At 65.1% G+C, this 112,820-nt stretch carries 99 protein-coding genes; 52 read left to right on the plus strand and 47 right to left on the minus strand.

What is annotated here, in order from left to right:
• Positions 1-358 precede the first annotated feature (358 nt).
• Together CAG44_RS18755 and CAG44_RS18760 are read right to left on the minus strand one after the other, a co-directional pair.
• The gene (locus CAG44_RS18755; protein ID WP_085692751.1) at positions 359-1,141 is read right to left on the minus strand and encodes an NAD(P)-binding domain-containing protein; all 783 of its coding nucleotides are present in this window, start codon (positions 1,139-1,141) and stop codon (positions 359-361) included.
• Between the two features lie 12 nt (positions 1,142-1,153).
• Positions 1,154-2,473 (minus strand): FAD-binding oxidoreductase, encoded by a 1,320-nt coding sequence (locus CAG44_RS18760; RefSeq protein ID WP_085591061.1) that lies wholly within the window; start codon positions 2,471-2,473, stop codon positions 1,154-1,156.
• Between the two features lie 173 nt (positions 2,474-2,646).
• On the opposite strand from CAG44_RS18760, the gene CAG44_RS18765 reads away from it, so the two are divergent.
• On the plus strand, positions 2,647-3,273 hold the full coding sequence (locus tag CAG44_RS18765) for a glutathione S-transferase family protein (protein ID WP_025338720.1): 627 nt from the start codon (positions 2,647-2,649) through the stop codon (positions 3,271-3,273).
• Between the two features lie 93 nt (positions 3,274-3,366).
• On the opposite strand, the gene CAG44_RS29355 is transcribed toward CAG44_RS18765, so the two are convergent.
• The 5 genes from CAG44_RS29355 to mrdA form a co-directional block, all read right to left on the minus strand.
• Positions 3,367-4,128 carry a hypothetical protein gene (locus CAG44_RS29355; RefSeq protein ID WP_218191922.1) on the minus strand — a complete coding sequence of 254 codons (762 nt, stop codon included), beginning with the start codon at positions 4,126-4,128 and terminating at the stop codon, positions 3,367-3,369.
• 96 nt (positions 4,129-4,224) lie between these two features.
• Complete coding sequence (gene sfnR, locus CAG44_RS18775) at positions 4,225-5,325, minus strand: sigma54-dependent transcriptional activator SfnR (RefSeq protein ID WP_025338722.1); 1,101 nt, start codon at positions 5,323-5,325, stop codon at positions 4,225-4,227.
• Between the two features lie 9 nt (positions 5,326-5,334).
• Positions 5,335-6,522, minus strand: a complete 1,188-nt coding sequence (locus tag CAG44_RS18780) for an acyl-CoA dehydrogenase family protein (protein WP_085692752.1) — start codon at positions 6,520-6,522, stop codon at positions 5,335-5,337.
• 9 nt (positions 6,523-6,531) lie between these two features.
• On the minus strand, positions 6,532-7,092 hold the full coding sequence (gene msuE / locus CAG44_RS18785; RefSeq protein WP_025338724.1) for an FMN reductase: 561 nt from the start codon (positions 7,090-7,092) through the stop codon (positions 6,532-6,534).
• Positions 7,093-7,490: 398 nt separating this feature from the next.
• Positions 7,491-9,386: a penicillin-binding protein 2 gene (gene mrdA / locus CAG44_RS18790; RefSeq protein ID WP_085692753.1), complete on the minus strand. Its 1,896-nt coding sequence runs from the start codon at positions 9,384-9,386 to the stop codon at positions 7,491-7,493.
• A 345-nt stretch (positions 9,387-9,731) separates the two neighbouring features.
• Between mrdA and CAG44_RS18795 the strand changes: the two genes are divergently transcribed.
• Genes CAG44_RS18795 through CAG44_RS18805 form a run of 3 tightly spaced genes read left to right on the plus strand, consistent with a single transcriptional unit; the run spans position 9,732 to position 13,904 of the window.
• Positions 9,732-10,400, plus strand: coding sequence for an ABC transporter ATP-binding protein (locus CAG44_RS18795; RefSeq protein WP_085692754.1), 669 nt, complete (start codon positions 9,732-9,734; stop codon positions 10,398-10,400).
• Complete coding sequence (locus CAG44_RS18800; protein WP_085692755.1) at positions 10,397-12,859, plus strand: ABC transporter permease; 2,463 nt, start codon at positions 10,397-10,399, stop codon at positions 12,857-12,859. Before CAG44_RS18795 ends, CAG44_RS18800 begins: the two co-directional genes overlap by 4 nt.
• The gene (locus tag CAG44_RS18805) at positions 12,849-13,904 is read left to right on the plus strand and encodes a lipocalin-like domain-containing protein (protein WP_085692756.1); all 1,056 of its coding nucleotides are present in this window, start codon (positions 12,849-12,851) and stop codon (positions 13,902-13,904) included. The genes CAG44_RS18800 and CAG44_RS18805 overlap by 11 nt, the downstream gene beginning before the upstream one ends.
• A gap of 390 nt (positions 13,905-14,294) precedes the next feature.
• On the opposite strand, the gene CAG44_RS18810 is transcribed toward CAG44_RS18805, so the two are convergent.
• Positions 14,295-15,041, minus strand: a complete 747-nt coding sequence (locus CAG44_RS18810) for an enoyl-CoA hydratase (protein ID WP_085692757.1) — start codon at positions 15,039-15,041, stop codon at positions 14,295-14,297.
• 102 nt (positions 15,042-15,143) lie between these two features.
• On the opposite strand from CAG44_RS18810, the gene CAG44_RS18815 reads away from it, so the two are divergent.
• The 16 genes from CAG44_RS18815 (at position 15,144) to CAG44_RS18890 (ending at position 35,643) form a co-directional block, all read left to right on the plus strand.
• Positions 15,144-15,788 carry a TetR family transcriptional regulator C-terminal domain-containing protein gene (locus tag CAG44_RS18815; protein WP_015270774.1) on the plus strand — a complete coding sequence of 215 codons (645 nt, stop codon included), beginning with the start codon at positions 15,144-15,146 and terminating at the stop codon, positions 15,786-15,788.
• Positions 15,789-15,862: 74 nt separating this feature from the next.
• The gene (locus CAG44_RS18820) at positions 15,863-16,579 is read left to right on the plus strand and encodes a response regulator (RefSeq protein ID WP_012271826.1); all 717 of its coding nucleotides are present in this window, start codon (positions 15,863-15,865) and stop codon (positions 16,577-16,579) included.
• Complete coding sequence (locus tag CAG44_RS18825) at positions 16,576-17,352, plus strand: ABC transporter substrate-binding protein (RefSeq protein WP_085692758.1); 777 nt, start codon at positions 16,576-16,578, stop codon at positions 17,350-17,352. The genes CAG44_RS18820 and CAG44_RS18825 overlap by 4 nt, the downstream gene beginning before the upstream one ends.
• Complete coding sequence (locus CAG44_RS18830; protein WP_085692759.1) at positions 17,349-19,601, plus strand: ATP-binding protein; 2,253 nt, start codon at positions 17,349-17,351, stop codon at positions 19,599-19,601. Before CAG44_RS18825 ends, CAG44_RS18830 begins: the two co-directional genes overlap by 4 nt.
• 217 nt (positions 19,602-19,818) lie before the next feature.
• Positions 19,819-21,225: an amino acid permease gene (locus CAG44_RS18835; RefSeq protein WP_085593068.1), complete on the plus strand. Its 1,407-nt coding sequence runs from the start codon at positions 19,819-19,821 to the stop codon at positions 21,223-21,225.
• Between the two features lie 355 nt (positions 21,226-21,580).
• Positions 21,581-22,375 carry an enoyl-CoA hydratase/isomerase family protein gene (locus tag CAG44_RS18840; protein WP_013973080.1) on the plus strand — a complete coding sequence of 265 codons (795 nt, stop codon included), beginning with the start codon at positions 21,581-21,583 and terminating at the stop codon, positions 22,373-22,375.
• 33 nt (positions 22,376-22,408) lie between these two features.
• Positions 22,409-23,569 (plus strand): acyl-CoA dehydrogenase family protein, encoded by a 1,161-nt coding sequence (locus tag CAG44_RS18845; RefSeq protein ID WP_085692760.1) that lies wholly within the window; start codon positions 22,409-22,411, stop codon positions 23,567-23,569.
• Positions 23,570-23,586: 17 nt separating this feature from the next.
• Positions 23,587-25,704: an acetate--CoA ligase family protein gene (locus tag CAG44_RS18850; protein ID WP_085692761.1), complete on the plus strand. Its 2,118-nt coding sequence runs from the start codon at positions 23,587-23,589 to the stop codon at positions 25,702-25,704.
• Positions 25,697-27,304 (plus strand): 5-guanidino-2-oxopentanoate decarboxylase, encoded by a 1,608-nt coding sequence (locus CAG44_RS18855; RefSeq protein ID WP_085692762.1) that lies wholly within the window; start codon positions 25,697-25,699, stop codon positions 27,302-27,304. The genes CAG44_RS18850 and CAG44_RS18855 overlap by 8 nt, the downstream gene beginning before the upstream one ends.
• Positions 27,305-27,338: 34 nt before the next feature.
• Positions 27,339-28,568 carry an alanine racemase gene (alr, locus tag CAG44_RS18860; RefSeq protein ID WP_085593074.1) on the plus strand — a complete coding sequence of 410 codons (1,230 nt, stop codon included), beginning with the start codon at positions 27,339-27,341 and terminating at the stop codon, positions 28,566-28,568.
• Between the two features lie 24 nt (positions 28,569-28,592).
• Positions 28,593-29,783, plus strand: a complete 1,191-nt coding sequence (locus CAG44_RS18865) for a pyridoxal phosphate-dependent aminotransferase (protein WP_025338746.1) — start codon at positions 28,593-28,595, stop codon at positions 29,781-29,783.
• Positions 29,776-31,191 (plus strand): aldehyde dehydrogenase family protein, encoded by a 1,416-nt coding sequence (locus CAG44_RS18870; RefSeq protein WP_085692763.1) that lies wholly within the window; start codon positions 29,776-29,778, stop codon positions 31,189-31,191. The genes CAG44_RS18865 and CAG44_RS18870 overlap by 8 nt, the downstream gene beginning before the upstream one ends.
• Positions 31,192-31,234: 43 nt before the next feature.
• The gene (locus CAG44_RS18875) at positions 31,235-31,936 is read left to right on the plus strand and encodes an NAD(P)H-dependent oxidoreductase (protein WP_085692816.1); all 702 of its coding nucleotides are present in this window, start codon (positions 31,235-31,237) and stop codon (positions 31,934-31,936) included.
• Between the two features lie 236 nt (positions 31,937-32,172).
• On the plus strand, positions 32,173-33,276 hold the full coding sequence (locus tag CAG44_RS18880; RefSeq protein WP_013973072.1) for a polyamine ABC transporter substrate-binding protein: 1,104 nt from the start codon (positions 32,173-32,175) through the stop codon (positions 33,274-33,276).
• Between the two features lie 34 nt (positions 33,277-33,310).
• Entirely contained in the window at positions 33,311-34,723 is a 1,413-nt protein-coding gene (locus CAG44_RS18885; protein ID WP_085692764.1) for an aminotransferase, read from the plus strand.
• A 53-nt stretch (positions 34,724-34,776) separates the two neighbouring features.
• Entirely contained in the window at positions 34,777-35,643 is an 867-nt protein-coding gene (locus tag CAG44_RS18890; protein ID WP_256575279.1) for a helix-turn-helix transcriptional regulator, read from the plus strand.
• Between the two features lie 138 nt (positions 35,644-35,781).
• On the opposite strand, the gene CAG44_RS18900 is transcribed toward CAG44_RS18890, so the two are convergent.
• The 5 genes from CAG44_RS18900 to CAG44_RS18920 form a co-directional block, all read right to left on the minus strand.
• The gene (locus tag CAG44_RS18900; protein WP_085593084.1) at positions 35,782-36,861 is read right to left on the minus strand and encodes a helix-turn-helix transcriptional regulator; all 1,080 of its coding nucleotides are present in this window, start codon (positions 36,859-36,861) and stop codon (positions 35,782-35,784) included.
• A 229-nt stretch (positions 36,862-37,090) separates the two neighbouring features.
• Positions 37,091-38,062, minus strand: a complete 972-nt coding sequence (locus CAG44_RS18905) for a PDR/VanB family oxidoreductase (RefSeq protein WP_085593086.1) — start codon at positions 38,060-38,062, stop codon at positions 37,091-37,093.
• A gap of 77 nt (positions 38,063-38,139) precedes the next feature.
• The gene (locus CAG44_RS18910) at positions 38,140-39,261 is read right to left on the minus strand and encodes an aromatic ring-hydroxylating dioxygenase subunit alpha (protein WP_085593088.1); all 1,122 of its coding nucleotides are present in this window, start codon (positions 39,259-39,261) and stop codon (positions 38,140-38,142) included.
• 139 nt (positions 39,262-39,400) lie between these two features.
• Entirely contained in the window at positions 39,401-40,999 is a 1,599-nt protein-coding gene (locus CAG44_RS18915; protein WP_025338755.1) for a BCCT family transporter, read from the minus strand.
• A 194-nt stretch (positions 41,000-41,193) separates the two neighbouring features.
• Complete coding sequence (locus CAG44_RS18920; protein ID WP_025338756.1) at positions 41,194-42,285, minus strand: tartrate dehydrogenase; 1,092 nt, start codon at positions 42,283-42,285, stop codon at positions 41,194-41,196.
• Positions 42,286-42,382: 97 nt separating this feature from the next.
• On the opposite strand from CAG44_RS18920, the gene CAG44_RS18925 reads away from it, so the two are divergent.
• Positions 42,383-43,294, plus strand: a complete 912-nt coding sequence (locus CAG44_RS18925) for a LysR substrate-binding domain-containing protein (protein ID WP_085593090.1) — start codon at positions 42,383-42,385, stop codon at positions 43,292-43,294.
• 178 nt (positions 43,295-43,472) lie between these two features.
• Here CAG44_RS18925 and CAG44_RS18930 read toward each other — a convergent pair whose 3' ends face one another.
• Positions 43,473-44,807 (minus strand): D-serine ammonia-lyase, encoded by a 1,335-nt coding sequence (locus CAG44_RS18930; protein ID WP_085593092.1) that lies wholly within the window; start codon positions 44,805-44,807, stop codon positions 43,473-43,475.
• Between the two features lie 214 nt (positions 44,808-45,021).
• A complete protein-coding gene (catR, locus tag CAG44_RS18935) occupies positions 45,022-45,894 on the minus strand; it encodes an HTH-type transcriptional regulator CatR (RefSeq protein WP_085692766.1) in 873 nt (290 codons plus the stop codon).
• Positions 45,895-46,029: 135 nt separating this feature from the next.
• Between catR and CAG44_RS18940 the strand changes: the two genes are divergently transcribed.
• From CAG44_RS18940 to CAG44_RS18965, 5 genes are all read left to right on the plus strand, one after another.
• On the plus strand, positions 46,030-47,151 hold the full coding sequence (locus CAG44_RS18940; RefSeq protein ID WP_085692767.1) for a muconate cycloisomerase family protein: 1,122 nt from the start codon (positions 46,030-46,032) through the stop codon (positions 47,149-47,151).
• Between the two features lie 234 nt (positions 47,152-47,385).
• The gene (catC, locus tag CAG44_RS18950) at positions 47,386-47,676 is read left to right on the plus strand and encodes a muconolactone Delta-isomerase (RefSeq protein ID WP_013973066.1); all 291 of its coding nucleotides are present in this window, start codon (positions 47,386-47,388) and stop codon (positions 47,674-47,676) included.
• Between the two features lie 43 nt (positions 47,677-47,719).
• Entirely contained in the window at positions 47,720-48,655 is a 936-nt protein-coding gene (gene catA / locus CAG44_RS18955; RefSeq protein WP_085692769.1) for a catechol 1,2-dioxygenase, read from the plus strand.
• Positions 48,656-48,876: 221 nt separating this feature from the next.
• Entirely contained in the window at positions 48,877-49,371 is a 495-nt protein-coding gene (locus CAG44_RS18960) for a GNAT family N-acetyltransferase (RefSeq protein ID WP_025338763.1), read from the plus strand.
• A 127-nt stretch (positions 49,372-49,498) separates the two neighbouring features.
• Positions 49,499-51,595, plus strand: coding sequence for a bifunctional diguanylate cyclase/phosphodiesterase (locus CAG44_RS18965; RefSeq protein WP_085692770.1), 2,097 nt, complete (start codon positions 49,499-49,501; stop codon positions 51,593-51,595).
• 173 nt (positions 51,596-51,768) lie between these two features.
• On the opposite strand, the gene CAG44_RS18970 is transcribed toward CAG44_RS18965, so the two are convergent.
• Positions 51,769-52,593 carry an aldo/keto reductase gene (locus tag CAG44_RS18970; protein WP_085692771.1) on the minus strand — a complete coding sequence of 275 codons (825 nt, stop codon included), beginning with the start codon at positions 52,591-52,593 and terminating at the stop codon, positions 51,769-51,771.
• A gap of 247 nt (positions 52,594-52,840) precedes the next feature.
• On the opposite strand from CAG44_RS18970, the gene CAG44_RS18975 reads away from it, so the two are divergent.
• Positions 52,841-53,719 (plus strand): DMT family transporter, encoded by an 879-nt coding sequence (locus CAG44_RS18975; RefSeq protein WP_015270753.1) that lies wholly within the window; start codon positions 52,841-52,843, stop codon positions 53,717-53,719.
• A gap of 106 nt (positions 53,720-53,825) precedes the next feature.
• Here CAG44_RS18975 and CAG44_RS18980 read toward each other — a convergent pair whose 3' ends face one another.
• A complete protein-coding gene (locus CAG44_RS18980) occupies positions 53,826-54,422 on the minus strand; it encodes a hypothetical protein (RefSeq protein WP_085692772.1) in 597 nt (198 codons plus the stop codon).
• Positions 54,423-54,521: 99 nt separating this feature from the next.
• The gene (locus CAG44_RS18985) at positions 54,522-55,427 is read right to left on the minus strand and encodes a LysR family transcriptional regulator (protein ID WP_025338767.1); all 906 of its coding nucleotides are present in this window, start codon (positions 55,425-55,427) and stop codon (positions 54,522-54,524) included.
• Between the two features lie 450 nt (positions 55,428-55,877).
• On the opposite strand from CAG44_RS18985, the gene katG reads away from it, so the two are divergent.
• Both katG and pssA read left to right on the plus strand, forming a co-directional pair.
• The gene (gene katG / locus CAG44_RS18990; RefSeq protein WP_085692773.1) at positions 55,878-58,136 is read left to right on the plus strand and encodes a catalase/peroxidase HPI; all 2,259 of its coding nucleotides are present in this window, start codon (positions 55,878-55,880) and stop codon (positions 58,134-58,136) included.
• 210 nt (positions 58,137-58,346) lie between these two features.
• On the plus strand, positions 58,347-59,675 hold the full coding sequence (pssA, locus tag CAG44_RS18995) for a CDP-diacylglycerol--serine O-phosphatidyltransferase (RefSeq protein ID WP_085692774.1): 1,329 nt from the start codon (positions 58,347-58,349) through the stop codon (positions 59,673-59,675).
• Positions 59,676-59,758: 83 nt separating this feature from the next.
• Here the strand turns inward: pssA and CAG44_RS19000 are convergent, their stop codons facing one another.
• Together CAG44_RS19000 and CAG44_RS19010 are read right to left on the minus strand one after the other, a co-directional pair.
• Positions 59,759-60,763, minus strand: coding sequence for a DMT family transporter (locus tag CAG44_RS19000; protein WP_085692775.1), 1,005 nt, complete (start codon positions 60,761-60,763; stop codon positions 59,759-59,761).
• 259 nt (positions 60,764-61,022) lie between these two features.
• On the minus strand, positions 61,023-61,370 hold the full coding sequence (locus tag CAG44_RS19010; protein WP_178076942.1) for a hypothetical protein: 348 nt from the start codon (positions 61,368-61,370) through the stop codon (positions 61,023-61,025).
• Here CAG44_RS19010 and CAG44_RS28855 point away from each other — a divergent pair.
• Together CAG44_RS28855 and CAG44_RS19020 are read left to right on the plus strand one after the other, a co-directional pair.
• Positions 61,369-61,512, plus strand: coding sequence for a hypothetical protein (locus CAG44_RS28855; protein ID WP_155951618.1), 144 nt, complete (start codon positions 61,369-61,371; stop codon positions 61,510-61,512). The genes CAG44_RS19010 and CAG44_RS28855 overlap by 2 nt on opposite strands.
• Positions 61,513-61,677: 165 nt before the next feature.
• The gene (locus tag CAG44_RS19020; RefSeq protein WP_085692776.1) at positions 61,678-62,820 is read left to right on the plus strand and encodes a GGDEF domain-containing protein; all 1,143 of its coding nucleotides are present in this window, start codon (positions 61,678-61,680) and stop codon (positions 62,818-62,820) included.
• A 417-nt stretch (positions 62,821-63,237) separates the two neighbouring features.
• Here CAG44_RS19020 and ppnN read toward each other — a convergent pair whose 3' ends face one another.
• Both ppnN and CAG44_RS19030 read right to left on the minus strand, forming a co-directional pair.
• Positions 63,238-64,611, minus strand: coding sequence for a nucleotide 5'-monophosphate nucleosidase PpnN (gene ppnN, locus CAG44_RS19025; protein WP_025338773.1), 1,374 nt, complete (start codon positions 64,609-64,611; stop codon positions 63,238-63,240).
• A 209-nt stretch (positions 64,612-64,820) separates the two neighbouring features.
• A complete protein-coding gene (locus tag CAG44_RS19030) occupies positions 64,821-65,882 on the minus strand; it encodes a YeiH family protein (RefSeq protein WP_085692777.1) in 1,062 nt (353 codons plus the stop codon).
• A 111-nt stretch (positions 65,883-65,993) separates the two neighbouring features.
• Here CAG44_RS19030 and CAG44_RS19035 point away from each other — a divergent pair, with 111 nt between their 5' ends.
• Positions 65,994-66,881: a LysR family transcriptional regulator gene (locus CAG44_RS19035; RefSeq protein ID WP_015270743.1), complete on the plus strand. Its 888-nt coding sequence runs from the start codon at positions 65,994-65,996 to the stop codon at positions 66,879-66,881.
• A 114-nt stretch (positions 66,882-66,995) separates the two neighbouring features.
• On the opposite strand, the gene pncB is transcribed toward CAG44_RS19035, so the two are convergent.
• Together pncB and CAG44_RS19045 are read right to left on the minus strand one after the other, a co-directional pair.
• Positions 66,996-68,195: a nicotinate phosphoribosyltransferase gene (gene pncB / locus CAG44_RS19040; protein WP_085692778.1), complete on the minus strand. Its 1,200-nt coding sequence runs from the start codon at positions 68,193-68,195 to the stop codon at positions 66,996-66,998.
• Positions 68,192-68,842 (minus strand): isochorismatase family protein, encoded by a 651-nt coding sequence (locus CAG44_RS19045; protein WP_085692779.1) that lies wholly within the window; start codon positions 68,840-68,842, stop codon positions 68,192-68,194. The genes pncB and CAG44_RS19045 overlap by 4 nt, the downstream gene beginning before the upstream one ends.
• Before the next feature lie 138 nt (positions 68,843-68,980).
• Here CAG44_RS19045 and CAG44_RS19050 point away from each other — a divergent pair, with 138 nt between their 5' ends.
• Positions 68,981-69,685: an NUDIX domain-containing protein gene (locus CAG44_RS19050; protein WP_025338779.1), complete on the plus strand. Its 705-nt coding sequence runs from the start codon at positions 68,981-68,983 to the stop codon at positions 69,683-69,685.
• A gap of 220 nt (positions 69,686-69,905) precedes the next feature.
• On the opposite strand, the gene CAG44_RS19055 is transcribed toward CAG44_RS19050, so the two are convergent.
• The gene (locus CAG44_RS19055; protein ID WP_085692780.1) at positions 69,906-70,835 is read right to left on the minus strand and encodes a DMT family transporter; all 930 of its coding nucleotides are present in this window, start codon (positions 70,833-70,835) and stop codon (positions 69,906-69,908) included.
• Between the two features lie 295 nt (positions 70,836-71,130).
• Complete coding sequence (locus tag CAG44_RS19060) at positions 71,131-71,724, minus strand: cupin domain-containing protein (protein ID WP_025338781.1); 594 nt, start codon at positions 71,722-71,724, stop codon at positions 71,131-71,133.
• 314 nt (positions 71,725-72,038) lie between these two features.
• On the opposite strand from CAG44_RS19060, the gene glnT reads away from it, so the two are divergent.
• From glnT to CAG44_RS19085, 5 genes are all read left to right on the plus strand, one after another.
• Positions 72,039-73,373: a type III glutamate--ammonia ligase gene (glnT, locus tag CAG44_RS19065; protein WP_015270738.1), complete on the plus strand. Its 1,335-nt coding sequence runs from the start codon at positions 72,039-72,041 to the stop codon at positions 73,371-73,373.
• A 67-nt stretch (positions 73,374-73,440) separates the two neighbouring features.
• Positions 73,441-74,346 (plus strand): glutamine amidotransferase family protein, encoded by a 906-nt coding sequence (locus tag CAG44_RS19070; protein ID WP_085692781.1) that lies wholly within the window; start codon positions 73,441-73,443, stop codon positions 74,344-74,346.
• Positions 74,347-74,373: 27 nt separating this feature from the next.
• Positions 74,374-75,048: a protein glxC gene (locus tag CAG44_RS19075; protein ID WP_025338783.1), complete on the plus strand. Its 675-nt coding sequence runs from the start codon at positions 74,374-74,376 to the stop codon at positions 75,046-75,048.
• Between the two features lie 15 nt (positions 75,049-75,063).
• Positions 75,064-76,389 carry an FMN-binding glutamate synthase family protein gene (locus tag CAG44_RS19080; protein ID WP_013973039.1) on the plus strand — a complete coding sequence of 442 codons (1,326 nt, stop codon included), beginning with the start codon at positions 75,064-75,066 and terminating at the stop codon, positions 76,387-76,389.
• A 158-nt stretch (positions 76,390-76,547) separates the two neighbouring features.
• Complete coding sequence (locus CAG44_RS19085; RefSeq protein ID WP_085692782.1) at positions 76,548-77,852, plus strand: ammonium transporter; 1,305 nt, start codon at positions 76,548-76,550, stop codon at positions 77,850-77,852.
• A gap of 125 nt (positions 77,853-77,977) precedes the next feature.
• Here CAG44_RS19085 and CAG44_RS19090 read toward each other — a convergent pair whose 3' ends face one another.
• The gene (locus CAG44_RS19090) at positions 77,978-79,390 is read right to left on the minus strand and encodes a cytosine permease (RefSeq protein WP_085692783.1); all 1,413 of its coding nucleotides are present in this window, start codon (positions 79,388-79,390) and stop codon (positions 77,978-77,980) included.
• A gap of 413 nt (positions 79,391-79,803) precedes the next feature.
• Positions 79,804-80,256: an Lrp/AsnC family transcriptional regulator gene (locus CAG44_RS19095; RefSeq protein WP_015270735.1), complete on the minus strand. Its 453-nt coding sequence runs from the start codon at positions 80,254-80,256 to the stop codon at positions 79,804-79,806.
• Between the two features lie 112 nt (positions 80,257-80,368).
• On the opposite strand from CAG44_RS19095, the gene CAG44_RS19100 reads away from it, so the two are divergent.
• A complete protein-coding gene (locus CAG44_RS19100) occupies positions 80,369-80,983 on the plus strand; it encodes a LysE family translocator (RefSeq protein ID WP_085692784.1) in 615 nt (204 codons plus the stop codon).
• A 168-nt stretch (positions 80,984-81,151) separates the two neighbouring features.
• Positions 81,152-81,784, plus strand: a complete 633-nt coding sequence (locus CAG44_RS19105; RefSeq protein ID WP_023660833.1) for a LysE family translocator — start codon at positions 81,152-81,154, stop codon at positions 81,782-81,784.
• A gap of 3 nt (positions 81,785-81,787) precedes the next feature.
• On the opposite strand, the gene CAG44_RS19110 is transcribed toward CAG44_RS19105, so the two are convergent.
• The 10 genes from CAG44_RS19110 to CAG44_RS19160 form a co-directional block, all read right to left on the minus strand.
• Positions 81,788-83,569 (minus strand): ATP-binding protein, encoded by a 1,782-nt coding sequence (locus CAG44_RS19110; protein ID WP_085692785.1) that lies wholly within the window; start codon positions 83,567-83,569, stop codon positions 81,788-81,790.
• 182 nt (positions 83,570-83,751) lie between these two features.
• Complete coding sequence (locus CAG44_RS19115) at positions 83,752-84,315, minus strand: NUDIX hydrolase (RefSeq protein ID WP_085617095.1); 564 nt, start codon at positions 84,313-84,315, stop codon at positions 83,752-83,754.
• Positions 84,316-84,336: 21 nt separating this feature from the next.
• Complete coding sequence (locus CAG44_RS19120; RefSeq protein WP_013973031.1) at positions 84,337-85,083, minus strand: GntR family transcriptional regulator; 747 nt, start codon at positions 85,081-85,083, stop codon at positions 84,337-84,339.
• A gap of 90 nt (positions 85,084-85,173) precedes the next feature.
• Positions 85,174-85,563 carry a carboxymuconolactone decarboxylase family protein gene (locus CAG44_RS19125; RefSeq protein WP_008100863.1) on the minus strand — a complete coding sequence of 130 codons (390 nt, stop codon included), beginning with the start codon at positions 85,561-85,563 and terminating at the stop codon, positions 85,174-85,176.
• Positions 85,564-85,771: 208 nt separating this feature from the next.
• On the minus strand, positions 85,772-86,257 hold the full coding sequence (locus tag CAG44_RS19130; RefSeq protein WP_003258675.1) for a flavin reductase family protein: 486 nt from the start codon (positions 86,255-86,257) through the stop codon (positions 85,772-85,774).
• 13 nt (positions 86,258-86,270) lie between these two features.
• Positions 86,271-87,752 (minus strand): aldehyde dehydrogenase, encoded by a 1,482-nt coding sequence (locus CAG44_RS19135; RefSeq protein ID WP_015270730.1) that lies wholly within the window; start codon positions 87,750-87,752, stop codon positions 86,271-86,273.
• Positions 87,749-88,582 (minus strand): alpha/beta fold hydrolase, encoded by an 834-nt coding sequence (locus CAG44_RS19140; protein WP_025338790.1) that lies wholly within the window; start codon positions 88,580-88,582, stop codon positions 87,749-87,751. The genes CAG44_RS19135 and CAG44_RS19140 overlap by 4 nt, the downstream gene beginning before the upstream one ends.
• A 68-nt stretch (positions 88,583-88,650) precedes the next feature.
• Complete coding sequence (locus CAG44_RS19145; RefSeq protein WP_003258678.1) at positions 88,651-89,247, minus strand: amino acid synthesis family protein; 597 nt, start codon at positions 89,245-89,247, stop codon at positions 88,651-88,653.
• 322 nt (positions 89,248-89,569) lie between these two features.
• Positions 89,570-90,610, minus strand: coding sequence for an LLM class flavin-dependent oxidoreductase (locus CAG44_RS19155; protein WP_025338791.1), 1,041 nt, complete (start codon positions 90,608-90,610; stop codon positions 89,570-89,572).
• A gap of 75 nt (positions 90,611-90,685) precedes the next feature.
• On the minus strand, positions 90,686-91,171 hold the full coding sequence (locus tag CAG44_RS19160; protein WP_003259250.1) for a flavin reductase family protein: 486 nt from the start codon (positions 91,169-91,171) through the stop codon (positions 90,686-90,688).
• A 317-nt stretch (positions 91,172-91,488) separates the two neighbouring features.
• Here CAG44_RS19160 and CAG44_RS19165 point away from each other — a divergent pair, with 317 nt between their 5' ends.
• Positions 91,489-92,895 carry a cytosine permease gene (locus tag CAG44_RS19165; RefSeq protein WP_025338792.1) on the plus strand — a complete coding sequence of 469 codons (1,407 nt, stop codon included), beginning with the start codon at positions 91,489-91,491 and terminating at the stop codon, positions 92,893-92,895.
• A gap of 151 nt (positions 92,896-93,046) precedes the next feature.
• Here CAG44_RS19165 and CAG44_RS19170 read toward each other — a convergent pair whose 3' ends face one another.
• Entirely contained in the window at positions 93,047-94,672 is a 1,626-nt protein-coding gene (locus CAG44_RS19170) for a methyl-accepting chemotaxis protein (RefSeq protein ID WP_085692786.1), read from the minus strand.
• A 234-nt stretch (positions 94,673-94,906) separates the two neighbouring features.
• Positions 94,907-96,109: an NAD(P)/FAD-dependent oxidoreductase gene (locus tag CAG44_RS19175; RefSeq protein WP_085692787.1), complete on the minus strand. Its 1,203-nt coding sequence runs from the start codon at positions 96,107-96,109 to the stop codon at positions 94,907-94,909.
• Positions 96,110-96,367: 258 nt separating this feature from the next.
• On the opposite strand from CAG44_RS19175, the gene CAG44_RS19180 reads away from it, so the two are divergent.
• On the plus strand, positions 96,368-96,907 hold the full coding sequence (locus tag CAG44_RS19180) for an Rrf2 family transcriptional regulator (RefSeq protein ID WP_003259245.1): 540 nt from the start codon (positions 96,368-96,370) through the stop codon (positions 96,905-96,907).
• 128 nt (positions 96,908-97,035) lie between these two features.
• Here the strand turns inward: CAG44_RS19180 and CAG44_RS19185 are convergent, their stop codons facing one another.
• Positions 97,036-97,947, minus strand: a complete 912-nt coding sequence (locus CAG44_RS19185) for an AraC family transcriptional regulator (protein WP_085692788.1) — start codon at positions 97,945-97,947, stop codon at positions 97,036-97,038.
• Between the two features lie 102 nt (positions 97,948-98,049).
• Here CAG44_RS19185 and CAG44_RS19190 point away from each other — a divergent pair, with 102 nt between their 5' ends.
• From CAG44_RS19190 to CAG44_RS19210, 5 genes are all read left to right on the plus strand, one after another.
• Positions 98,050-98,610 carry a carboxymuconolactone decarboxylase family protein gene (locus tag CAG44_RS19190; protein WP_003259243.1) on the plus strand — a complete coding sequence of 187 codons (561 nt, stop codon included), beginning with the start codon at positions 98,050-98,052 and terminating at the stop codon, positions 98,608-98,610.
• Between the two features lie 99 nt (positions 98,611-98,709).
• Positions 98,710-99,774 (plus strand): acyl-CoA dehydrogenase family protein, encoded by a 1,065-nt coding sequence (locus CAG44_RS19195; protein ID WP_085692789.1) that lies wholly within the window; start codon positions 98,710-98,712, stop codon positions 99,772-99,774.
• Positions 99,771-100,592 (plus strand): ABC transporter ATP-binding protein, encoded by an 822-nt coding sequence (locus tag CAG44_RS19200; RefSeq protein ID WP_085692790.1) that lies wholly within the window; start codon positions 99,771-99,773, stop codon positions 100,590-100,592. The genes CAG44_RS19195 and CAG44_RS19200 overlap by 4 nt, the downstream gene beginning before the upstream one ends.
• The gene (locus tag CAG44_RS19205; protein ID WP_085692791.1) at positions 100,579-101,784 is read left to right on the plus strand and encodes an ABC transporter substrate-binding protein; all 1,206 of its coding nucleotides are present in this window, start codon (positions 100,579-100,581) and stop codon (positions 101,782-101,784) included. The genes CAG44_RS19200 and CAG44_RS19205 overlap by 14 nt, the downstream gene beginning before the upstream one ends.
• Positions 101,784-102,539 carry an ABC transporter permease gene (locus tag CAG44_RS19210; protein ID WP_015270722.1) on the plus strand — a complete coding sequence of 252 codons (756 nt, stop codon included), beginning with the start codon at positions 101,784-101,786 and terminating at the stop codon, positions 102,537-102,539. Before CAG44_RS19205 ends, CAG44_RS19210 begins: the two co-directional genes overlap by 1 nt.
• 111 nt (positions 102,540-102,650) lie before the next feature.
• Here the strand turns inward: CAG44_RS19210 and CAG44_RS19215 are convergent, their stop codons facing one another.
• Both CAG44_RS19215 and argC read right to left on the minus strand, forming a co-directional pair.
• The gene (locus tag CAG44_RS19215) at positions 102,651-103,337 is read right to left on the minus strand and encodes a GNAT family N-acetyltransferase (protein ID WP_025338801.1); all 687 of its coding nucleotides are present in this window, start codon (positions 103,335-103,337) and stop codon (positions 102,651-102,653) included.
• A gap of 79 nt (positions 103,338-103,416) precedes the next feature.
• The gene (argC, locus tag CAG44_RS19220; protein WP_013973018.1) at positions 103,417-104,358 is read right to left on the minus strand and encodes an N-acetyl-gamma-glutamyl-phosphate reductase; all 942 of its coding nucleotides are present in this window, start codon (positions 104,356-104,358) and stop codon (positions 103,417-103,419) included.
• A gap of 108 nt (positions 104,359-104,466) precedes the next feature.
• Between argC and CAG44_RS19225 the strand changes: the two genes are divergently transcribed.
• Positions 104,467-105,348: a LysR family transcriptional regulator gene (locus CAG44_RS19225; protein WP_025338802.1), complete on the plus strand. Its 882-nt coding sequence runs from the start codon at positions 104,467-104,469 to the stop codon at positions 105,346-105,348.
• Between the two features lie 123 nt (positions 105,349-105,471).
• On the opposite strand, the gene CAG44_RS19230 is transcribed toward CAG44_RS19225, so the two are convergent.
• Complete coding sequence (locus CAG44_RS19230; protein ID WP_061551649.1) at positions 105,472-105,678, minus strand: 4-oxalocrotonate tautomerase family protein; 207 nt, start codon at positions 105,676-105,678, stop codon at positions 105,472-105,474.
• Positions 105,679-105,694: 16 nt separating this feature from the next.
• The gene (locus CAG44_RS19235) at positions 105,695-106,429 is read right to left on the minus strand and encodes an SDR family NAD(P)-dependent oxidoreductase (protein WP_085692792.1); all 735 of its coding nucleotides are present in this window, start codon (positions 106,427-106,429) and stop codon (positions 105,695-105,697) included.
• Positions 106,430-106,553: 124 nt separating this feature from the next.
• On the opposite strand from CAG44_RS19235, the gene CAG44_RS19240 reads away from it, so the two are divergent.
• Positions 106,554-107,462 carry a LysR family transcriptional regulator gene (locus tag CAG44_RS19240; RefSeq protein ID WP_003259239.1) on the plus strand — a complete coding sequence of 303 codons (909 nt, stop codon included), beginning with the start codon at positions 106,554-106,556 and terminating at the stop codon, positions 107,460-107,462.
• Between the two features lie 106 nt (positions 107,463-107,568).
• Positions 107,569-107,841 (plus strand): hypothetical protein, encoded by a 273-nt coding sequence (locus CAG44_RS19245; RefSeq protein ID WP_085617081.1) that lies wholly within the window; start codon positions 107,569-107,571, stop codon positions 107,839-107,841.
• Between the two features lie 126 nt (positions 107,842-107,967).
• Here the strand turns inward: CAG44_RS19245 and CAG44_RS19250 are convergent, their stop codons facing one another.
• Entirely contained in the window at positions 107,968-108,618 is a 651-nt protein-coding gene (locus CAG44_RS19250) for a TIGR04211 family SH3 domain-containing protein (protein WP_085692793.1), read from the minus strand.
• 271 nt (positions 108,619-108,889) lie between these two features.
• Between CAG44_RS19250 and CAG44_RS19255 the strand changes: the two genes are divergently transcribed.
• A complete protein-coding gene (locus tag CAG44_RS19255; protein ID WP_085692794.1) occupies positions 108,890-109,369 on the plus strand; it encodes a VOC family protein in 480 nt (159 codons plus the stop codon).
• A gap of 262 nt (positions 109,370-109,631) precedes the next feature.
• Entirely contained in the window at positions 109,632-110,978 is a 1,347-nt protein-coding gene (gene dddP / locus CAG44_RS19260; protein ID WP_085692795.1) for a dimethylsulfonioproprionate lyase DddP, read from the plus strand.
• Between the two features lie 92 nt (positions 110,979-111,070).
• Here dddP and CAG44_RS19265 read toward each other — a convergent pair whose 3' ends face one another.
• Entirely contained in the window at positions 111,071-112,819 is a 1,749-nt protein-coding gene (locus tag CAG44_RS19265) for a BCCT family transporter (RefSeq protein ID WP_025338809.1), read from the minus strand.
• Between the last annotated feature and the right edge of the window lies 1 nt (position 112,820).

Raw genomic sequence — 112,820 nt, forward strand, 5'->3', positions numbered from 1 at the left:
GTGCCCAGGGGGGAGGCGGGGGCGTTGCGGACTACGGTCAGGACTTGGCTCACGTATGGGTTCCTTTGGTTCATGCAGGGACTGCGCAGCACTATCGCACTGGCCTGATGGCGGGCCATATAACGGCTGGGACGGGTCGTGGGATGCTGCTGTCGGACAGCTGCAGATTTGCGGTGAGGCTGATGGCCCTATCGCCGGCAAGCCAGCTCCCACAGGTACAGCATTGCTCTCGAGGTTGTCGCTGACCTGTTGGAATTTGAGCAAGACAGTTGCTGCCACAGGTACAGCGCATGGCTTGAGCCCTGTGGAGCCCTTGTGGGAGCTGGCTTGCCGGCGATAGGGTCGGTGCAGGAAAAACCTATCGGTCAGCCAACCGCGACCGGGTCAACAACCCATCCAGCACCACCTCGCACGCCGCGCCCCAGGTGGCGCTCACCGGCTGATGCATCAGCACCTCCAACCCGTCGGCGGTAAAGGTCCCGGGGGTGGCAATGGCCTGCCCAAGGGCCTTGAGCGTGTATCCTGGCTGCTGCCCGGCACTGGCCACGCAGTCCTGCAGGTTGCCCAGCACCAGTGCGCGTGCCTCGGCCGCCGGCAGGCCTTTGTCCATCAGCCACTGTTGCAGGTCGTGCAGCAGGAAGTAGAACCAGCCATTCATGCAGGCTGCCACGGTGGCCAGTTCGAACTCGGGCTCACCCCGCAGGACTACCAGCTTGCCCAGTGGCCCGAGGTATTGCGTGGTCAGCGCATCCGGCGGGCAGACCACCACCGTGGACTGGTTGTACTGCGCGGCATACGACAACATCGCACGCACACAGAGGGCGCCGGGGAAGGCGCTTGCCAGTTGCCCAAGGCTCACCCCGGCAGCCAGTGACACCAGGCGCTTGCCGGGGCGCAGGCGTACTTCGCCTGCCAGTTCGCCCAGCGAATGCGGGCGCACGCCAAGGATCACCAGCTCGGCCTGGTCGACCACCGCCTGGTTGCTCGTCAGTACCTCGCAAGCGTGCTCCCGGGCCAGCAGGGTTGCCCGTTGCGCATTGCGCGGTGACAGCAGGATGGGCCCGTCGAAGCCGCTGCGGCGCAGGCCGATGACCACTTTTTCGGTCAGCTCGCCGACCCCGAGAATGCCCAGCCTATGCATAGTGCCTCCTTGTCAGCTTTCCAGGCCGGCGCGGCGCTGGCCCCAGTGCAGGTTGAGGTTGACGCCCACGCTCAGCAGCGGCTCCGGCGGGTTGCGGTTGGGGCCTGCCGAGCCGAGCAGAAAGTCGATCAGTTCGTCGTGCTCGCCGCTCAGCCAGTCGGCCAGCAGGGTGCCGGTGGCGGTGCCACGGGTAATGCCCAGGCCGTTGCAGCACAGCGCCGCATGCACGTTGGGGGCAAGGGTGCCAAAGTGCGAAAGGTGGTTGCGCGACAGGCACATCGAGCCGCCCCAGGTGTATTCGAATGGCATGCCCGACAACATCGGGAAGCGCCGCTCGAACGACTCGCGATGCTGGCGCCCGGCGCGGGCAATGTGGCGCGGGTTGGCACGGCCGTCGGCGTTGAAGCTGAAGCTGTTGCGTACCAGCAGGCGCTGGTCCGGGGTACGACGCAGGGTGCTGCCGAACGGGTCGGCGGGGATGATGCCCCAGCTGGCCTTGCCGCCCAGGCGCGCCTGTTCTTCCTCGGTCAGCGGGCGGGTCATGCTGGCGTAGGTGAAGATCGGCAGCAGGCGGCCGGGCAGGAAGCCAAAGTGCGAGGCGAAGGCGTTGTTGGTCAGCAGCAGCTGGTCGGCGACGATCTCGCCGTTGGCATGCTTGAGGGTGATGCGCCGGCCCTGCTCGATGTGGGTGATGGTGGTGCGCTCGTGCAGGGTCACGTTACCCGGCAGGCTGTCGGCCAGGCCTTTGGCCAGGGCGGCCGGTTGCAGCAGCTGGGTGCCCGGGGTGTACAGTGCCTTGCGGTAGAACGCGGTGCCGAAGTGCTCGGGCAGGTCGCGGGCGTCGATCATCTGGTAGGGCTGGCCGAGTTTTTCCAGGCCGCTGCGGTACGCCTCGAGCACGGCCAGGCCTTTGTCCTCGACCGCCGCCTGGTACTTGCCGTCCGGGCGGATCTGGCAGTCGATGCCGTGCTGGTTGATCAGCCCGCGCAGGATCGCCTGCGCGCGCAGGTTGAGCTTGAGGTTCATCCGCGCGGTGGGCAGGTCGCCGATGTAGTCGGCGGCACCGATGTCGTGGGGCAGGTCGATGGCGAAGCCGGAGTTGCGCCCCGAGGCGCCGAAGCCAACCTCCTGGGCTTCGACCAGGATCACCTCGTCGTCAGGGTGATGCAGCGCCAGTTGCCGCGCGGCGGCAAGGCCGGTGAAGCCTGCCCCGAGCACCACCCAACGCGCCTCGCTCCGCCCCCGGTGCGCGGCGCGTGGCTGGCGCCCGGGGCTGAGGTGGAACCAGCCGCAACCGTTGTCGTCCGCGGGGGTAGAGGTGTTTCTGTACATGGGATTTTATCCGTGTTGTTTTCTCCACTATGGCATTGGCGTCCGGGTGGGGACTATGACGGGAGGGACGGGGAATAAGATGTTCTGGCTGCCGGCATTGACCCTGTCGGGCCAGGCGTGATCTGCTCGGCCCGATGGCCCAATCATTCAATGGATACTGAAGGATCTCACCCATGCCCGACTACAAGCTGCATTGTTTCGCCGAATCCGGTAACGCCTACAAGGCCGCCCTGATGCTTGAGCTCACAGGCCAGGACTGGCAGCCGGTGTTCGTCGATTTCTTCAATGGCCAGACTCGTGAACAAGCCTGGCGCGACGAAGTGAACGAGCAGGGCGAGGTGCCGGTGCTGGAGCACGCCGGCAAATCCTTCACCCAGTCTGCGCTGATCCTTGACTACCTTGCGGAGAAAACCGGGCAGTTCGGCCCCCGCGACGAAGACGAAAAGCGCGAGATCTGGCGCTGGATGCTGTTCGACAACCACAAGTTCACCAGTTACTACGCGGCGCTGCGCTTTCTTTTCTGCCTGAAGAAAACCGGCGAAACGGACGTGACCCGGTTCCTGCGTGAACGTGCCGTGGCAGCCTACCGTATTGTCGACGCGCACTTGGCGAAGACGCCATTCATGGTCGGTGGCCGGCTGACGATCGCTGACCTGTCGTTGGCCGGGTATGTGTTCATGCCGGAGGACACTGGCATTGCGTTGGCACAGTTCACCCACATCGAGGCATGGAAGGCGCGAATCCAGGCGTTGCCAGGGTGGAAGCACCCGTATGATCTGATGCCCCGCGCGGCCTCCTGAGCAACCCGGCTCGCCAGGCCACGGTGCAGCGGCCTTTGGCGAACCAGCCATTCTGATGACCGGTCGGTGACAAGCGCAGCGGCGTGGCTACGCTCAAAAATCAAGAAACATCCTGAAATATTTGGCCGGCAGGCCCTGAAGGATCTCGTTCAACCGCTGCAGATGGAAGGCCGCGCTGGTTTGCAGGTTGCCCCAAGGGGGGCCGGAAATCACAGGGTGCGTCGTGCAACCCGGTGCTACTCCAAGCGGAGGCTCATCATGCTCAGGAAATGCTTGTTGGCTTTGGCTATCGGTGCAGTGTTGTCGGCTTCGGCCGTGTTGGTGCCTGACTCCATTGGCGGTACCTCCAGCGCGTATGCGAAGGATGGTGGCGGTGGTGGCGGTGGCGGTCACGGTGGTGGTGGCGGAGGCAGCGGCGGTGGTGGTGGCCATGGCGGCGGAGGTGGTGGTAGTGGTGGCGGCGGTGGCCATGGTGGCGGCGGTGGTGGTAGTGGCGGCGGCGGTGGTCATGGCGGTGGAGGTGGTGGTAGCGGCGGCGGTGGCTCGGGTGGTGGCCACGGCGGCAGTGGCAGCGGGCATAGTGGCGATGGTGGTGGGCATGGCGGCCCAGGCCATGATGGCCGCGGGCGCAATGGTGCTGATGATGGCGCCGACCACGAGGCCAACCACGAAGCAAATCATGAAGCCAACCACGAAGCCAACCATGAGGCGAATCACGAAGCGAATCACGACGTGGGCGAGCCCCACGGTGTAGGGCATGGCGCTGATGATGGGGCTGACCATGATGTTGGGGATGATCGCGGAGGCGACCAGAACTAGCAGTTTGGGTGCCTGTGCCGGCCTCTTCGCGGGCACGCCCGCTCCCACAGGTATCGCGCCGCTTTCAAGGTTGGCGCAGCACCTGTGGGAGCGGGCGTGCCCGCGAAGAGGCCCGAACAGGCCATACACCATTCAGATCGACAACCGCACCACCCGGTTATCCAGCACCTGCTGCTCCTGCCCCCGCCGCTTGTTCACCACCAACTCGCCGATCGCAATCAGCCGGGTGCGGGTGATGTTGCGCGACAATCCCAGCAACTGCGCGGTATGCACCTGGTTGTAATGGCAGAACCGATACGCCGACCGCAGCAGAGCATTTTCCACCTTCTCGTACAGGTCACCCGACTGCTCTTCGAACAAGCGGCTGAACGCGCGCTGCAGCAGATCCTCAACACCATTGCCCGCAGGCTCTTCCTCCTGCCGTTCGATACGCAGGTTGGACAAGCGCAGGTCTTGCGCCTGCACCGTACCGTCGCCGCAGGTCAGCAAGCTGTGGTGAATCACGTTCTCCAGCTCGCGGATGTTGCCCGGCCAACTGTATTCCACCAGCTTGGCCTGGGCCTTGGCGCTCAACTCCACCGGCCCGTAGCCCAGCCGGTCGCTGTAGCTGCGGATGAAGTGCCGGGCCAGTGGCAGGATGTCACCCGGGCGGTCGCGCAACGGGTGCAACTGCAAGGTCACCACGTTCAGCCGGTAGTACAGGTCTTCGCGAAAATGCCCGGCGTTAATGGCCTTTTCCAGCTGCACGTTGGTCGCCGCCAGTACCCGCACATTGATCGGGATGCTCTTGCGCGACCCCAGCCGCACCACTTCGCGCTCCTGCAGCACGCGCAGCAGCTTGACCTGGATCGGCAGCGGCAGGTCGCCGATTTCGTCGAGGAACAGCGTGCCGCCGTTGGCTTCCTCGAACCAGCCGGCCTTGGCCGCCAGGGCTCCGGTGAAGGCGCCTTTTTCATGGCCGAACAGCTCCGCCTCGACCAGCGATTCGGAAAAGGCACCGCAGTTGACCGCGACGAACGGGCCGTTGCGCCGGCCGCTGAGGTTGTGGATGTGGCGTGCGACCAGCTCCTTGCCCGTGCCGGTTTCGCCGATGATCAGCACGCTGGCCTCACTGGGGGCGACCTGTTGCAGGTGGGCGAGCAGCGCCTGCGACCTGGGGTCTTCGAAAACCTGTGCGGTGGCCCGGATCGAGGTGGCCAGTGTCGGGGACGGGGGGAGGGTCAGCAGTTGCATGGGCAATCCTCAGGAATAGAAGGATGGGGCAGGGCGCTTGTCGTTGAGGGCCCACTCGCCGAGTTCGTGGATGCGGTAGTCCACCGGGTCGTGCAGGGTTTGCGTGCGCAGGTTGCGCCAGTGCCGGTCGAAGCGCAGCGAAGCATGGGTGGCGCGGGCGCCGGTGACCTCGAACAGGCGGTTGCAGATGTCCAGGCCATGGCGGCTGGCGGCAACCTTGGCGGTGCCGATGGCCAGGGCCAGGTCGCCGCGCTCTTGCGCCGTGAGGGCGTGCTCCCTGGCCCAGGCGGCATCGAGCTGGCGTGCGGCCCGTTCGATCAGCAGGCGCACGCTCTCCAGGCCGACCCAGAACTCGCCGTAATGGCGCAACACGTATGGGTCTTCGGCGCTGCTGGCGGCGCTGGAGCGGAACCACGGCCGGCTTTCCTTGAGCGTGTACTGGCGGGCCTCCTCGAACGCCCCCTCGGCGATGCCGAGGAACAGGTTGGCGAAGTGCAGCTGGGCAATCAGCGGGCGCAGGGCGGCGAACGGCGTGCTCAGGGGGCCTGGGTCGAGCAGCAGTTCGTTGTGCTCCACCCGTACCCGCTCGAAGGTGGCGCTGCCGCTGTCGGTCTGGCGCTGGCCGATGTTGTTCCAGTCACTGTGCAGGCTGATGCCGGTGCGGCCACTGGGGATGGCGGCGATCAGCAGCTTGCCGCCGGCACGTTCGTCCACCGCCGAGGCGATGAGCATTTCCGAATCGCTGGCGCCAGAGCAGAAGCTTTTCTTGCCGGAAAACTCGCACCAGCCATCAAAGTGCTTGACCACGGTGCGGGTGTCCAGCGGGTTCAGGGTATTGCCCCAGAACCACTGCTTGCGGGCGGTCTGCTCGAACCACGGTTGCCATTGGTCCGGGCGCGAGAACAGGCGCACGGTGGCCAGCATCAGGTGATGGAAGCCGAACACGTGGGCGATGGAGCTGTCGACCCGGGCGAACTCGCGCACCACCGCGAAGGTGTCGTGCCAGTTGGCGCCCTGGCCGCCGAAGGCCTGCGGGATCACCAGCGACAGCAGGCCGCTGTCACGCAGGGCGTCGCGCTCGGCTTTTGGCGTGCCGCCGCGCTCGTCGCGCTCGACGGCGGTCTGGGCAAACTGCCCGGCCAGTTCGCGGGCGATGGCCAGGGCAGGGCGCCGGGGGGTGTTCACAGGTGCATTCATGGCCGCTCCTCAGGCGCTCTTGCGCAGCGCATGATGGGCGCCGAACAGCGGCACGGCGCGCTCGGCGGCCAGGCGGATACGGGCGGCAAGGGCTGCGCTGGACACCCGGTAGTCGGCCATTTCCGCCTGGCTGGCGAACACGCCGATGGGCAGGGTCAGGGCTTGCAGGAAGCTGAACAGTGGGCGCAACTGGTGGTCGAGCACCAGCGCGTGGCGTTCGCTGCCGCCGGTGGCTGCGAGCAGCACCGGGGTGTCGACCAGGGCGTCCTGGCCGATCAGGTCGAACAGGTGCTTGAAGTGGCCGGTGAAGCTGCCGCGGTACACCGGCGTGGTCACCACCAGCAGGTCGGCTTTTTCCACCAGGCGCAGTTGCTGTTCAACGGCCTCGGGCAGTTCGCTGCGCCACAGGGCGCTGCCCAGCGGGCGGGCGATCTCGCCCAGTTCGATCAGGTGCGGCTTGATGTGCAGGTGCTGGGCCAGTTCGGCGAGGATCGCCTCGGTCAGGGCCAGGGTGCGCGAAGGGCGGGCAGTGCCGCCGGACAGGGCTACGACGTTCAGTGGGGTGCTCATGGGCAGGTCTCCGGTTCTGGTTGAGCGGGGGACTTTGCTTGAGCAATCGTCGTGCCGAGTTTGAATATTCTTTTATTTCAACTGGTTAGCGCATTTCTGATGGTTGCGGCGTTGTTGCCGTGTGGGCGTTGCCTGTTGATCGTGTGTTGCGCTGCAGACAGTTGGCCGGGTGTTGGCGGCTGTGCAGTTGGGGGATTTATAGAGGATTACGGAATGATAAAAAAGGAATAAGATTTTATATTCTTATTCCCTATTTTGATTTCGATGTGCTGGGGCCGCTTCGCGCCCCATCGCGACACAAGGCCGCTCCCACAGGATTTGCGCTGCCTGTGACACAACACTGAACTTGTGGGAGCGGCCTTGCGTCGCGAAAGGGCTGCGAAGCGGCCCCAGAAGCCTCAAGTGTGCGGCACGCTGCGAGGCACTACCCCACCCGCATACTCCGGCTTCAGATGCCCCTGCTCATCCAGCAGATAGGCATCCATCACCTCCCGCACCACCGGCCCTGCTACCCGCCCACCGGCTTCACCGTTCTCGATCATCACCGCCACCACCACACTCGGGTGATCAGCCGGGGCAAAGCCGACGAACAGGGCATTGTCGCGGTGCCGCTCCAGGGTCTTGTCGCGGTTGTAGCGTTCGCCCTGCCTGATCGCCACCACCTGCGCGGTGCCGCTCTTGCCGGCAATCCGGTATTGCGCACCGGCCGCGGCTGCGCGGGCGATGCCGCGCGGGTCGTGCATGACCATCTGCATGCCCTGGCTGACCTGGTCCCAGGCGTGCCTGTCGTGCAGCACGATATTGGGCATCGGGTTGGGGTCCACCGGCGCATCGCCACCCACGGTCATGGCCAGGTGCGGGCGGTGCCACACGCCCTTGCTCGCCAGCAGGCTGGTGGCCTGGGCCAGCTGCAGCGGGGTGACCTGCATGTAGCCCTGGCCGATGCCCAGGATCAGCGTCTCGCCCGGGAACCAGGCCTGGCGCCGGGTGGCGCGCTTCCACTCGGCCGACGGCATCAGCCCGGACGCCTCCTCGAACATGTCCAGCGAGACCTTCTGGCCCAGGCCGAACTCGGCCATGTAGTCGTGCAGGCGGTCGATGCCCAGCTTGTGCGCCAGGTCATAGAAGTAGGTGTCGTTGGAACGCATGATGGCGGTGTACATATCCACCCAGCCATCGCCGCTGCGGTTCCAGTTGCGGTACTTGTGGTCGTAGTTGGGCAGCTCGTAGTAGCCCGGGTCGAACACCCGGCTGCCCGGGGTGATCACGCCGCTGTCGAGGCCGGCGATGGCCACCTCCGGCTTCACCGTCGAACCGGGCGCATACAGGCCGCGCAGTACGCGGTTGAACAGCGGGCGGTCGATGGAATCGCGCAGGGCGGCGTACTGTTTGAAGCTGATGCCCTTGACGAACAGGTTGGGGTCGAAGCTGGGGTTGCTGACCATCGCCAGCACGTCGCCATTGGCCGGGTCGAGCACCACCACCGAGCCACGGCGGTCGCCCAGGGCCTTTTCCGCGGCCAGTTGCAGGTGGGCGTCCAGGGTCAGGACGATGTCCTGGCCCGGGGTCGGGGCCTTGTGGTTGAGCACACGCATCACCCGGCCCTGGGCGTTGGTCTCGACCTCCTCGTAGCCCACATGACCGTGCAGCTGGCTTTCGTAGAAGTGCTCGATGCCGGTCTTGCCGATCGACTGGGTGCCCCGGTATTCGGTGCTGTCGAGGGTCTTGGCCTCTTTCTCGTTGATGCGCCCCACATAGCCCACCGAGTGGGCGAAATGCTCTGCCAGCGGGTACTCGCGGATGAACTGTGGTTCCACCTCCAGGCCTGGCAGGCGGAACTGGTTCACCGCCACCAGGGCGATCTGCTCCTCGCTCAGGCCGACCATCAGGGTCACCGGCTCGAACGGCTTGCGGCCACGGCGCAGGTCCTTGTCGAACTGCTTGCGGTCGTCCTCGGTCAGGCTCAGCACCTGGGCCAGGGTATCGAGCACCTTGGCCGTGTCGCCGCCGGCCCGCTCGCGGGTCATGGTCAGGTCGAAACTGGGCTTGTTGTCGGCCAGCACCACGCCGTTGCGGTCATAGATCAGCCCGCGCTCGGGGGCGATGGGCAGCACGTGCACGCGGTTGTTTTCCGATACGGCGGTCTGCTGGTCGTGCTGCAGCACCTGCAGCACATAGAGCCGGCCCACCAGGACGGCGACCAGGCTGAAGACCAGGGCGGCGCAGGCCAGAAGCCGGCGGTTGACCAGGTGCTTTTCCTTTTCGTGGTCCTTGAGGGGTATGGGTTGCGGCATCGGGGTTCTGTCTGCTGATGGTGTGGCTGGGTGAGGTGTGAGCGCTGTGGACACGCGCCTGTGGGAGCGGGCGTGCCCGCGAATGGGCCGCGCAGCGGCCCCGGGGGGCGGTGATGCTACGCAAGGTAGTGAGCCCCCTCAAGGTGAAGGCCTGCGGCTGCAGGCGCGAAGATGGCTGTCATGTCCGCAATCAGGGGCTTGCCGACAAAATGAAGATTTGTTCATGGCGACGGTACGGTGATGGAATTTGCCGATGGCACGATGCACGTCTAGTCCAGGAGCACACCCACGACGCGATGAACCTGCTATTCCTAAGAAGACCCCTGAACCCACCAAGGCCCGTCGATGCTGGTCATCGAGCAACTGCACAAATCATTCCCCACCCCCCAGGGCCCGCTCCCTGTGCTGCAGGGTGTCGACCTGCGCCTGGCGCGCGGCAGCAGCCTGGCGCTGATGGGCGAGTCGGGCAGCGGCAAGAGTACCTTGCTGCACCTGGTGGCCGGCCTGGACCGTGCCGACAGTGGCCGCATCCTGATCGACGACACTCCGCTCGACAGCCGTTCCGAGGCGTCGCTGGCGTTGTGGCGGCGAGAGGGCATCGGCCTGGTGTTCCAGCAGTACAACCTGATCAGCAGCCTGGACGTGGGGGCCAATCTTGCGTTCCAGGCCCGACTGGCCGGTCGGCATGATCCCGATTGGCTGGCCTATCTGGCGCAGCGCCTGGGGCTGGCGGATTTGCTGGAGCGTTACCCGGAGCAGTTGTCTGGCGGCCAGCAACAGCGGGTTGCCATCGGCCGCGCCCTGGCCGGGCGCCCGGCCTGGTTGCTGGCCGACGAACCCACCGGCAGCCTCGATGAAACCAGCAGCGATGAGGTGTTGAGCCTGCTGTTGCAGCTGGTCGCCGAGGCTGGCAGTGGGGTGCTGATGGTGACCCACAGCCCGCGGCTGGCGGCGCGCTTGCAGCAGCGTTGTTACCTGCAGGCCGGCCGCGTGCGGCCCGAGCAGGGCGGATGAGGCTTTTATCGCTGGCCCTGCTGGCGCTGCTCAGCCACTGGCGGCGCCATCGCGTGCAGTTTTTCAGCATCTTCACCGGCCTGTGGCTGGCAACGGCGCTGTGGACCGGCGTGCAGGCGCTGAACAGCCAGGCACGCAGCGACTATGCCCGGGCCAGCGCGGTACTGGCCGGGCCGTTGCAGGCGCAACTGGTGCCGCGCCGTGGTGAGCGCTTCGACCAGGCACTGTACGTGCAGTTGCGCAGGCTGGGCTGGGCGGTGACGCCGGTACTGGAAGGGCGCTTGCGCTTTGCTGGTGAGCCAGCGCGCAGCGTGCGGTTGATCGGCATTGAGCCGTTGAGCCTGCCGCCGGCCAGCAGCATCGCCGGTGTGCAGCCCGGAACGTTCGATCTGCAGGCCTTTGTCGGCAAGCCCGGGCAAGCCTGGGTCGGGCCGGACACCTTGCGCCAGCTGCATGCCGGCCCCGGGGCCACAGCACGCGACAGCGAAGGGCAGCTGCTGCCGCCGTTGGTTCTACAGCCAGCGCTGGCCCCAGGGGTGATCGTGGTCGATATCGGCCACGCCCAGGCGTTGCTGCATGCACCCGGGCAGTTGTCGCGCTTGCTGGTGGCTGCCACGCCGGGGCCATTGCCGGCGGATATCGCGCCTTACCTTGAGCTGCAACCCCGACAGGACGATGGCGGCTTGCAGCGGCTGACCGACAGTTTCCACCTCAACCTGACAGCCCTTGGCCTGCTGGCGTTTGTCGTCGGCCTGTTCATTGCCCATGCCGCAATCGGTTTGGCACTGGAACAGCGGCGCGGCCTGATTCGCAACCTGCGCGCCTGTGGCATCAGCCTGCAAACCTTGCTGTGCGCCTTGGTGCTGGAGCTGGGGCTGTTCGCGGTGCTGGGCGGCCTGGCCGGCGTGGCCAGTGGTTACGGGCTGGCCGCGTGGTTGCTGCCCGATGTGGCCGCCAGCTTGCGCGGCCTGTATGGCGCCCAGGTCGCCGGGGCGCTGAGCCTGCCCGCAGGGTGGTGGCTGATGGGCGTGCTGGTGAGCGTGCTGGGGGCGCTGCTGGCGGGTTTGGGCAGTGTACTGCGTGCGGCGCAGTTACCGTTGCTGGCGCTGGCGCAACCTCAGGCATGGCGGTTGGCCCAGGGGCCTTGGTTGCGGCGTCAGGCCCTGGTGGCCGGCCTGTTGCTTTTGCTGGCCCTGGGCTGTGGCGTGCTGGGCGACAGCCTGCCCAGCGCGTTCGGCCTGCTGGCAGGCTTGCTGCTGGCGGCGGCGCTGCTGCTGCCGGCCTTGCTCGACCGGGTGCTGGCCTGGCTGGCGCGCCATTGCCGGCGGCCCTTGTCGCAATGGTTCGTCGCCGACAGCCGCCAGCAATTGCCGGCCCTGAGCCTGGCGTTGATGGCACTGTTGCTGGCGCTGGCGGCCAGTGTCGGGGTGGGCAGCATGACCGAGGGCTTTCGCAAGACCTTTGTCGGCTGGCTTGACCTGCGCCTGTCCGCCGACTTGTATGTCACCCCAAGGGACACCGCCCAGGGCTTGCAGATAGCCGAGTGGCTCGGGCAGCAACCTTCGGTGGAGGTGGTATTGCCCGGCTGGCGTGTGGAAACACAGCTGCAGGGCTGGCCGGTGCAGGTCCAGGGCATCGTCGATCATCCTGTCTATCGCACACGCTGGCCATTGCTGGCGCAGCAAAAGCAGGCCTGGCAACAACTGGCCGCCGGGCAGGCCGTGATGCTCAGTGAACAGCTGGCCAGGCGACTGAAGCTGCAGCTGGGCGATCGCCTGAGGCTGCCTGCAGACACTTCGCCAGCCCTGAGCGTTGTGGGCATCTATGCCGATTACGGCAACCCCAAAGGGCATATGCTGGTCAATGCCGGCTGGCTGCGCGGGCATTGGCCACAGGCAACCCTGACCGGGTTGAGTGTCGATCTGGTGGGCGATCAGGCGTCGGCGCTCGAGGCTGCATTGCAACAGCGCTTCGCCCTGGACGACAGCCGCTTGGTCGAGCAGGCGCGTCTCAAACGCTGGTCGACCGACGTGTTCAACCGCACCTTCGCCGCCACCGCCGCGCTCAACAGCCTCACCCTTGGCGTGGCAGGCGTGGCGCTGTTCATCAACCTGCTGACCCTGGGCCAGACCCGCCTGGGCCAGCTGGCGCCGCTGTGGGCACTGGGCGTGCGGCGCACGCATCTGGTGTGGCTGAGCCTCGGGCAGACACTGTTGCTGAGCAGCCTTACCGTGCTGCTGGCGATTCCGCTGGGTATCCTGCTGGCTTGGTGCCTGGTCGCGGTGGTGAATGTGCAGGCATTCGGCTGGCGTTTGCCGCTCTACGTGTTCCCTGCGCAACTGCTGCACCTGGCCGTGCTGGGCATGTTTACCAGCCTGTTGGCCAGCGCCTGGCCACTGTGGCAGCTGGCGCGTCGCCAGCCGCGCGAACTGTTGAGGCCGTTTGCCGATGAAGCGTAGCGCCTGGCTGTTGCTGTTTGGGTTGCTGGGCGGCTGTGACCAGCCCGCCGAGCAGAGCTATGCCGGGCTCGGGCAGCAGGCGGGTGAATTCAGCCAGGTAAGCCGCGGCCATCGCCTGGAATTTCCGCGTGACCACGGGGCACATGATGGCTTCCGTATCGAATGGTGGTATGTCACCGCCAATCTCCAGGACTTCCAGGGGCGGGACTGGGGTGTGCAGTGGACGCTGTTTCGCTCGGCCCTGCGCCCAGGCCCCGAGACTGCCGGCTGGAACAGCCCGAACCTGTGGATGGGGCACGCGGCGTTGACCGGCCCCGGGGGGCATCGGTCTGGCGAAACCTTGGCGCGCGGGGGGATCGGTCAGGCTGGCGTGCAGGCCCAGCCGTTCCGGGCGTGGATCAATGACTGGTCGTTGCAGGGCAACAGTGGCATCGAGCATCTGCAAATGGTCGCCGGTGGTGACGGCTTTCGCTACGACCTGCAACTGCACAGCGATCGGCCCTTGGTGCTGCACGGGGACCAGGGCTACAGCGAGAAGTCCGGCAAGGGGCAGGCTTCGTACTATTACAGTCAGCCGTTCTATCGGGTGAGTGGGGAAGTGCAGCGTGGCGGCCAGTGCATTGCAGTCACCGGCCAGGCCTGGCTGGACCGGGAATGGAGCAGCCAGCCGCTGGCTGCCGGGCAGACGGGTTGGGACTGGTTTTCCCTGCACCTGGACAGTGGCGCCAGGCTGATGCTGTTCCAGGTGCGCGAAGTGCAGGGGGAGGCGTATCGCGCCGGGACCTGGGTCGGCCCGCAGGGTGAGGTGGTGGCACTGCAGGGTGCGCAGATCCAGCTGCAGGCGCTGGCCTGGGCCCGGCAGAAGAACGGCAAGCAGGTGCCGACGCGATGGCGGGTGCAAGTGCCGGGGCATGGCGTGGATGTGCAGGTCGAGGCTGTGGAGTCGCAGGCCTGGATGGAGACGCGGTTCCCGTACTGGGAGGGGCCAGTGCGCTTGACCGGGAGTGCGGGTGGGCGTGGGTATCTGGAGATGACAGGCTACTAGCACCTCATATCCCGGCCATGAGCCCAGCCCTTTGGACTGCGCTGTTGCACAGGGAGCTATGCTCGAGAGCGTGTCATATTACCTGTGGGAGCGGGCGTGCCCGCGAAGAGCCCAACACGGTGCATGGCACTGTCTGCTGGCCGGCTTGTTCATATATCGGGCATGACGCGGTCCCGTGTAGGAGCGGCCTTGTGTCGCGAAATGGCCGCAAAGCGGCCCAGGCAATGCTGTGGTGATGCGAAGATCCTGGGGGCAGTCCAGGGAATCGCGCCAACTTTTGGAATTTGAACAAGGCAGTTGCTCCCACAGGTACTGCACAAGGCTTGAGGCCGATGCAGTCGAGGTGGGAGCTGGCTTGCCGGCGATGGGCCGCAACGCGGCCCCAGGTTTTCAATCTTTGATCAACCCTCGCAACACCGCTCGCGCTTCCTCTGTGCGCAAGCACTCGATGAACAACCGGCTTTCCCGCGCCACTGTCGCCTCAAGCTCGGCCCGTTGGCCGTCCTTGAGCAGCCGCTTGCTGATGCGCAGCGCCGCCTGCGGGTAGCCTTGCAGCTGCCGCGCCAGGCGTCGGGCAGCTGCCAGGCACTGTTCACCGTCTTCATGCAGTTCATTGGCCAGCCCCCAGGCCACCATCCGTTCGCCATCAAACAACTCGTTTGCCAGCAGCAGGCGAGCCGCCCGGGCATGGCCAAGCAAGCGCGGCAGCAGCAGGCTGGAACCAAACTCCGGGCACACGCCCAACGGCGCGAAAGGGATGCGCAGCTTGGTCGTACGGCTGACCAGCACCTGGTCGCAATGCAACAGCAAGGTGGCACCAATACCGATCGCCGCACCACTGACCGCGGCAATCAGCGGTTTGTCCAGGCCCATCACCACCCGCATCAGGCGGAACACCGGGCTGTCCAGGTCGACTGGCGGGTTGTCGAGGAAGTCGCGCAAGTCATTGCCGGCGCTGAAGCACTGCGGCCCACCGGTGATGATGATGGCTTCGACATCAGGGTCTTCACCTGCCGCCAGCAGCAGGTCGCTCAGCTGTTGGTACATGGCGGTGTTCAAGGCGTTGAGCTTGTCGGGGCGGTTGAAGGCCAGGGTCAGCAGGCCCTGGTCCAGGTCACGTGTGATCAGGTCGTTCATGGCAGCCGCTTTTGTTGTTGTGGGCATCGGTGCCAAGGGTTTATCACGCAGTCCGGCTTGTTGTACAGTCGTTCAGTCCAGCCCCTAGCCCGAGAGCCGACGATGAACCAGGAAGCCCGCTACCACCGCATGCTGCCGGAATTGCGCAAAGCCAACCTGGTCGAGGCGACCCTGGTATGCCTCAAGCGCCATGGCTTCCAGGGCGCGTCGATCCGCAAGATTTCGGCCGAGGCCGGGGTCTCGGTCGGGTTGATCAGCCATCACTACGCCGGCAAGGATGAGCTGGTGGCCGAAGCCTACATGGCAGTCACCGGCCGGGTGATGGGCCTGCTGCGCGAGGCCATGGCCCAGGCCGCGCCCAATGCCCGCGAGCGGTTGTCGGCGTTCTTCCGCGCCTCGTTCTGCGCCGAGCTGCTCGACCCGCAATTGCTCGACGCCTGGCTGGCGTTCTGGGGCGCGGTGAAGACCGCCGATGCGATCAACCAGGTGCATGACCATTCCTATGGCGAATACCGCAATGAACTGAGCGGGCTGCTGGCCACGCTGGCCGGGGAGGAGGGCTGGCAGGGCTTCGATGCCGACCTGGCGGCCATCAGCCTGAGCGCCTTGCTCGATGGCCTGTGGCTGGAGTCGGGGCTCAACCCCGGTACCTTCACCCCCGAGCAGGGCGTGCTGATCTGCGAGGCCTGGGTCGATGGCCTGCAGGCCGGTGGCCGGCGTCGCTTCAGCCTGCCGGAGGGCTGTTGATCGCCTGTTCAGTAACGAGTAGGCTGCTGTCGCGAGTGTGTAGAACAAACCAATAAAAAAAGAGACGACACGCAATGACGCCTCGGGTATTGATCGTCGATGACGATCCGCTTATTCGTGACTTGCTGCAGGCCTATCTGTCCCAGGAAGGCTATGACGTGCACTGCGCCGACACCGCGGAAAAGGCCGAAGCCCTGCTCGGCAGCCAGGATGTCGACCTGGTGCTGCTGGACATCCGCCTGCCCGGCAAGGACGGCCTCACCCTGACCCGCGAGCTGCGGGTACGTTCGGAGGTCGGCATCATCCTCATCACCGGCCGCAACGACGACATCGACCGTATCGTCGGCCTGGAATGCGGCGCCGACGACTACGTGATCAAGCCGCTCAACCCCCGCGAACTGGTATCCCGCGCCAAGAACCTGATCCGTCGCGTGCGCCATGCCCGCGAGGTGCACCCGGCGCCGGCCTGCGCGCAATCGCTGAAGCAGTTCGCCGACTGGGCGCTGGACACCGACCGCCGGCGCCTGATCGACGCCCGTGGCGGGCAAACCCTGCTGACCCATGGCGAGTTCCAGTTGCTCAGCGTGTTCCTGCGCAACAGCGGCCACACGCTCAGCCGCGACCAGTTGATGGACCAGATCCGCAACCGCGAGTGGGTGCCCAACGACCGCTCCATCGACGTGCTGGTCGGCCGCCTGCGGCGCAAGCTGCACGACGACCCGGCCGAGCCCCAGCTGATCATCACCATCCACGGCACCGGCTACCTGTTCACCGCCAGCGTGGCGGCATGACCCGCAGCGCCTGGGTGCTGGCCTTGGCATTGTTCGCCGTGCAAGCCAGTGCAAGGCAGCCGGTGCGCTATTGCGACTACCCGGTGTACCCGCCGATTTCCTGGAGTGACGGCCACCAGGTGCGTGGCCTGGCCCCCACCGTGGTGCGAGAGCTGTTCGCGCGCATGGGCTACGAAGTGCAGACCGTGGTGCTGGGCAACTGGAAGCGCTGCCTGATGGACGCCGCCGCCGGGCGGGTGGACGTGGTGCTGGCCTACAACAGCGACCAGCGTGACCAACGCATGCGCTTTTCCACGGTGCCGGTGGTGCGTGAGGAAGTGGCGGTGTTCTACAACCGCCTGCGGCCAGTGCAGTTCCAGCGCCTGGAGGACCTGGCCAGCTACCGCGGCGGCCTGTTGTACGGCGAAAGCTACGGCGCCGATTTCGACCGCTTCGTCGCCCGCCACCAGAACATCGAACGGGTGTCGTCCAGCCAGCAGAACTTCGGCAAGCTGATCCGTGGGCGCATCGACTACCTGATCCAGGAGCGGCGCACCGGCCAGCTGTTCATCGAAAACCTGCCCGGGGCGCAGGACATCCGCGTATTGCCCACGGCCCTGAGCGTGGACTACCTGCGCGTTGCGATATCACGGCAATCGCCCTTGAGCCAGCATATGGACGAAATCGACGCGCAGTTGCTGCGCATGAACCAGGCCGGCGAGATCGAGCGCTGGCTGGAGCAGAGCGAAGTGACCTACCGCGACATGGTCAACCTGCCGGCGGACGCCCGATGATCCGCCTGCGCACCGATGGCTTGCTGCGCCGCCTGCTGCTGTTCATCCTGCTGTTCAGCCTGTGCTTCACCGTGCTGGCCAGCTCGGTGCAGCTGTACTTCGAATACCGCCGCGAGATGCGCGATATCGAGGCGCGCATGGCGTTGATCCGCGCCGGTTACCTGGCCAGCCTGGAGCGCAGCCTGTGGGACCTGGACGAGGCACAGCTGGACGCACAACTGCGCGGCCTGGTGGACTTTTCCGATGTCGCCCGGGTGCGCCTGGTCAGCGACGATTTCCAGCTGCTGCGCGGCGCCGCCGAGCCCAAGGGGCCGCTGCGCATCGAACGCTTCCCCCTCGATTACCAGCCGCCCTCGGGGCCGGCCAGGCACCTGGGCGAGCTGGAAGTGAGCATCGACCTGGGCGCGGTGCACAGGCGCCTGTATGCCACTGGCCTTGCCAGCCTGCTGTGGATGGGCGTGTTCCTGTGTGGCCTGGCGGTGGCGCTGTCGGGGCTGTTCTACCGCCTGGTCACCCGCCACCTGCAAGTGATGGCCGAGTTCGCCCGGCGTATTGGTGCCGGCCAGTGGCAGGAACCTTTGCGCCTGGGGCGCCGGCCGTCGACGCGCCCGGACGAGATCGACACCGTGGCCAATGCCCTCGATGACATGCGCCGCGCCATCCTCAGTGACATCGAGCGCCGCGAGCGCGACCGCCTGGCGTTGCAGGACAAGCGCGACGAACTGCAGGCCATGGTCGAGCGGCGCACGGCCAGCCTGGCCCGGGCCAAGGACGAGGCCGAAGCCGCCAACCTGGCCAAGTCACGCTTCCTGGCGACCATGAGCCATGAGCTGCGCACACCGCTCAACGGCATTCTCGGCATGGCCGAGCTGCTGCGCGGCGGCCGGCTGGAGGCGGCCGACCGCCAGCGCGTCGAGGCCTTGTACAAGGCTGGCGAGGGGCTGCTGGCGATTCTCAACGAAGTGCTGTATTTCGCCCGGCTCGAGGAGGGCGAAAGCCGCGCCGAGCTGGTCGGTTTTTCGCTACGCCAGTTGTGCCAGGAAGTGCTGGCGCTGCTCGAACCCATGGCCAGGGACAATGGCGACGCCCTGCAGCTGGACATCGACGAGCAATTGGCCGAGTACCAGCACGGTGCCGAACAGTACCTGCGCCAGGTGCTCAGCAACCTGCTGGCCAACGCCATCAAGTTCACCGAACACGGCCAGGTGCGGCTTGCGGTGCAGGTACTGGCCAGTGACCAGGGCTCGCAGCGCGTGCGGGTGTCGGTCAGCGACAATGGCATCGGCATCGAGCCGGCTGTGCAGGCCAGGGTCTTCGACCGCTTCGTCCAGGCCAGCGAGGCGGTGGCCCGGCGCTACGGCGGCACCGGCCTGGGCCTGGCGATCTGCAAGCACCTGGTGGAAAAACTGGGGGGCTGCATTGGCCTGGACAGCGTGCAAGGGCAGGGCAGTTGCTTCTGGTTCGAACTCGACATGGCTCGCGGGCAGCCAGTGCAGGCCAACTCACCAGCCCCTTCGCCCCTGGCCAGCCTGGATATCCTGGTAGTCGAGGACGTGGCATTGAACCGCGAGGTGGCCGGTGGGTTGCTGCTGCGCGATGGCCACCGGGTGAGCTTTGCCGAGGACGCCGGGCAAGCCCTGCAGGCCTGCGCACAGCGGCGCTTCGACCTGATCCTGCTCGATGTGCACCTGCCCGGCATGAGCGGGGTGGAACTGTGCCGGCAACTGCGTGCCACGCCCGGGCCGAACCGCCACAGCCGGATCCTGGCACTGACGGCTGGCGTGCAACCGGGGCAAGTGCCAGGGTACCTGGATGCCGGCATGCAGGGAGTGCTGGCCAAGCCCCTGCGGCTGGACAACCTGCGCCGGGCGCTGGCCGAAGCGGCGCCCGCTGAAGTGGCGGGCGTCGACGCGACAATGGACTGGTCATTGCTGGACACCCACCGCTCGCTGCTGGGTGAACAGAAGCTGCAAGGCCTGTTGAAGGTGCTGCGCCAGTCGCTGGAGCAGCACGCCACCGCGTTGGCCGAGGCGCTGCCGGCCCAGGACTTTACCGAAGTGCTGCACCTGGCCCACCGCCTGGCCGGCAGTTGCGACTCCCTGGGTTTTTCTGGCCTGGCTGCGTTGTTGCGACGCCTTGAGGACGCTGCCCGGCAGCATGACGAACAGGCATTGAAAGCGCTCGGCGCGCCGCTGGCCACCGAGCTTGCCCAGGCCCGCGCCACCCTGGAACAGTTGATCCAGAGCTGACGTACAAAAAACTTACGACTTTTTACATCTTCGATCCGTTCGTACAACGGCACCTTACATCCGTTTCCAATAATCCATGGCAACCGTGTTGCACGCGGTCCATGAGGCTTATTGGAGACAAGAATAATGACATGCCGTAGCGCTCAGCCCCTCCTTCCTACCACACCGCGCGGCACCCCCGCGCGGCCTGGCACCAGCCGCAAAGGCGAGGTGCGCCATGACTGACAACCGCGAAAAGATCCAGCTCACCCGCGCGCTGAAAAGCCGGCACATCTTCATGCTCTCGCTGGGCGGGGTGATCGGCACCGGGCTGTTCATGGGCTCGGGCGTGACCATCAACCAGGGCGGCCCGATAGGCGCGATCCTGGCCTACCTGGTCGCGGGTTTGCTGATGTACCTGGTGATGGTCTGCCTAGGCGAGCTGTCGGTGCAGATGCCGGTGTCCGGTTCGTTCCAGGCCCACGCCACCAAGTTCATCGGCCCGGCCACCGGCTTCATGATCGGCTGGGTGTACTGGATGAGCTGGGCCACCACCGTGGGCCTGGAGTTCACCGCCGCCGGCATGCTGATGACCCGCTGGTTCCCGGAGGTGCCGATCTGGTATTGGTCGGCGCTGTTCGTGGTCGTGCTGTTCGGCCTCAACGCCCTGGCCACCCGTGCCTTCGGCGAGGCGGAGTACTGGTTCTCGGGGATCAAGGTGGCGACCATCCTCGGCTTCATCATCATCGGCCTGCTGGTGATCTTCGGCGCCATCCCGCTGAGCAGCGGGGCGCCGGCACCGATGCTGGACAACCTGGTGGGCGAGTCGCTGTTCCCCCATGGCCTGTCGGCGGTGTTCGCGGTGATGATGACCGTGGTCTATGCCTTCCAGGGCTGTGAAATCATGGGGGTGGCGGCCGGCGAGACCGAGCACCCGGAAAAGAGCATCCCACGGGCCGTGCGCAACGTGGTGTTCCGCGTGCTGATCTTCTACGTGCTGGCGATTGCCGTGCTCTCGGCCATCGTGCCGTTCGAGCAGGCCGGGCTGATGGAAAGCCCGTTCGTGCAGGTGTTCGACATGGTCGGTATTCCCTTTGCCGCCGACCTGATGAACTTCGTCATCCTCACCGCCATCCTCTCGGTGGGCAACTCCGGGCTGTATGCCTCCACGCGCATCCTCTGGGCCATGTCGAAGAGCGGCATGGCGCCGAAAAGCCTGTCGCCACTGAGCAAGCGTGGCGTGCCGTTGCGGGCGCTGAGCATCACCCTGTGCTTTGCGCTGATCTCGCTGATGACCAGTTTCATTGCCGCCGACACCCTGTTCATGGTGTTGATGGCGGTGAGTGGCATGTCCGGCACCGTGACCTGGATCGTCATCGCCCTGGCGCAGTACCGCTTCCGCAAAGTTTACCTGCGTGACGGTGGGCAACTGCAGGACCTGAAGTACAAGGCGCCGCTGTACCCGCTGGTGCCGCTGCTGTGTATCACCCTGTGCAGCTCGCTGTTCGTGTTCCTGGCGCTGGATGAAACCCAGCGGCCGTCGTTGTACTGGGGCTTTGGCTTCATTGCCCTGTGCTACGCGGCGTACTTCTTCGTCAACCGCCGTCGGCAGGGGGCTTTCGAGCCGAGCGTGCCAGGGGTTTGATTCGGGTGTTGGGCTGAAGATTGCCGGGGCCGCTTTGCGGCCCATCGCGACACAAGGCCGCTCCTACAAGAGATCGCGCGAGGCCGGGCCTATGCGCGATTCCCCTGTAGGAGCGGCCTTGTGTCGCGATGGGGCGCAAAGCGCCCCCAGCAATCCGTCAGTTGTACAAAGTTGTAACATCCACCTCCTACCTCAATCTTGATACAACAAATAAAAATAATAAAAACAACGACATATATCGTTTTTAGGCGTTGTTACAGCCCAATCCCCACCCAATTGCCGCCTTGTTGAACACTCGTTTAGTATCTCCCTCATCAAGCCCTCTCAAACCATCACAACAACACCGAGGCCCCCCATGACCACCCCGTCGTCGTCACTGTTGAGCAAGGTCGAAGCCGGCGTTGCCTGGATCACCCTCAACCGCCCCGAGCAGCGCAACGCGCTGGACATCCCCACCCTCAAGCAACTGCACGCCCTGCTGGAAACCTGCAACAGCGACCCGACCGTGCGCGTGGTGGTGCTGACCGGCAGCGGGCGCAGCTTCTGCGCCGGTGCCGACCTGGCCGAATGGGCCGCGGCCGAGGCCCAGGGCACCCTGGAAAGCTACGGCTGGACCGAAACCGCCCACGCCCTGATGTTGCGCCTGCACAGCCTCGACAAGCCCACCATCGCTGCCATCAACGGCACCGCCGTGGGCGGTGGCATGGACCTCAGCCTGTGCTGCGACCTGCGCATCGCCGCGGCCTCGGCGCGCTTCAAGGCCGGCTACACCAGCATGGGTTACAGCCCCGACGCCGGTGCCAGCTGGCACCTGCCACGGCTGATCGGCAGCGAGCAGGCCAAGCGTCTGTTGTTCCTCGATGAACTGTGGGGTGCCGAGCGTGCCCTGGCGGCCGGGCTGGTCAGCGAAGTCTGTGCCGACGAGCAGCTGCCCGCCGTGGCCGCCGAGCTGGCCGGGCGCCTGGCCAATGGCCCTACCTTCGCCTACGCGCAGACCAAGCGGCTGATCCGCGACGGCGCCCGGCGCACCCTGGCCGAGCAGCTGGAGGCCGAGCGCCAGGCCGGCCTGCTGTGCGGCCGCAGCCAGGACGGTGCCGAGGCGCTGCAAGCCTCGGTGGAACGCCGCGCCCCCCGTTTCACTGGCCAGTAACCCGATAACCGACCCTCACCAGGACCTTCGCAGATGAATTTCCAACTGACCCAAGAACAAGAAATGTTGGTGGAAGCGGTACGCAGCTTTGTCGCCAAGGAGCTGCTGCCCCATGAGGAGGCAGTGGACCGCGCCGATGCCGTGTCGCCCGAGCTGGCTGCGCAGATCCGCGGCAAGGCCATCGCCGCCGGGTTCTATGCCTTCAACATGCCCGAGGAGGTCGGCGGCGGTGGCCTGGACTATCTGTCCCAGGCGCTTATCGAGCGCGAACTGTCCAAGGTGTCCTGGGCCCTGCACGTGTTCGTCGCGCGGCCATCGAAAATCCTCATGGCCTGCAAGGACGAGCAGATCAACGACTACCTGTTGCCCTGCGTGCAGGGCGAGAAGATCGACTGCTTCGCCCTCACCGAGCCGGGCGCCGGCTCCGATGCCAACGCCATCAAGACCCGTGCCGTGCGCCAGGGTGACGACTTCGTCATCAACGGCAGCAAGCACTTCATCAGCCATGCCGGCCACGCCGATTTCGCCATCGTCTTCGCCGTCACCGATACCTACGAGCACAACGGGCGCAAGCGCAATGCGGTAACCGCCTTCCTGGTCGACCGGGGCACGCCGGGCATGACCATCCGCCGTGGCCCCAAGTGCGTGAGCAACCGTGGCTACCACACCTACGAGCTGTTCTTCGACGACTGCCGGGTGCCGGCCAGCAAGGTGCTGGGCGAGGTCGGCAAGGGCTGGGAGGTGGCCAACGCCTGGCTCACCGCCGGCCGGGTGATGGTCGCCGCCAACTGCGTGGGCCAGGCCCAGCGTGCCCTCGACCTGTCGCTGCAATGGGCCGCCGACCGCAAGCAGTTCGGCCAGGCCATCGGCAGCTACCAGGGCGTGTCGTTCAAGCTCGCCGACATGGCCATGCAGATTCGCGCTGCGGAAATGCTCACCCTGCACACCGCCTGGAAGATGGACCAGGGCAGCATGACCGACGGCGAGGCCGGCATGGCCAAGCTGTTCGCCAGCGAGGTGCTGGGCAAGGTTGCCGACGAAGCCGTGCAGATATTCGGCGGCATGGGCCTGATGGATGAAGGCCCGGTCGAGCGCATCTGGCGCAACGCACGCATCGAGCGCATCTGGGAAGGCACCTCGGAAATCCAGCGGCACATCATCGCCCGCGAACTGCTGCGCCCGCTGCTGCGCTGAGCGCCAGGAGAACACCCATGTCGCATTCGATTCGTGACAACCTCAAGCGCCTGCTGGCCCCCCGGCACCTGGCCTTCGTCGGCGGGCGCAGCATGGCACGGGCGCTCAAGCGCTGCGCCGAAGGTGGCTTTGGTGGCGAGCTGTGGCTGGTCAACCCGCAGCATGACAGCCTCGAAGGCATTCCCTGTGTAGCACGGGTGGCCGACTTGCCCCATGCCCCGGATGCGGTGTTCATCGCCACCAACCGCGAACTGACCCTGCAGTGCGTTGCCGAGCTGGCCGCACGCGGCGCCGGTGGCGCCATCTGCTATGCCTCGGGCTTTGCCGAAAGCGGCGAAGAGGGCCGCCAGCTGCAGCAGCGCCTGCTCGCCGCCGCCGGCAACATGGCCTTGCTCGGCCCCAACTGCTACGGCTTGCTCGATTACCTGCACGGCGCTGCGTTGTGGCCGGTGGCCCATGGTGGCCAGCAGGTGGAGAAGGGCGTGGCGATCCTCACCCAGAGCGGCAACTTCGCCTACAACCTGTCGATGAGCGACCGCTCGCTGCCGGTGGCCTACATGGCCTCGGTCGGCAACCAGGCGCAACTGGGCGTGGCCGAGCTGATGGACGTGCTGCTCGACGACCCACGGGTAACCGCCATCGGCCTGCACCTGGAAGGCCTGAAGAACGTGCCGGGCTTCGCCCGTGCCGCCTGCAAGGCATTGCAGCAGGGCACGCCGATCATTGCGTTGAAGACCGGCGTGTCGCAGATCGGCGCCGAACTGGCGCTCAGCCACACCAGCTCGCTGTCCGGCTCCGATGCCTTGTACGACAGCCTGTTCCAGCGCCTGGGCGTGATCCGCGTCAGTGGCCCGGTGAGCTTCGTCGAAACCCTCAAGGCCGCCGCCTGTGGCCGCCTGCCGGTGGGTGGCGAGCTGATTGCCCTGGCTTGTTCCGGTGGCGATGCCGGCTTGATCGCCGACTATGCCGAGCGCAACCAGCTGGTCCTGCCGAAGCTCGCACAAGGGCAGGTGGCGCAGTTGGCCGAGGTGCTGCCGGCCTATGCCAACCTGGTCAACCCGCTGGATTTCACCACTGCCATCTGGGGTGATGCAGCGGCCCTGCAACGCATGCTCGACAGCACCCTGAGCGGCGCAGCCGACGCGGCCATGCTGGTGCTGGACTACCCGGCGGCGTTCACCGGCGAACGCAAGGAATGCGACCTGCTGCTGGCGCTGTACTGCGATGCGCTGGAGCGCCACGGCAAGATCGGCTTCGTCACCTCGGCATTCCCGGAGCTGTTGCCCGCCTGCGCGCGCGAGCGTTTGCACGCGCGTGGCATTGCCGCCCTGCAGGGCGTGGAGGATGGCCTGGCAGCCTGGGGCCGCATCGTCGCCTACCAGCGCAACCGCCAGCGGCTGCTGGAACAGGGTGAGGCCACGCGGGTGCCGCTGTGCCCGCAGGCCCTTGGCGGCGAGAGCCACCTGCTGGACGAATGGCAATCCAAGCAAGCCCTGCGTGCCTTCGGCCTGCCGGTACCGGCAGGGGTGCTGAGCACACCCGAGCGCGCTGTGGCAGATGCCGCCCGCGTCGGCTACCCGCTGGTACTGAAGGCGGTCAGCGCGCAACTGCCGCACAAGACCGAAGCCGGTGCGGTGGCGCTGAACCTGCGCGATGCCGCCGCCCTCGCGGTTGCGCTGGTACAGATGCGCCAGCGCATCGCCGCCTACGCCCCGCAGGTAGTGTTCGATCAGGTGCTGCTCGAACCGATGGCCGAGCCGCCGCTGGCCGAACTGATCGTCGGCATCAAGCGCGAGCCCGACTTCGCCCTGGCCCTGGTGATCGGTGCCGGTGGCGTGCTGGTCGAGTTGCTCAAGGACAGCGTCAGCCTGTTGCTGCCGACCACCGATGATGCCATCCGCAGCGCGCTGCTCGGCCTGCGCAGCGCCAGCCTGCTGCAAGGCTTCCGTGGCCGCCCGGCCGCCGACCTCGACGCACTGGTTGCGGCTATCCGCGCGGTGGCCGACTACGCCTGCGAAAACGCCGGGCAACTGCTGGAGCTGGATGTGAACCCATTGATGGTCGGTGCCCATGGCACCACCGCGGTCGACGCGCTGATCCGCCTCGGCCAGGCGCAAGGAGAACGACATGAATAAGCACACCCCGACCGCCGGCCAGGCGTTGGTGCGCCTGCTGGCCAACTACGGCGTGGAGACGGTATTCGGCATCCCCGGCGTGCACACCCTGGAGCTGTACCGCGGCCTGCCGGGCAGCGGCATCCGCCATGTGCTGACCCGCCACGAGCAGGGCGCCGGCTTCATGGCCGACGGCTATGCACGGGTAAGCGGCAAACCGGGGGTGTGCTTCGTCATCACCGGCCCGGGCGTGACCAATGCCGCCACCGCCATCGGCCAGGCCTACGCCGACTCCATCCCGATGCTGGTGATCTCCAGCGTCAACCACATTGCCAGCCTGGGCAAGGGCTGGGGCTGCCTGCACGAAACCCAGGACCAGCGCGCCATGACCGCGCCGATTACCGCGTTCTCCGCCGTGGCCCTGCGCGGCGACGACCTGCCCGAGCTGATCGCTCGTGCCTGGGCCGTGTTCGACAGCGAACGGCCGCGCCCGGTGCACATCTCGGTGCCGCTGGACGTACTGGCCGCGCCGGTCAGCCGTGACTGGAGCAATGAGGTGGTGCGCCGCCCCGGGCGCGGCCAGCCTTGCCGCGACATCCTCGACCAGGCCGCCATGAAACTGGCCGCCGCCAAGCGCCCGATGATCATTGCCGGTGGTGGGGCATTGCACGCGGCCGAGCAGCTGCAGCAGCTGAGCACTCGGCTGGCAGCGCCATTGTTCACCAGCGTGGCCGGCAAGGGCCTGCTGCCAGCGGACGCGCCACTGAATGCCGGCGCCAGCCTGTGCGTCGAGCCCGGCTGGCAGCTGATCAGCCAGGCCGACGTGGTGCTGGCAGTGGGTACCGAAATGGCCGACACCGACTTCTGGCGCGAGCGCCTGCCGATCAACGGCGAGCTGCTGCGCGTGGACATCGACCCGCGCAAGTTCAACGACTTCTACCCCTGTGCCATAGCCCTGCACGGTGATGCCCGGCAAACCCTGGCCGGCCTGCTTGAGCACCTACCAGCGCTGGACCGTGACCCGGCCCAGGCCAGCGAAGCAGTGGCCAACCTGCGCCAGGCCATTCGCAGCGGGCATGCGCCGCTGCAGGCCGTGCACCAGGCAATCCTCGACCGCGTTGCCGCCGTGCTGCCCGACGATGCCTTCATCAGCAGCGACATGACCCAGCTGGCCTACACCGGCAACTACGCCTTCGCCAGCCGGGCGCCGCGCAGCTGGCTGCACCCCACTGGCTACGGCACCTTGGGCTACGGCCTGCCGGCCGGCATCGGCGGCATGTTCGCCAGCGACCACCGCCCAGGCCTGGTGCTGGTGGGCGACGGCGGCTTCCTCTACACCGCCCAGGAACTGGCCACGGCAGTCGAGGAACTGGACCGGCCGCTGGTCGTGCTGTTGTGGAACAATGACGCCCTCGGCCAGATCCGCGACGACATGCTCGGCCTGGACATCGAGCCGGTCGGCGTACTGCCGCGCAACCCGGACTTCATCGGCCTGGCCCGCGCCTTCGGTTGCGCGGTGCGCCAGCCGCGTGACCTGGATGCGCTGCAGGCCGATCTGGCCAGCGGTTTCGCCACCCCCGGCGTCACCTTCATCGAACTCAAACACACCTGCGTCTGCTAAGCCGCAGACACCACGAACAACAAGAGAAACCACCATGCCATTTCGCCGTACCCTCCTGGCTGCATCCCTCGCTCTGCTGATCACCGGCCAGGCCCCGCTGTACGCCGCACCACCCCTGTCGATGGACAACGGCACCGCTGCCCTGACCGCGCAAAACAGCAACGCCTGGGTCGAAATCAGTGCCGGCGCGCTGCAACACAACATCCGTACCTTGCAGGCCGAGCTGGGCGGCAAGTCCAAGCTGTGCGCCGTGCTCAAGGCCGACGCCTATGGCCACGGTATCGGCCTGGTGATGCCGTCGATCATCGCCCAGGGCGTGCCTTGCGTGGCGGTGGCCAGCAACGAGGAGGCCCGGGTGGTCCGCGCCAGCGGCTTCACCGGGCAACTGGTGCGGGTGCGCCTGGCCAGCCTCAGCGAAGTGGAAGATGCCTTGCAGTACGACATGGAAGAACTGGTCGGCAGCGCCGAGTTCGCCCGCCAGCTCGATGCCATCGCCGAACGCCACGGCAAGACCCTGCGCATTCACATGGCGCTCAATTCCAGTGGCATGAGCCGCAACGGCGTGGAAATGACCACCTGGTCCGGCCGGGGTGAAGCGCTGCAGATCACCGACCAGAAGCACCTCGAGCTGGTCGCGCTGATGACCCACTTCGCCGTGGAAGACAAGGACGATGTGCGCAAAGGCCTGGCAGCGTTCAACGAGCAGACCGACTGGCTGATCAAGCACGCGAAACTTGATCGCAGCAAGCTCACCCTGCACGCCGCCAACTCCTTCGCTACGCTGGAAGTGCCGGAAGCGCGCCTGGACATGGTGCGCACCGGCGGCGCGCTGTTCGGCGACACCGTGCCGACGCACACCGAATACCAACGTGCCATGCAGTTCAAGTCGCACGTGGCAGCGGTGCACAGCTACCCGGCAGGCAACACCGTCGGCTACGACCGCACCTTCACCCTGGCGCGTGATTCGCGCCTGGCGAACATCACCGTCGGCTACTCCGATGGCTACCGCCGGGTGTTCACCAACAAGGGCCATGTGCTGATCAACGGCCACCGTGTGCCGGTGGTGGGCAAGGTGTCGATGAACACGTTGATGGTCGATGTCACCGACTTCCCCGATGTGAAGGGTGGCAACGAAGTGGTGCTGTTCGGCAAACAGGCCGGGGGTGAAATCACCCAGGCCGAAATGGAAGAAATCAACGGCGCGCTGCTCGCCGACCTGTACACCGTATGGGGCAGTTCCAACCCGAAGATTCTCGTCGACTGAAACCGCCAATGAAGGGAGATTGCCATGCGCTACGCCAAGCTCACTCAACGCATCGCCGGCGACGGGGCTGCGGCCTGGGACATCCACTACCGCGCCCTGGCGCTGCAGGCCGAGGGCAAGGATATCCTGCTGCTGTCGGTGGGTGACCCGGACTTCGACACCCCCGCGCCGATCGTCGAGGCGGCCATCGACAGCCTGCGGGCGGGCCACACCCATTACGCCGATGTGCGCGGCAAGCTGGCGCTGCGCCAGGCCATCGCCAACCGCCACCGCCAGCGCAGCGGCCAGGCCGTCGATGCTGACCAGGTGACGGTGCTGGCGGGTGCCCAGTGCGCGCTGTACTGCGTGGCCCAGTGCGTGCTCGACCCGGGTGACGAGGTGATTGTCGCCGAGCCCATGTACGTGACCTACGAGGCGGTGTTCGGGGCCTGTGGCGCCAAGGTGGTGCCGGTGCCGGTCAAGCCGGAGAACGGCTTTCGCGTGTGCCCGCGTGACGTGGCCGCGCGCATCACCCCGCGCACCCGCGCCCTGGCCCTGAACAGCCCGCACAACCCCTCGGGGGCGAGCCTGCCGCGTGCCACCTGGGAAGCGCTGGCCGAGCTGTGCATCGCCCACGATCTGTGGCTGATCTCCGACGAGGTGTACAGCGAGCTGTTGTACGACGGCGAGCATGTCAGCCCTGGCAGCCTGCCGGGCATGGCCGAGCGCACCGCCACCCTCAACAGCCTGTCGAAGTCGCATGCCATGACCGGTTGGCGGATGGGCTGGGTGGTCGGTTCGACCGAACTTGCCACCCACCTGGAAAACCTCGCCCTGTGCATGCTGTACGGCTCGCCGGACTTCATCCAGGACGCCGCCGTGGTTGCACTGGAGCAGCAACTGCCGGAACTGGATGTTATGCGCGAAGCCTATCGCCAGCGTCGCGACCTGGTGTGCGAGCAGTTGGCCGACTGCCCGGGCATCAAGGTGCTCAAGCCCGATGGCGGTATGTTCGTGATGGTCGACATCCGTGAGACCGGCCTCAGCGCCCAGGCCTTCGCCGATCGCCTGCTCGACAGCCAGGGCGTGTCGGTGCTCGCTGGCGAAGCCTTCGGCCCCAGCGCTGCCGGGCATATCCGCCTGGGCCTGGTATTGGGTGACGAGGCCTTGGCCGACGCTTGCCGGCGCATCGCCCGCTGCGCCGCCGCACTGATGCAGGGGCAGGCCCATGCGTGAGTATGCGCGGCTTTACATCGACGGCGCCTGGCAGGTACCGAGCGGGCAGGGCATGGCCGAGGTGATCGACCCGGCCACCGAACAGGCCATCGGCCGCGTGCCGCTGGGCGCCGAGGCCGATGTCGAACGGGCAGTGATGGCTGCGCGGCGGGCCTTCGATGGCTGGTCGCGCACGCCGTCCAGCGTACGTGCCGGGTTCATAACGGCGCTGGCCGCACAGCTGAAAAGCCGTGCGGCGGAAATGGCCTCGCTCATCACCGATGAGCTGGGCATGCCGGTGCAGTGGTGCCAGGCGGTACAGGTCGAGGGCCCGATTGCCGGGCTGGAGCAGTACGCCGAACTGGCCGGGCTGATGGATGAGGTGCGCGAAGTCGGCAACTCGCTGGTGTACCGCGAGGCCGTTGGCGTGTGCGCGTTCATCAACCCGTGGAACTACCCGCTGCACCAGATGATCGGCAAGCTGGCGCCGGCCCTGGCCGCCGGCTGCACGGTGGTGGTAAAGCCCAGCCAGGAAACACCGCTGCATGCGTTCCTGCTGGCCGAGATGATCGAGGCCATCGGTCTGCCGGCCGGGGTGTTCAACCTGGTCAGCGGGCCGGGGGCCAAGGTTGGCGAGGCCCTGGCCCGGCACCCGCAGGTGGACATGGTGTCGTTCACCGGCTCCACCGGCGCCGGGGTGCGCGTGGCCCAGGCGGCCGCGCCGACGGTGAAGCGGGTGTGCCTGGAGCTGGGCGGCAAGTCGCCGCTGCTGATCACCGCCGACGCCGACCTGCACGCGGCGGTGCGCCATGGCGTGCAGGATGTGATGATCAACTCGGGGCAGACCTGCACGGCCTTGACCCGCATGCTGCTGCCGGCCAGCCGCTACGCCGAGGCGCTGGAGATTGCCGAGACCGAGACCCGTGCGCTGGACATGGGCGACCCGCGTGACCCGGCCAGCTTCCTCGGGCCGATGTGTTCGGCAGGCCAGCGGCGCACCGTGCTCGACTACATTCGCCTGGGGCAGGAAGAGGGCGCGCGCCTGCTGTGCGGCGGTGATACGCCGGCCGGCTTCGAGCGCGGCTTCTACGTGGCGCCGACGTTGTTCGCCGATGTCGACAACCGCATGCGCATCGCCCAGGAGGAAATCTTCGGCCCGGTACTGTGCCTGATCCCCTATGCCGACGAGGCCCAGGCGCTGGCCCTGGCCAACGATTCACCGTTCGGCCTGTCCAGCGCGGTGTGGGCCGGTAGCCGCGAGCACGGCCTGGCCCTGGCGCGGCAGATACGCGCCGGGCAGTGCTTCATCAACGGTGGCGGGTTCAACTACCAGGCACCGTTTGGTGGCTACAAGCAGTCGGGCAACGGGCGCGAGTGGGGCGAGGAGGGCCTGGCCGAGTTTGTCGAGGTGAAAGCGGTGCAGTGCTGAGCCACAGCTGGAAGACAACCTGTTTTGTGTGAGGAGAATGTTTGTGAATGTACTGATCGTCCACGCTCACCCCGAGCCGCAATCGTTCACGGCTGCCCTGCGTGACCAGGCCGTGGAAACCTTCCGCGCCCAGGGCCACCAGGTGCAGGTCAGCGACCTGTACGCCATGGGCTGGAACCCGGTGGCCAGTGCCGATGACTTCAGCCAGCGCGAGAACCCCGAGTACCTGGTGTATGCCCTGGAGCAGCGCCAGGGGGTGAAGCGTGGTGCCATTGCCGCGGATATCCAGCAGGAGCTGGACAAGCTGCTGTGGGCCGACTTGCTGGTGCTGAACTTCCCGATCTTCTGGTTCTCGGCGCCGGCCATGCTCAAGGGCTGGATCGACCGGGTGCTGGTGTCGGGGGTGTGCTATGGCGGCAAGCGCTTCTACGACCAGGGCGGGTTGGCGGGCAAGAAAGCGCTGGTGACCGTGACCCTGGGCGGGCGCGAGCACATGTTTGGCGACGGGGCGATTCATGGGCCGCTGGAAGACATGCTGCGGCCGATCTTGCGCGGCACGCTGGCCTACGTGGGGTTCGAGGTACTGCCGCCGTTCGTGGCCTGGCATGTGCCGTACATCAGTGACGAGGCGCGGCAGGGCTTTTTGCAGCAGTACCGGCAGCGCCTGGAGCAGCTCTCGGACGACCAGCCACTGGTGTTCCCGCGTCTGGAGCAGTTTGATGAGGCGCTTTACCCGCTGACGTGATTGACTGTTCTGGCCCAATCGCCGGCAAGCCAGCTCCCACAGGGAAATCACAGGGCCTCAGGACTGTGGAGGACCTGTGGGAGCTGGCTTGCCGGCGATTGGGCCTGTGGCCTTCATACAAAATTCACCTGCCAAAAAAACGACCACCCACACATTCGGGGTATGTCCCCCTTCGGCAAATCCCTCGATAGTGCCCCCATCGGCTCGATCCCGAGCATTCACACGATGGAGTTGCCATGCGCAAGGTACTGAAGGTGATTGGCGGTCTGCTGCTGGCGTCTGGCGCCAGCCTGGCCCAGGCGGCAGAGGTGGACAGCGGTAACACGTTGCGGTTGTACAACTGGACCGACTACATCGGCGAAACCACCCTGGCCGACTTCGAGAAGGCCACCGGCATCAAGGTCATCTACGACACCTTCGACGGCTACGAAACGGTACAGACCAAACTGCTCACCGGCCGCTCCGGCTACGACCTGGTCATGCTCAACGCTTCCCTGGTACCCCCGCTGATCAGCGCCGGGGTGTTCCAGGCGCTGGACAAGCAGCAACTGCCCAGCTGGCACAACCTCGACCAGCAGGTGGTGAACAACCTGCAAGGCTACGACCCCGGCCTGAAATACTCGGCGCCCTACACCTGGGGCAGCTCGGGGGTAACCTACAACGTCGACAAGATCACTGCGCGCATGCCCGATGCCCCCATCGGCTCGCTGGCCATGCTGTTCGACCCCAGGATCGTCTCGCGCTTCGCCGACTGTGGCGTCACCCTGATGGATGCGCCGACCGAAGTCATCCCGCTGGCCCTGCAGTACCTGGGCAAGGACCCACGCAGCGCATCGCCGGCCGACCTCAAGGCGGCCGAACAACTGCTGCTGGGCATTCGCCCGTACATTCGCAAGTTCGACTCGGTCAACTACCTCACCAGCCTGCCCAACGGCGATGTCTGCCTGGCCCTGACCTGGTCCGGCGACTACGCCACCGCCCAGGCCCGCGCGGTGGAAGCGAAGAAGGACATCAAGCTGTCGTTCTTCATCCCCCAGGAAGGCTCGCTGATCTGGTTCGACAACCTGTACATCCCCAAGGATGCGCCGCACGCGGCCAACGCCCACCGCTTCATCGAGTTCCTGCTGCAGCCGCAGACCATGGCCAAGGTCACCGACTACATCCACTACGCCAACAGCAACGCCGCCGCCACCGCGCTGGTGCGCGACGAGATCCGCCAGGACCCGGCCATCTACCCCGACGCGCAAACCCGCGAGCGCCTGTTCGCGCAGAAAACCCAGAGCCCGAAGGACATGCGCGCCATCACCCGGGTCTGGAGCACGGTCAAGACCGGTTTCTGAACACTGCCCAACGATCACTGCCAAGGAGCTGCCCATGGCCACCCCAAGCAAAGCATTCGCCATTGCCCACGACCCGCTGGTGGAAGCCGACAAGGCCCACTACATGCACGGCTACCACGTGTTCGACGAGCACCGCGAGCAAGGCGCGCTGAACATCGTTGCCGGCGAGGGCGCCTGCATCCGCGATACCCACGGCAACCGCTTCCTCGATGCCGTCGGCGGCATGTGGTGCACCAACATTGGCCTGGGACGCGAGGAAATGGCCCTGGCCATCGCCGACCAGGTACGCCAGCTGGCCTATTCCAACCCGTTCTCCGACATGGCCAACGATGTGGCCATCGAGCTGTGCCAGAAGCTTGCGCAGCTGGCGCCGGGTGACCTGAACCATGTGTTCCTCACCACCGGCGGCTCGACCGCGGTCGACACTGCCTACCGGCTGATCCAGTACTACCAGAACTGCCGTGGCAAGCCGCACAAGAAGCACATCATCGCCCGCTACAATGCCTACCATGGCTCCACCACGCTGACCATGTCGATCGGCAACAAGGCAGCTGACCGGGTGCCGGAGTTCGATTATCACCACGACCTGATCCACCACGTGTCCAACCCCAACCTGTACCGCGCCCCGCACGACATGGACGAGGCCGAGTTCCTCGACTTCCTGGTGGCCGAGTTCGAGGACAAGATCCTCTCGCTGGGGGCCGACAACGTGGCGGCGTTCTTCGCCGAGCCGATCATGGGCTCGGGCGGGGTGATCATTCCGCCCAAGGGCTACTTCCAGCGCATGTGGCAGCTGTGCCAGACCTACGACATCCTGTTCGTCGCCGACGAAGTGGTGACCTCGTTCGGGCGCCTGGGCACCTTCTTCGCCAGCGAGGAACTGTTCGGCGTAACCCCCGACATCATCACTACCGCCAAGGGCCTGACCTCGGCCTACCTGCCGCTGGGGGCGTGCATCTTCTCCGAGCGCATCTGGCAGGTGATCGCCGAGCCGGGCAAGGGCCGCTGCTTCACCCACGGCTTCACCTACAGCGGCCACCCGGTGTGCTGCACCGCGGCGCTGAAGAACATCGAGATCATCGAGCGCGAGCATTTGCTGGAGCACGTCAAGGACGTTGGCGGCTACCTGGAGCAGCGCCTGCAAAGCCTGCGCGAGCTGCCGCTGGTGGGGGATGTGCGCTGCATGAAGCTGATGGCCTGTGTCGAGTTCGTTGCCGACAAGGCCAGCAAGGCGTTGTTCGCCGACGAGGTGAACATCGGCGAACGCATCCACAGCAAGGCCCAGGCCAAAGGGCTGCTGGTGCGGCCGATCATGCACCTGAACGTGATGTCGCCGCCGCTGATCATTACCCATGCGCAAGTGGACGAGATCGTCGAAACCCTGCGCCAGTGCATCATCGAAACCGCGCGCGAACTCACGGCGCTTGGCCTGTACCAGGGCCGATGAACCTGGCGCAAAGGGCTGTGCGCGGGCGTGCCTGGCAGGCTAGACTGCCGGGCATGACCCAGGCCTCTCCCGACACCCCGCTTACCCTTTCACTGGGCGCGCTGCAGCAATGGCATGCGGCGCTGCAGCGCGCACTGGCCCACAGCGAAACGCCCGAGGCGCTGGCGCATGTGGCGGCCGCCATCGGCCAGCTGGTGCAGGTGGAATCGATGATGATCAGCCTCGAGTGCGAGGGGCGGGCACCGCAACTGCTGTACCAGCAAGGCATCCCCGACCTGCACCGCGCTGCCGTGCTGGAGCGCTACTTCACTGCCGGCTACCTGCTCGACCCGTTCTGCCTGGCCGTGCAGAGCGGCCTGGCCGAGGGCTTCTACCACCTGCAGGAAATCGCCCCGGACAACTTCTTCGACAGCGACTACTACAAGGCCTATTACCTGGGTACCGGTTGCAGTGAAGACAGCTATTACATCGTCGACCTCAGCGCTGGCCGCAAGTTGTCGCTGAGCCTGTTCCAGGGCTGCAGCGGCACGCGCCTGAGCGCCGGGCAGATCGACCTGCTGCGTGCGCTGGAGCCGATGGTACGCGAGCTGCTGGGGCGCTACGCCCGGCACCATCTGGAGCCCGGCCCCGCATCGACGGAGCGTGGCAGCCTGCAGGCGGCGTTCGACAGTTTCGGCTGTCAGGTGCTGACCGACCGTGAGCGGGAGGTGGCGCACATGATCTTGCGTGGGCATTCGGTGAAGTCCACCGCGCTGGAGCTGGGCATCTCGCCGGAAACCGTGCGCATGCACCGCAAGAACCTGTACCTGAAGCTGGAGATCAACTCGCAGTCGGAGTTGTTTGCGCGGTTTATCGACTGGCTGCGCGGCGATCACCTGCCGGCCTGGCAGCAAAGGAGCAACTGCCTTACTCAAATCTGAAAGCTGGCGCGGTCCCTGTGGGAGCGGGTTCACCCGCGAAGCAGGCACCGCGGTGGATGGCACGGGCTTCGCCCGTGTTCGCGGGTGAACCCGCTCCCACACGGATCGCGACAGACTTGGGTTTTCGGGTAAGCCTTGTCACGAAGCAGCCAGGCGGGCCTCCAGCGCGGCAATATGCGCCTGCAGCCGTTCATGCTCCTGGCGCTCGGCGCTGATGTCTTCGAACACGCTGATCAGGTGCTCCGGCTCGCCGTTGTCGCGACGTTGCAGCGAGGTGCGGGCGCGTACCCAGATGTACTCGCCGTTCTTGTGGCGTACGCGTTTTTCCACCTCGTAACGCTCGGTTTCGCCAGCCAGCATGCGCTGCAGCAATTGCAGGTTCTGCGCCAGGTCATCGGCGTGGGTGATCTGTTGGAAGGTCATGCCGTACAGTTCCTCGGCACGGTAGCCCAGCAGCTCGCACAGGCTGTTGTTGACCCGTTGCCAGGTGCCGTCGGGGTCGATGTAGGCGAGGGCACCCCAGGCCAGCTCGAAGATCGTGCGGAAGCGTTCCTCGCTCTGGCTCAAGGCCTGCTGGGCCATCTGGCGCTCGGTGTTGTCCATGCTGATGCCGACCATCTTCACCGATCGCCCGGCGCTGTCGCGTACCACCGTGGCGCGGGAGGAGATCCAGCGTACTTCACCGTCGGGGCGGGTGATGCGGAAGTCGCACTCGCAGCCGTTGCCCTTGGCCACTGCCTCGGCATACATCGCCTGCATGTGCTGCACGTCTTCGCCCGGCAGGTGTTTCCAGAAGTCTTCGTTATGGTGCACCGGCCAGCCATATACCTGCTCGACATTGGGCGAGTAGGTGACCTCGTCACTGATCAGGTTCCATTCCCAGGTGACGATGCGTGCGCCTTCCTGGGCCAGTTTCATGCGCGTTTCGCTTTCCATGATCTCGGCAGTCAGGCGCCGGCGCAGGTCGGTCATCGGCAGCTCGACCACCTGTGGTTGCTGGATGTTCTGCAGTGCCTCGTCGCCATAGCGCAGCCAGATCCAGTTGACCTTGAGAAAGTCGGCCAGCTTGCGCAGGTTGTCGTAGTCGATCTCGCCGCCACGGGTCCACTTGTGCACCGCAGTGCGCGAAATGCCCAAGGCCGTGCCCACGGCTTGCAGGGTCAGCTTGTGATGCTCGAGCAGTTCCTTGAGGCGGAAGGCGAAGCTGTTTTCCAACATCGGCAGGGTGTCCTGATCTGGGCCAAGAGCCTGCCAGTATACCCAAGCTGTCAACTTTTGGTTGACGGATCAGTGGTCCTCTCTCTCGACCTTGTGTTGCCTGTACTGGCCTCATCGCCGGCAAGCCGGCTCCCACATCGACCGCATCGCCTTCAAGCCATGTGCAGTACCTGTGGGAGCTGGCTTGCCGGCGATGAGGCCAGTACAGGCAGCATCAGCCGGGCGGTTATTACAAGTCGAGCACCAAGCGGGCAGTACGAGCACGCGAGACGCACAGCATGATGCTCTGCTGGGCAGCCTTTTCTTCGTCGCTCAGGTACTGGTCGTAATGCTCGGCTTCACCCTCGAGGATGGCCGTCTCGCAGGTGCCGCACACGCCTTCGCGGCACAGGCACTCGACCTTGGCGGCTTTGGACTTCTCGATGGCCTGCAGGATGGTCATGCCTTCTTCCACCTGCAGCTCCACACCCGACTGCGCCAGCACCACGGTAAAGGCACTGCCGGTGACCGGAGTGGCGGCAAACTGTTCCCAATGCACGCGGTGCTCGGCAATGCCGGCCTCGGCGGCGCAGGCGATGACCGCGTCGATCAGTGGTTTGGGGCCGCACACGTACAGGTGCGCCTGCTCGTCCAGGCCCGCGCACAGGGCGGCCAGGTCGAGCTTGCGGTCGAGGCTGTCGATGTAGAAACGGGTGTTGGCGGCGTGCGGGCCGTTGGCCAGCTGGTCCTGGAACGCCCCGTGCTCCGGCGCGCGGAAGGCATAGTGCAGTTCGTAGTCGGCACTGGCGCCTTCCAGTTCATGCAGTTGCGCCAGGAACGGGGTAATGCCGATGCCGCCGGCAATCAGCACATGGCGGCCGGCGGTCGGGTCCAGCGCGAACAGGTTGTTGGGCGAGGAAATGGTCAGGCGGGTGCCCACTTCCACCTGCTGGTGCATGAACGCCGAGCCGCCCTTGGACTGCTCCTCCAGGCGCACGCCAATCTGGTAGCTGCGGGTGTCGCGCGGGTCGCTCATCAACGAGTAGGCGTTGCTGAACTGGCTGCCGTCGGTGCCGTGCATCTGCACGATGACGTGGCTGCCACCGGTGAAGGCGGGCATCGCCGCGCCGTCTTCGCGGGCCAGGGTAAAGCGCTTGATCAGCGGCGTGGCTTGTTCCACTGCGGTAACCTGCACGCTGAACATTTCATATGTGTTGGCCATGGTTCACCTCGACTGCCTGGGTGCGCGGCAGGCCCTGCCGCGCACCTTTACGTGCAAAAAACGTGGAGCGGTTGCCATCAATCGTCGAGGTGGGCCACGGCGATCAGGTTGTGGAAGTGGGCAATGCCGTGTTCGCTCATGCCGCTGCGCTCGCGGTCGGCCATGATCCGGCCCTGGCCACGGTAGCCACGGGACTTCAGGCCCTTCTGCACGCTTTCGACCAGGCGCAGGTCTTCCGGGCGGAACACTTCGCGGTACCAGTCGATCAGCTTCTGCTGCTCTTCGCTGATGTCCTTGTTGAGGAAGTAGATGTCGTAGTGCTGCAGGGTGGTTTCGGCATCGACCGGGAACTCGTAGATCACGGTCATGAAGTTGGCTCCTGGCGGCACGTTGAACATGGTGCAAGGCCAGGCCCAGAAACCGGCGAACGATGGGTCTTTCACATTCTCGTCGAACTTGAACGACTGCTCCGAAGGCTTGGCCAGGCCGTATTGCAGGGTCCAGTTGCCGTGCAGGCTGTGGCTGTACTGGCCAACGTCCACCGAGTCGGAGAAGCCCGGGTGGGCAGGGGCGCAGTGGTAGCACTCCAGGTAGTTGTCGACGATCGACTTCCAGTTGGCCGGGGTGTCGCTGACGAAGCGCGCGGCCAGGTGCAGGTCGTCGATCACCGCGCAGGCTTCACGCATGCGTGCCTGCATGCCTGGCAACTGGTCTTCTACCGAGCCTGCGTCCATGTCCATGTTGATGAAGATGAAACCGGCGTATTCCTCTACGCGCAGCTGCACCAGGGTGGAGTTTTCCTTGTCGAAGTTGACCACGTTGTCGCAGTTGCGGGCGTGGGCCAGTTCGCCGTCGAGCTTGAAGGTCCAGGCGTGGTAAGGGCAGGTGATGACGTTCTTGGCCTTGCCGCTGCCGCTGAGCAGCTGGTGGCCGCGGTGCGGGCAGACGTTGTAGAACGCGCGCAATACGCTGTCACGGCCACGTACGACGATGATGCTTTCGCCAATCACTTCGCGGGTGATGTAGGCGTTGTTCTCTGCCACTTCACTACGGTGGCCCACGCAGATCCAGCTGCGAGCGAAAATCGCTTCCTTCTCGTGCTCGAACACCGCGGCCTGGGTGTAGAAATTGGCGGGGATGGTGAAGGCCTCGTCGGCATTCGCGCAGAAATCGGCGGGCAGGCGTTTGAAGTCGTTCATGACAGGTTTCTCACAAGCTCGGTTTGTATTTATTGGTTAACGCGTATCTGTTGGTTAACAGATCAGGCAAAAAAATTTGCAGCTATCCTGGGGCTGCTTGGCAGCCCCATCGCGAGCAAGCTCGCTTCTACAGCATCGGTCAGTGCACCGCAGCGGCGCTGCGCGGGGCTTGCTCGGTTGGCTCTTCGCCAGCCATGCGGGCCGCTTCTTCGTCGATCAGGTGGGCCGATACCTGGCCGTAGTCGGCGATCATCCACTTGAAGAAGCCGTAGATCTTCACCAGCAGGATCACCATGAACGGGATGGCGGTCAGCACCACGGCGGTCTTCATGGTCGACAGCGAGGCCTTGGCGAACAGCATGGCCAGTGGCACCAGGGTCAGCACCACGCACCAGAACAGGCGGTGGGTCGGTGTCGGGTCGTCGCCTTCACGCAGGTTGCGGGTGCTGGTGGCGGCTACCGCATAGGCTGCGGCATCCATGTGCGAGGCACAGAAGATGGCCATGATGAACAGGTACACACCGAGGAACACCTGGCCCCATGGCAACGCCAGCAGCAGGTGGGTCACGGCCGATTCGCCGCCTTGTTCGGCGAGCATCTTCGGTACATCCACCGCACCGGTGATGAACTGGTGCATGCTGTAGCTTTCCAGCGCGCCGAAGAAGAACCAGCAACCGAAGCTGCCACCCAGCAGCAGGGCCAGCACCACTTCCTTGATCTGCCGGCCGCGCGAAACGCGGGTCACGAACATGGCCACGCCTGGTGCGTACGACACCCACCACAGCCAGTAGAACACCGTCCAGTTGCGGGTGAAGGCACCGTCGCCGGCCGGGTCGGTGAACAGGCTCATGTGCACGTAGTTCTGGATCATCAGGCCAATCGAGTTGGCGGTGTTGTTGATGGTGAACTGGGTCGGGCCGACCAGCAGGATCACCGCGGCGAACACCAGCGCGCCGATGCACACCATCTTGCTCAGGCGCTGCAGGCCGCCATCGATGCCGATGTAGGAACTGAGCGAGAACATCACTGCCACGCCACCGATCACCAGCAGTTGCACGGTGAAGGTGTCCGGGGTGCCGGCCAGGTCGTGCAGGCCGCGGGTGAGGGTGGAGGCGGTGAGGGCCAGCGACACGGTCAGCGCGCCCATCATGGTCAGCAGGAAGATCAGGTCGACGCTACGGCCTACCGGCCCGGTAGCCTTGAAGCCGGTCACCGCTTCGACGATCGAGGCCAGGTTCAGGCCGCTCTTCTTGCGCACATGGAAGTGGTAGGCCATGGCCAGCGAGGCCAGGGCATAGATCGACCAGGCGCTGATGCCCCAGTGGAAGAACGAGTAGCCAACGCTGTACTCGAGCGCCTTGGGGCTGGCCGCGGCGATGTTCAGGCCTGGGGTCTGGTAGTAGTAGGCCCATTCCATCACGCCCCAGTACAGGGTCGACGAGCCCATGCCGGCGCAGATGAACATGAACACCCAGGTGGCGGTGGCGTATTCGGGCTTGCCGCTGCCCAGGCGGATGTTGCCGTACTTGCTGAAGGCCAGGTACAGCACGGCCAGGGTACTGCCGAACACCAGCACCTGCACGCTGGTACCGAAGGTGCGGGTGGACAGTTCGAACAACTGGTTGGCGGCGCTTTCCGCCTGGGCGGGGAAGGCTGCAAGGCCGATCACGGTGAGCAGCACGGCAATCAGGCTCACGGTAATCAGGAACACATCAATCTTTTTATTCTTGTGCGACATCATCGTCTCCTGGGACGTTGGCGTACTTGTTTTACCCGGCAGGCATCCGGGGTGTTGCAGTACCACTCCTTCCTTGGACGTTAACCTTTGGTTTACGAATATCTAATGGTTAACAGATTTTGCATACAATCCACGCCGCTCGCAAGAGCCAAAGGGCCGATTGTCAGACACTTCTGACAATCGGCCCTGGTGGATCAGGCCTCGACCAGCGCGGTGATGGCCTGGCCCACTTGCTGGGTGGACTGCTGCCCGCCCATGTCGCGGGTCACGTCACCGGCGGCGATGACCTGCTCGATGGCCTTGAGGATATCGTCGTGGGCGGCGCGATAGCGCGGGTCGGCGCCGTCGTTGCCGAGGAAGTCGAGCATCAGCGCACCGGACCAGATCATCGCGATCGGGTTGGCAATGTTCTTGCCGTAGATGTCCGGCGCCGAACCGTGCACCGGTTCGAACAGCGACGGGAACTTGCGCTCGGGGTTGAGGTTGGCCGACGGCGCGATGCCGATGGTGCCGGCGCAGGCCGGGCCGAGGTCGGAGAGGATGTCGCCGAACAGGTTCGAGGCCACCACCACGTCGAAGCGGTCCGGTTGCAGCACGAAGCGCGCGCAGAGGATATCGATGTGCTGCTTGTCCCAGCTGATTTCCGGATAATTGGCAGCCATCGCCGCCGTGCGCTCGTCCCAGTACGGCATGCTCACGGCCATGCCGTTGGACTTGGTGGCCGAGGTGACATGCTTGCGCTGGCGGGTCTGGGCCACATCGAAGGCGTACTTGAGGATGCGGTCGACGCCGCGGCGGGTGAACACCGACTCCTGCAGCACGAACTCGTTCTCGGTGCCTTCGAACATGCGCCCGCCCAGCGACGAGTACTCGCCCTCGGTGTTCTCGCGAATGACCACGAAGTCGATGTCACCTGGCTCACGGCCAGCCAGTGGGCAAGGTACGCCGGGGAAGAGGCGCACCGGGCGGATGTTCACGTACTGGTCGAAGTCGCGGCGGAACTTGAGCAGTGAACCCCACAGGGAGATGTGGTCCGGTACCTTGTCAGGCCAGCCCACTGCGCCGAAGTACAGGGCGTCGAAACCCTTGAGCTGTTCGAACCAGTCGTCCGGCATCATCTTGCCGTGGGCCAGGTAGTAATCGCAGCTGGCCCACTCGAAGAACTCGAAGCTGATGTCCAGGCCGTGCTTGCGCGCAGCGGCCTCGACCACGCGAATGCCTTCAGGCAGTACTTCGTTGCCGATGCCATCGCCGGGGATTGCCGCGATTCTGAAAGTCTTGCTCATGGGGTGCACTCGTTGTCTAGGGAACAGGTGCTGGCCATGCTATAAGGGCTTGATCCGGAGATAATCTAGCCATTCATGGATTCTTGGAACACGCTACGTGAATAATCTACCCAACCTCGACGACCTCAACATCTTCCTGCAAGTGGCCAAGCGCGCCAGCTTCGCGGCCGTGGCCGATGAGCTGGGCATGTCGGCGGCCTACATCAGCAAGCGCATTCGCATGCTCGAGCAAACCCTGGAAGTGCGCCTGTTGCACCGCACCACCCGGCGGGTGACGGTGAGCGAGGAGGGCGAGCGGGTGTACCAGTGGGCGCTGCAGATTTTCGATGCGGTGCAGCGCATGGGTGATGACATCAGCGCCCAGCACCGCGAGCCGGCCGGGCAACTGCGCATCGCAAGCAGCCTGGGCCTGGGCCGGCGCTTCGTGGCGCCGGCCTTGTCGGAGCTGGCCGAGCGCTACCCGCGGCTGGACATTCGCCTGGACGTGCATGACCGCCTGGTGGACCTGATCGCCGAAGGCGTCGACCTGGATATTCGCGTGGGCAACGCCATCGCTCCCAACCTGATTGCCAAGCCGCTGGCGCGCAACCGCCGGGTGTTGTGCGCCGCGCCGGCGTACCTGGCCCGGCGCGGCACGCCCAAGGTGCTGGGCGACCTGGCCAGTCATGACTGCCTGGTGATCAAGGAGCGCGACCACCCGTTTGGCGTGTGGCAGCTGATGGGCCCGGAGGGTGAGGAGGGGGTGCGGGTAACCGGCGGTTTGTCGAGCAACCATGGCGAAGTGGCGCACCAGTGGTGCCTGGACGGGCGCGGGATATTGCTGCGTTCCTGGTGGGATGTGCACGACAGCCTGCAGGACGGGCGCCTGGTGCAGGTGCTGGAGGACTATCACCAGCCGGCGGATATCTGGGCGGTGTACACCACGCCGCTGGCCAGTTCGGCCAAGGTGCGAGTGGCAGTGGACTTTTTCCGGCAGTACTTTGCCGAGCGTTATAGCCTGCCGGGTTAGGTCGAACTCGAATCCTGCCCGGTATGCTTCTGCTTTTTTGTGGGAGCGGCCTTGCGTCGCGAAAGGGCTGCAAAGCAGCCCCAGGATGTCAGCGGTGTCGCATGGATTGCCGGGGCCGCTGTGCGGCCCTTTCGCGACGCAAGGCCGCTCCCACAAGCATCAAAGCAGAGACGATTCCTCAGCCCCTTCCTTTGGCCAGATAGGCCGCAAACTCTGCCTCCGGCACCATGCTGCCACCGGTCCCCCACACCAGGTGCGTGGCCCGGTCCATGCGCCCAGCCGACAGACCCATGCGCGCCAGGTACTCAGGCGATTCAAGCACCCTGACCATGCCCGGCATCCCCGCCAGCGCCGAAGGCTCCAGCCGCGCGTTCTCCTGGTCATGGGCCAGCACCAACAGCCGGTACAGCGCCTCGTCGCTGACCGTGTAATAGCCATCGAGCAAACGCTGCATCGCCTTGCCGACAAAGCCGGAAGGGCGGCCCACCGCCAGGCCGTCGGCGGCGGTCAGGTTGTCGATGCCGAAATCCTGCACGCTGGTGGCGTCATGCAAACCGCTATACACCCCCAGGAACATGCAGGGCGAGTGGGTGGGCTCGGCGAAGATGCAGTGCACATGGTCGCCCCAGATCAGCTTCAGGCCGAACGCCACGCCACCCGGGCCGCCGCCGACCCCGCAGGGCAGGTAGACGAACAGCGGGTGCTCGGCATCCACCTTGATACCCGCGGCCTCGAACTGGACGGCCAGCCGCTCGGCCGCCACTGCATAGCCGAGGAACAGGTGTGGCGAGTTCTCGTCGTCGACGAAGTAGCAGCTCGGGTCCGCCGCCGCCTGCTGGCGCCCTTGCTCCACTGCCACGCTGTAGTCGCTTTCGTACTCGACCACCTTCACGCCATGGGCGCGCAGCTTGTCCTTCTTCCACTGGCGGGCATCGGCCGACATGTGCACGGTTGCCTGAAAGCCCAGCCTGGCGCTCATGATGCCGATCGACAGGCCGAGGTTGCCGGTCGAGCCGACCGCAACCTTGTACTGGCTGAAGAATTGCCGGGCCTGGTCGCTGGCCAGTTCCCGGTAATCGCTGTCGAGGCTGATCAGGCCGGCCTCCAGAGCGAGGTCTTCGGCATGCTTGAGCACTTCATGAATACCGCCGCGGGCCTTGATCGAACCCGAGATCGGCAGCTCGCTGTCGGCCTTGAGCCAGAGTGAACCGCTGGCTGGCAGGCCCGCTGCCTGCAGCAAGGTGGCGTGCAGGGTGGGCAGCGGGCGCAGTGGCGACTCGATGATGCCGCCGGTGGCGGCGGTATCCGGGAACACGCTGGCCAGGTAGGAAGCAAAGCGTGCCAGCCGGGCACTGGCGGCACTGACATCGGCTGCGCTCAGGCCGACATCGGCCAGGGCCCGGGCGGCAGGGGCAATGTGCGGGTTGAACCAACGGGTTTCGCGCAGGGCCACCAGGTCTTCGATCAGGGGGTGGGAGCTGCACCATGCTTGCAGTGTCTTGCCGTGAATCATGCTGGTTTTTCCTGTTGGTTGATGATGACCAGGGGGCGATATCAGGCCGTTCCTGCGGATTGGCGGGGACCCTGTGGGAGCGGGCGTGCCCGCGAAACAGGCGATACGGTGGCTGGCACGGGCTTCGCCCGTGTTCGCGGGCACGCCCGCTCCCACAGGGTCCGCGCAAGCTTCAGGTATCTAGACAGACTGTCGATCCTGCAGGAGCGCGCGCTCATTCGGCCTGTTGTGCAATCAATGCCAGGCAGCGCTGCACGATCGGGCTCACATCGCCCATGCGCCGGCTGAGGATGATCGGGCTGACGGCGCCGCTGTCGAGCAGGCTTACATATTCGATATCGGTGCGGTGCTGCTGCTGCACCGACGCCGGCACCAGGGTCACGCCTACGCCGACGGCCACCAGGCCGATGGCGGTCTGCAGTTCGTTGGCCCACTGGCTGACGCGGATGCTCATGCCGTGGTGGGCGAACAGTGCCAGCACATGGTCGGCATAGCTGGGCCGCGGGTTGGCCGGGTAGAGGATGAACGCCTCGCCAGCCAGCTGGGCAAGGGTAAGCGGGCTGCTCGCCAGCGGGTGGCCCTTGGGCAATACAGCCACCAGCGGGTCCTCGCACAGCACTTGCTGGTGAATGGCCGGGTCATCGATGCGAATGCGCCCGAAGGCGATGTCGATGCGCCCGCTTTTCAGCGCCTCCACCTGCTGCAGCGTGGTCATCTCGTTCAGGCCCAGTTCCAGCTCGCTGTCCTGGCGCAGTTCGCGGATCAGCTCCGGCAGCACCTTGTACAGGGTCGAGGGGGCAAAGCCGATCCCCAGCCACTGGCGCTGGCCCTGACCGATGCGGCGGGTATTGTCGCTTATGTTCTCCAACTGCTGCAGCACGGTGCAGCTCTGCTCGTAGAAGAATCGGCCCGCCTCGGTCAGCCGCAGCGGGCGGTCGCGCACCACCAGCAAGGTACCGAGCTGGTCCTCGAGTTGGCTGATCTGCCGGCTCAGCGGTGGCTGGGCAATGTGCAGCAGCTCGGCGGCGCGAGTGAAGTTCAGGGTTTCGGCCAGGACCTTGAAGTAACGCAGGTGGCGCAGCTCCATCAGACCTCCAGGGTATGGTGGGAGATTCATTCGATATTGGACGGCTATCAGGGTCTCGCGCAATCCTTGAACAAGCAAGTAAATGCACTACTCGGGCCTGCGGCTGGCAGCCCGAAACCACGGGACCTGGCAACAATGACAAGCGCGCTGATTGAACGTATAGAGGCAATTATCGTCGACCTGCCGACCATTCGCCCGCACAAGCTGGCGATGCACACCATGCAGCAGCAGACCCTGGTGGTATTGCGTGTTCGCTGCAGTGATGGCGTGGAAGGCATCGGCGAGGCCACCACCATCGGCGGCCTGGCCTATGGCTACGAAAGCCCCGAGGGCATCAAGGCCAACATCGATGCGCACCTGGCGCCGGCGCTGATCGGCCTGCCGGCAGACAACATCAACGCCGCCATGCTCAAGCTGGACAAGCTGGCCAAGGGCAACACCTTTGCCAAGTCGGGTATCGAGAGCGCCTTGCTCGATGCCCAGGGCAAGCGCCTGGGCCTGCCGGTCAGCGAACTGCTGGGTGGCCGCGTGCGCGACAGCCTGGAAGTGGCCTGGACCCTGGCCAGCGGCGACACCGCCCGCGACATTGCCGAAGCCCAGCACATGCTGGAGATTCGCCGGCATCGGGTGTTCAAGCTGAAGATCGGCGCCAACCCGTTGGCCCAGGACCTCAGGCACGTGGTGGCGATCAAGCGCGAGCTGGGCGACAGCGCCAGCGTGCGGGTCGACGTCAACCAGTACTGGGACGAATCCCAGGCCATCCGTGCCTGCCAGGTGCTTGGCGACAACGGCATCGACCTGATCGAGCAACCGATTTCGCGCATCAACCGCAGCGGCCAGGTGCGCCTGAACCAGCGCAGCCCGGCGCCGATCATGGCCGACGAGTCGATCGAAAGCGTCGAGGACGCCTTCAGCCTGGCCGCCGACGGCGCGGCCAGCATCTTCGCCTTGAAAATAGCCAAGAACGGTGGCCCGCGCGCCGTGCTGCGCACCGCGCAAATCGCCGAGGCTGCCGGCATCGCCCTGTATGGCGGGACCATGCTCGAAGGCTCGATCGGCACCCTGGCTTCGGCTCACGCCTTCCTGACCCTGCGCCAGCTCACCTGGGGCACCGAGCTGTTCGGGCCGCTGCTGCTGACCGAAGAAATCGTCAACGAGCCGCCGCAGTACCGCGACTTCCAGCTGCACATTCCAAGTACCCCGGGCCTGGGCCTGACCCTGGACGAACAGCGCCTGGCGCGCTTCGCCCGCCGCTGAGTCACGCTGGCTGAAAGAACACACAACCCCTGTGGGAGCAACTGTCTTGCTCAAATTTTAAAACTTGGCGCGATCCCACAGGTACAGCGACAACCTCGAGAGCAACGCTGTTCCTGTGGGAGCGGCTTTAGCCGCGAAGCAGGCGACGCGGTGGATAGCACGGGCTTCGCCCGTGTTCGCGGGCTCGCCCGCTCCCACAGTGTTCGCGCCAAATCAGAGAAAGGAGATACCAGCATGCTGTTCCACGTGAAGATGACCGTGAAACTGCCGGTCGACATGGACCCGGCCAAGGCCGCCCGGCTCAAGGCCGACGAAAAGGAACTGGCCCAGCGCCTGCAGCGCGAAGGCACCTGGCGCCACTTGTGGCGCATTGCCGGGCACTACGCCAACTACAGCGTGTTCGACGTGCCCAGCGTCGAGGCGCTGCACGACACCCTGATGCAGCTGCCGCTGTTTCCGTACATGGACATCGAGGTCGACGGCCTGTGCCGGCACCCCTCGTCGATTCACAGCGACGACCGCTGAGTCGCACCTGTCTACCTGACAAGAACAAGATGAGGCAAGCACGATGACCGTGAAAATTTCCCATACTGCCGATGTTCAGGCGTTCTTCAAGGAAGTGGCCGGCCTGGGCCATGCCGAAGGCAACCCACGCTTCAAGCAGATCATCCTGCGTGTGCTGCAGGACACTGCACGCCTGGTCGAAGACCTGGAAATCACCGAAGACGAGTTCTGGCATGCCGTCGACTACCTCAACCGCCTGGGTGGCCGTAACGAAGCCGGCCTGCTGGCGGCGGGGCTGGGCATCGAGCACTTCCTCGACCTGCTGCAGGATGCCAAGGACGCCGAGGCCGGCCTGACTGGCGGCACCCCGCGCACCATCGAAGGCCCGCTGTATGTGGCGGGGGCGCCGCTGGCGCAGGGCGAAGCGCGCATGGACGACGGCAGCGACCCGGGCGTGGTGATGTTCCTCCAGGGCCAGGTGTTCGATACCGAAGGCAAGCCGTTGGCCGGCGCCACCGTTGACCTGTGGCACGCCAACACCCAGGGCACCTATTCGTACTTCGACTCCACCCAGTCCGAGTACAACCTGCGCCGGCGCATCATCACCGATGCCGAAGGGCGTTACCGCGCGCGCTCCATCGTGCCGTCGGGGTACGGCTGCGACCCGCAGGGGCCAACCCAGGAGTGCCTGGACCTGCTTGGCCGTCACGGCCAGCGCCCGGCGCACGTGCACTTCTTCATCTCGGCGCCGGGGCACCGCCATCTGACCACGCAGATAAACCTGGCCGGCGACAAGTACCTGTGGGATGACTTTGCCTATGCCACCCGTGACGAGCTGGTCGGCGAGCTGCGCTTTGTCGAGGATGCTGCGGCGGCGCGTGATCGCGGCGTAGAGGGCGAACGCTTTGCCGAGCTGGCGTTCGACTTCCACCTGCAGGCGGCCAAGGCGCCGGACGCCGAGGCGCGCAGCCACCGCCCGCGTGCGTTGCAAAACAGCTGAGCCCTGAAGGGATCCCTGTGGGAGCGGGCGTGCCCGCGAAGAGGCACCGCGGTATATGGCACCGGCTTTGCCGGTGTTCGAGGGCATGCCCGCTCCCACAGGGGCGCCTAGCAATCGATGACTGGTTTTGGCCTGGGCCTTTCCGTGCGGGGAGGGCCTGGGCTTTTTGCTGCCAGGGGCTGTTGATCTAGAATCCGCCTTTTTACCCGAGCCCTCGCACCATGCTGCCCATCGAACTGCTGGCAACCACTGCCGACCAGGCCCCGCTGATTCGCAACCTCTACCAGTTCTACGCCTACGAGTCCTCGGACTGGGAGCAGGAAGACGTCGAAGTGGACGGCCGCTTCTATATCCATGACGAGCACCTGCAACGTTACTGGCAGGCCGATGGCTGGGGCGCGTACCTGGTGCTGGCAGATGGTTTCATCGCCGGTTTCGTGCTGGTCGAACGCAGCGAGCTGCCGGGCATCGACGCGTTCGAACTGGCCGACCTGTTCATCCTGAAAAAGTACCGCCGACAGGGCATCGGCCGGGCGGTGGCATTGCAACTGCTGGGCGGCGAGGGCGACTGGCTGATGCGCTGTTACGCACAGGACATGCCTGCCGTGGCCTTCTGCAATGCCGTGCTGGCCGAGCTGTCGCGCCCGGCGCAGCCCATAGCCCTGGATGACGAACCGGGCTTGCTCAACTTCCTGGTGACGGGCGCCCGCCATTGAGGGGTTGCCAGCCTTCGTTCGCAAATTGAAGGGATCGTGGCTTTTTGTGAGCTACTTCACAAAATCGTCATCGGAGGCATAATGCCACCAATCCTTTTCACGCCTTTCGAAGGCCCAGGTAAAGTTCATGTCGCTAGTCGCAAGCCCCGACATCATGTACCGGCTGTTGATCCAGAGTGTGGTGGACTATGCCTTCTACCTGCTCACCCCCGAAGGAATCGTCGCCAACTGGAACCCCGGCGCCCAGCGCGCCAAGGGCTACCTGGCCGAGGAAATCGTCGGCCAGCACTACTCGTTGTTCTATACCGATGCCGAGCGCGCCGCCGGGCTGCCCGCGCTCAACCTTGAGCAGGCGCGCAGCACCGGGCGCTTCGAAGAGACCGGTTCGCGCCTGCGCAAGGACGGCACGACCTTCCATGCCCATGTGGTGATCGACGCGGTGTACGACGATGCCGGGCAACTGGTGGGCTTCGCCAAGGTCACCCGCGACATTTCCGAGCACCACCGGCAAGAGCTGGAACTGCTGCAGGCCAAGGAACTGGCCGAGCAGTACAGCCAGGAAATGACCAAGCTGTCGCAGTTTCTTGATTCGGTGATTGCCAACATCCCCGCCAGCGTCATTGTCCAGGACCTCGAAAGCCAGCGCATCCTGCTGGCCAACCAGCAGGCCGAACGCCTGTTCGGCGGGCCGCAGCGCAGGATGACCGGGCAGTTGCCCGGCGAATGCCTGGCACCGGGTGTTGCCGGTTACCTGGAACAGCAACTGGCCCGTGGCGCCCGCAGCACCAAGGGCCATGCCGCCGAAACCCGGGTCGACACGGCCTGCGGCCCACGCACCCTGCGCAGCCGCACCTTGCTCAGCCAGAACCGTGAAGGCCAGGCCGACTACGTGCTGTTCGTTGCCGAAGACGCCACAGAAGAGCTGGCCGCCCACGCGCAGATCCACCACATGGCGCACCACGATGCGCTGACCGGGCTGCCCAACCGCACCCTGTTCAACGAACGCCTGCGCCAGGCGCTGGTGCGTGACAGCGAGCACGCCAAGCTGACCGCCGCCCTGTGCCTGGACCTGGACAACTTCAAGAACATCAACGATTCGCTGGGCCACGCCTTTGGCGACAAGCTGCTGCGCGCGCTGGGCAAGCGCCTGCGCCGCGAGCTGCGCGAACACGACACCCTGGCCCGCCTGGGCGGCGACGAGTTTGCCGTGGTGCTGACCGGCCTGGAGGGCCGGGAGGCCGCATGCAACACTGCGCAGCGCCTGATCAACGCGATCTGCCCGCCGTTCCAGATCGAGGGGCACCAGTTCACGGTGGGGGTGAGCATCGGTATTGCCATTGCGCCTGATGACAGCGACCAGGCCGAGCAACTGCTGGGCTACGCCGACATGGCGCTGTACGAGGCCAAGCGCAATGGCCGCAACCGCTACGAGTGCTTCAACGTCGAACTGGACGTCGCCGCCCGCCAGCGCCGCCTGGTGGAAACCGACCTGCGCACCGCGCTGCACCTGGGCCAGTTGCAGCTGCACTACCAGCCGGTGGTCGACCAGCAGACCAGCAGCGTTACCGGCTATGAGGCGTTGCTGCGCTGGGAGCACCCGACCCGCGGCATGGTCATGCCCATGGACTTCATCCCCATCGCCGAGGAAACCGGGCTGATCCACGAACTGGGCAACCGGGCGCTGAACCTGGCCTGCCAGGAGGCGGCCAGCTGGGACAGTGAGCAGACGGTGTCGGTCAACCTGTCGGCGGTGCAGTTCAAGAATGCCAACCTGGTGCACACCGTGGCCCTGGCGCTGGCCGACTCAGGCCTGCCGCCACAGCGGCTGGAGCTGGAGATCACCGAGTCGGTGCTGCTGGGCAACAGCGAGGAAAACGTGCGTACCCTGCGTGCACTGAAGGACCTGGGCGTGTCCATTTCGCTGGATGATTTCGGCACCGGGTATTCCTCGCTGGGCTACCTGCGTTCGTTCCCGTTCGACCGGATCAAGATCGACAAGTCGTTCGTGCATGACATGTGCGACAGCCGCGAGGCGATGTCGATCATCCGCGCCATTACCGACCTGTCCAACAGCCTGATGATCAAGACCACGGCCGAGGGGGTTGAGTCGGAGGAGCAGATGCGCCGGTTGGCGGCGGAGGGTTGCTCGCACTTCCAGGGTTACCTGTACGGGCGACCGGCACCGGCGAACGAGCGGTTGAAGCAGGTCATGACGCCGGCATAGTGCCCTTGCGCGGGCCTGCAGAATCACCGCAGCCGATCGGCCCGGCGCAGTACCTGTGGGAGCGGGTTCACCCGCGAAGCAGGCGACACGGTGGCTGGCACCGGCTGCGCCGGTGTTCGCGGGTGAACCCGCTCCCACATGGGCCGTGCAAGCTTTCAAGGCTTGATCAAGGCTTAGCTGTTCCAGTCCGGCGCAAACGCCGGGCTCACCACCCGCTGGTCCTTCGGCAACCCGGCGATCGCAGCGCGGTCCTCGTCATCCAGTTGCACGTTCGACACCGCCAGGTTGGCCAGCTGGTTCTCGCGGCTGCCGGCCTTGGGGATCACCGCCACGCCGTCCTGGTCCAGCAACCACTTCAGCGCCACCTGGCTGGGCAGTACGCCATGCTTGCGGGCGATCGCCTGGACCACCGGCTGCGCCGCCGCCTGCCCACGGGCCAGCGGGGTGTAGGCGGTGAGCAGCAGGTCGTGGCGGCGGGCGTAGTCCAGCAGCGGTTGCTGGCCGAGCAGCACGTGGTATTCCACCTGGATCGCCGACAATGGCGCGCCCAGGGTTTCCACCACCTGGCGCAGCAGCCCCAGCGGGAAGTTGGCCACGCCGATGCTGCGCGCCTTGCCCTCGTCACGCAGGGCCACCAGGGTTTCGATGCTGCGGGCCAGGTCCCAGTCCTGGCCGGGCCAGTGGATGTGGAACAGATCGACCTGCTCGGTACCCAGCGCGCGCAGGCTGTCCTCCAGCGACTGGCGCATGGCCTTGGGCGCCAGGCGATCCCACCATACCTTGGTGGTCAGGTGAATCTGCTCGCGCGGTACATCGCTGTCGCGCAGGGCCTGGCCGACGGCGGCTTCGTTGTCATAGGCAGTGGCGGTGTCGATGTGCCGGTAACCCACTTCAAGCGCCTGGCGCACGGCCTGGGTGCACTCGCTGCCGGTCATTGGCCAGGTGCCCAGGCCGATCGCGGGCAGGTCCAGGCCGTTTCGGGTGGTGAGCCTTTGCATGTAAATTCCTTGTAGGGTGGGCAGGGTTCGCATTCGATGGTCGGCGATCAGCACGGCACGGGCCATGCGCACGGGGCGGAAAGTGGTCGATCAGCGAACAGAAATTGCAGTCGGCCTTGGCTGGCGGCAATTGAACTTCCTTATTCTTCGGCATCTCTTCTAGAATCCGAGCTGTTGCATCCGCCAGGCAACGCCTGCGCGGCCTTCCCTGGGCGCCGCATCCAGCCGCGCCGTCATCGAGAGTGCCATGAGTTCCAGCACACCGCTGTCCGGAGTCAACCAACCCCTGCGCGGCATCGCCCTGGTGGTGGTGGCGACGTTCCTGTTCGCCAGTCACGATGCCCTGTCCAAGTTCCTCGGCGGCCTGTACCCGATCATCATGGTGGTGTGGGCGCGGTATGTGGTGCACACGCTGCTGATGGCCGGCATCTTCCTGCCCAAGGCCGGCCTCAACGTGCTGCGCACCCGCCGCCCGCTGTTGCAGACGTTACGTGCCCTGAGCCTGTTGAGCACCAGCCTGCTGTTCACCACCGGCCTGCAGTACCTGCCGCTGGCCGAGGCCACGGCGGTCAACTTCCTTGCCCCGGTGCTGGTCACCGCGCTGTCGGCGCCGTTGCTGAAGGAGCGGGTGACGGTGGGGCAGTGGGTGGCGGTGGTGATGGGTTTCATCGGTGTGTTGGTGGTGGTGCACCCGGGCGGGGCGATGTTCACCCCGGCCATCCTGTATCCGTTCGGTTCGGCGCTGGGCTTCTGCTTCTATCAGTTGCTGACGCGCATCCTGGCCGCGCATGACAGCCCGACCACCAGCAACTTCTATGCGGGGTTGTGCAACACCCTGGCGATGAGTGCGCTGGTGCCGTTCTTCTGGGAGATGCCGCGTTGGGACCATGCGCTGCTGATGCTGGCGCTGGGTGGCTTTGGCATGACTGCGCACCTGCTGCTGACCCAGGCCTTCCGCCATGCGGCACCGGCCTTGCTGGCGCCGTTCAGTTATTGCCAGATCGTGTTTGCCGGGTTGCTTGGGTTGGTTGTCTATAGCCAGGTGCCGGATACCCTGAGCCTGGTGGGCATCTCGGTGATCTGCCTCAGTGGGCTGGGGGCGGCGTGGATGCAGCGGGGTAAGTGACAACCTGTAGTGGCCTCTTCGCGGGTAAACCCGCTCCCACAGGTACAGCGCAGTCCGCGGACAGGGCGCTGTACCTGTGGGAGCGGGTTCACCCGCGAAAGGGCCCTCAAACGCGACCCTTCAACAACGCCTGCAACGAATCGTCAAAGTCGCGCAAGGCATCCGCCTGCACCGCCCGTTCATCCTCGGCCACCCGCGCCACATCGCCCAAGCGCTTGCTGGCCCGCCCTTCAGCGCGGCCGATATAGGTCAGCTGGTCATCGAAAAAGCGCGCTACCACCCGGCTTTCGATATCCGCGCTGGCCAAGCGGCTTTCGGTGTCCAGCAGCACGATCACATCCGGGTGGTCGCCCAGCAGCGTGTCCAGGTCGTCATAGAAAGTCACTTCGGCAAACTGCTGCGCCAGTGACCGCGCCAACCAGTCATACGCCTGGCTCTCGCTGCCAAGGGTCGCAACAGGGGCACGCTGGCCTTGGGTCGGCGCGGCTGCCTGGGTGCGATGGCTGCCGAGGTATTCGAGGGTTGCTTCCGCATCGCGCCCCAGCAGCACGGCCACCCGTTGGCCGGGGACCAGGGCGACACTGGAAATGGCCGTGGCCGAATAGAAGTGCCCGTAGGGCTGCGCGTCGGTAGCGGCAGGGCTGGCACAACCGCCAAGGGCGGCCAGCAAGGCGAGCAGGGCAGCGATCATGCCGGTTTTCATGGGAGGCCTCATCAATCAGCGAATGCCGCCATCTTCCGCCCGGGCTGGCCGCAGCGGAACTTGATGGCATTCATGGTGGCTATCGATGAGGTCGATGCATCACTGCGTGGCCATGAACTGCAGGATGCGCTCGCGCAGCCAGCGCTCGGCCGGGTCATTGTCCTGGGCGCCGCTCCAGACCATCGACAGTTCGGCCTCGGTGATGTCGAACGGCGCCGGGTCGGCGCGCAGGCTGCCGTCGTCGGCCAGGGCGCAGGCGGCATAGTCCGGCACCGTGGCGATCAGCTCGGTGTTGCGCAGCAGGGCGCGCAGGCTGCCGAACTGCGGCACCGCCAGCACCACCTTGCGGCAGCGGCCGATGCGCGCCAGGTCGAGGTCGATATTGCCGCTCATGTCGCCCGAGAACGACACCATCACATGCGGGCGGGCGCAGTATTCGTCGAGGGTCAGCGGGCCCGGGCGGTCATCGGCGCGCAGCACTCGCACGCCGATGTTGCGCAGCTTGCGGCGCTTGGCGGTGGCCGGCAGGTCCGTGGTGTAACTCACGCCCACCGAGATCTCGCCGCTGGCCAGCAGCCCCGGCATCAGCAGGAAGTTGGCCCGGCGCACCACCACGCTGATGTTCGGGGCCTCTTCGCGCAGGGCCTGCAGCAGGGCCGGGAACAGGCCGAACTCGGCATCGTCCGACAGGCCCAGGCGGAACACGTTGCAGCTGTTGACCGGGTCGAACTCGCGCGCGCGGCTGATGGCGGCGGAAATCACATCCATGGCCGGCCCCAGCTCGGCGAAGATCTGCATGGCCCGTGGCGTGGGCTCCATGGCCCGGCCGTTGCGGATCAGCAGCGGGTCGTCGAACAGCTCGCGCAGGCGGGCGAGGGCGGCGCTGACGGTGGGCTGGGTGATGAACAGCTTTTCGCCGACCCGGGTCAGGTTGCGTTCGATCATCAGGGCTTCGAACAGTACCAGCAGGTTCATGTCGACGCGGCGCAGGTCGTTGCGGTTCATGAGGGGGCGGGTTCCGGAGTAGAAGGGGTGGCGGTGTATTGAAGCATGTGGCCAGCCTGATTGCCTTGTATGGATGTGCCGGCCTCTTCGCGGGCATGCCCGCTCCCACAGGTATTGCACAGTTCTCGAGACCTGCGCAGGTCCTGTGGGAGCGGGCGCGCCCGCGAAGAGGCCAGTACAGGCATGACCCTGACAGAGCCAACCTATCACCCCTCAATAGCCACTCTATTAGAACTCTGTCCAAGCTCGGCTAGTCTTTCCCCTGGCCCCGCGAATTCCGCGAGCGGGCGGCGTGTCAGCACTTGCGTGCAAGACCGCACCAACCCCGTCGTGACAGCTTCGCAAGCCCCGTGTAGACCTGATGAGGGGTAGCACGAGCCCACGCGCTCGGCTGAAAGAACACCTGGCAAAGACCGGAAATCTGGATAACCGACCCAAAGGTACCCGCAGATGTCGAACGAATCGAAATGCCCGTTCCATCAAACCGCAGGTGGCGGCACCACCAACCGTGACTGGTGGCCTGACCAGCTCAACCTGAGAATTCTTCACCAACATTCCTCCAAGTCCGACCCGATGGACCCGGGTTTCGACTATGCCAAGGCGTTCAAGAGCCTCGACTTCCAGGCCCTGAAGAAAGACCTGACCGCCTTGATGACCGACTCCCAGGACTGGTGGCCCGCCGACTTCGGCCACTACGGCCCGCTGTTCATCCGCATGGCCTGGCACAGCGCCGGTACCTACCGTATTGGCGATGGCCGGGGTGGTGCAGGCTCTGGCCAGCAGCGCTTCGCCCCGCTCAACAGTTGGCCGGACAACGTCAGCCTGGACAAGGCCCGGCGCCTGCTGTGGCCGATCAAGCAGAAGTACGGCAACAAGATTTCCTGGGCCGACCTGATCGTGCTCACCGGCAACGTCGCCCTCGAATCCATGGGCTTCAAGACCTTCGGCTTCTCCGGCGGGCGTGCCGACGTGTGGGAGCCGGACGAAGATGTGTACTGGGGTTCGGAAAAGGTCTGGTTGGGCGGAGACATTCGTTATGGCAATGAGCAGGTCAAGGCCCAGCCGCCAGGCCAGGGTGACCTGGTAGCAGAGCCAGCCAAGCACCCAGAGGAGCAAAGCCGGGACCTGTCCGGCGAGCGCAACCTGGAAAACCCCTTGGCTGCTGTGCAGATGGGCCTGATCTACGTGAACCCGGAAGGCCCGGACGGCAACCCCGACCCGGTAGCCTCGGGCAAGGACATCCGTGACACCTTCGGCCGCATGGCCATGAACGATGAAGAAACCGTGGCGCTGATCGCCGGGGGCCACGCCTTCGGCAAGACCCACGGTGCCGGCCCTGCCGACAACGTTGGCCCGGAGCCGGAAGCTGCAGGCCTGGAGCTGCAGGGGTTGGGTTGGGCCAACAAGTTCGGCAGCGGCAAGGGTGGCGATACCATCACCAGCGGCCTGGAAGTGACCTGGACTTCGACCCCCACCCGATGGAGCAACGAGTACCTCAACAACCTGTTCAACTTCGACTGGGAACTGACCAAGAGCCCGGCCGGTGCCCACCAGTGGCGGCCGAAGGAGGGCAAGGGGGCAGGCACCGTGCCGGATGCCCATGACCCGGCCAAGCGCCACGCGCCTTCCATGCTCACCTCCGACCTGGCGCTGCGCTTCGACCCGATCTACGAGCCGATCGCCCGCCGCTTCAAGGACAACCCTGAGCAGCTGGCAGACGCCTTCGCCCGAGCCTGGTACAAGCTGATCCACCGCGACATGGGCCCATTGGCGCGCTACCTGGGCCCGGAAATGCCCAACGAAGAGCTGCTGTGGCAGGACCCGCTGCCAAAAGTCGACCACCCACTGGTGGGTGAGCAGGACATTGCCGCGCTCAAGGCCAAGGTGCTCGCGGCGGGCCTGAGCGTTGGCGAGCTGGTGTCCACAGCTTGGGCGGCGGCGTCGACCTTCCGCGGTTCGGACAAGCGTGGCGGGGCCAATGGCGGCCGCCTGCGCCTGGCGCCGCAGAAGGACTGGCCGGCGAACCAGGGCACAGGCAAGGTGCTGGCGGCGCTGGAGAAGATCCAGGCCGAGTTCAATGCCGGCGGCAAGAAAATCTCCCTGGCCGACCTGATCGTCCTGGCTGGCGCCGCCGCAGTGGAAAAGGCTGCCAAGGACGCCGGGCACAACGTCAGCGTGGCGTTCCGCCCGGGGCGTACCGATGCCTCCCAGGCGCAGACCGACGTCGAGTCGTTCGCCGTGCTGGAGCCGCTGGCCGATGGCTTCCGCAACTTCACCAAGGCCCGCTACAGCGTCAAGGCCGAGAAGCTGTTGCTGGACAAGGCCCAGTTGTTGACCCTGACCGCGCCGGAAATGACCGTGCTGATCGGCGGCCTGCGCGTGCTCGGCGCCAACCATGGCGGCAGCCAGCAGGGCGTGTTCACCGACAAGGTGGGTACCCTGAGCAACGACTTCTTCCGCAACCTGCTGGACATGGGCGTTGAGTGGAAGCCGACCTCGGCGGATAACGAAACCTTCGAAGGGCGCGACCGTAAGACCGGGCAGGTGAAGTGGACCGGTAGCCGGGTTGACCTGGTGTTCGGCTCCCATGCCCAGTTGCGGGCGTTGAGCGAGGTGTATGGCAGCAGTGATGGCCGGGACAAGTTCGTGCGGGACTTTGTGGCTGCCTGGGAGAAAGTGATGGAGCTGGATCGCTTCGACTTGAAATAGCTTCGTCAGAAATGGGGGCGCTTTGCGCCCCTATCGCGACACAAGGCCGCTCCTACAAGCCACCGCCGAATGCGGCGCCGAACCTGTAGGAGCGGCCTTGTGTCGCGACAGGGCTGCAAAGCAGCCCCATGCTCTCCGAGGGCTGGACCATTTCAATCTTCCTGTGCAAGCTGATGCACGACAGTGATTGCACACAGAAGGTGATCGTTCGTGAACCCCGAAACCATGCTGGCGGCATTGCCAGGCTACGCCATGTCGGCCGAGTCGATACAGGTGCTGCCCGATGCCAAGGCCTACCGCGCCTGCCTGCTCGAGCGCATCCGCGCCGCAACCCGGCGTATCGTCATCGTTGCGCTGTACCTGCAGGAAGACGAGGCCGGCCAGGAAGTGCTGGATGCCTTGTACCAGGCCAAGGCCGCGCGGCCGGGGCTGGAAATCACCATCGTGGTCGACTGGTTCCGTGCCCGCCGCGGCCTGCTGGGCGCCGGGCGCCAGCCGGGTAACGCCGCCTGGTACCAGGCCCAGCGCCAGCACCATGGGCTGGACATCGTCATCCATGGCGTACCGGTGCAGACCCGCGAGCTGTTTGGCGTGTTGCACCTGAAGGGCAGCATCATCGACGACTGCGTGATCTACACCGGCGCCAGCCTTAACAACGTGTACCTGCACCGTTTCGACCGTTATCGCCTGGACCGCTACCACCTGTTCCAGTCACCAGAGCTGGCCGACGCGATGGTCGGGCTGGTGCGGCGCCTGCTGCACCACACCGCCACGCCGCGCCTCGACCTGCCAGAGCCACCCTCCACCCGCAGCCTGCGCGGCGACATCCGGCGCTTGCGCGCGCGGCTGCGGCGCATGGCCTATGAGGCACCGGCCAGCGCAGCGGGGCAGGGCCTGCGGGTGATCCCGCTGTTGGGTGTGGGCCGTGGCAACCCGCTGAACCGGGCACTGTGCGCCTTGCTGGCGGCCGCGCGCACACAGGTCATCATCAGCACGCCGTATTTCAACCCGCCCCGGGTGCTGATGCGCGAGCTCGACCATGCCCTGGCGCGTGGCGTGCGGGTGGAGCTGATCGTTGGTGACCGCACGGCCAACGACTTCTATATCGCCCCCGGCGAGCCGTTCAGTGCCAGCGGCGCGTTGCCCTACCTGTACGAAGACAACCTGCGCGCCTTCACCCGACGTTGCCACGCTGCGATTGCCAGCGGCCAGCTGCAGGTGCGGATCTGGAATGACCCCGGGCATACCTTTCATGCCAAGGGCGTGTGGGTAGACCAGCGCTATTCGTTGCTGACAGGTAACAACCTGAACCCGCGCGGCTTCAACCTGGACCTGGAGAACGGCCTGCTGATCGATGACCCGCAAGGGCAATGGCTGGGGCCACGGGAGGCAGAGTTGACCGAGTTGCGCCGGCATGCGCCGAAGATCGGCTCGGCAGAGGAGTTGGGGGTCAAGGCCGAGCACCCCAAGGAAGTGCGCAAGTTCCTGCGGCGGCTGCGCTATAGCCGGCTGGAGCCGCTGATCAAGCGGGTGCTCTGAGGGAATTCAAGCGTTTTTGTGGGAGCGGCCTTGTGTTCGCGAAAGGGCCGCAACGCGGCCCCTCGATTTCAGCGTCACCGCCGCTATTGCTGGGGCTGCTTTGCAGCCCTTTCGCGACACAAGGCCGCTCCTACAGGGGCCGTGCCAGGCTGTGCCACCTTTGTTTCCTGTTTGCCCCGCGGCTTGAGCCGCGACACCGCAAACAGCACCACCGCCAACCCGACGACCTGATACAGCGAAATCTCCTCGCTCAGGATCGCCCACGATGCCAGCACCGTCAGCACCGGCCCCAGGTTGCCCACCGCGGCAGTATGGGTCGGCCCCAGGCGCTGTATCGCCAGCGCCACCCAGTAGATCGGCAACACCGTGGAAAACACCGCCATCAACCCGGCATTGGCCCACACTGCGCCTGGCAACTGCCACAACTGCCCGACCGGTGCCACCACCAGGTAATGCGCCAGCACCATCAGCGAGGACGCAGTACCGCACAGCCCGGCCAGGCGCATCGAGCCCATGCGCTTGAGCATCATGCCGGTGCCGGAGTAATACAGCGCGTAGGTCACCGCACTGGCGAACACCCACAGCGAGCCCAGCACCACCTGCTGGCCAGCCCCGGCCACACTGACGTCGTGGACAAAGGCAATGCCCAGCCCCAGGTAGCACAGGCCCATGGCCGACAAGGTGCGCAGGCTTGGCCGCTCACGCAGGGCGATGGCCTGGAACACCAGCACCAGGGTCGGGTAGGTGAACAGGATCAGCCGCTCCAGCCCGGCACTGATGTACTGCAGGCCATAGAAGTCGAACAGGCTGGCCAGGTAGTAGCCCAGCAGCCCGAGCAACGCGACACGCAGCCCATCGCCCAGGTTGAGCGGTGCGCTGCCCTGACCACGGCTGGCCCATACCAGCCAGGCGAACATCGGCAGCGACAGCCCCATGCGCAATGCCAGCAGGCTGATGGCGTCCACCGGCCCTGCGGCATAGGCGAGCTTGACGAAGATGGCCTTGAAGCTGAAACCCAGGGCCGCCAGCACGGCGTACAGGGCGCCGCTTTGCAGTTGGCGCTGGATCAGGCTGCGTAACGCGTTCATGGGGTACCCGTGGCAGAAGAAAGACAGGGTTATTCTGAACTGAAGGCAGCCTTACTAGCAGCGCTTTATCGAGGAATTGGCGATGAACCTGGCCATGCTGCCCGCACAGCCGCCGTGCGCGCCGAGCAGGAGCTGCCGGTGCGTCGGGTGGCCCTGGCGGAAAGCTGGGCCACCCTGGAGCTACGTTTGTGTTTCCGCGACTGGGAGCGCCTGAGCTCACATGGGCGGCAACTGGTGAGCTTTTTGTCCGGGCAACGGCTTACTGCGCCGGGGCCAGGCGAATACCACTCACCTGCACCTGATCACCGGGCTTGAAGCGGGCATTGGGCGAGCGATAGCGCTGGGTACTGCCGTCGTCATGGCGTACCACGTAGGCCGCGTCGCTGTGCCCGCTGCCTTGTTGCACGGCGGCGCCGCCAAATGCACCCAGGGCTGCACCGGCGATGGCGCCGAACGGGCCACCGAGCGCGGCGCCGACCATCAGGCCGCTGACGCCGCCGGCGCCATAGCCCAGCGTGTTGTCGGGGCTTTCCGAGAGTACCTCGTCGGCGCAGGCGGGCAGGGCGATGGACAGGGACATCACCAGAGGGAGGAGGATATTTTTCATGATGGTTATTTCCGCAAGGCAGGTAGTGGCGAAAGAGAATGGTTCAGCTTTCGTGCCAGCTGGGCAGCCCTTGCAGATGGGCGTGTTGCGCTGGTGTGTTGTCATAACGACAGCGGTTTTTGTGGTGCAAATGACAGGCTGATGTCAATATGACATTCACTCGCACGGGTATCGGCCAGGGCTGGGCTATCATTTGCAGGCTGGTGGTGTAAGGCTCCTCTGAAAAGTCATCACGAGCGCATACAATCGGGCCTTTTCCTCGTCAACCAGATAGGCCAAACCGTTCATGGCGCTTGATCCACCCACGATGCTGACTATCTCGATCGCCCTGGCTGCCGCGGCTGCGTTGTACCTGGCGATCGAGTGGCGAAGCGTACGCGAGCCGTCGCTGCTGTTCTGGAGCGCAGGCTTTGCCACCATCACGATTGGTTCCACCCTGGCATTGCTGCGCGGCATCGGTTTGTTGCTGATCGGTATCTGGTTCGCCAACGGCTTGCTGGTGGTGGCGCACTGGTTCTTCCTGATGGGGGTGTTGCGCTTCACCCAGGTGCGGCTGTCGCGTATCTGGTTATCGGTCGTGCTGGTGTGGTTTGCCTTGCTGCTGTTGCCTGTTGGGCCGCAGTGGTCGAAGGTGATGCTGATGGTCAACTCGTTGCTGGTGGCGCTGTTGACGCTCAAGGCCAGCTGGCTGTTGCGGCCGCATGGCAAGTCGCTGAGTGTTGGCGCGGTGCAGTTGCGCTATGTGTTGCTGGCGCATGGGTTGTTCTATGTGGCCAAGGCGATCATTGCGATTACACCGGGTACGCTGATTGACCTGGCCACCTTCGGCGGGCTGATCATTCAGGTTTCGTTGGTCGAAGGTGCGATGGCGATCATGCTGATTGCCTTGTCGATGACCGGCACCGTGCGCTACCGGCGCGAGGAGCGGATTGCCCGCCTGGCGGCCCGTGACCCGTTGACGGCGCTGTACAACCGACGCGCACTGGAGGTGCGGGCGGGGCCTTTCTTCAAGGCAGTGGATCCGGCGCAGCCCGGGGCCTTGCTACTGATCGACATCGACAACTTCAAGCTGGTCAACGACCTGCACGGGCATGTTGCAGGGGACCGCTTGCTGATTGCCCTGAGCGAGATGATTCGTACGGTGTTGCCCGAGCGCTCGCTGGCGGCGCGGCTGGGCGGTGATGAGTTCGTCATTCTGCTGTGTGGTGCGAGCAGCGAGCGGGTCATGGAGCTGGGTGGACTGCTGCGCGAGCAGTTCCAGCAGTATGCCAGCAAGACGGTACCTACGCCGCAGCCGGTCACCTTGAGCATCGGCGCCAACCTGTTCGACCAACCGCCGACGAGCCTTGCGGCCTTGATCGAGCAGGGGGATGTCGCCTTGTACCAGTCCAAGCGCGGTGGGCGCGACAGCATCCGCTTCGTCGAACGACCGATGGCCGACCTCAGTTAGTAGCAGTTTTGCCTTTGCCTTTGCTTTTGCTTTTGCTTTTGCTTCTAAGCGCGCGATAGTTCAGGCGCCGCCGATTGCGACTTCAGGAGGCCGAGCGAAGGGACTGCGGAGGGAGGTGACGGGCATGGATGCCCGTCAAGCGCTGAGGCCCCATGGATGGGGCCTGCAGCGCGTACTCCCGGGAGCAGGCCCGTAGCGAGGGGACCCCGGAGCGAAGCGTAGGGGCCGGATGATGGGAGCCGACGGTTTTTGGTTCCTTTTTGCCACGACAAAAAGGGACCCGCCGTAAGGGCGGAAAGGTGACTCAGCGCCACCATCGCGAATGAATGTCTACTAGATGTGAAGGCCCACATCCAAAAAGCCAAATAGCTGCAGGCCCCATCCATGGGGCCTCAGCAAGTCAGCAAGAATGGCGAATCAGGTCACCACCTGGTAGCACGGTACATACGCCGCGCCGCCAGGCAACTTCATCCGATGCTGGTCGACGAACGCCTGCAACAACCGGCCCAGTGGGTCAAGCACGGCGCTGTCGCCACGGATCTGATACGGCCCGTGTTCCTCGATCAGGCGGATGCCCTTGTCCTTCACGTTGCCGGCGACGATACCGGAAAACGCCCGGCGCAAGTTGGCAGCCAGTTCGTGGGCCGGCAGCTCGCGCCGCAGGTCGAGGTCGGCCATGGCCTGGTGAGTCGGGTCGAACGGCCGCTGGAAGCTCTCCTCGATCTTCAGCAGCCAGTTGAAGTGGAAGGCATCGTTGCGCTCGCGGCGGAACTGCTTGACCGCCTTGAGCCCTTCGACCATGTGTCGGGCAACTTCCGCCGGGTCATCGATGATGATCTCGTACAAGCGATGTGCCGCCTCACCCAGGGTAGCGCCGACGAACGCGTGCAACTGTTGCAGGTACGGCTCGGCACTGCGCGGGCCGGTGAGTACCACCGGGAACGGCAGGTTCTGGTTGTCCGGGTGCATGAGAATGCCCAGCAGGTAGAGGAACTCCTCGGCCGTGCCGGCACCGCCCGGGAAGATGATGATGCCGTGGCCGACACGGACGAAGGCTTCCAGGCGCTTCTCGATGTCCGGCAGGATCACCAGTTCGTTGACGATCGGGTTGGGCGCTTCGGCGGCGATGATGCCCGGCTCGGTCAGGCCCAGGTAGCGGCTGCCGTGCATGCGCTGCTTGGCGTGGGCAATGGTGGCGCCCTTCATCGGGCCCTTCATCACACCCGGGCCGCAGCCGGTGCACACATCCAGCTTGCGCAGGCCCAGCTCGTGGCCGACCTTCTTGGTGTACTGGTACTCCTCGCTGCTGATCGAATGGCCACCCCAGCACACCACCATCTTCGGCTCCACGCCCGGGCGCAGGGTGCGAGCGTTGCGCAGCAGGTGGAAGACATAGTCGGTGATGCCCTGGGAGCTTTCCAGGTCGATGCGCTGGCTGGCCAGCTCGCTTTCGGTGTAGACGATGTCGCGCAGGGCACTGAACAGCATTTCACGGGTGCTGGCGATCATTTCGCCATCGACGAAGGCGTCGGCCGGGGCATTCAGCAGCTCCAGGCGCACGCCGCGGTCCTGTTGATGAATACGCACCTCGAAGTCCTGATAGGCCTCGAGGATGGTCTTGGCATTGTCGACATGGGCGCCGGTGTTGAGGATGGCCAGGGCGCACTGGCGGAACAGGGTGTAAAGGCTACCGGTACCGACTTCACTCAGTTGCTGCACTTCACGTTGTGACAGCGTCTCCAGGCTGCCTTTGGGGCTGACGGATGCATTGATGACATTGCGTTGAGGCATCTAAGTCTTTCCTGTGCGGGTAAAACATCCTTCTTTGACAACACCATACCGAGAAATGTGGACGGCAACGAGGGGGGAGTGGAAAAAGCTTGAGACCAGGCTGGCTTCTTCGCGGGCTTGCCCGCTCCCACAGGGGCCGCGCTGCTTTCAGGCTTGCGCTGGACCTGTGGGAGCGGGCAAGCCCGCGAAGCAGGCGACTCGGTCTCAAGTCATCCCAACAGCTTCTGCACGCCAAGGGTAATCGCCACGCCACCAAACACCAGCCAGAGGTTGAGAAGCGCCCCGGTGGCCAGCGCCCGCGGCCCGGCCTGGCGAATCTGGCTGAGGCGCGTCTCCATCCCCAGCGCGGTCATGGCCATGGTCAGGGCGAAGGTATCCAGGCTGTTGACCGCCTGGGTCACGCTGCCCGGCAACACCTGCAGCGAATTCACCAGCACCAGCGCGAGGAAGCCGAAGGCGAACCAGGGCATGGCGATGCGCCCGTTGCCCTGTGCCTGGCCCGGCTGGCGCGCGCGGCTGATCCAAAGGCCCACCACCAGCAGTACCGGTACCAGCAGCATCACCCGGGTCATCTTGACGATTGTGGCGATATGCGTGGCCTCGGGGCTGACGTTGCTGGCCGCACCGACCACCTGGGCCACCTCGTGAATGGTGCCACCCAGGAACAGCCCGGCACCCATGGCGTCCAGGTGCAGCCAGCCGGCATTGATCGCCAATGGGTAGAGGAACATCGACAGGGTGCCGAACAGCACCACGCTACCAACCGCCATGACGCTTTTGTGCGGTGCACTGCGCAGCGCCGACTCGAAGGCCAGAACCGCGGCGGCGCCGCAGATGGCGCTGCCGGCCGCGGTCAGCAAGGCGGTATCGCGGTCCAGCTTGAACAGCTTCATGCCGCACCACAGGCCGATCAGCAGAGTGCTGGACACCACCAGCAACGACACGATGAGCCCGGACCAGCCGACTTCGGCAATTTCCTGCAGGCTTACCCGCAGGCCGAAGAAGGCCACGGCAATGCGCAGCAGGCCGCGGGCGGAAAAGTTGATACCCGCCGCCCAGCTTGCCGGTAGACCGTCACGCAGTGCATTGCCGTAAAGCGCACCGGCGACGATACCGACGATCAGTGGGCTGATACCCAGGTTGGCGATGGCGGGCAGGGCGGCCAACTGGGTGACCGCAAGCGCGAACAGCGCGACGAACAGGATGCCATTGAGCCGCCCTCGGGTAGAGAGGGTAGGTGCAAAGGCGGGGTTGGACGGAGCCGTGGCCATGTGAGTCCTCCGGAAAGGTGTTTCGACATGGCTTACGTTAATCTGGTTATAAGCTTATAAAAAATCGTAATTTAGGATGGCAAATATCCGTTTAACTGATATTTTTCATTCATGACCCCAGAACAACTGATAACGTTCGCCACCGTCGCCGAGCACGGCAACATCAGCCATGCGGCCCAGGCCCTGCACTTGTCGCAGCCGGCGGTGTCTGGCCAGCTCAAGCTGCTGCAGGAGGCCTTTGGCGAGCCGCTGTATCAGCGCGCCGGCCGTGGTGTGCGGCTGACAGCAGCCGGCGAGCAATTGCTGGCCCATGCCGAGCGCCTGCGCGAAACCTTCCGTCAGGCCCAGGCATTGCGCGAGGCCATGCGCGGGCTGGAGCGCGGTACCCTGCGCATCGGCGCCAGTACCACGCCGGCCAGCTACCTGCTGCCTTACCTGATTGCCGATTTCCATGCCCGCTACCCGGAGGTGCTGGTGAGCACTTCCAACGGCAATACGGCAGAAATCGTCGCTGCGCTGGACAGCGTCGATATCGCCCTGATCGAAGGGCCGCCTGGGCAGGAACTGCCATTGGGTACGGCGGTGACGGCGTGGCGGGAAGACGAGATCGTGGCCATCGTGCCACGTGGTCATCCGCTGGCTGGCAGTGACCGACAGACGCTGGCGTCGCTGGGGGCTTACCCGTTGGTGCTGCGCGAGAGCGGCTCGGGTGTGCGACAGATCGTCGAGCGGGCATTTGCCCGCAGTGGCGTGGCGATGCGCGTGGCGCTGGAAATTGCCGGCGTGGAAGGGGTGAAGGAGGCAGTGCGGGCCGGGATGGGTATTGGTTTTGTGTCGGCGATGTCGATCCGGCATGAGGATGGGGCGTTGCAGCGGTTGCAGGTTGTGCCGCAGGCGTTGGTGCGGCGGTTTTCCATTCTGGTGCCGCATGCAGCCACCCCGTCGCGGGCTGCGGCGCGGTTTCTGGAGTTGTGTGTTGGCCTGCAAGAGGTGGGGTGACTGTGCTGGGCTCTTCGCGGGCTTGCCCGCTGCCACAGGTTTCTCACGGTTCTTGAATGCGGTGCAGTACCTGTGGGAGCGGGCGAGCCCGCGAAGAGGCCTGCACAGGCAACCTCAATCCACCCGAAAGACATGCTTCAGATAGGCCACGAAGTTCTCATCCCGGCACTGTGTCTTGCCCGGGCTGTCGGAAATCTTGGCCACCGGTGCCCCATTGCAGGCCGTCATCTTGATCACGATGTTCATCGGCTCCACCCCCGGGATATCGCAGGTCAGCCTGGTACCAATGCCAAAGCTCACATTGATCCGCTCATGCAGCGCCCGGTACAGCCCCAGCGCCTTGGCAAGGTCCAGCCCGTCGGAAAAGATCAGGGTCTTGCTCTTCGGGTCGATCCCCAGCCGCTCATAGTGGGCAATGGCCTTTTCCGCCCAGGCCAGCGGATCGCCCGAATCGTGCCGCAGGCCATCGAACAGCTTGGCGAAGTACAGGTCGAAGTCGCCCAGGAACGCGTCCATGGTGATGCAGTCGGTCAGGGCGATGCCCAGCAGCCCCCGGTATTCCCGCACCCAGCATTCCAGCGCGGCAGCCTGGCTGTCGACCAGGCGCGGGCCGAGTTGCTGGTGGGCCATGAACCACTCGTGGGCCATGGTGCCGATCGGCTTGAGCTGGTATTCGCGGGCCAGGTGCACGTTGCTGGTACCGACAAAGCGGCCCGGGAAGTCACGCTTCAGAATGTGCACCACCTCTTCCTGCACCCGGTAGGAGAAGCGCCGCCGGGTGCCGAAGTCGGCCAGTTGGAAACCGGCCAGTTCTTCGGCGCTGGCCTCGGCCTTCAGCCAGTCGAGGTTCTGATACAGGCGCTCGCGGACCTGCTCGATCACCACCTCGCGATAGCGGTAGCGGTTGCGCACCTCGCTGATGATCGCCAGCAGCGGGATCTCGTAGAGAATCACGTGCAACCACGGCCCGCGCACGCGAATCGCCAGTTGCCCGGCATCATCCAGGCCTACCTGTACATAGCGCAGGTTGAAGCGGAACAGGCTGAGAAAGCGGATGAAGTCCGGTTTGATGAACGGGATCTTCTCCAGGTAGGCGAGCTGGTCATGCGTGACGCTGACATCGGCCAGTTGCTCGACCTGGTAACGGATTTCCGCCAGGTAAGGTGCGAGGTTCTCGCCGTTACGGCAGCGGAACTCCCATTCCACCTCGGCGTTGGGGTAGTTGTGCAGCACCGCCTGCATCATGGTGATCTTGTAGAAGTCGGTGTCCAGCAGGTTCTGGATGATGCGTGGGCCGAAAACGCTGTCGCTCATGGGCGGTCTTCCTTGATCAGAGAGAGCTGGTGGTCGAGCGCGGCTTCGTCGCCGCAGAGGATCACGCCGTCGGCGGCCAAGGCGCCACACGCCTCGATGGCGCCTGCCTGGGTGAGGGCGCGGCAGGCCGGCAGGTACAACAGCACCTGGAAGCCGGCCTGGCGCAATTGGCGGGCGGTGGTCTTGACGCAATAGTCCAGGGCCAGGCCACCGACGATCACCGCGCCCACCTGCTGCACCTTGAGGTACTCGATCACCCCGGTGGAGCGGCGTTCGGCCAGGTCGTGGTAGCAGGCGCCATAGGGGTGCAGGTCGGGCTCGACGCCTTTCCACACGAAATAGTCGTAATCGATGGGGGCCGGCAGCCCGGGCAGCAACTCGAAGCCGGGTGTGCCGGGGACGCAGTGGCTGACCCAGGTCAGGTCGGCGTTGGCCAGTTGCAGGGGCTGCAGCATGTGCGCGGGGTCGGCGACCACCCAGGCGGCGTTGGCCGGGTGGGCGTCCTTGCTGCCCAGGCGCAGGTCGGCGCGCAAGGCCATGGTATTAAGATCAGCCGCGATTTCATCGCCTTCGGGAACCGGCAGCTCTTGCGGCACGTTGCTGGTGAAGCCGTTCTGGGCGTCGACATCGAAACTGGCGATCTTCATGGCGGTGCTCCTCGCTGGAATGGATACATAATTCACTTGGTGTATTAAGTGTGTCAAGCAACTTTTGAAACGGGCTTTCTGCTTGCCTTACTTAGATGCTGTGGTGGATTATGATGAGCTTGAACAAGGAGTCGCCCGGTGAATGCAGTCGAAGTCCTGGCCAGTGTCGATATCGTCGCCCTGCGCATGGCCCCCGAAGCTCAGCATCTGCAGGTGCTGTTGCACCGTCGTGAGCGTGAACCGCATGCCGGCCAGTGGGCCTTGCCCGGGGTGATCGTCAATGGCCGCACCCCCGACACCAGCCTGGAAGCTGCTGCCGAACGCGCGCTGCGCGAGAAAACCCAGGTCGTACCGTGCTACATGGAACAGGTGGGCACCGAGGGCAATGCTTTCCGCGACCCGCGTGGATGGTCACTCAGCACCTATTACCTGGCATTGCTCGAACCCGGGCAGGTCGTTGAGGGCGAGCAACTGGCGTTTTTCGACTTGGACAGCGTATTGGCGCGCAAGGTGCTGTTGCCCTTTGATCACAACCTGTTGGTGGAGCGGGCCCGTGAGCGGCTGGCGGCGAAGACGGTGTACAGCAGCCTGCCGCTGTACCTGCTGGCGGAGAAGTTCACTGTGCTGGATGCGCTAGGTGCGGTGCAGGCGTGCCTGGGGCAGGCGGTGAACAACACCTCGCTGCGCAAACGCCTGGAGCGCTTGCGCGAGCTGGGGTGGGTGAGGGACACCGGGGAGAAGAACCAGCCCAGGCTGGGCCGGCCGCAGCAGTTGTATCAGTACACACCACAGGGGGAGCGGGCGTTCATGTTTGATCGCAGCCTGCTGCCTGAGGGCGCTTAGTCGCCTGTACCGACCTCATCGCCGGCAAGCCAGCTCCCACAGGTAAAGCATCAGGCTAGAGCCCTGTGATTACCCTGTGGGAGTAACTGTCTTGTGCTGCCTGAACGGGCCTCATCGCCGGCAAGCCAGCTCCCACAGGTACTGCACAATGCTTGAGGCCTAAGCGGTCGGGTGGGAGCCGGCTTGCCGGCGATGAGGCCCGTTCAGGCAAGCACATTCATCAATGCGCGCAGCGGCTGGTATCGCCTTGTTCCGCTGGTGCCTTGCGCGCCGCCGCCAGGATGGTCGCCAGCACGATCAGCGCAGCGCCAGCGGCCATGCGCAGGCTTGGCTGCTCACCGAACAACCACCAGGCGCCGATGATCGCGTACACCGGCTCCAGCGCGATGATCATGCCGGCCGTGCGCGCTTCCAGGCCTTCCAGGCTCTTGACGAACAGGAATTGCGACAGCCCGGTGCAGAACACGCCCAACAGCGCCAGGTTGACCCAGTCACTGCCAGCCAGGCTGGTGTTGCCCAGGTGAGTGAAGGCAAACGGCGCCACCAGCGCAGCCACCACCACGTTCTGCCAGAACGCCACTTGCATCGCGTTCATGCTCGAGCCGTTGCGGCGGTTGGCCACGGTCAGCAGGGCGAACGCCAGGCCCGAACCCAGGCCCCAGAGCAGGCCGACGGTGCCTTTGTCGAGCAAGTCGAAGGTCGGTACCACCAACACCAGACCGGCCGTGACCATCATCAGCAGCAAACCTTGCACGGCACCGATACGCTGGCCGAACACGCCGCGCTCGATCATGGCGATGAACGCCGGGAAGCTGGCGAAGCCCAAGGTGGCCACGGCCACGCCGCCAACCTTCACGGCGATGAAGAAGGTTACCCAGTGGGCAGCCAGCAGGGCGCCGGTCAGGCCCAGCACCGGCAGGTTGCGCAGGGTGAGGGCGTCGAGCAGGCGCGTGCCCTTGAGCCCGGCGACGAAGCCCAGGGCGATGAAGGCAAAGGTGGCGCGGCCGAAGGTAATGATGCTGGCGTCGGCCTCGATCAGGTGACCGAGGATACCGGTCAGGCCGAACAGCACAGCGGCGATATGGGCAACGCACAGGGCGTTACGGTGGCCGGTGGCAGCACCGGCTACGGGGATTGAAGTCGCGATCATGGCAGTCAAGTCTTCACAATGTGGCGCGCGCAAACACTCCCGGCTGGCGCGGCGCGGGTCTCTAATACTGGGAGTTTTATCGTTATGAGCCCGGACGAACTGCCCGGTGCAAAAAGGCGCCACAGCGTTGGAATTGTGAAGCGAGGCTGTTTTACTCGCGAATACCGCACCGATCAGCCCACGGCGCGGGGCTGGTCGATGTGTGTATTATTTTTGTAGACACAGTTCTGAGGCCGATCGCGGGCGACGTGTGCTTGTCTGATCGCGACATCGGTTGTTGCCTTGCTGCGCCGCGTCACTCGTCGCCGTAGTTCATGATCGACAACAGGCGGATGGGTACCTGCACCAGCTGCTCGGGGCCGTGCGGGGTCTCGCCGTCGAAGGTCAGGCTGTCGCCGGCCTGCATGTGATAGAGCTGGTTGCCGTGGCGGTACACCAGTTCACCCTCCAGCAAGTGGAGGAACTCGGTGCCGGGGTGGGCGAAGGTCGGGAACTCTTCGCTGGCGTCGTCCATGGTCACCATGTACGCCTCGAAGTTCTTCTTCGGCCCCCTGGCGTGATTGAGCAAATGGTAGGTGTGGCCTTTCTCGGTACCGCGGCGCACCACCTCCAGCCCTTCACCGGCTTTCACCAGCAAGGCATTGCCGTCGGGCTGGTCATATTGGCTGAACAGCTTGGCCATCGGCATGCCCAGCACGTCGCACAGGCGGCTGAGGGTGTCGAGGCTGGTGGACACCTGGGCGTTCTCGATCTTGCTCAGCATGCCTTGGCTGATGCCGGCGATGCGCGCCACGTCGGCGAGCTTGAGGGACTGGGCCTGGCGCTGGCGCTTGATCTGCAGGCCCAGGTACTGCTCCAGGCGAAGGCGCGGTTCGGTTTCGGTTGGCATCGAATGTCCTGCACGGTTTCAGTTCAAGAATAAAGTTTTCGCACTGGGAAAGTGCGAAATGCAGCTGCGGTGGCTGCATCTTTCCTCGGGTGAAAACAAGTTTCCCATAAATGGAGCATGGAAATCTGCTTGGGTTTTGTGCTGGCCGTACCGGCCTCTTCGCGGGCACGCCCGCTCCTACAGGCCCGCGAAGAGGCCCGAACAGGCAACACAAGGTTGCACCCTGAACAAAGTTGGCAAGCGCATTGCATTCCTATGAGGAAAGTAAGTTTCCCCAGCGGAATCATTGCCCCTTGCCCAGGAGTGTTCAACCCATGTTGCCAGCAGAAACCCAGCGCACCCTCGATCAGCACGGCATCAAGTACGTGCTGGCGCAGTTCGTCGATATCCATGGCTCGGCGAAGACCAAATCGGTGCCGGTCTCGGGCCTGAAGATGGTGGCCGAGGAGGGCGCCGGCTTTGCCGGGTTCGCCATCTGCGGCATGGGCATGGAACCGCACGGCCCCGACTTCATGGCCCGCGGCGACCTTTCCACCTTGATCCCGGTACCGTGGCAGCCGGGTTACGGCCGGGTGGTGTGTGTAGGCCACGTAAACGGCCAACCCTGGCCCTACGACAGCCGCTACGTGTTGCAGCAGCAGGTGCAGCGCCTGGCCGACAAAGGCTGGACCCTGAACACTGGCCTTGAGCCCGAGTTCAGCCTGTTCCGCCGCGACGAGGACGGCAAGCTGCAACTGGTGGACGCCTCCGACAACCTCGACAAGCCGTGCTACGACTACAAGGGCCTGTCGCGTTCGCGGCTGTTCCTCGAGCGCCTGACCGAGGCGTTGCAGCCGGTGGGCTTCGACATCTACCAGATCGACCACGAGGACGCCAACGGGCAGTTCGAGATCAACTACACCTACAGCGACGCCATGGAGTCGGCCGACCGCTTCACCTTCTTCCGCATGGCCGCCGGCGAGATCGCCAACGACCTGGGGATGATCTGCTCGTTCATGCCCAAGCCCGACCCCAAGCGCGCCGGCAATGGCATGCACTTCCACCTGTCGCTGGCCAGCAGCACCAACAAGAACCTGTTCCATGACCCGTCCGACAGCAGCGGCATGGGCCTGTCGAAGCTGGCCTACCACTTTGCCGCAGGCCTGTTGGCCCATGGCCCGGCGCTATGCGCCTTCGCCGCGCCCACGGTCAACTCGTACAAGCGCCTGGTGGTCGGCCGCTCGCTATCCGGCGCCACCTGGGCCCCGGCGTTTGTCGCCTACGGCGCCAACAACCGCTCGGCGATGGTGCGCATCCCCTATGGCCGCCTGGAGTTCCGCCTGCCGGACGCTGGCTGCAACCCGTACCTGGTCACCGCCGCGATCATCGCTGCCGGCCTCGATGGCATCGACCGTCAGCTGGAGCCGGGCGAGATGTGCAACGAGAACCTCTACAACCTGAGCCTGGAAGAGATTGCCGCACGCGGCATCAAGACCTTGCCGCAGTCGTTGAAGGAAGCCGCCGACGCCCTGGAGGCCGACCCGCTGTTTCGCGAAGTGCTGGGCGCCGAGATCGTCGACGAGTTCATCAAGCTCAAGCGCATGGAGTGGGTGGAGTACTGCCGCCATGTCTCCGACTGGGAAATCCAGCGCTACACCGAATTCTTCTGACCGCCCCCCAATCCCTTGGGCGGCCAGCACGAACGCGGTCGCCCACTGCCTAGTAAGGAGCATCACCATGTGTGGAATCGTAGGTCTGTACCTGAAAAAAACCGAGCTGGAAGCTCAGCTCGGCAAGCTCTTCGAACCCATGCTCGAAGCCATGACCGACCGTGGCCCGGACAGCGCCGGCTTTGCCATCTACGGCGACGAAGTGGCCGATGGCTGGGTCAAGCTGACCCTGCAGGCCACTGACATCAACTACCCCTGGGCGGCGCTGATGGGCCAGCTGGAAGGGCGCCTGGGCTGCTCGCTGGACTGGTTCCAGAACGCCAGCGCCGCCGTGCTCAAGGTGCACACCAACGAGGCATCGGCCCGCCAGGCTTTGAGCGAACTGGCCCCTGACGTGCGCATCATGAGCGCCGGGCAGAGCATCGAGATCCTCAAGGGCATGGGCCTGCCGGCGGAAATCTCCAGCCGCTTCGGCCTGGCCGGCATGAAAGGCAGCCACATCATCGGCCATACCCGCATGGCCACCGAAAGCGCCGTGACCATGGAAGGCAGCCACCCGTTCTCCACCGGCGCCGACCTGTGCCTGGTGCACAACGGCTCGCTGTCCAACCACTTCCGCCTGCGCCAGGAGCTCAAGCGCGAAGGCATCAGCTTCGAGACCGACAACGACACCGAAGTGGCCGCCGGCTACCTGACCTGGCGCCTGCAGCAGGGCGACAGCCTGGCCCAGGCCCTGGATGGCGCCCTGGAAGACCTGGACGGCTTCTTCACCTTCGCCATCGGCACCCGCAACGGCTTTGCCGTGATCCGCGACCCGATCGCCTGCAAGCCCGCCGTGCTGGCCGAGACCGACGACTACGTGGCCATGGCCTCGGAGTACCAGGCGCTGGCCAGCCTGCCGGGCATCGAGAACGCCAAGGTCTGGGAGCCGGCCCCGGCCACCCTGTACGTCTGGGAACGCGAAAGCGCCTGACCTGCCACCGAATCACTGGAGAACCACATGAAGACGATCGACCTTTCCAGCACCTCGGTGCGTGTCCTCAACCAGTCCTTGCACGGTGAGGTGCAGGACCACGAATGGCGGGTGACCCACCCCGACGGCAAGCACAACCTGGCCGTGGGCATCAACGCCGCCGTGGCCGTGGATATCGAAGGCCACGCCGGCTACTACTGCGCCGGCATGAACCAGCAGGCCAGCGTCACCGTGCATGGCAACGTCGGTGTCGGCGTGGCCGAGAACATGATGTCTGGCTCGGTGCGGGTCAAGGGCAGCGCCTCCCAGGCCGCCGGCGCCACAGCCCATGGCGGGCTGCTGGTGATCGAGGGTGATGCCGGCGCGCGCTGCGGTATTTCCATGAAGGGCGTGGATATCGTCGTCGGCGGCAGCATCGGCCACATGAGCTGCTTCATGGGCCAGGCCGGGCGTTTGGTGGTGTGTGGCGACGCCGGCGATGCGCTGGGCGATTCGCTGTATGAGGTGCGCATCTACGTCAAGGGTGCGGTGCAGTCGCTGGGCTCGGACTGCATCGAGAAAGAGATGCGTGCCGAGCACCTGCAAGAGCTGCAGGAACTGCTGAACAAGGCCGGCCTGGACCACAAGGCTGCCGATTTCAAACGCTACGGCTCGGCTCGCCAGCTGTACAACTTCAAAGTCGACAACGCCAGCGCGTACTGATCCAGGAGCATTCCCATGAGCGAGCAATTCCCCCCGGTACTGCGTGAGTCGGCCACCTTCGACCGCCTGACCATCCAGGAAATCCAGCGTGCCGCCGAAACCGGCATCTACGACATCCGCGGCGGCGGCACCAAGCGCCGCGTGCCGCACTTCGACGACCTGCTGCTGCTCGGTGCCAGCGTGTCGCGCTACCCGCTGGAAGGCTACCGCGAGAAATGCGGCACCGATGTGCTGCTGGGCACCCGCTTCGCCAAGAAGCCGATCCACCTGAAGATCCCGGTGACCATCGCCGGCATGAGTTTCGGCGCGCTGTCGGCCAACGCCAAAGAGGCGCTGGGCCGTGGTGCGACCATCGCCGGCACCAGCACCACCACGGGCGACGGCGGCATGACCCCGGAAGAACGCGGCCAGTCGCAGCACCTGGTGTACCAGTACCTGCCGTCGCGCTATGGCATGAACCCCGACGACCTGCGCAAGGCCGATGCCATCGAGATCGTCCTCGGCCAGGGTGCCAAGCCGGGCGGTGGCGGCATGCTGCTGGGCATGAAGGTGACCGAGCGCGTGGCCGGCATGCGCACCTTGCCGATCGGCGTCGACCAGCGCAGCGCCTGCCGCCACCCGGACTGGACCGGCCCGGATGACCTGGCGATCAAGATTGCCGAGATCCGCGAGATCACCGACTGGGAAAAACCGATTTACGTGAAGATCGGCGCCAGCCGCCCGTACTACGACGTAAAGCTGGCGGTGAAGGCCGGTGCCGATGTGATCGTGCTCGACGGCATGCAGGGCGGTACTGCCGCGACTCAGGAAGTGTTCATTGAACACGTCGGCATCCCGATCCTGCCGGCCATTCCGCAGGCAGTGCAGGCGCTGCAGGAAATGGGCATGCACCGCAAGGTGCAGCTGATCGTCTCCGGTGGTATTCGCAACGGTGCCGACGTGGCCAAGGCCATGGCCCTCGGGGCTGATGCGGTGGCCATTGGCACTGCGGCGTTGATCGCGCTGGGTGACAACCACCCGCGGCTGGATGCCGAACTGAAGAAGATCGGCTCGGCGGCCGGTTTCTATGACGACTGGCAGAACGGCCGCGACCCGGCCGGCATTACCACCCAGGACCCGGAGCTGGCCAGGCGCCTGAACCCGGAGGAGGCCGGGCGCCGCCTTGCCAACTACCTGCGGGTGCTGGTGCTGGAGGCGCAGACCATGGCGCGGGCGTGTGGCAAGTCGCACTTGCACAACCTCGACCCGGAGGACCTGGTGGCGTTGACCGTGGAGGCAGCGGCGATGGCGCGGGTTCCGTTGGCGGGGACCGCCTGGGTGCCGGGGCAGGCGCAGTACTGAGTTATTGGTAATTGGGGCCGCTTTGCGGCCCTTTCGCGACACAAGGCCGCTCCTACAGGGGACCGCGTATCGCCCCCCCCCTGTAGGACCGGCCTTGTGTCGCGATGGGCTGCAAGGCAGCCCCAGGGCACCCCCACCATTCACACAGGAGTGACTCCATGAAGCACCTCACCCTCGCTGTAATGTTGTTAGCCCTGACCACCCGGGCCCACGCCGCCGACCCCACCCTGGACACCGGCAACACCGCCTGGATGATCTGCGCCGCGATGTTCGTGCTGATGATGTGCATCCCGGGCCTGGCACTGTTCTACGGTGGCATGGTGCGGGCCAAGAACTTCCTCTCGGTATTCACCCAGCTGTTCGCCGTTGCCGGGGTGATCGGCATTCTCTGGGTGCTGTTCGGCTACAGCCTGGTGGTAGACACCACCGGCATGGTCGAAGGGCAGTTGACCGTCAACAGCTTCATTGGCGGGCTGGGCAAGGCGCTGATGCTGGACCTCGGCCATGACAGCCTGGTCGGTAGCATCCCCGAAGGCGTGTTCGCGGTGTTCCAGTTGACCTTCGCCATCATCACCCCGGCGCTGATTGCCGGTGGTTTTGCCGAGCGCATGAAGTTCAGTGCTTCGTTGCTGTTCATGGTCGCCTGGTTCGTTCTGGTGTACGCGCCGATCGCGCATATGGTCTGGGGCGGGCCGGGGGCGTTGATGGTCAACTGGGGCGTGCTGGACTTTGCTGGTGGTACCGCCGTGCATATCAACTCCGGTGTGGCAGCGCTGGCTGCGGCGTTGATGCTGGGCAAGCGCAAGGGCTACCCGCAGGTGGCCATGCCGCCGCACAACCTCGGTTTCACCCTGGTGGGCGCCGGGTTGCTGTGGGTGGGCTGGTTCGGCTTCAACGTCGGCTCGGGGCTGGCGGCCAACCAGGCGGCGGGGGTGGTGATGCTGGCGACCATGGTGGCGGCCTGTGCGGGGATTGTCGGCTGGTTGCTGACCGAGAAGGTGGCGCATGGTCGGCCGACGGCCTTGGGTGCGGCTTCAGGGGCTTTGGCAGGGTTGGTCGGGATTACCCCGGCCTGTGCATTTGTCGGGCCGCTGGGCGCGCTGGTGATCGGGTTGTTGACCGGGGCCATCTGTTTCTTTGCCGTGACCCGGTTGAAGCAGGCGCTGGGCTACGACGACAGCCTGGATGTGTTCGGCCTGCATGGCGTGGGCGGAATGGTCGGCGCGATCCTTACCGGGGTCTTTGCCGCGCCTGCGTTGGGCGGTTATGTGGAGGGTGCGTCACCGGTCGGGCAAGCATTGGTGCAGTTGAAGGGGGTGGCGTTCACCTTCGTGTATTGCTTTGTGGTGAGTTGGGCGATTCTGGGGGCGATCAAGCTGACCATCGGCCTTCGGGCCAGCCGGGAAGAGGAAGAACAGGGGCTGGACCTGGCTGAGCACAATGAGCGGGCCTACAACCTCTGATTGATGTGTTGCCTGTACCGGCCTCTTCGCGGGCTTGCCCGCTCCCACCGGGACACCACAGCCTTCGAGGCCGGTGACATCCTGTGGGAGCGGGCAAGCCCGCGAAGAGGCCGGCACTGGTTGAATCAGTGCCCCATGGCCACCTTGGCACTCATCTGCCGGCGACGGTAGGCGCTGTCACGGCTGGCCAGCCACCAGTACAGCGGCGAAGTAACTGCCAGCCCCACCAGCCACGACAGGTCCGCTCCGTTGATATGCTCGGAAATCGGCCCGACATACAGTGGCGTGTTCATGAACGGGATCTGCACCACGATGCCCACGGCATAGGCAATCAGCGCCTGCGGGTTGTAGCGCCCGTAGATGCCGCCATCGACCTGGAAGATCGACTGGATATCGTAGTCACCCTTGTGGATGGCATAGAAGTCGATCAGGTTGATCGCTGTCCACGGCACCAGCACCACCAGCAGCACCAGCACCATGTCGACGAAGTGGCCGATGAAGTCCGCCGAGGCGAACACCGCCACCACGCAGCAGGCCGTCAGCACTGCCAGCGACAGCACGGCGCGGCTCTTGGCGGTGGGGATCCAGCGGTGGGCGAAGGTTTGCACCAGGGTGATGATCGACAGGACTGCGCCATACAGGTTGAGGGCGTTGTGGCTGATCACGCTGAGCAGGAACAGCACCAGCATGATCGGGCCGAGGGTACCGGTGGCCAGCTTGACCGCGTCCATGGTGTCCATGCCGGCCGGGATCGCCAGCACCGCCACGGCGCCGAAGATGAACGACAGGCTCGAACCCAGGGCCGAGCCCAGGTAGGTAGTCCAGAACGTCGAGCTTACCTTCACGTCCGCCGGCAGGTAGCGCGAGTAGTCCGACACGTAGGGCGCAAAGGCGATCTGCCACAGCGCCGCCAGCGACACGGTGGCCAGCCAGCCGGCCAGGTTGAAGCCGCCGCGGGTGAGGAAGTCGTCGCTTTGCACGTGGCTGAAGATGTAGCCAAAGCCGACCACGATGCCGATACCCAGCACCCAGGTGCCGATGCGGTTGAGCACGTGGATGAAGCGGTAGCCGATGATGCCGATGATGCCCGAGCCCAGCGCACCGATGACGATGCCCACCGGTACCGGCACGGCATCGACCACGCCGTGCAGCGACTTGCCGGCGAGAACGATGTTGGAGGCGAAGAAGCCGATGTACATGACACCGGCGATCACCACCACCAGCAGCGCGCCGAGCGAGCCGAACTGGGCGCGGCTCTGGATCATCTGCGGGATGCCCATCTGCGGGCCCTGGGCCGAGTGCAGCGCCATCAGTACGCCACCGACCAGGTGGCCGACCAGGATGGCGACGATGCCCCATACCAGGTTCAGGTGGAACAGTTGCACGCCCAGCGCGCCTGTGACGATGGGCAGCGGCGCGATGTTGCCGCCGAACCACAGTGTGAACAGATCCCTTACCTTTCCATGGCGGTCTTGCGGGGGCACGTAGCCGATCGTGTGTTTTTCTATGAGGGGTGCCGAATTGGCTGCACTGGTCATGACTGACTCCAAGGCAAGGTAGGGCATCGGGAGCTGCCCGGGGGCGTGCCGGCGAAGGGCGACGCGTTCTTGTTGGAGCGATGATGCGGGGCGCGGGGATAACGAGAAATTAGTAAATATGTGCCCATAAACCTTAAAAAACCTAAGGCTGACAAAAGGTTAAGCGGGGGACGGTAGCAAGGAGGGTGCCAGGGGGCGGGAGGGCTTGGGCTAGAGGGGTTTGGGCCTTGTGGAGGCTAGAAGCGGTGTGCTTTGGTGGGGCGCCGTGCGCGTTTGCAGGGCAGATAAAAGATCGCCTGTGCCGGCCCTTTCGCGGGTGAACCCGCTCCCACAGGTACTGCGCATGGCTTGAAATCAATGCGGTCGAGGTGGGAGCGGGTTTACCCGCGAAAGGGCCGGCACAGGCCACAACGCTACATCGGCAACAACCGATCCTGAATCACCTCTTTCATCACCAGGGTCGAACTCAACCGCTTCACATTGGGAATGCTGGTCAGCTGCTCGTCATACAGCTTCTGGAACGCCGGCAAATCCTTGGCCACCACATGCAGCAGGTAATCCGGGTCGCCAAACAGCCGCTGCGCCTCGACGATCTGCGGGATTTCGGCCAGCGCCGCTTCAAAGTCCGCTACCGGCTGGCGAGTGACTTCGCGCAGGGTCACGAACACCAGCGCGGCAAAGTTCAGCCCCAGGGCGCTCGGCGCCAGGCGGGCGTGATAGCCAAGAATCGCCCCTGATTCCTCCAGCGCCTTCAAGCGCCGATGGCAGGGCGACAGGCTGAGCCCCACACGGTCTGCCAACTCGGTCACCGATAGCCGACCGTCTTTTTGCAGTTCGGCAAGGATTTTTCGATCAGTCCTGTCCATCGAGAAGGATCTTCCAGTAATTGAGGGCTGTTGGGGAATATACGAAAGAAAATCCCTCGGCGGAATCCGTAATCTTTCGTCATCCCAAAGCAGTGGAAAAAGGAAGATTCAAGTGGCTCTCAGTGTTCTGACGGCGTTCTGGGCCGTGTCGATGCTGTTCGTGATTACCCCGGGCGCGGACTGGGCCTACGCCATTTCGGCCGGCATGCGCGGGCGCTGGGTGATGCCCGCGGTGGCGGGGATGTTGTCGGGGCATTTCCTTGCGACCCTGGTGGTGGCGGCCGGGGTCGGCAGCCTGCTGGCCGGCCACCCGCTGGCGCTGACCTTGCTGACCCTGGCGGGGTGCAGCTACCTGCTGTGGCTGGGTGGCAACCTGCTGCTGAGCCCGGCATTGCCGGCGGCCGGGCAGGATGGTGCGGGGGAGTCGGGGTCCCGCTGGGCATTGAAAGGGTTTTGCGTCAGTGGCCTGAACCCGAAAGTGTTCCTGCTGTTCCTGGCACTGTTGCCGCAGTTCACCGACCCGCAGTCGAGCTGGCCGGTGCCGTTGCAGATCTTGCTGCTGGGCCTGGTGCACCTGTGCACCTCGCTGGTGATCTACTCGCTGGTCGGTTATGGCGCCAAAGCCGTGCTGAGCACCCGGCCAGGGGCGGCGAAGCTGGTTGGCCGGGTGTCGGGGGTGGCGATGATCACGGTGGCCCTGGGCTTGATAGCGGGTCAAATAAGTTGAGTTCACTGGCCTCATCGCCGGCAAGCCAGCTCCCACGGGTTCAATGCCGGGCCTGAGCCATGCGGGGTACTTGTGGGAGCTGGCTTGCCGGCGATGAGGCCAGTACAGACGACAGACAAAGCCTCGGATAAACTCGCAGCACTTCAACGCACAACCAGGATGTGCCCCATGCCCGAAACCACGCAACTGCTCACCTTCGCCCTGATCTGCCTCGGCATGGTCCTGACCCCAGGGCCGAACATGATCTACCTGATCTCCCGCTCGATCTGCCAGGGCCGCAAGGCCGGGCTGATTTCGTTGGGTGGTGTGGCCCTGGGCTTCGTCATCTACATGTTCTGCGCCGCGCTGGGCATCACCGCCCTGGTGATGGCCGTGCCTTTTGCCTACGACGCGCTGCGCATCGGTGGCGCGCTGTACCTGTTGTACCTGGCCTGGCAGGCGCTGCGCCCTGGTGGCCGTTCGCCGTTCCAGGTTCGCGACCTGCCTGCCGACAGCCCGCGGCGGCTGTTCACCATGGGCTTTGCCACCAGCCTGCTCAACCCCAAGATCGCCGTCATGTACCTGTCATTGATGCCGCAGTTCATCGAGCCGGGGCATGGCAGTGTGCTGCTGCAGTCGCTGGTGCTGGGGTCGACGCAGATCGCCATCAGCGTTTCGGTCAATGCACTGATCGCGATCATGGCCGGGTCGATCGCCGTATTCCTCGCCGGTCGCCCGCTGTGGCAGCAGGTTCAGCGCTGGCTGATGGGTACGGTGCTGGCGGGCCTGGCCGTGCGCATGCTGGCCGAAGGACGGCGTTGACCGCTAGGCCTCAGGCGGCGGCTCCTGGGGCAGGTACAAGGTAAAGGTGGTGCCCTGGCCCGGCACACTGTTCACCTGCACATCGCCCCCGGACTGCTTGGCAAAACCGAACACCTGCGACAGCCCGAGCCCGGTGCCTTCACCTGGTGCCTTGGTGGTGAAGAACGGGTCGAAGATGCGCTCCAGCAGTTCGGCGGCAATGCCGCCACCGCTGTCGCTCACCGAAATCGCCGCGAACTGGCCCGGCTGTGGCGCCTGGCCGCGCAGGGCGGGCAGGCGCTGGTCGGCCTGCAGGCGCAGCTGCAAGGTGCCTTCGCCGGCCATGGCATCGCGGCCGTTGAGCATCAGGTTGATTACCGCGGTTTCCAGCTGGTTGATGTCGGCGCGGATATGGCAAGGCGCCTGCGGCAACTGCAGCTCGACCTGGATCCGCGCACCGGTGGCCGTGTCGAGCATGTCGGCCATGGCCTCCAGCCGGGGCCCGGCCTCGAACACTTGCGGGCTCAGGGCCTGGCGGCGGGCGAAGGCCAGCAACTGGCCGGTCAGCCTGGTACCGCGGTCGACGGTGTCGGACATGGTCTTGAGGTAGCGCTCGCGGCGCTGTGCGTCGAGGTTGGGGCGCTGCAGAAAATGCAGTGACGAGCGAATGATGGTCAGCAGGTTGTTGAAGTCATGGGCCACGCCGCCGGTCAGCTGGCCAATGGCTTCGAGCTTCTGGGTCTGGCGCAGCACGGCTTCGGTATGCAGCAGTTGGGTGGTGCGTTCGTCGACGCGCTGTTCGAGGGTGGCATTCAGCGCCTCCAGTGCCGCCATGGCCTCGCGCACTTCGGTGTGGGCCTGCACCCGCTGGACATGCGCCCAGGAGCGCTCGGTGACTTCGCTGATCAGCGCCTGTTCATAGTGGGTCCATTCCCGTGGCGCCTTGTCGTGGATGGCCATCAGCGCGGTCAGCCGGCCGCCTTTGATCAGGGGCATGCAAATGGTCGCGGTAATGCCGATGGCCTGGAAGGTGGCAGCTTCCTCGGGGGACAGCTCGCTCAGGTTGTCCTGGATGACCAACGGCAGGCCACTGCGCAGGCGGCCGAGCGCCAGCTTGCCGAAATCCTGCAAGCGATAGCGGCCCAACAGATGCGGCGAGCCGGGCGCCACGGCGTCACCGCAGATGGTGAAACCGTCTTCGTCGGGCTCCATCACCGCATAGGCGCAACTCGACAGTTGCAGGTGCTCGACCAGCATGCGCGTGGTAGTGGCAAGGATCTGGTCCGGGTCGGTGGCGTCGGCCACGGCACGGCCCAGGTCGTCGAGGAATTTCAGGCGCTGGTTGGCGAGCACGCTGGCGGTGGTTTCGGTGACTGTATCGAGCATGCCCAGCACCTTGCCGTCGTGGTCGCGGATGGGGCTGTAGCAGAAGGTGAAATAGGCCCGTTCGGGGCCGCCGTTGCGGTCGATGACGAGCGGGAAGTCTTCGATGTACACCGCCTCGCCGGCCAGGGCGCGGTTGGCCATGTGGCCGATGTCGGCCCAGGCTTCCTGCCACACGGCGCGGAAGGGGATGCCCAGGGCCGAGGGCTTTTGCCCGAGTATCTGCGAGAAAGCGTCGTTGTGCAGGGTGAGCAGGTCAGGGCCCCAGAGCACGGCTTGCGGGAAGCGCGAGGCCAGGCACAGGGCCAGGCTGGTTTTCAGCGGGTCGGGCCAGTGCTGCAGCGGGCCCAGTGTGGTGGCGGCCCAATCGTGGTTGCGGATGCGCTCGGCCATCAGCCCGCCGCCGTCTAGCCATTTTGCCATGTGCTCTGCTGGTCCTTTTGCGTAAGGCCTTAAGGGTGCATCCAGAATAGACGTTTGGCGAGAATTTTTGGTGGCTGTACCGGCCCTATCGCCGGCAAGCCAGCTCCCACAGGACTGCACATGACATGAAGTCGATGCGGTCCAGGTGGGAGCTGGCTTGCCGGCGATAGGGCCGGTACAGGCTAGCGAATGAAGTGCACCTTGCCAGTGTCGTCATTGCCCATGTAGATGCCATAAACCCCGGCCTGCCGCTCGAGGATATAGCGCTCGAGAATCTGCCGGATTGCCGGGTAGTAGATTTCGTCCCACGGGATCTCGTCCGGCTCGAAGAACCTGTACGCCAGCGTTTCCGCCCCGTACTGCCCGGTTTCCTCGGTGGCGATGGCGCGGAAGATGATGTAGACCTCGCTGATCCTCGGGACGCTGAAGATCGAGTACGGCGAGACGATTTCGGCACGTACGCCGCTTTCTTCCCAGACCTCGCGCAGGGCCGCCTGCTCGGTGGTTTCGCCGGCCTCCATGAACCCGGCCGGCAAGGTCCAGGTGCCGGGGCGCGGCGGGATGGCGCGCTGGCACAGCAGGTACTTGCCATCACGCTCGATGATGCAGCCGGCGATGATCTTCGGGTTGATGTAGTGGATGTAGCCGCAACCGGTGCAGTGCAGGCGTTCGTGGGTGTCGCCTGTGGGAACGCCCCGGGCCAGTTCCGTGGTGCAGTGCGGGCAGTAGCGCGGGGCGTTGGGCATGATCGGTGGCCTGTGGGTGGCTTATATGCGTGGGTCCTTCAAGGCCAGGGGCTCGACCATCTCGCGCACCTTGACGTTGTCATCCTGCTTCTGGCGCAGGTAGTCCAGGGCCACCTTGGCGGCGGCGCGGACGTGGTCGACCGAGGCCTGGTGGGCAACCAGCGGGTCGCCGCTCTTGATCGCCTCGACGATCTTTTCCATTTCGCGGTTGCTGGCGCCGCGGCGGTTCTCCTGCGACACCGAGGTGGCGCGCAGGTAGCTGATGCGCGCCTGCAACTGGCGCAGCTGCTGGGCCGCCACCTGGTTGCCGGAGCCTTCCAGCAGCACATCGTAGAAACCTTGTACCGAGTCCAGCACCTGTTGCAGTTCGCCTTCTTCGAGGGCTTCGCGGTTGACCTCCAGCGCGCGTTCCAGGGCGCGGATGTCCTTGGCCTTGGCGTTGAGGGTGAACAGCTGCACGATCAGGCCTTCGAGCACGCAGCGCAGCTCGTAGATGTCGCGGGCGTCTTCCAGGGTGATGATGGCCACGCGCGGGCCCTTGGCGTCGGCGAATTCCACCAGGCCTTCGGATTCCAGGTGGCGCAGGGCTTCACGCACCGAGGTGCGGCTGACGCCGAGGCGGTCGCAGAGGTCGCGCTCGACCAGGCGGTCGCCTGGCAGCAGGTGGAAGTTCATGATCGCGGCGCGCAGCTTGTCGAGCACGATTTCGCGCAGGGTAACGGGGTTGCGGTTGACCTTGAAGCTGTCGTCGAGTGGCTGGCGTTTCATCAAGTGCGCTCTTAAAGAGGCTGCCCGGCCGCAACCGCAACAGCACCACGAACCTTGGGTGCTCCTTGCGTGGGTTCGAACAGCCCGGTGTTAACGGGTTGACTCCGCATCGGCTTCAGCGAACGCTTCGCGGGCCAGGCGGAAACTGTCCACCGCCGCGGGCACGCCGCAATAAATGCCGACCTGGAGCAGGATCTCGCGAATCTGTTCACGGCTCAGGCCATTACGCAAGGCGCCGCGAATGTGCAGCTTGAGCTCGTGGGGCCGGTTGAGCGCGGAAATCATGGCCAAGTTTATCATGCTGCGCTCTTTGAGCGACAAGCCTTCGCGGCCCCAGACGTGGCCCCAGCAGTATTCGGTGACCAGCTCCTGCAACGGCTTGGTGAAGTCGTCGGCGTTCTGGATCGAGCGGTTGACGTAGTCCTCGCCCAGCACCTGGGTGCGGATCTGCAGGCCTTTTTCGTACTTTTCATTGCTCATGTGCAGTACTCCGGAATAAAACAGGGGACGCAACCGAGGGTGAGACGATAACGCGGCCCCTAAAAAAGGGTGAAACAGGGGCCGCTGTGCGGCCCATCGCCGGCAAGCCAGCTCCCACAGATACAGCGAAGGGCCACAGGCCTGTGGAATCCCTGTGGGAGCTGGCTTGCCGGCGATGGGCTGCACGGCAGCCCCGGCGATCTCAAGGTCAGCCCAGGGGCGGCAGGGCGCCCAGCTTGCCCTTGTGGTAGACCATCGGGGTCACCGGCTCGGCCGGCAGCACCAGGTTCTTCACCGCGCCGACGATGATCGCGTGGTCACCGCCGTCGTACTCGCGCCACAGTTCGCACTCGATGATCGCCGTGGCCTTGGCCAGCAGCGGATTGCCCAGCTCGCTCAGGTGCCAGTCGATGCCTTTGGCCTTGTCCTTGCCCTTGCCGGCGAAGGCATAGGCCTCGGCGGTCTGGTCGGCGGACAGCAGGTGAATTGCGAACTGCTTGCTGTCACGCAGGATGGGGTAGGTGTCGGAGGCGTAGTTGGGGCAGAACAGCACCAGCGCCGGGTCGATCGACAGCGCGCTGAACGCGCTGGCGGTTATGCCGACGATGCCACCGTCGGCGTCGAGGGTGGTGACCACCGTGACGCCGGACGGGAAGGAGCCCATCACGTCTTTGTAGATGCCTGGTTCGATCATCTTGTGCTACCTCTTAGCGCATCACAAACGGGTCGGGCATCGGCGCGGTGGACAGGTTGATCCACACGGTCTTCAGCTCGGTATAGGCCAGCACCGAATCGATGCCGCTCTCACGGCCGTAGCCGCTGTTCTTGAACCCGCCGATCGGCGCCATGGCCGACACGGCACGGTAGGTGTTGACCCAGATGATCCCCGAACGCACGTCGCGGGCCAGGCGGTGGGCACGGCCCAGGTCGCGGGTCCAGATGCCGGCGGCCAGGCCGAACTGCGAGTCGTTGGCGATGGCCAGGGCCTCTTCCTCGGTCTTGAAGCGGATTACCGCGGCAACCGGGCCGAACACCTCTTCCTGCATGATGGTCATCGAGTTGCTGTCGCACTCGAACAGGGTCGGCTCGTAGAACCAGCCGTCACCCTCGACTTCGGCACGCTTGCCGCCCATGTGTAGCTTGGCGCCTTCGGCCTTGGCTGCGGCCACCAGGCCTTCGACCACGGCCAGCTGTTGCGCGGTGGCCATGGGGCCCATTTCGCTGGCATCGTCCTGCGGGTTGCCGATGCGGATGCGCTTGGCGCGGGCGATCAGGCGTTCGACGAACTCGTCGAAGATCTCGTCCTGCACCAGCAGGCGCGAGCCGGCCACGCAGCTTTGCCCGGAGGCGGCATAGATGCCCGCCACGGCGCCGTTGATGGCGCTGTCCAGGTCGGCGTCGGCGAAGATGATGTTCGGCGACTTGCCGCCCAGCTCCAGCGACAGCTTGGCGAAGTTCTCGGCGCTGCTGCGCACCACGTGGCGGGCGGTGGCGGCGCCGCCGGTGAAGGCGATCTTGCGCACCAGCGGGTGGCGGGTCAGCGCCGCGCCGGTGCTGGGGCCGTAGCCGGTGACCACGTTGACCACACCAGCCGGGAAGCCGGCCTCGAGGGCCAGGCGGGCCAGCTCGAGGATGGTCGCCGAGGCGTGCTCGGACGGTTTGAGCACGATGGTGTTGCCGGCGGCCAGGGCCGGGGCCAGCTTGATTGCGGTGAGGTACAGCGGGCTGTTCCACGGGATGATCCCGGCGACCACGCCGATCGGCTCGTGCACGGTGTAGGCGAACAGGTCGGGCTTGTCCAGCGGCAGGGTGCCGCCTTCAAGTTTGTCGGCAAGGCCTGCGGTGTAGTGGAAGAACTCTGGCAGGTAGCCGACCTGGCCGCGGGTTTCGCGGATCAGCTTGCCGTTGTCACGGCTTTCCAGCTGGGCCAGGTGTTCCTTGTTTTCGGCAATCAGGTCACCCAGGCGACGCAGCAGCTTGCCGCGCGCGGTGGCGGTGATGCTGCGCCACTCCTTGCTGTCGAAGGCACGCTGGGCGGCCTGCACGGCCAGCTCCACATCGGCCTCGTCGGCGTCGGGCAGTTGCGCCCAGGCCTGGGCGGTGGCCGGGTTGAGGCTGTCGAAGGTCTTGCCGCTCTGGGCATCGCGCCATTGGCCGTCGATGCACATCTGGAAACGAACGAGGGTCATGCAACAATCCCCTTGGCGGATTCGGTGAGGGTGCGGGCTTGCGCGAGGAAGTCCAGCAGCATCTTGTTGACTTCACGCGGTGCTTCCACCGGCATCATATGCCGTTGCTCGGCGAGGACCACGCTGTGCGCGCCAGGAATGCTGGCGGCAAGCTGGCGGGTCATGGCCGGGGTGGAGCCCGAGTCGAGTTCGCCGGTGGCGATCAGCGTCGGCACCTGGATACTGGCCAGGTCGGCGGCGCGGTACATGTCCTGGGTGGCGAACAGCGAATAAGTGGTGTGGTAGCCCTGCGGGTCGTTGCTCGCCAGCACCTGGCGAATGGCGGCGACCTGCGCCGGGTTGGCAGCCTTGTATTCTCGGCTGAACCAGCGGTCGAGCGCGGCGTCGACGTTGGCGTCGGGGCCCAGCTGCGCAGCCTGGGCGGCGCGGGCGATAACGCCGGCACTCTGCTCGGGGGTGCGGTTGAACACGCTGTTGAGCACTACCAGTGCGGCCAGGCGCTGCGGGTAGCCGAGGGCGAACGCCCGGGCGACCAGGCCGCCCATGGAGAAGCCGATCACGGTGGCTTGCGCGATCTGCAGGTGGTCGAGCAGTTCGGCGAGCTGGGCGGCATAGCCTTCCAGGCCGATGTCCGCGGCCGGCAGTGCGCTCTGGCCGTGGCCGAGCATGTCGTAGGCGATGACGCGGTAGTCGTTGGCCAGGCCAACGAACTGACCGCCCCACATTTCCTTGTTCAGGCCCACGCCGTGGATCAGTACCACGGGTTGGCCCTGGCCGACGGACAGGTAGCTGGTGCCGGCGGGTGTGCGTTCAGCGACAGGCTGAATCATGGAGGGCGCTCCTTGAAGGTCGGGCGCGGCGGGTAAGCACGCCACGCCCCGGCCCGTCTTGGTTGTTGTTATTGAGCGTTGGCTTTTTCGGCAGCCAGTTCTTCCAGGTCGATGTAGCGGTTGCCGATGCGCGGGTGCAGGCGGCCGCCGTCGGAGGCGCCCAGGACCACGACGATTTCATCGGCGCGCGGGGCATCTTCGATCTGCATTTCCAGGGTGATGTAGTGCGAGCGCAGGCCTTCGTCATCCTTCTGCATCATCGGGATCTGGATCGAGGTGCCCGGGCCGCCGCGCTTGTTGGTGAAGCTCAGGTAGCTCTTGGCCTGTACCGCTTCGCGGTAGTGGTTGCCGAAGCGCAGGGTGTGGATCACCGCCGAGGCGTGTTCGATTTCGCCGTCGGCGCCGACGACTGCGGCCTTGCCGTAGGCTTCGATCTTGTCGGCGCCGCCGATGGCTGCAGTCAGGCGCTCGACCATCAGGGCACCCAGGTCCGAGCAGTTGGCACGGATTTCCGGCTTCAGATCTTCAACGAAACCGCGACCGGCCCATGGGTTCTTGATCACGACGGCCAGGCCGACCATGGTCACCGGCTTGTCGGTGGCCTTGCCGCCTTCGATGCGGGTCTCTTCGGAGTAGGTGACGATCTTGCGGATTTCGAAACTCATGGGTGGCTCCTGGTGAGGGTTATCAGCTCTTGTTGTCTGATGGTATACCATAATATTTGTTGTGCAAGAGGTGGCTGGAAATTTCTCTTGCGAGGGGACGAAAGGTGGCCTGATGCCTTGATTCCTGCGGTTTCTGTGCTGGCCTTTTCGCGGGCTCGCCCGCTCCCACAGGGATCGCACGGCATTCATGGCCTGTGCTGTCCCTGTGGGAGCGGGCAAGCCCGCGAAGAGGCCGGTGCAGGCTTCAAAAAAAAGCCCGCTCACGTGGGCCACAGGGCCCACGGGAGCGGGCGCGTCCCGCAATGTTTCAGGTAATGGGAAATCAGGCGAACGCCGGCACCACTTCCTTGATGAACAGCTCCAGCGATTTCTTCTTCTCGGCGTGGGGCAGGCTGTTGTCGCACCAGAAGCTGAACTCGTCGACGCCGAGTTCCTGGTAGTACTTGATACGCGCGATGATCTCTTCCGGCGTGCCGATCATGGTGTTCTTGCGGATGTTCTCCAGCTCGAACGCCGGCACTTCGGCAAACTTCGACTCCGGGCTCGGCTCAAGGAAACCGTTGACCGGGGTGGTCTTGTTGCCGAACCAGGCATCGAAGGTGCGGTAGAAGCGCGAGATGGCCTGGGCGCCGACTTTCCAGCCTTCCGGCTCGGCCGGGCTGTGCACGTGGGTGTGGCGCAGCACCATCAGTTGCGGGCGCGGCACGCCCGGGTTGTTGTCCAGGGCAGCCTGGAACTTGTTCTTCAGGTCCAGCACTTCCTCGTCACCCTTCATCAGCGGGGTGACCATGACGTTGCAGCCATTGGCCACGGCGAAGTTGTGCGAGTCCGGGTCGCGGGCGGCGATCCACATCGGTGGGGTGGCGTTGAACGGCTTCGGCACGCTGGTGGAGGTGGGGAACTTGTAGACCTCGCCGTCATGGGCGTAGTCGCCTTCCCACAGCTTGCGCACCACCGGCACCATTTCGCGCAGGGCCTTGCCGCCGTCGGTGGCCGGCATGCCGCCTGCCATGCGGTCGAATTCGAACTGGTAGGCGCCACGCGCCAGGCCCACTTCCATGCGGCCATTGCTGATCACATCGAGCAGGGCGCATTCGCCCGCCACGCGGATCGGGTTCCAGAACGGCGCGATGATGGTGCCGGCGCCCAGGCGGATCTTGTCGGTGCGCGCAGCCAGGTAGGCCAGCAGCGGCATCGGGCTTGGCGAAATGGTGTATTCCATGGCGTGGTGTTCGCCGATCCACACGGTGCTGAAACCGCCGTTCTCGGCCATCAGGGTCAGTTCGGTCAGGTCTTCGAACAGCTGGCGGTGGCTGACCTGTTCATCCCAACGTTCCATGTGCACGAACAACGAAAATTTCATGGGGCTTTCCTCAACGCTTGAAAGGGGCTGGCGCCAGGCAGGGTTGGCACCAGCGGTCTCGATTCAGAATAGGCTTCAGGCAAAGGCCGGCAGGCTGGCCATCTTGCCGCGGCAGTACACCATCGGCCGTGGCGCCTCTTCAGGGACGATCAGGTTGTGCACCTTGCCGACCATGATGGCGTGGTCGCCACCTTCGTATTCGCGCCACAGTTCGCATTCGATGACTGCGGTGGCACCGGCCAGGATCGGGTTGCCCAGTTCGCTCAGGGACCACTCGATGCCACTGGCCTTGTCCTTGCCCTTCTTGGCGAACGCATAGGCTTCGGCCTGCTGTTCACCCGACAACAGATGAATGGCGAAGCGCTTCTGCCGGATCAGCACGGGGTAGGAGTCGGAGGTGTAGTTGGGGCAGAACAGCACCAGCGGCGGGTCCATCGACAGGGAGGAGAAGGCGCTGGCGGTCAGGCCGACGACCGAGCCATCGTCGTCCAGGGTGGTGATGACGGTAACGCCGGACGGGAAGGAGCCCAGGACATGCTTGTAGACGGTTGCGTCGATCATCTGGTGTACCTCTATAGGGCTGCGGTGGTCCGCGGTTTTTATCGTTGATGTGTCTGATGGTATACCGTAATACCTATTTTGCAAGCGGAATTTTCAAGCGAGGGTATTGCGCGATGAACGGCTCAAGCCCGCGTATACCGTGGGTTTGAGCGGTGAGGCGGTTTGCCGCAGGGGTTGCGCGAGCGGATCAGTGGGCGTTTTTTCCTACGGATCAGTGTTGTCAAAAGTTTGGAATACCATAATATGGTCCGCAGCTGAGAGGCCGCCTAGATGCGGTTTCCTTACAAAGATAAAAACGACCTTTCGAGCTGAATCCTATGTCCCAACCGTCGTCGCAACACCAGTTTGTCGAGAATCACACGGTCGATTACGTTCCACCTGCCGAGCGCCACGGGAAGGCGCGCGACCTGTTCACCCTCTGGTTCAGTACCAACATCGCGCCACTGCCCATCGTCACCGGCGCCATGGTGGTCCAGGTGTTCCACCTGAACCTGTTATGGGGCCTGGTCGCCATCGTGCTGGGCCATCTGGTCGGGGGCGTGGTCATTGCCCTTGCTTCTGCGCAGGGACCGCAGCTGGGCATTCCGCAAATGGTGCAGAGCCGTGGCCAGTTCGGCCGCTACGGCGCCTTGCTGATCGTGTTCTTCACCGCGCTGATCTATGTCGGCTTCTTCATTTCCAACATCGTCCTGGCGGGCAAGACCATCCACGGCATCACCCCGAGCGTACCGATGCCGGGCGCGATCGTGATCGGTGCGCTGAGTGCCACCGCCATTGGCGTGATCGGTTACCGCTTCATCCACATCCTCAACCGCATCGGTACCTGGGTGATGGGTTCGGCGTTGCTGGCCGGTTTCATCATGATGTTCGCCCAGGAACTGCCGGCCGACTTCTTCAGCCGTGGCGCGTTCAACCTGTCGGGCTTCATCGCCACCGTGTCGCTGGGCACCATCTGGCAGATCAGCTTCTCGCCGTATACCTCCGACTACTCGCGCTACCTGCCGCGTGAAGTGGGCATTGCCAAGCCGTTCTGGGCCACCTACTTCGGCGCTACCCTGGGCACCATCCTGTGCTTCAGCTTTGGTGCGGTGGCGGTGCTGTGCGTGCCGGAAGGCACCGATGCGATGGACGCGGTCAAGCAGGCCACCGGCTGGCTGGGCCCGATCCTGATGGTGCTGTTCCTGCTCAACATCATCAGCCACAACGCCCTCAACCTGTATGGCGCGGTGCTGTCGATCGTGACCGCGATCCAGACCTTCATCGCCGAGTGGACGCCGAGCATCAAGGTGCGGGTGGTGCTGGCTGCGGTGATTCTGGTGGGCTGCGGCATGGTCGCGCTGAATGCCTCGGCGGACTTCATCGGCCAGTTCATCGGCCTGATCCTGGCATTGCTGCTGGTACTGGTGCCGTGGGCGTCGATCAACCTGATCGACTTCTACCTGATCAAGAAGGGCCAGTACGACATCGCCTCGATCTTCAGTGCCGACGGCGGCATCTATGGCCGCTTCAACCACCACGCGATCATTGCCTATGCCTGCGGCATCCTGGTGCAGCTGCCGTTTGCCAATACGTCGCTGTATGTGGGGCCGTATTCCAATATCGTCGAAGGGGCTGACCTGTCGTGGCTGTTCGGCTTGCTGGTGACGGTGCCGCTGTATTACTGCCTGGCGACCCGGGGCAAGGCTGCCGAGAAGGCGGGGCGGGTTGTGAGTGTCAATGACTGACAGATTGGCGTTGCTGTAACAGGGGCTGCTTTGCAGCCCATCGCCGGCAAGCCAGCTCCCACAGGTTTCATGTTGCCCTTGCAGGCTGCACTAACCCTGTGGGAGCGGGCGTGCCCGCGAAGGGGCGCAACGCGGCCCCGGCTATTTCAGCTCAAACCTTGAACTGCGCCACCAGGCCATTCAGGTCCACCGCCAACCGCGACAGATCCTGCGCCGCCGCACTGGTCTGGTTGGCCCCCGCCGATGTCTGCATGGCCAAGTCGCGAATGTTCACCAGGTTGCGGTCCACCTCCCGCGCCACCTGCGCCTGTTCCTCCGAAGCGCTGGCAATCACCAGGTTGCGCTGGTTGATCGAGGCAATCGCCTCGGCAATCACCTCCAGCGCCTGACCGGCGCCTTGCGCCACCTCCAGCGTGCCGCTGGCGCGGCCCTGGCTGCTGTGCATCGCCGTCACCGCCCGCTCGGTACCGTTCTGGATCCCGGCAATCATCTGCTCGATCTCGGCGGTCGACTGCTGGGTACGGTGGGCGAGGGCGCGTACCTCATCGGCCACCACGGCAAAGCCACGGCCCGCCTCGCCGGCGCGGGCCGCTTCGATAGCGGCATTCAGCGCCAGCAGGTTGGTCTGCCCGGCAATCGCGCCAATCACGTCCAGCACGCGGCTGATCTCGTTGGCATTGTTGGCCAGCTGTTCGATCTGGGTCGAGGTGCCGGTCACATCAGCCACCAGATGCTGGATGGAAGCCAGCGCCTGGTTGACCCGGTCGCGGCCATCACGGGTGGTCTGGTCGGCACCCTTCGAGGCGTCGGCGGTGCTGACGGCATTGTTCGCCACTTCCTCGACCGCCGCAGTCATCTGGTTGACGGCGGTGGCCGCCTGGTCGATCTCCGCGCTTTGCTGGTGCAGGCCGCGGCTGGTGTCTTCGGTGACGGTGTGCAGTTCCTCCGAAGCCGAGGCCAACTGGTCGGACGAAGCGGCGATCTTGCGGATGGTGTCGCGCAGGCTGCCCTGCATGCGGCCCAGGGCGCGCAGCAGCAAGGCTGGCTCGTCGCGGCCGATTACACGGATGTCCTGGGTCAGGTCGCCGGTCGCCACGCGCTCGGCCACGCTCACCGCATCGGCCAGCGGCACGACGATACTGCGAGTGAGCACGGTGGCAATGGCGACCAGGGCCAGCATGATCACCAGCAGCGAGACAATGATCGCGGTGAACGCTTCGTCAGCCACGTCGCTGCTGCGCTGCGAGGCCTGTTCGGCACCTTTGCCGTTGTAGGCGATCAGCGCCGCCATGGCCTGCATCATGCTGTCGGCGCGCTGGGTCAGGGGGCCGTTGATCTGCTGCCTGGCGTCTTCCATGCGGCCAGCAACAATGTCCTGCAGTACGCGTGCTTGCAGCTCGAGGTATTGCTGGTGCGCGCTATTGAAGGTGTCGAACAGGGCGCGGTCATCGGCGGCGGTGATGGTACCTTCGTATGCCTTCAGGCCATCCTTCATCTTGGCATTGGTGTCGTCGAGCAACTGCAGGTTGCGGCTGCGTTCGCTGGGGTTGTCGTCCAGTGCGGTACGCAGGGTGAGGGCGCGGGCGCGGCCAAGGTTGCTGCTGATTTCGCTCAGGGCCACCACGGCGGGCATCCAGTTGACCCGGATTTCGTCCGTGGCCTTGTCCATCTGCCGGGTTTCATAAAGTGCGGTAAGGCCCATGAACAGGACCAGGATACCCAACAGGGCGAACACGCAGGCAGCGCGAATGCCGATCTTCAAATTCCTTAATTGCATGACATGCTCCTTGACGGTGGCGTGCAGGCCCTCAGGAGCTTGGGCGGATGGCCGGGTCACCGGGTGTGGCGCCAGGCTCTGGAAGCGCTGCGGATTCAGTTGTGTGCCTCACCCTCTTGAATTCTTTTTGATTTGAATGATGCCATATGGCCATCATTTTCGAACAGTCATTTCATGTCATGACATCAAAAGACAAAACCGCCATCAGGTGGCGGTTTTATCAGATTGCTGCGGTCAGACGATCGCGATGAGCGGGTCAGCAGCGGCCAGTGCCAGGGCGCGATCAGCCGCTGGCGGGTAGATCCATACCGAGTTGATCTGGCGCTTGAGGTCTTTGCCTTCCTGGCCGTGCAGCTTCAGTTCGCGCTCCCAACCCTCGCTGAACGTCGCACCCCATTCGCCCAGGTCCAGGCAGGTGACGTACTTGGGCTGGCGGTACACCACCGGCTGCAGGCCGAGCAGGTCGGCCGCGGCGTTGTTGCCGGAGTGGCGGCCCATGGGGATGGCGTGCTGGCAGGTCATCAGGGCGTGGTTGCCCAGCTCGTCCACAGCGGCCCAGGCGGTGTCGCCCGTGGCGTACACATGGTCCTGGCCCAGCACCTTCAGGTGGCCGTCCACTTTCAGCCGGCCGAAGTTGTCGCGCTCGCCGGCAACCTGTGCGGTCAACGGGCTGGCCTTCACGCCAACGGTCCAGATCACGGTGTTGCTGGCGATATGCTCGCCATTGTCCAGGGTAACGCCACCGGCATCGACAGCCACCACCGAAGCCCCGGCCTTCCACTCGACCCCGGCCTGTTCGCAGGCGGCGATGATCGACGGCGTGATACCGGCGCCCAGCGCCGCACCAACTTGCGCACCGCGGTCGACCACCACCACCCGCACCGCTGCACTGGCACCGAGGATGGCACGCAGGCGGGCAGGCATTTCCGTGGCGGTTTCAATACCCGTGAAGCCACCGCCACAGACCACCACGGTGTTGCGTGCAGGCGAAGCGGGCTGGGCGGCCAGGCCGACCAGGTGCTGTTCCAGGCGCATGGCCGATTCCATCTGGTCGACATCGAATGCATGTTCGGCCAGGCCAGGCACTGCCGGGCGTGCGACCTGGCTGCCGGCGGCGAGGATCAGGCGGTCGTAGGCGGTCTGTTGCCGGTGCCCCTGGGCGTCGGTGTAGCTGACGCTGCGCCCTTCGGTATCGATGCTGTCGGCGTTGCCCGGAATGAAGTGAATGCCCACGGCTTCGAACAGCTCGCCCAGCGGGGCCTTCATGCCGTGCACGTCGGCCTCGTAGAAGCGCGGGCGGATGCGCAGTTCAGGCTGTGGAGCGAGGACGCTGATGTTGATGTCGGCACGCTGGGCCTGATCGAGCAGGCGCGCAGCGCTCAGGGCGCTCCATACGCCGGCAAAGCCGGCACCGATGATGAGGATGTTCGATTTCATGAAGGTGCTCCGCAAGGTTCGAAAGGGGCTTCGAGGGCGGGTTGTGTGCCTCTCGAATAACTACGACTGTATTGATCGTAGTTTGTGCGTGCAAGTCTTTTTTCCAACAGGCCGACACCCTGCCGCACCATTTCGTGGCTCGAATAGCTGTATTTACTGGGCTTAAGGGAAAAACAAGGCCGACCGGCGGCAGCTTTGCGCTTTGCGGTGCGGATGCTATCGGCGTATTATTTGCGACAAGATTGGTCGGAGATAGATATGTCGCTCTACAGTGCTGGCGTCGAATACGGTATCCATTGCCTGCTGTTCCTGGTGGACGAGCGGGGCGACTCGCGTGAGTCCAGCGTGCGCGACCTGGCGGAGTTGCAGGGTGTACCCCAGGAGTACCTGGCCAAGGTCTTCACCAAATTGGCCCGTGCCGGACTGGTGGCCGCCACCGAGGGCGTGCGTGGCGGCTTCCGGCTGGCGCGGCCGTCGGATGAAATCACCGTGCTGGATATCGTCAATGCCATCGATGGGCCAAAGAAGATCTTCGACTGCCGCGAAGTTCGCGAGCGTTGCAGCCTGTTCGAGGGTTCGCCGCCGGGTTGGGCGACCGAGGGCACCTGCGCGATCCATGCGGTGATGCTGGGTGCGCAGAAGCGCATGGAAGAGGCCCTGGCGCAGCAGACCATCCTTGATCTGGCGCGGCGGTTCGGGCGCAAGGCGCCGGCCGAGTTCGGGCAGAAGGTCAATGCCTGGATGGGTGAGCGGCGGGAGGGCAAGGGGGCAGGGGATATTCCGGTCAGTCAGGTCTGAATCTGTTGCCAGTGCCGGCCTCTTCGCGGGCTTGCCCGCTCCCACAGGAATCGCACAATTGCTGAAATCTGTGGGGTACCTGTGGGAGCGGGCGAGCCCGCGAAGAAGCCGGCACAGAAATAACCCGCTCAGCGCCCCTCATGCTGCCGCCGATACGCCCCCGGCTGCACCCCCACCGCCTTGGCAAACGCCCGGGTAAACGCCGCCACCGACTGATACCCCACCTGCGCCCCCACCTGCTCCACGGTATGCCCCGCCCGCAGCAACTGGCTGGCATGGCGCATGCGCAGCGCCAGCAGTACTTGCCCCGGCGACTGTCCCGCCAGTTCATTGAAACGCTTGAAAAACGCCGACCGCGACAACCCGGTGCAGGCGGCCATGCTTTCCAGCGTCCACGCTTGCCCCGGTTGCTCGATCAGCTGCTCCAGCAACCCGGCAAACGCCGGTTGCCGGGCGAGGGCGACCAGGCCACCCAGCGATTGCCCGGCATGCACCTGCTGGCGCAGCACATACAGGAACAACAAGTGCGTCAGCCGCTCCAGCAACGCCTGTGACGGCCCGGTGGCGCGCCGGCATTCCTCCAGGATCAGCTCGAACAACGCCCGCGCCGCATGCCCGGCCGGTTCATCGGCGCGCAGCAGTATCCAGTCGGCCAGGCCGTCGACGATCAGCGCCGACAAGCCCGGCCTGAAGTGGAAGAAACCACATACCAGCCCCACGCCATCGACCGCATCGGCGTCCATGGCCTGCATGTGCTGGCGTGGCTGGGCGCAGGCACTGGCCGGGTCCTGGTCGCTGGCCAGGCGATAGCCGAGGTCGCGTAGCAGGAACACCGCATCGCCAGCCTCCAGGCGCAGTGCCTCGGGCTGGCCGTCGATGTGCAGCCAGCAATGCCCTTGCACCACCAGGTGGAAGCTGGCCCGGCCCATGCCTTCGGTGCTGGCGTGCCAGCCGCCGCAGTAGCGGCCCACATGGAACAGGCTGGCATCGAGCTCCAGGCCTTCTAATAACCAATCGACAAGGTGGCTGGACGAAATCATCTAATGCAAAGACTCAAGAGCAAGGAAAGGCGACTGATGAATATGGAGGGTAGTTCTTATAACCAACAGACTGTAGTGACACCCATCAAAGGAGACCACTCCATGTCCTCGCGCATTACTTTACACACGCTGCAGAGCGCCCCGGAAGCGGCCCGTCCGTTCCTCGAGAACGCCCAGAAGAATTCCGGCTTCATCCCCAACCTGCTGGGCGTGCTGGCCAATGCCCCGGCGGCGCTGGAAACCTACGTGACCGTTTCGGCACTCAACGGCAAAGCCGAACTGAGCCTGGCCGAGCGTGAAGTGGTGCAGCTGATTGCCGCCACCCAGCATGGCTGTGACTTCTGCGTGGCCGGCCACACGGCCGTGGCCCTGAACAAGGCCAAGCTGCCGCAGGAGGTGGTCGATGCCCTGCGTGCCCGTGGCGAGCTGCCCGATGCCCGGTATGAAACCCTGGCCGCGTTCGCCCGCGAAGTCATCGCCACCCGTGGCAATGTCAGCGAGGCCACTTACCAGGCCTTCCGCGCAGCCGGTTTCAGCGAAGGCAACGCCCTGGAGGTGATTCTGGGCGTGAGCCTCGCAACCCTGTGCAACTTTGCTAATGTGTTCGCCCAGACGCCGCTCAATGACGAGCTCGGCAAGTACCGCTGGCAACCTTCTGCATGATCCGCGCGTGACACCGGTCGTACCGCGATCGTTGTAGGAGCGGCCTTGTGCCGCGAATGGGCCGCCAAGCGGCCCCGGCGTTTTCAAAGGAGCAAGACCATGCAAGATTGTGCATTTCGACACTGGCTGGATGCCAATGCCGAGGCCATTGACCGGGGCCAGTGCGAGCCGCAGCTGGTGCTGGCGCAAATCGCCGAGTCGCAGCTGCTGCGGGTCGGTGTCGACCCGGCCCTGGGCGGCACGGGCGGGCAGGTGACCGACGCGGTCGAGGCCATTGCCGCAATCGCCAGCCGCTCGCTGGCAGCGGCGTTCGTCTGCTGGGGCCAGCGCGCCTTCATCGAATACCTGTTGCACAGCCCCAACCAGCCCCTGCGCGAGCACCTGTTGCCGCGCCTGCTGACTGGCGAACTGGCCGGTGCCACCGGGCTGTCCAATGCCATGAAGTTCCTGTCCGGCATCGAAGCGCTGCAGGTGCGCGGGCGCCCGCAAGCCGATGGCTGGCAGCTGGAAGGTCGCCTGCACTGGGTGACCAACCTGCGCAAAAGCGGCTTCGTGGTGGCTGCGGCTATCGAAGACGAAGCCGGTGGTGCACCGTTCGTGCTGGCCATTCCGTCCGACGCGCAGGGCCTGGAGCGCTCCGACGACCTGCAACTGATGGGCCTGCAGTCGAGCAACACCGCGGCACTGGCCTTCCACCAGGTGCAATTGCAGCGTGGCTGGTTGCTGCACGAAAATGCCCGTGAGTTCCTGCCCCGGGTACGCCCGGCGTTCCTGGCGCTGCAGTGCGGCATGGCCATTGGCCTGGCGCGGCGGGCGCTGGCGGAAGTGCAGGCACACCTGCATGGCCGTGCCTCGTTCCTCGACGAAGCACGCCAGGTGCTCGGCGAGCGCCTGGAAAACACCGTGAGCGAGCTCAAGCAGGGCCTGCTCGATGGCCGCTTCCAGCAGCAGCCGGCAGCCTTGTTCAAGCTGCGCATCACCCTGGCCGAAAGCGCTGCCGACGCCGTGCAACTGGAGTTGCAGGCCAGTGGTGGCAAGGCCTACCTCAGCGAGTACGGTGAAGGCTTTGCCCGCCGCTGGCGCGAGTCGGCCTTCGTGCCGATCGTCACGCCCAGCCTGGTGCAGCTGCGCGCCGAACTGCAACGCCAGGCGGGCGCGGCATGAGCCAAGTGTTGCTCGAAGCCCGCGACATCAGCCTGGGCTACCCGCGCGAGGGTGGCTGGCAGGCGGTGCTGGCGCAGTTCGACCTGCAGCTGGCCCCCGGCGAAGTGGTGACCATCCTCGGCCCCAGCGGGGTCGGCAAGTCCAGCCTGCTGCGGGTACTGGCCGGCCTGCAGCAGCCCCGCGGTGGCAGCGTGACCCTGCACGGCCAGCCGCTGCAGGGCCCGCACCCACGCCTGGCGGTGGCCTTCCAGGACCCGAGCCTGTTGCCTTGGTTGAGCCTGGAGAAGAACGTCGCCTTCGGCCTGGACTTCGCCCGCCAGCCAAAACTTGCCGCCGCCGAACGGCGCGCACGCATCGACCATGCGATTGCCGCCGTGGGCCTGGCCCATGCTCGCGGCCAGTACCCGGCGCAGTTGTCCGGCGGCATGGCCCAGCGCACCGCGCTGGCCCGCTGCCTGGCCCGCCAGCCCGAAGTGCTGTTGCTCGACGAGCCGTTCGGCGCGTTGGATGAAGTGACCCGGGCCGACATGCAGCAACTGCTGCTGCAACTGATCGCCACCCATAACACGGCGGCGGTGCTGATCACCCACGATATCGACGAAGCCCTGCTGCTGTCCGACCGGGTCCTGCTACTGGGCAACCACCCAGCGCACACCCTCGGCCAGTGGTGCATCGACCTGCCGCAACCACGGACGCAGCGGGTCGAGGAACTGGGCGCCTTGCGCATCGAAATCCTCAAAACCCTTCGGCGGGCAAGCCGCACAGTCGAACCTACCCCAACCCCGTTGCCCTCGGAGGCTGTCCATGTGCATGGATGACTGCTGTTCCTCTTCTTCGCGTCGCGATTTCCTCAAGCTCGGCGCCATGCTCACGGCCGCCGGTGCACTGCCGTTGCTGTCGAGCCTGCAGGCCCCTGCCGCCGCCGAACCGGACGCGCCAGTGCGTATCGGCTACCTGCCGATCACTGACGCCACGCCACTGCTGGTGGCGCACAACAACGGCCTGTTCGAGGCCGAAGGCATCAAGGCCGAGCGCCCGGTGCTGCTGCGCAGCTGGGCGCAGGTGATCGAGGCGTTCATCTCCGGCCAGGTCAATGTCATCCACCTGCTGTCGCCGATGACCGTATGGGCCCGCTACGGCAGCAAGGTGCCGGCCAAGGTGGTGGCCTGGAACCACGTGGGCGGTTCAGGCCTGACCGTGGCCCCGGACATCAGCGACATGAAACAGCTGGGCGGCAAGACCGTGGCCATCCCGTTCTGGTACTCGATCCACAACGTGGTGCTGCAACAGATGCTCAACGACAACGGTCTGACCCCGGTGTCGAAGCCGGCCAATGCGCCGCTGGCCGGCAACGAAGTCAACCTGCTGGTATTGCCGCCGTCCGACATGCCGCCGGCGCTGGCCAGCAAACGCATCGCTGGCTATATCGTCGCCGAGCCATTCAACGCCCTGGCCGAGAACCTCAAGGTTGGCCGCGTGCAGCGCTTCACCGGCGATGTGTGGCGCAACCACGCCTGCTGCGTGGTGTTCATGCACGAGCACGACCTGAACAACCGCCCGGAGTGGTCGCAGAAGGTGGTCAACGCCATCGTCAAGGCCCAGCACTGGACCCGTGACCACCGCGCCGAGGCCGCCGCATTGTTGTCCAAGGCCGGCCCCAACAAGTACACCCCGCATGAACCAGCGGTGCTCGGCAAAGTGCTGGCCCCGGCCGCCGAGGACCGTGCCGGTTACATTGCCAGTGGCGCCATTCGCCACCAGCAGTGGGACGAAAAGCGCATCGATTTCCAGCCTTACCCGTTCCCCAGCTACACCGAAGAGCTGGTCAAGCGCCTGAAAACCACCCTGATCGAGGGCGACAGCGCTTTCCTGGCCGGCCTGGACCCGGCACAGACCGCCCGCGACCTGGTCGACGACCGCTTCGTGCGCAACGCCATCGCCAGCGTTGGCGGGCCGTCGGTGTTCGGCATTGCCGATAACTTCGAGCGTAGCGAGGAGTTCGCGGTCTGATGCGCACGCATGTCGTTCATGCCGGCCTGGGGCTGGCCGGGTTGCTGGGTTTGTTGCTGTTGTGGTGGGCCGGTGTCGCGCTGTTCGGCCAGGCCGATGGCCTGTCGGCGCGCTTTTCGCCGGCAGCGACCCTGGCCAGCCTGGTCGAGTTGCTGGGGCAGGGCGAGGTGTACGGGCATATCTGGGTCAGCCTCAAACGTATCCTGGTCGGGCTGCTGCTGGCGCTGCTGATCGGCGTGCCGCTGGGCTTGCTGGTGGGCAGCTACCGGCACCTGGAGGCTGCGACCACACCGGCGTTCCAGTTCCTGCGCATGATCTCGCCGCTGTCGTGGATGCCGGTGGTGGTGATGCTGATGGGCGTGGGGGACCAGCCTATCTACTTCCTGCTGGCGTTTGCCGCGTTGTGGCCGATCTTGCTGAACACGGCGGCCGGGGTAAGGCAGCTGGACCCGCGCTGGTTGCAGTTGAGCCGCAGTTTGAGTGCCACGCGCCGGGAGACCTTGTGCAAGGTGATCGTGCCCGGGGTGATCGGCCATGTGCTGACCGGCGTGCGACTGGCCATCGGCATCCTGTGGATCGTGCTGGTGCCGTGCGAAATGCTCGGGGTGAGTGCGGGGCTGGGGTACTTCATTCTCGATACCCGCGACCGGCTGGCGTATTCCGAGCTGATGGCGATGGTGCTGCTGATCGGGGTGCTGGGGTTTGTGCTGGATGCCCTGGCGCGTGGGCTGCATCGGCGCTGGGTGCATGGCTGAGGGGCCAGGGGGGCTTCTTCGCGGGCTTGCCCGCTCCCACAGGTATCCCACCGCCCTTTGGCCTTGTGAAATCCCTGTGGGAGCGGGCGAGCCCGCGAACAGGCCGTTGGATCAATGCACGGTCTTGCGCTGCCGTACACACTCCTGGGCCTGAGCGGTCAGTTCGTCCAGTCGCTCATCCCGCATCTGCTCCGCTTCGATCATCGCATCCTCACCCTGCTGGTTGAGCAGGTAGGTATGGATCTGCATCACTTCCGCCGTCTGGTAGATCGGCGCAATATCCAGCCGCCCGATCAGCGCGCCGCTAGCCCGCCCGGTACTGCTCATCAGTACCTGCGGCCCGTTGGCGGCCACCACCTGCATGCCCATCGCCTCGAACCACGGTACCTGGCTGGCAAAGGCATTCAGCTCGACGCAGGCATGGCGTGCCTGCAGGTCGCCCAGCAGGGCGCGGGCGATGCCCTGGCGACGATGGCTGGCGCGCACGGCGAGGAATGCCAGGGCGCACGCCTGTTCGTCGTCCTCGGCCGGCAGCGACAGGGCAAACCCCAGCAATTGGTCCGGTGCCTCGGCATCCAGCGCCAGGGTCAGTGTCACGGCCAGGCCGCGGGTGCCGTCCAGTGCTTGCAGGTACTGGTGCACCTCCATGCCGACGCCGTACTGGTACAGCGGGTACAGCGGGTTGTCGGCACTGATGGCGACACTGCTCAGTTCGCCGACGTGGTGGATCACCAGTTCGCGGATCTGGTTCTGGAAAGATTCAGGCGGCACGCTGTCGAGGCGGCTCAGGATGAACATCGGGGGGCGGGCTCCGGCGGGTAGATGGGCGGCCCGCGCCATGCGGGCGCGGGCTGTACAGTCTAACCGGTTTTGCCGATCAGCCTTGTACCTGCAATGCACCGAGCATCAGGTCGAGGTTTTGCACCGCCGCACCGGAGGCACCTTTGCCGAGGTTGTCGAACACTGCGGTCAGCAGCACCTGGCCATGCTCAGGGTTGGCGTAAAGCGCCAGGCGCAGGTCGTTGCTGTCGTTCAACGCCTCGGGGTCGAGGTTCGGCGCTGCGCCGTGCTGGTGCAGGGGCATCAGTTGGACGTGGCGGGCACCCTGGTAGTGCTGCTGCAGGCAGGCCTGCAGCTGTTCGGCACTGACCTGGCCGGGCAGCAGGCGCAACTGCAGCGGGATGCTCAGCACGATGCCTTGGCGGTAGGCACCGTAGCCCGGCATGAACATCGGCCGCGCCGACAGCCCGGCGTGCTGCTGGATTTCCGGCACGTGCTTGTGCGCCAGTTCCAGGCCGTACAGTTGCAGGGCCGGGGTTTTGCCGGCGGCGGGCTGTTCATGCCGTTCGACTGCGGCGCGGCCACCACCGGAATAGCCGGAGATGGCGTGGATGTTCAGCGGGTAATCCGCTGGCAGCAGGCCGGCCTTGACCAGTGGGCGCAGCAGGGCGATGGCGCCGGTGGGGTAGCAGCCGGGGTTGCTGACGCGCTTGCTGTGCGCGATGCGCTCGGCTTGCTGCTCGTCGAGCTCCGGCAGGCCATAGACCCAGCCTGGGCTGGTGCGGTGCGCGGAGCTTGCGTCGATCACCCGCACCTGCGGGTTGTGGATCGCCGCCACGGCCTCGCGGGCGGCATCGTCGGGCAGGCACAGCAGGGCGATGTCGGCGCTGTTGATTGCCTCGCGGCGGCGTTGCGGGTCTTTGCGCTCGGCTTCGGGCAGGGTCAGCAGGCGCAGATCGCTGCGGCCTTGCAGGCGGGCATGGATCTGCAGGCCGGTGGTGCCTTGGTCACCGTCGATGAAGACAACAGGGGTGTGCATGGTCAAAGTCCGGTCGGGGAGAGATGGCCTATGCTCGCTTGTGGCTCTGGTAAAGAAAAATTGAATATGATGATCGATATGTTCATCTTTTCTGAATGAGTTTGGCCCATGCGCGAAATCAGCCTCGATCGCCTCCGCACCTTGGTGGTCATCTCCGACCTGGGCTCCTTTGCCGAAGCCGCCCGCCAGCTCAACCTGGCACCGCCCACCATCAGCCTGCACGTGGCCGAGCTGGAGGCGCGCATCGGCGCCCCGTTGCTTACCCGCACCCGTGGCCAGGTGCGGCCCACGGTCATCGGCGAAACCCTGCTGGCCCGTGCCCGCCGCCTGCTGGCCGACGCCGACCTGGCGCTGGATGAAGTGCGCCGACAGGTAGAGGGCCTGACCGGTCGGGTGCGCCTGGGCGCTTCCACCGGTGCCATCGCCCACCTGCTGCCGCAGGCGCTGGAGCACTTGCGTACGGTGCACCCGGGGATCGATGTGCAGGTACAGGTGCTGACCTCCCAGGCCTCGTTGGCGCGCTTGCGCGAGGGCACGCTGGATATCGGCCTGGTGGCCTTGCCACAGGTGGCCGGCAAAGGGCTTGCGGTTACGCCCTGGCGGCGCGACCCGATCCTGGCCTACGTGCCGGCCGACTGGCAGCCACCGGCCAAGGTCACGCCGGCCTGGCTGGCGCAGCGGGCGTTGATCCTCAACGACAGCAGCACCCAGCTTTCGCGGGTGACCGGCGAGTGGTTCGCGGCAGCGGGGTTGTACCCCGAGCCGCGAATCGAGCTGAACTACAACGATGCGATCAAGAGCCTGGTCGGGGCCGGGTATGGGGCGACATTGCTGCCGCAGGAGGGGGAGTCGGCCGAGCTGGACCGGCGCATTGCCCGCCGGCCGCTGCGGCCGGGGTTGTGGCGGCAACTGGGCATTGCCTGCCGGGAAGGGCAGGTGGAGCGGGCCACGGGGTATGTGTTGCAGGCGTTGGAGCGGTTGCGCCAGTAGGGGCTCCTGTGCAGCCCAATCGCCGGCAAGCCAGCTCCCACAGGTACAGCGATAGCCTGAAGGCAGCGCCGTACCTGTGGGAGCTGGCTTGCCGGCGATTGGGCCGCAAGGCGGCCCCTGGGGTCACCCTCGCTCTCGGGCCCGCACCGCGGTCACTGTCTCCCCGCCAACCCCCCAGTTATCGGTCGGTACCTCCTCGATCACCACAAAGGTACTGGCCGGCGGCTTGCCCAGCACCTGCTGCAGCATGCGGGTCGTCTGTTCGATCAACTGGCGCTTGTGCTCAGCGCTCACGCCTTCATCGGTTACGCGAATATGGACATAGGGCATGGTTCTCGCTCCTCTGTTAATGCCAGGTGCCAGCGGTGCTACCGCCATCCACCGGCAGGATCACGCCGCTGACGAAGCGTGAGTCGGCCAGGTACAACACTGCATCCACGACATCCTGTGGCAAGCCGGTGCGGCCACTGGGTGACAGCGCGCCCATGCCTTGTGTGTTGCCGCCATGCAGCGGTGTTTCGATGATCCCCGGCGCCACCGCGTTCACCTGCACGCCGCTGGCTGCCAGTTCCAGCGCCAGGCCTTTCACCGCCTGGTTCAGGCCACCCTTGACCAGTACCGGCAGCAGGGCTGGCACGCGGGTGTCCGGTTGCAAGGCGATGGAGGCGGTGATGGCGATGATCTGCCCATGCCCTTGCCTGGTCATGATCCGCGCCGCTTCCTGGGCCGGGTAGAAGAACCCCTTGAGGTTGGTGCCGACCAGGGCGTCGACATCCGCTTCGCTGTACTCGGCAAATGGCTTGGCAATGAAGATGCCGGCGTTGTTGATCAGCAGGTCGACCCCGCCAAAGGCTTGCTCGGCGCTGGCGAACAGGCGCTGCGCCGTGCCCGGTTCGGCGATGTCGCCAGCCACGCCGATGAAGCGCGATGGGTTGCCGAGGCGGGCGGCGGCTTGCTCAAGGCGGGCCTGAATGCGGGCATTGCCGACCACGTTGTCGCCGCGTTCGAGAAAGGCTTCGGCCAGGGCGAAACCCAGGCCGCTCGAGGCCCCGGTAATGATGACGGTGCGTGGCGTGTTCATGTGCATGATCTCCAGTGAAATGAGCCATGGGCTCGGTGTGAAGCCACTGTAGGTTGCAATCAGCACTTGAAAAATGAGGCCAGGGGCATTTCAATCGATACATCATGTAATCAATAGAGCCGTCATGACCCGCCATTTCGACGACCTGCAACTGGGCAGCCTGGAACTGTTCTGCCTGGCCGCCGACAGCGGCAGCTTCACTGCCGCGGCCACGGAGGCCGGCGTTACGCCGGCGGCGGTCAGCCGCAGCGTGGCGCGCCTGGAAGAGCGCCTGGGCGTGCGCCTGTTCGTCCGTACCACCCGGCAGATGCGCCTGTCCGCGGCCGGCCAGGCCTACTACCAGCAATGCCGGCAGGCACTGGGGCAACTGGTCGAGGCCGAGCGCCAGGTCACGGGCGGGCAGGTCGAGCCGAGCGGCCGCCTGCGTATCAGTGCACCCACGCCCTATGCCCATCACCGGCTGTTGCCGCTGCTGCCGCGGTTTCGCCAGCGTTACCCAAAGGTGCAGGTGGATGTGCATGTCAGCAACCGCAACGTCGACTTTGCCGAGGAGCCGTTCGACCTGGCCATTCGTGGTCGCGAGCCGGCCGATTCGCGGCTGGTGGCGCGTCGCCTGGAAGATGCCGAACTGGTGGTGGTGGCCACGCCGGGCTACCTGGCCCGTGCCGGCACGCCACGAACACCACACGACTTGCTGCAACATGAGTGCATCCAGTTCGAACTGCCCAGCAGTGGTCGTCGCCCGCCGTGGAGCTTCCTTCAGGATGGCCAGCAGGTGGAGATCGAAACCCAGGGTGGGTTCACCTGCCTGGGCGACTTCCTCGCCACCGCCACGCTGGTGCGCCACGGCGGCGGGCTGATGCAGGCTTATCGCTTTACCGTGCAGGACGCACTGGCCAGTGGCGAACTGGTGGAAGTGCTCGCCGAGTTTGGCGGCACCTCGCGGCCGTTCATGCTGATCTACCCCCAGGCCCGGCACATGCCGCTGCGGGTGCGGGTGTTCATCGATTTCCTGTTTGCCGAGGGGGCATAGCCCCCGGGCTGAAGCGAGGCGCCGGGGCGTATGGCCGACTATGCTGTTTGCTGCGTCGAGCCAATGTCATCTCGACGACCCTTCAGGTTTTCCAGGAGAACGCTCCATGAAATCCACGAAATGCATACCTTTGCTGGTGATTGCCTCGGTCCTCAGTTTTGCCGCACACGCAGACCCGGCGAGCAACTGTGCGGCCAAGATCAAGGAGCTTGAAGACATTCAGAAGACTGATGGCCAGGCACTGCACGGTGGCATGGCGCATGACTACCACGAGCTGTTGAAGCAGGCCAAGGAAGGGCAGGCTGCGGGTGACATGATCAAGTGCCAGGCCTCCGCCGACCGGGCCAAGACCATCTACAACAAGGCGCGCGGGAAGTAGCTGCAGTCCTGCACTGGCCTCTTCGCGGGCTCGCCCGCTCCCACAGGTACTGCACAGGCCTTGAGCCTGTTGGAAATCCTGTGGGAGCGGGCAAGCCCGCGAAGAGGCCAGTGCAGGAAAGCCCAGTCAGAACCAGCGATCATTCTTCCTGCGCCCACGGGTCAGCGCTGGCAGGATCAGCCCCGCCAGCAAGCCCGCGCCGGCAATGCTGCCGCCATACACCATGTAGCGCATCATCACCTGCTTGTTCTCGTCCCCCAGGCGGGCCTGGGTATCGCGCAGCTGCGACTGGCTCTGGTCGAGCTGTTCATTCAGCGCCTTGTTGCGCGCCTCCAGTTCGTCGATCAGCTTCTTGCGTGAATCCAGGGTTTCCTGCATGCCCTGCACGCGGCTCTTCCAGCTGTCGTCGATGTTCTTCAACTGCCCGGTCAGGTCCGCGACCTGGGCATCGAGCTGCGGCAGGCGCTCGCTCTGGCCTGGCACCGACTGCAGGTCGTTGCTGAGAATCCACACCACATCGCCGTTCTGCCCGCGCACCTGGCTGTAGTTGCCCTGGCTGCCGATCAGGGTCAGCTTCTGCCCGGACTTGAGTGTACCGACAATGCGGTGGCCATCGGTGGGGCCGCTGCGCACGTAGGTGCTCAGGCTGTCGCTGACCCAGCGTGCGTCGCTGGCAGGCTCTTCGGCGTGCACCGGTGCGGCAAGGGCCACCAGGGTGGCGATCAGGCCGCCGCGCAGGGCAGTGAGGGCGGAAGCAGTTGGGCGGGAATCGGGCATGTTGGGTCTTCGCTGAAACAGGACAAAAGTAGGCCCGGTGACTGGGCCGATGAACCGGTCGGTGAGTTGACCGTCAGCGAAAGACCGTTTTTTTGTAGGCGGGTTCACTACCTGACGTCGGAAATGTCTGCAGGATGTTGCAGGACCGGACCACGTGCTACTGCCTTGCCGATGACGCAAATGTCGTGGAGTACCCCTTGTCGATCCTGTGAGTTCACCCTGCTTGCCGGGGCTAGACTCAGGGGCTCACATTCGCTCATGGAGCAAGGCCATGACTGCCAGGAACACCATCTGCCTCTGGTACGACAATGATGCCGAGGAGGCAGCCAACTTCTATGCCAGCGTCTTCCCCGACAGCAAGGTAATCGCGCTGCACAAGGCACCGAGTGATTACCCGTCGGGCAAGGAGGGCGACGTGATCACGGTCGAATTCACCGTCATGGGCATTCCCTGCGTGGGGCTCAATGGAGGCAAGGCCTTCACGCACTGCGAGGCGTTTTCATTTCAGGTCAGCACCGAGGACCAGGCCGAGACCGACCGCTTTTGGGATGCCATTGTCGGCAATGGCGGCGAGGCCAGCGTCTGCGGCTGGTGCAAGGACAAATGGGGGATTTCGTGGCAGATCACCCCGCGCATCCTCATCGAAGCCATCGGGCACCCCGACCGGGCAGCGGCCAAGCGGGCGTTCGAGGCCATGATGCAGATGGGCAAGATCGATGTGGCCAGGATAGAGGGGGCGTTGAAGGGCTGATTACGGCAGTGAAGACATCTTGATCGAGGGCTGATCGGGGTGAGCGTGCTTTTGATCATGAGTTTTTGTAATCAATAAGCCCTAGAAAATGTCGATGTATCGGCTCGCAGCCCCGCCCTAGACTCGGGTAGCAATTGGGGGCTCCGCTGTTCATTCAAAGGGACTGATCGAACGAGCAGGCGCATCAACGCACGATGAAGCGTACGCCAACCCCGATGCATCGCTGTTTTCCAGACAACAAGAACCAGGAAATCCGCACGCCATGATGACATCGCCGTTCTCGATCCCCGCCAATGCCCGCCGTATCGACCCGTCGCGCCAGCGCGCCGCTGCGTTCAAGGCCGACGGTTCGGTCGACGACAACGACCGCACCGAAATCGGCCCTACGCCGCTGGCCTTTGCCGAGTGGGCTGCCCTCGGCCTGCAGGCGCCGCACCTGCCAACCATGCGCGAGTACCGCCTGCAGCGTATCCGCGAGCAGCTGGTGGCCCGCGACCTCGGTGGCATCCTGCTGTTCGACCCACTGAACATCCGCTATGCCACCGACACCACCAACATGCAGCTGTGGACCACCCACAATCCCGCGCGAGCCTGTTTCGTCGCCGCCAGCGGCCATGTGGTGCTGTGGGACTTCCATGGCTGCGATCACCTGTCTGCGCATTTGCCGCTGGTCAGCGAACTGCGCAGTGGCGCTTCGTTCTTCTATTTCGAAACCGGTGACCGCACCGAGGAACATGCCCGGCGCTTCTGCGCCCAGGTCGACGAACTGCTGCGCACCCATGCCGGCAACAACCGCCGCCTGGCCGTGGACCGCATCGAAGTCGCCGGCCTGCGCGCCCTCGATGCGCTCGGCGTGCAGGTGCACAATGGCCAGGAAGTGACCGAATTCGCCCGGCTGATCAAAGGCCCCGACGAAATTCTCGCCATGCGCTGCGCCGTGGCTTCCTGCGAAGCCTCGGTGGCCGAAATGCGCCAGGCCATGCGTGCCGGGGCCACCGAGAACGATGTGTGGGCGGCGCTGCACAGCGGCAATATCCGCCGCGGCGGCGAATGGATCGAAACCCGCATCCTCAGCTCTGGCCCGCGTACCAACCCCTGGTTCCAGGAGTCCGGCCCGCGGGTGCTCGGTGACGGTGACCTGTTGTCGTTCGACACCGACCTGATTGGTGTATATGGCTTCTGCGTGGACATGTCGCGCAGCTGGATCTGCGGTGGCCTGGAGCCCACGGCAGAGCAGAAGCGCCTGTACCGCATTGCCCATGAACACATCCACGTCAACGCCGAAATGGTCAAGCCTGGCGTGCGCTTCACCGAACTCACCCGCAACGGCCACCGCTTGCCCGAGAGCTGCCGCGCACAGCGTTACGGCGTGATGTTCCATGGGGTAGGGCTATGCGACGAGTACCCGAGCATTCGTTACCCGGAAGACCTCGAGTCCTATGGCTACGAAGGTGAACTGCAGCCGGGCATGGCCTTGTGCGTGGAGGCCTATGTGGGCGAAGTGGGTGGGCGTGACGGGATCAAGCTGGAGAACCAGTTGCTGGTGACCGAGGACGGGTATGAGCTGTTGACCCATTACCCGTTCGAGGAAAGCTTCCTGCGCGATTGATTGGGCAACCCGGGACCGCTTCGCGGTCCCTGTGGGAGCGGGCATGCCCGCGAAGGGCTGCAAGGCAGCCCCGGTTCCACAGGCTTGCCCGATCAGTTGCCGGTCACTTCGGCCTCTGCCGACGCCGGCTTGGCCGAAGTCTTCTTCTCCTGCACCACGATGTAGAACTCTTCGCCATGCTTCACCGCGCCATACAGCACGGCCTTTTCGATCAGTTCGTTGCCGCGCAGGTGGCGCAGCATCATCGGGTCCTTGCGCAGGTCGCGGTACAGCGCCAGGCACAGCAGCACCATCACCACCACGAACGGCAGGGCCACGACGATGGTCAGGTTCTGCAGGCCGGTCAGCGCCTCGCCGGGGTCGCTCGGGTCACCGATTGCCAGCATGATCGCCGCCACCGTACCGGTCAGCGCACCCCAGAAAATCACCGTACGTCGCGATGGCGTGGTGGTGCCGTGTTCCGACAGCGTGCCCATCACCAGCGAGGCCGCATCGGCACCGGAAACGAAGAAGATACCCACCAGAACCATCACCAGCACCGATGTCGCCGAGGCCAGCGGGTAGCTGTCCAGCAACTGGTACAGCGCGTGGTTGCTGTTGACCGCACCATTGGCCAGCTGGAAGGCGCCTTCGCGCAGGGCGTCGATACTCGCGCCGCCAAAGATGGTGAACCACACCAGGCTGACCAGGCTCGGTACCAGCAGCACCCCGGTAACGAACTGTCGGATGGTGCGGCCGCGGCTGATGCGGGCGATGAACATGCCCACGAACGGCGTCCAGGAAATCCACCAGGCCCAGTAGAACACGGTCCAGCCGGCCAGCCAGCTGTTCATCTGCTCACCGCCGCTGGCGTTGGTGCGGGCCATCATTTCCGGCAGCATCTTGACGTAGATGCCGATCGAGGTTGGCAGCAGGTTGAGCATCAGCAGGGTCGGGCCGACCATGAACACGAACAGCGCCAGCACCAGCGCCAGCACCATGTTGGTGTTGGACAGCCACTGGATGCCCTTGCCGATGCCCGACACCGCCGAGGTGACGAAGGCGATGGTCAGCAGGGTGATGATCGAGATGTAGAACAGCTTGCCGGGGCTTTCGATCCAGCCGTTGTATTCCAGGCCACCGGCGATCTGCAGCGCGCCCAGGCCCAGAGAGGCCGCCGAGCCGAACAGCGTGGCGAAGATCGCCATCATGTCGATCAGGCGGCCGAGCGGGCCGTTGGCATGCTTGCCGATCAACGGCCGGAAGGCGGCGGAAATCAGCTGCGAGCGGCCGCGACGAAAGGTGCCATAGGCAATCACCAGGCCGACGATGGCATACATGGCCCAGGGGTGCAGGGTCCAGTGGAACAGCGTGGTGGCCATGGCCACCTGCATCGCTTCGCTGGACTGCCCGCTGGCCGTCCCAGGCGGTGGCGACACATAGTGCGACAGCGGTTCGGCAACGCCGAAGAACATCAGGCCGATGCCCATGCCGGCGCTGAACATCATCGCCACCCACGACACCGTACGGAATTCTGGCTGTTCGCCATCACGGCCCAGCGGGACCCGGCCGTAACGGCTGGCCGCCAGCCACAGCACGAACACCACGAACAGCGTGGAGGTGAGCACGAAGAACCAGCCGAAGTTGAGAATGACCCAGGATTGCGCGCTGGAGGCGCTGCTGGCGAGGCTGGCCTGGTTGAGGAAGCCCCAGAGGACGAAAGCGATTGCCAGGAGGCTGGTGAAACCAAAGACGATCCAGTCGAGCTTGCCCTCGAAACGCCGGTCCTGGCGCGCTTCCGCGGTTTTCGAGGGGTCCGTCACGCCAAGGTCGAGCGTTTCGGTGATGTGTTCCTTTGCCATG

This window comes from Pseudomonas sp. B13(2017) (genome assembly GCF_002113245.1).
Lineage (GTDB): Bacteria > Pseudomonadota > Gammaproteobacteria > Pseudomonadales > Pseudomonadaceae > Aquipseudomonas > Aquipseudomonas putida_Z.

Excerpts from the sequence above, each read along its gene's own strand:
- CAG44_RS18755 (WP_085692751.1), bottom strand. The coding sequence starts at position 1,141 with ATGCATAGGCTGGGCATTCTCGGGGTCGGCGAGCTGACCGAAAAAGTG.
- CAG44_RS18760 (WP_085591061.1), bottom strand. The coding sequence starts at position 2,473 with ATGTACAGAAACACCTCTACCCCCGCGGACGACAACGGTTGCGGCTGG.
- CAG44_RS18765 (WP_025338720.1), top strand. The coding sequence starts at position 2,647 with ATGCCCGACTACAAGCTGCATTGTTTCGCCGAATCCGGTAACGCCTAC.
- sfnR (WP_025338722.1), bottom strand. The coding sequence starts at position 5,325 with ATGCAACTGCTGACCCTCCCCCCGTCCCCGACACTGGCCACCTCGATC.
- CAG44_RS18780 (WP_085692752.1), bottom strand. The coding sequence starts at position 6,522 with ATGAATGCACCTGTGAACACCCCCCGGCGCCCTGCCCTGGCCATCGCC.
- msuE (WP_025338724.1), bottom strand. The coding sequence starts at position 7,092 with ATGAGCACCCCACTGAACGTCGTAGCCCTGTCCGGCGGCACTGCCCGC.
- mrdA (WP_085692753.1), bottom strand. The coding sequence starts at position 9,386 with ATGCCGCAACCCATACCCCTCAAGGACCACGAAAAGGAAAAGCACCTG.
- CAG44_RS18795 (WP_085692754.1), top strand. The coding sequence starts at position 9,732 with ATGCTGGTCATCGAGCAACTGCACAAATCATTCCCCACCCCCCAGGGC.
- CAG44_RS18800 (WP_085692755.1), top strand. The coding sequence starts at position 10,397 with ATGAGGCTTTTATCGCTGGCCCTGCTGGCGCTGCTCAGCCACTGGCGG.
- CAG44_RS18805 (WP_085692756.1), top strand. The coding sequence starts at position 12,849 with ATGAAGCGTAGCGCCTGGCTGTTGCTGTTTGGGTTGCTGGGCGGCTGT.
- CAG44_RS18810 (WP_085692757.1), bottom strand. The coding sequence starts at position 15,041 with ATGAACGACCTGATCACACGTGACCTGGACCAGGGCCTGCTGACCCTG.
- CAG44_RS18815 (WP_015270774.1), top strand. The coding sequence starts at position 15,144 with ATGAACCAGGAAGCCCGCTACCACCGCATGCTGCCGGAATTGCGCAAA.
- CAG44_RS18820 (WP_012271826.1), top strand. The coding sequence starts at position 15,863 with ATGACGCCTCGGGTATTGATCGTCGATGACGATCCGCTTATTCGTGAC.
- CAG44_RS18825 (WP_085692758.1), top strand. The coding sequence starts at position 16,576 with ATGACCCGCAGCGCCTGGGTGCTGGCCTTGGCATTGTTCGCCGTGCAA.
- CAG44_RS18830 (WP_085692759.1), top strand. The coding sequence starts at position 17,349 with ATGATCCGCCTGCGCACCGATGGCTTGCTGCGCCGCCTGCTGCTGTTC.
- CAG44_RS18835 (WP_085593068.1), top strand. The coding sequence starts at position 19,819 with ATGACTGACAACCGCGAAAAGATCCAGCTCACCCGCGCGCTGAAAAGC.
- CAG44_RS18840 (WP_013973080.1), top strand. The coding sequence starts at position 21,581 with ATGACCACCCCGTCGTCGTCACTGTTGAGCAAGGTCGAAGCCGGCGTT.
- CAG44_RS18845 (WP_085692760.1), top strand. The coding sequence starts at position 22,409 with ATGAATTTCCAACTGACCCAAGAACAAGAAATGTTGGTGGAAGCGGTA.
- CAG44_RS18850 (WP_085692761.1), top strand. The coding sequence starts at position 23,587 with ATGTCGCATTCGATTCGTGACAACCTCAAGCGCCTGCTGGCCCCCCGG.
- CAG44_RS18855 (WP_085692762.1), top strand. The coding sequence starts at position 25,697 with ATGAATAAGCACACCCCGACCGCCGGCCAGGCGTTGGTGCGCCTGCTG.
- alr (WP_085593074.1), top strand. The coding sequence starts at position 27,339 with ATGCCATTTCGCCGTACCCTCCTGGCTGCATCCCTCGCTCTGCTGATC.
- CAG44_RS18865 (WP_025338746.1), top strand. The coding sequence starts at position 28,593 with ATGCGCTACGCCAAGCTCACTCAACGCATCGCCGGCGACGGGGCTGCG.
- CAG44_RS18870 (WP_085692763.1), top strand. The coding sequence starts at position 29,776 with ATGCGTGAGTATGCGCGGCTTTACATCGACGGCGCCTGGCAGGTACCG.
- CAG44_RS18880 (WP_013973072.1), top strand. The coding sequence starts at position 32,173 with ATGCGCAAGGTACTGAAGGTGATTGGCGGTCTGCTGCTGGCGTCTGGC.
- CAG44_RS18885 (WP_085692764.1), top strand. The coding sequence starts at position 33,311 with ATGGCCACCCCAAGCAAAGCATTCGCCATTGCCCACGACCCGCTGGTG.
- CAG44_RS18890 (WP_256575279.1), top strand. The coding sequence starts at position 34,777 with ATGACCCAGGCCTCTCCCGACACCCCGCTTACCCTTTCACTGGGCGCG.
- CAG44_RS18900 (WP_085593084.1), bottom strand. The coding sequence starts at position 36,861 with ATGTTGGAAAACAGCTTCGCCTTCCGCCTCAAGGAACTGCTCGAGCAT.
- CAG44_RS18905 (WP_085593086.1), bottom strand. The coding sequence starts at position 38,062 with ATGGCCAACACATATGAAATGTTCAGCGTGCAGGTTACCGCAGTGGAA.
- CAG44_RS18910 (WP_085593088.1), bottom strand. The coding sequence starts at position 39,261 with ATGAACGACTTCAAACGCCTGCCCGCCGATTTCTGCGCGAATGCCGAC.
- CAG44_RS18915 (WP_025338755.1), bottom strand. The coding sequence starts at position 40,999 with ATGTCGCACAAGAATAAAAAGATTGATGTGTTCCTGATTACCGTGAGC.
- CAG44_RS18920 (WP_025338756.1), bottom strand. The coding sequence starts at position 42,285 with ATGAGCAAGACTTTCAGAATCGCGGCAATCCCCGGCGATGGCATCGGC.
- CAG44_RS18930 (WP_085593092.1), bottom strand. The coding sequence starts at position 44,807 with ATGATTCACGGCAAGACACTGCAAGCATGGTGCAGCTCCCACCCCCTG.
- catR (WP_085692766.1), bottom strand. The coding sequence starts at position 45,894 with ATGGAGCTGCGCCACCTGCGTTACTTCAAGGTCCTGGCCGAAACCCTG.
- CAG44_RS18940 (WP_085692767.1), top strand. The coding sequence starts at position 46,030 with ATGACAAGCGCGCTGATTGAACGTATAGAGGCAATTATCGTCGACCTG.
- catC (WP_013973066.1), top strand. The coding sequence starts at position 47,386 with ATGCTGTTCCACGTGAAGATGACCGTGAAACTGCCGGTCGACATGGAC.
- catA (WP_085692769.1), top strand. The coding sequence starts at position 47,720 with ATGACCGTGAAAATTTCCCATACTGCCGATGTTCAGGCGTTCTTCAAG.
- CAG44_RS18960 (WP_025338763.1), top strand. The coding sequence starts at position 48,877 with ATGCTGCCCATCGAACTGCTGGCAACCACTGCCGACCAGGCCCCGCTG.
- CAG44_RS18965 (WP_085692770.1), top strand. The coding sequence starts at position 49,499 with ATGTCGCTAGTCGCAAGCCCCGACATCATGTACCGGCTGTTGATCCAG.
- CAG44_RS18970 (WP_085692771.1), bottom strand. The coding sequence starts at position 52,593 with ATGCAAAGGCTCACCACCCGAAACGGCCTGGACCTGCCCGCGATCGGC.
- CAG44_RS18975 (WP_015270753.1), top strand. The coding sequence starts at position 52,841 with ATGAGTTCCAGCACACCGCTGTCCGGAGTCAACCAACCCCTGCGCGGC.
- CAG44_RS18980 (WP_085692772.1), bottom strand. The coding sequence starts at position 54,422 with ATGAAAACCGGCATGATCGCTGCCCTGCTCGCCTTGCTGGCCGCCCTT.
- CAG44_RS18985 (WP_025338767.1), bottom strand. The coding sequence starts at position 55,427 with ATGAACCGCAACGACCTGCGCCGCGTCGACATGAACCTGCTGGTACTG.
- katG (WP_085692773.1), top strand. The coding sequence starts at position 55,878 with ATGTCGAACGAATCGAAATGCCCGTTCCATCAAACCGCAGGTGGCGGC.
- CAG44_RS19000 (WP_085692775.1), bottom strand. The coding sequence starts at position 60,763 with ATGAACGCGTTACGCAGCCTGATCCAGCGCCAACTGCAAAGCGGCGCC.
- CAG44_RS28855 (WP_155951618.1), top strand. The coding sequence starts at position 61,369 with ATGATGGTTATTTCCGCAAGGCAGGTAGTGGCGAAAGAGAATGGTTCA.
- CAG44_RS19010 (WP_178076942.1), bottom strand. The coding sequence starts at position 61,370 with ATGAAAAATATCCTCCTCCCTCTGGTGATGTCCCTGTCCATCGCCCTG.
- CAG44_RS19020 (WP_085692776.1), top strand. The coding sequence starts at position 61,678 with ATGCTGACTATCTCGATCGCCCTGGCTGCCGCGGCTGCGTTGTACCTG.
- ppnN (WP_025338773.1), bottom strand. The coding sequence starts at position 64,611 with ATGCCTCAACGCAATGTCATCAATGCATCCGTCAGCCCCAAAGGCAGC.
- CAG44_RS19030 (WP_085692777.1), bottom strand. The coding sequence starts at position 65,882 with ATGGCCACGGCTCCGTCCAACCCCGCCTTTGCACCTACCCTCTCTACC.
- CAG44_RS19035 (WP_015270743.1), top strand. The coding sequence starts at position 65,994 with ATGACCCCAGAACAACTGATAACGTTCGCCACCGTCGCCGAGCACGGC.
- pncB (WP_085692778.1), bottom strand. The coding sequence starts at position 68,195 with ATGAGCGACAGCGTTTTCGGCCCACGCATCATCCAGAACCTGCTGGAC.
- CAG44_RS19045 (WP_085692779.1), bottom strand. The coding sequence starts at position 68,842 with ATGAAGATCGCCAGTTTCGATGTCGACGCCCAGAACGGCTTCACCAGC.
- CAG44_RS19055 (WP_085692780.1), bottom strand. The coding sequence starts at position 70,835 with ATGATCGCGACTTCAATCCCCGTAGCCGGTGCTGCCACCGGCCACCGT.
- CAG44_RS19060 (WP_025338781.1), bottom strand. The coding sequence starts at position 71,724 with ATGCCAACCGAAACCGAACCGCGCCTTCGCCTGGAGCAGTACCTGGGC.
- glnT (WP_015270738.1), top strand. The coding sequence starts at position 72,039 with ATGTTGCCAGCAGAAACCCAGCGCACCCTCGATCAGCACGGCATCAAG.
- CAG44_RS19070 (WP_085692781.1), top strand. The coding sequence starts at position 73,441 with ATGTGTGGAATCGTAGGTCTGTACCTGAAAAAAACCGAGCTGGAAGCT.
- CAG44_RS19075 (WP_025338783.1), top strand. The coding sequence starts at position 74,374 with ATGAAGACGATCGACCTTTCCAGCACCTCGGTGCGTGTCCTCAACCAG.
- CAG44_RS19080 (WP_013973039.1), top strand. The coding sequence starts at position 75,064 with ATGAGCGAGCAATTCCCCCCGGTACTGCGTGAGTCGGCCACCTTCGAC.
- CAG44_RS19085 (WP_085692782.1), top strand. The coding sequence starts at position 76,548 with ATGAAGCACCTCACCCTCGCTGTAATGTTGTTAGCCCTGACCACCCGG.
- CAG44_RS19090 (WP_085692783.1), bottom strand. The coding sequence starts at position 79,390 with ATGACCAGTGCAGCCAATTCGGCACCCCTCATAGAAAAACACACGATC.
- CAG44_RS19095 (WP_015270735.1), bottom strand. The coding sequence starts at position 80,256 with ATGGACAGGACTGATCGAAAAATCCTTGCCGAACTGCAAAAAGACGGT.
- CAG44_RS19105 (WP_023660833.1), top strand. The coding sequence starts at position 81,152 with ATGCCCGAAACCACGCAACTGCTCACCTTCGCCCTGATCTGCCTCGGC.
- CAG44_RS19110 (WP_085692785.1), bottom strand. The coding sequence starts at position 83,569 with ATGGCAAAATGGCTAGACGGCGGCGGGCTGATGGCCGAGCGCATCCGC.
- CAG44_RS19115 (WP_085617095.1), bottom strand. The coding sequence starts at position 84,315 with ATGCCCAACGCCCCGCGCTACTGCCCGCACTGCACCACGGAACTGGCC.
- CAG44_RS19120 (WP_013973031.1), bottom strand. The coding sequence starts at position 85,083 with ATGAAACGCCAGCCACTCGACGACAGCTTCAAGGTCAACCGCAACCCC.
- CAG44_RS19125 (WP_008100863.1), bottom strand. The coding sequence starts at position 85,563 with ATGAGCAATGAAAAGTACGAAAAAGGCCTGCAGATCCGCACCCAGGTG.
- CAG44_RS19130 (WP_003258675.1), bottom strand. The coding sequence starts at position 86,257 with ATGATCGAACCAGGCATCTACAAAGACGTGATGGGCTCCTTCCCGTCC.
- CAG44_RS19135 (WP_015270730.1), bottom strand. The coding sequence starts at position 87,752 with ATGACCCTCGTTCGTTTCCAGATGTGCATCGACGGCCAATGGCGCGAT.
- CAG44_RS19140 (WP_025338790.1), bottom strand. The coding sequence starts at position 88,582 with ATGATTCAGCCTGTCGCTGAACGCACACCCGCCGGCACCAGCTACCTG.
- CAG44_RS19145 (WP_003258678.1), bottom strand. The coding sequence starts at position 89,247 with ATGAGTTTCGAAATCCGCAAGATCGTCACCTACTCCGAAGAGACCCGC.
- CAG44_RS19155 (WP_025338791.1), bottom strand. The coding sequence starts at position 90,610 with ATGAAATTTTCGTTGTTCGTGCACATGGAACGTTGGGATGAACAGGTC.
- CAG44_RS19160 (WP_003259250.1), bottom strand. The coding sequence starts at position 91,171 with ATGATCGACGCAACCGTCTACAAGCATGTCCTGGGCTCCTTCCCGTCC.
- CAG44_RS19165 (WP_025338792.1), top strand. The coding sequence starts at position 91,489 with ATGTCCCAACCGTCGTCGCAACACCAGTTTGTCGAGAATCACACGGTC.
- CAG44_RS19170 (WP_085692786.1), bottom strand. The coding sequence starts at position 94,672 with ATGCAATTAAGGAATTTGAAGATCGGCATTCGCGCTGCCTGCGTGTTC.
- CAG44_RS19175 (WP_085692787.1), bottom strand. The coding sequence starts at position 96,109 with ATGAAATCGAACATCCTCATCATCGGTGCCGGCTTTGCCGGCGTATGG.
- CAG44_RS19180 (WP_003259245.1), top strand. The coding sequence starts at position 96,368 with ATGTCGCTCTACAGTGCTGGCGTCGAATACGGTATCCATTGCCTGCTG.
- CAG44_RS19185 (WP_085692788.1), bottom strand. The coding sequence starts at position 97,947 with ATGATTTCGTCCAGCCACCTTGTCGATTGGTTATTAGAAGGCCTGGAG.
- CAG44_RS19190 (WP_003259243.1), top strand. The coding sequence starts at position 98,050 with ATGTCCTCGCGCATTACTTTACACACGCTGCAGAGCGCCCCGGAAGCG.
- CAG44_RS19195 (WP_085692789.1), top strand. The coding sequence starts at position 98,710 with ATGCAAGATTGTGCATTTCGACACTGGCTGGATGCCAATGCCGAGGCC.
- CAG44_RS19200 (WP_085692790.1), top strand. The coding sequence starts at position 99,771 with ATGAGCCAAGTGTTGCTCGAAGCCCGCGACATCAGCCTGGGCTACCCG.
- CAG44_RS19205 (WP_085692791.1), top strand. The coding sequence starts at position 100,579 with ATGTGCATGGATGACTGCTGTTCCTCTTCTTCGCGTCGCGATTTCCTC.
- CAG44_RS19210 (WP_015270722.1), top strand. The coding sequence starts at position 101,784 with ATGCGCACGCATGTCGTTCATGCCGGCCTGGGGCTGGCCGGGTTGCTG.
- CAG44_RS19215 (WP_025338801.1), bottom strand. The coding sequence starts at position 103,337 with ATGTTCATCCTGAGCCGCCTCGACAGCGTGCCGCCTGAATCTTTCCAG.
- argC (WP_013973018.1), bottom strand. The coding sequence starts at position 104,358 with ATGCACACCCCTGTTGTCTTCATCGACGGTGACCAAGGCACCACCGGC.
- CAG44_RS19225 (WP_025338802.1), top strand. The coding sequence starts at position 104,467 with ATGCGCGAAATCAGCCTCGATCGCCTCCGCACCTTGGTGGTCATCTCC.
- CAG44_RS19230 (WP_061551649.1), bottom strand. The coding sequence starts at position 105,678 with ATGCCCTATGTCCATATTCGCGTAACCGATGAAGGCGTGAGCGCTGAG.
- CAG44_RS19235 (WP_085692792.1), bottom strand. The coding sequence starts at position 106,429 with ATGAACACGCCACGCACCGTCATCATTACCGGGGCCTCGAGCGGCCTG.
- CAG44_RS19240 (WP_003259239.1), top strand. The coding sequence starts at position 106,554 with ATGACCCGCCATTTCGACGACCTGCAACTGGGCAGCCTGGAACTGTTC.
- CAG44_RS19245 (WP_085617081.1), top strand. The coding sequence starts at position 107,569 with ATGAAATCCACGAAATGCATACCTTTGCTGGTGATTGCCTCGGTCCTC.
- CAG44_RS19250 (WP_085692793.1), bottom strand. The coding sequence starts at position 108,618 with ATGCCCGATTCCCGCCCAACTGCTTCCGCCCTCACTGCCCTGCGCGGC.
- CAG44_RS19255 (WP_085692794.1), top strand. The coding sequence starts at position 108,890 with ATGACTGCCAGGAACACCATCTGCCTCTGGTACGACAATGATGCCGAG.
- dddP (WP_085692795.1), top strand. The coding sequence starts at position 109,632 with ATGATGACATCGCCGTTCTCGATCCCCGCCAATGCCCGCCGTATCGAC.
- CAG44_RS19265 (WP_025338809.1), bottom strand. The coding sequence starts at position 112,819 with ATGGCAAAGGAACACATCACCGAAACGCTCGACCTTGGCGTGACGGAC.